Source organism: Vicinamibacterales bacterium (assembly GCA_036496585.1).
Classification (GTDB): Bacteria; Acidobacteriota; Vicinamibacteria; order Vicinamibacterales; family 2-12-FULL-66-21; genus JAICSD01.
Window position 1 is genome coordinate 1 of the sequence record DASXLB010000024.1, and the last position, 115,343, is coordinate 115,343.

The window sequence follows — 115,343 nt, forward strand, 5'->3', positions numbered from 1 at the left end:
GGTTCTCAGTGTGGCCGACATACAGCGTATCGTCGGCACAGCGCAGGATGTACGTGAACGGCATTGGACGACGATGCCATCGTCGCGATTGAGAGATCAAGATGACGTGATCGGTCTGACGTGATCGGTCCTTCGATGCGCCACCGCCCAGCCTTCGGCTGGCCGCTGGCTTACTCAGGACATTCGATTGGTCTGGCTGGCCTGCCATGAGGGAGCCTTCGGCCTGCCGCAGGCGGGATGAAGGCGAATCGAATGGTACCGCTACGGGGATTCGAACCCCGGTCCCGTGGCTGAGAACCACGTGTCCTGACCCCTAGACGATAGCGGCACGAGGGGCAACCCGAACCTACGATTGTACGCGGCTGGCCGGACTCCGTCAACCCGCGCGGCGGCCAGCGCAGGCTCCCGCCGAACTTATCGATCGTCGCCCATCGGTTATCGGTGATCGGACTCCGATATCATCGGCACATGCGGTATCTCCTCGGTCTCCTCCTGATCGTTCTCCTCGTGGCTGGCGGCCTCTTCGCCTACGCCGGACGTCTGCCCGGACCCGCCATTCAAATCGACAAGCCGACGAAGTATGTCGGCCAGACCGGTACGGTCGACGTCGCCATCACCGCGCCGCAGGCGCGAATCACCAGCATCCAGGTGGCCTTCGAGCAGAACGGCAAGCAGACCCCGCTCGTCTCCCTGGCGCAGCCGGGGACGGCCGAGATCAAGCAGGAAGCGCCGGATCGCGTCCGCATCACGCGCGCGATCGGCCGCGACGCGATTCCCGATCTGAAGAGCGGCCCGGCGCGCATCGTCGTGACCGCGGAACGCCCGGTCCTCTTCGGGCTGCGCAAGGCGAAATCGACCGCCACCCGCGACGTCACCGTACGACTCGAGAAGCCGACCATCGCCGTGCTTTCGACCAAGCACTACGTCAATCTCGGCGGCTCGGAAGTGCTCGTCTACCGCGCGACGCCGGCCGATGTCGAGTCGGGCGTCATGGTGGGCGACCTCAAGTATCCCGGCTATCCCGCCAGCGGCGCGACCGTCGAGGGGGTCCACATCAGCGACCCGGCCGTGAAAGTCGCGTTCTTCGCGCTGCGTTACGACCAGGACCTGAACACGCCGATGTCAGCCTACGCCCAGGACGAAGCGGGCAACACCGCGCGCGCCGAATTCGATCACCTCACCTTCCCCAAGCCCTTCAAGCGCAGCACGATCCCGATCGACGACAAGTTCATCAACAAGGCCGTGCCGTGGATCTACGAGAACTCGCCCGAGGTCAAGTCGACCGGCGATCCCCTGCAGGACTTCCTGCAGGCGAACGGCCAGCTGCGGCGAATCAACGCGCAGAAAATTGCCAGCTACGCGCAGCAGTCCTCCCCCGAGATGCTCTGGGGCGGCATCGTCTTCCACCCCTTCACCAACTCCGCTGTGGAAGCGGCCTTCGCCGATCACCGCACCTACATGTACAACGGCAAGGAAATCGACCAGCAGACGCATCTCGGTTTCGACCTGGCGCGAGTCGTCAACTCGCCGGTGGTGGCGGCGAACAAGGGGAAAGTGCTGCACGCGGGTCCGCTCGGCATCTACGGTAACTGCGTGATCGTCGATCACGGCATGGGGGTGCAGTCGCTCTACGGCCACCTGTCGTCGATCTCCGTCAAGGTGGGCGACTCCGTCGAGAAAGAGCAGGAGATGGGCAAGAGCGGCATGACCGGCATGGCGGGAGGCGATCACCTGCACTTCACGATGCTCGTCAGCGGCCAGATGGTGAACCCAGTCGAGTGGTGGGACGCCCACTGGATTCAGGATCGCATCATCCGTAAGCTGCGCGAGGCGTCAGGCAGCTGATCGATGGAGGCCACACGGCCGGTCGGAAGGACGAGCGAGCGCAGCGACGCGAGCCACGCGAACGGAGCGCGCCGGCCCAGCGGCGCGCGAGCGAGCGTGCAGGGGGCCCGCGGGGCGAAGCCCCCGGACCAAAATGCCTGGTGGGACCCCCACTGGATTCAGGACCGTATCATCCGCAAGCCGCGCGAGGCATCAGGCAGCTGATCGACGGAGGCCACACGGCCGGTCGGAAGGACGACGCGAGCCACGCGAACGGAGCGCGCCGGCCCAGCGGCGCGAGCGAGCGTGCAGGGGGCCGCGGGGCGAAGCCCCCGGACCAAAATGCCTGGTGGGACGCCCACTGGATTCAGGATCGCATCATGCGCAAGCTGCGCGAGGCATCGGGATCGTGATAGATCTAGAGGGTTATGTCCAGCATTTATAGAGTCTTAGCGCCCCTGGCGTTGACCGCCGCGATCGCGGCGTGCGGCGGATCCGACGCGAGCAAGTCGGCGGAGCCCGCCTCCCCGAAGGCCGCTCCCGACGCCCGCCGCGTCGATCCGGCCACCGCAGCCACGATCAGCGGCAAGGTTGTGCTCGAAGGATCGGTGCCGGAGAACCCGACGATCAAGATGTCGTCGGACCCGGCGTGCGGCAGCAGCGAGCTGCGCGGCGAGTCGTACGTCGTCGACAACGGCGGCCTGAAGAACGTGTTCGTCTACATCAAGGACGGGCTCGGCAACAAATACATCTTCGACACGCCGACCGACCCGGTGAAGATCGATCAGAAGGGCTGCCACTACGTACCGCACGTGGTCGGGCTCCGGACGACGCAGCCGCTCGAGATTGTCAACAGCGACAACACCCTGCACAACGTGCACGGCATGCCGAAGGCGAACGTCGAATTCAACCAGGGCCAGCCGGTGCAGGGCATGAAGAACGATTTCACGTTCAAGGCGCCGGAAGTGCTGATTCCCCTCAAGTGCGACGTCCACGCGTGGATGAACGCGTATGTCGGCGTCGTCGATCATCCGTATTTCGCCGTCACCGGCGACGGCGGCAGGTTCGAGCTGCGCGGCGTGCCGCCCGGCACCTACAGTGTCGAGGCGGTGCACGAAAAACTGGGCCGCGTCTCGCTGCCGGTGACAGTCGGCGAAAAGGACTCGAAGGAACTGACCTTTACGTTGAAGGCGCAGTAGCAGCACGACATGAACGATCGCGACCCACACCTCGCGACCGGCGCCTTGCGCGTCGCACCTCGCGCCACGCTCTGGCATCACCGCTTCGCCAAGGCCGTTGCGGCGTGCACCGTACTGCTCATTACCGCGGGCGGCATGGTGACGAGCACCGACTCCGGGCTCTCGGTGCCCGACTGGCCGACGACCTACGGCTGGAACATGTTCACCTTCCCGCTGAGCAAGTGGGTCGGCGGCATCCGTTACGAGCACACGCACCGGCTGATCGCGAGCACGGTCGGCTTCCTGACGATCGTCCTGGCGGTCTGGACCTGGCGGGTCGAACCGCGCGCCTGGGTGCGCCGGCTCGGATTCGCGGCTCTCGGCGCCGTGATCCTGCAGGGCGTGCTGGGCGGCATCACCGTCCTGCTGTTCCTGCCGCCGGCCGTGTCGATCGGGCACGCCGGCCTGGCGCAGATCTTCTTCTGCCTGACGGTGACGCTGGCGCTGGTGACATCGCCCGGCTGGACATACACGGTCGATCCGGTCGACGACAGGATGCTGCGGCGCGTGGCGGCGGTGACCACCGCCTTGATCTACTCGCAGATCCTGATCGGTGCGACGATGCGCCACAATGCCGCCGGCCTCGCGATTCCCGACTTCCCGCTCGCATTCGGTCATCTGATTCCGCCGGTGTGGAACGCCAAAGTGGCGCTCAATTTCGCGCACCGGGTGGGCGCGCTGGTCGTCACGACGGCGATCGTGGCGACGTCGAGCCACGTGCTCTATCACCATCCGCGGCGGCGCGAACTGGCGTGGCCCGCGCTGCTCCTGCTCGGGCTCGTGGCCGTGCAGATCACGCTCGGCGCGTTCGTCGTCTGGAGCGGCAGGAATCCGGCGATCAACACCGCCCACGTGGTCAATGGCGCCGCGGTGCTCGGCACGTCGCTGGTCCTGACGCTGCGTTCGTTCCGCGCCGGCTTCGAACGCCTGGTCCAGCCGATTCGCATGCCGCAGCGGGAGGCGTCCGGGCTCGGCGCGCTGCCGCCTCGCGGGGTACAGCCGTGAGGACGGAGGCGGCGGCGATCCCGGCAGCGGCGGACCGCTCCCGTGATTACACCGCGCTCGCCAAGCCGCGGCTCAACATGCTGGTCGTCGCGTCGACGATGGCGGGCTACGCGATGGGCGACGGCGAGCCGCTGGGAGCGCTCCGGGTCGCCGGCCTGGTGATCGGCACGTTCTGCGTCGCCGGCGGCGCCTCGGCCTTCAACCAGGTGCTCGAGCGCGACACCGACGCGCTGATGCGGCGGACACGGTCGCGGCCGCTGCCCGCACAGCGGCTACACCCGACCGACGGGCTGGTCTTCGCCACCGCGATCAGTCTCGCCGGGCTGCTGCTCACGATCGGCTCGTCGAACCTCCTGGCCGGCGCCGCCTCGCTGACGACGCTGCTGATCTACGTCGCCGTCTACACGCCGCTCAAGCGAACCACGTCGTTCAGCACGGTGATCGGCGCGATTCCTGGCGCGCTGCCGCCAATCATCGGCTGGGCGGCCGTCGCGGGCGAACTGCCGATCAAGGCGTGGACGCTCTTCGGCATCATGTTCCTGTGGCAGCTGCCGCATTTCCTGGCGATCGCCTGGATGTGCCGCGACGACTACACGCGGGCGGGCTTCCCGATGCTCCCTGTCATCGAGCCGGACGGACACAGCACCGGACGCCAGTCGGTCGTCTACTCGGCGGCGCTCATCCCGTTGAGCCTCGCGCCGCGGCTGATGCACATGACCGGCGACGGCTATTTCGCCGGCGCGCTGGCGCTCGGCCTGCTCTTCCTCTGGCTGGCGGTCCGCTTCGCGCGAAGCCGCGCCGACGCGGACGCCCGCCGGCTGTTCTTCGGATCGATCCTGTATCTGCCGGCGCTGTGGATCCTGATGATCGCCGACAAGTTGTAAGGTGACCCTCTCCGATCTGCCTGCGCTGGACGCGACGCTCAATGCCACCGCCGCGGTGCTGCTCTCGATCGGCTGGTGGCGGATTCGGCGCGGGCGCGTGCAGCAGCACCGGGCGTTCATGCTGGCGGCCTTCTGCACCTCGGCGGCGTTCCTGGTCTCCTACCTCATCTACCACGCGCACGTCGGCTCAGTTCGGTTCGCAAAACACGGAATCGTCAGAGCCGTCTACTTCACGGTCCTGTTGACGCACACGGTGCTGGCCACCGTGATCGTGCCACTGGTGCTCATATCGCTCGTGCGCGGGCTGAAGCGACAGGACGCGCGGCACCGGGCGATCGCACGCTGGACAATGCCGCTGTGGTTGTACGTGTCGATCACCGGCGTGATCGTCTACGTGATGCTGTATCAACTTTAGAATGGAGGCGTGGGCGCGCCTTCCGCTCTAACGGCCGAGTCCGCCGTACTCAATCCACACGTCGTCGCCGGGTCGGCGGCGCTCGTCGTGGCGCTGCTGTCGCTGCTGGTCTATCTATTCCGGCGGCGGCTGTTCATCCTCTGGTGGGTGGGCGCGTGGACGCTGCTCGCCGTGTCGATGCTGAGCGTCGCGCACGCCTACAGTAACGAGAAGATCGGCGCGATGATCTACGGCGGATCGCAGCTGCTTGGCGTGCTGAGCTCGCTGGCCTTCGTGGTGGCGGCCGACGCCTACCGGCAGCGGCCACGACTGAAGCGCAGCTACGGCCTGGTGCTGCTGCCGATCGCCATTTACTTCGTGTTTCTTCCCGTCGCGCTCGGGCCGCGCATCGTCTTCGCGGTCGGGCATCTGCTCATCGCCGGCGGCATGGCGACCGCCGCGGTCGCTCATCTTCTCCTGCTTCGCTACTCGCGGCTGCTCGGCGCCACCGTGATCGGCCTGGCGCTGCTGGCGATTGCCGGCCTCAACATCTGGATGGGCGCGACCATCGGTTCGCCGGAAGGCAACGGCACGCTGACCGCGGTGCTGATCGGCATGTCGCTGGTGTTCCTCGTCGGCGGCGTCGGCCAGCAGTTGATGGCGTTCGAGGACATGACCTACGAGCTGCGCCAGACGAACCGGCGCCTGGAAACGGCGCAGAGCGAGCTGCGTCAAATGGTCGTCACCGACCCGCTGACCGGCACGAGGAACCGCCGCTTCTTCGAGGAGATCATCCCGCGCGAGCTGCAGCGGCACCGGCGCGACCGCACCCCGCTGTCCCTGGTGTTCATCGACGTCGATCGGTTCAAGGCGATCAACGACTCGCTCGGGCACGAGGCGGGCGATCGCGTGCTTCGCGACGTCGCGGTGTTCCTGCTGCGCAACATCCGCGAAGCCGACTACGTCTTCCGCTGGGGCGGCGACGAGTTCCTCGTGCTGATCTCGTGCAGCGAGCAGGAAGCGCTACGCCGCGCCGCGGCGTTGCAGGCGGACTTCACCGCCTCACCGCAGCTCCCCAACCTGCCGCAGGGGGTCGGTCTCAGCATCGGCTGCGTCGAGGTACCGCCCGATACCGACGACATCATGGCGCTCGTCCAGGCCGCGGACGAGCGCATGTACGCCGACAAGAAGCGCCACAAGGCGAAGCGCCGGCGCCACCACTAGCGACTCCCGAGGTGGTCCCTAGTACAGCAGGTACTTCGCCCGGAGCGACCGCCATTTCGCCTCGGCCGCATTCCACGACGCGGCGATCGACGACGGCTCCTCGTTTGCCTTGATGCGCGCCAGCGTGTCGCGCGAGCCGAACAGGCGCAGCGCCCCGTCGAGCTGATATTGCGCAGGATAGAGGCGCGCCAGCGCCGACGCGATCTCGAGGCCGACCCTCACGGGATGCAGCGCGGCCCGGTCCGTGACGATGATGAACACGCCCTGGCACTCCTGGTTGGCGTAGACGCTCGACACGGGCGTGAAGCGCTCCGGATAGAAGCGGACGCCCGGGATCGCGCGGGCGTTCAGCGCCCCGGCCAGCGCGACACCGTCGGCCCAGGGAGCGCCGACGTGCTCGAACGGTGTGTCGGTGCCGCGGCCCACAGAGATGTTCGTCGTCTCGATCGCGCCGATGCCAGGATAGAGCGCGGCTTCGTTCAGGTTGCGCATGTTCGGCGATGGCCCGATCCACGGCAGCCCCGTCTCGTCGTACCAGTCGTCGCGGCTCCAGTTCTTCATCGCCACGACGGTGAGATCCGCGCCAATCCTGTTCTCGCCGTTGTAGAGCCGCGCGAGCTCGCCGATGGTCATCCCGTGGCGGATCGGCATCGCCTGAAAGTAGCCGGTGAACGTGCCGGCCTGATCCGGGTCGAGCGCCGGTCCCTCGATCTGCCAGCCGTTCACGGGATCGGGGCGATCGAGCACGACGACCGGCAGCTTGCGCGTGGCTGCCTCCTCGAGCACGTAGGCAAGGGTCGTAGTGTAGGTGTAGAACCGCGCGCCGACGTCCTGCAGGTCGACCACCAGGGCGTCCAGCCCGTCGAGCATCGCCGCCGTCGGCCGCCGGGTGTCGCCGTAGAGCGAGAGAATCGGCAGCAGCGTCTTCTCGTCGGTGGCCGACGGAACGCGTTCGTCGAGCAGACCGCGGATGCCGTGTTCCGGACTGAATAGCCTGGTCAGCTTCACGTCCTTCGCTCCGAACAACGCGTCGATCGTGGTGATCCCGTCGCGACCGCGGCCGGTGTGATTGGTCACGAGGCCGACGCGCTTGCCGCGCAGCGGCGCGAAGCCCTCGCCGCGAAGCACGTCGAGCCCGGTTTCGACCGGCGGCCGCCTCGCGCGGACGGGCGCGGGACCGGCTGCGCCGAAATCCCGGCCGGTCATGGCGCGCATCCGCGCCGCGTCCGACGGCACGTCGACAATCGCCGAAGCGGCAATCGTCGCGATCTTCGCCCGCACTGGCGTGACGTCTCCCTTGCCGTCTGGATGGACGCGATTCGACAGGAAGATCACGAACTCGCGCGTCAGCGGATCGATCCAGATTGACGTGCCGGTGAAGCCGGTGTGACCGTACGAGCCGAGCGGCAGCAGCTCGCCGCGGTTCGAGGAGTAGGCCGAGTCGATGTCCCACCCGAGTCCGCGCACGCTCGGGTCGCCTGGCGCGGCGCCGACCGGCGACGTCATCTTCGCCACCGTCAGCGGCGACAGGACGCGCACGCCGGCATAGGCGCCGCCCTCGAGCAGCATGCGGCAGAAGACCGCGAGATCGGCGGCCGTCGAAAACAGTCCGGCGTGCCCCGCCACGCCGCCCATCCGCCGCGCCGTGGGATCGTGAACGACGCCGCGCAGCCACGCCGCGTTCGGGCCTTCGCAGGGCCAGCCAAACGGCGTGCACTTCTCGGTCGGCGCGATCCGCGGACGAAGGGCCGGCGGCGGCAGGAACATCGTGTCCTTCATGCCCAGCGGCGCGAAGACGTGCTCGCGGGCATAGGCATCGAGCGTCTCGCCGCTCACCCGACGCACGATCTCGCCGAGCAGCTCGTAGTTGATGTCGCTATAGACGAAATGCTCGCCGGGCGGCGCGGTCGGCACCTCGTCGATGGCGAGCGCGATCGCCTTCTCGTAGCCGCTCCAGTCCTCGTCCAGATCGAGATCCGGACGCAGCCCCGAGGTGTGCGTCATCAGGTGGCGAATCGTGATCGTCCCCTTGTGGTAGCGCTCGAACCCGGCGATGTAGTCCGACACGCGATCGTTGAGTCGGAGGCGCCCGTCCTCCACCAGCTTCATCACGCTCGTCGTCGTCGCTACAACCTTGGTGAGCGACGCGAGATCGAAGATCGTGTCGAGCGTCATCGGCTCGGCGGCCGGTTCGACGGCGCGGCGTCCGATGGCCTTCTGCCACAGCACACGGTCGCCTCGCCCGATGAGGACGACCGCCCCTGGCAGCTTTTTGGCGGCGATGGCCTCTTCGACGATCGCCGGAATGGCGTCGAGCCGGCCGAGGTCGACGCCGGCGGCGAGGCGGCGGCCGTCCTGTCCGGCGATCGTGGCGGTACAGGCGAGAAAGGCCGCAAATGCCATCAAACGCAGGGGTTTTGGCCTCACGTGGTGGATTATACTTTCGGCTGATATGCGCGAGATGCCGCTCGTCCTCGCGTCGGTGTTCCTGCTCGGCCCTACGACGCTCGTCCAAATCGATACGGGCAAGTTGAAGGGAACGCCGGCGCAGCTCGCCTGGTCCGAAGACGGCACGCAGCTGTATCTGCAGACGGCGGAACACGATGGGGCAGGCAAGGTGACGAGGACACATGCATTCCTGTTCACGCTCGGCGATCCAGCCTTGACGCCGACCGACGGCGCGCCCGCGTGGGCCACGCGCTACTGGAGCTGGAAGTCGTACAAGACGCCGCCCAATTCAGAGGGCCCGGAGATCCAGGTGTCGCAGGAAATGCGGACGCAGAACGCGACGGAGTCCGCCATGGGCGGATCGCTCAACGAAGGGGGCGGCAGTGTCCAGGGCCTGAACGGATCCGGCACCTCGCTCAATGCCGTCACGACCAGGGCTCAGCAGCAGTCCAAAGTCCCGGCCGTGATCCTGAAACTCAAAACGGAGATCGTCGGCGAGTTCGTCGACACGCCGCCGGTTCCCGGGCTCACGTTCGGCTGGGCACCCGCGCTCCCGGCGCAACTCGCCTACGCGAACACCTCGGGCCATCTCGCGATCGCCGACGGTCAGGGGCACAGCCGCGAGGTCGCCGGCACCAAGAACGTCACGCTTCCGGCGTGGTCGCCCGACGGGTCGAAGATCGCCTTCCTCTCGATGACCGGAAAGAACAAGTACGACGTCTGTGTCGTGGACGCGCGCTGACCTCGCACGGCGAGGCGCCGTCCTCCTTGCGCTGACCACCGCGGCCTGCGTGTTCGGCGCCGGCCGCGCGCCGCTCGTCGAGCGCCGCGCGGATCAGAACGTCCTGCTGGTCACCATCGACACGCTGCGCGCCGACGCCGTGTCGGGGCGGGCAAAGACGCCGAACCTCGACGCGCTCGCCGCGCACGGCCTCCGCTTCACGTTTGCGCACGCGCACGCCGTACTGACACGTCCCTCGCACGCAAGCATCCTCACCGGGCTGTATCCCTACGAGCACGGCGTCCGCGATCACAGCGGCTATCGCATCCGCCCGGGCACGACGACGCTGGCCACGCTGCTGAAGGCGCAGGGATTCGCCACGGCGGCATTCGTGGGCGGCGCGCCGCTGACCCGGGCGTTCGGCCTCGACACCGGTTTCGACGAATACGACGACCGTTTTGCGCGCGGCAACGCGGCCGACTTCTCGCTCGCCGAGCGTCCGGCCGGCGCCGTCGTCGCGTCGGCCACGCAGTGGATTGCCGCGCAAAAGGGCCGCTGGTTCGCCTGGGTGCACGTCTTCGATCCGCACGCGCCGTACCGTCCGCCGGCCCCCTTCGACAAGGAATACGCCGCCCAGCCGTACTACGGCGAGGTGGCGTACGTCGACAGCGCGCTGCAGCCGCTGTTCGATCTCGCCGGCCGCGACATCCGGCCGACGGTCGTCGTCGTCACGGGCGATCACGGCGAAGGACTCGGCGAGCATGGCGAGCTGACCCATGGCACGTTTGCCTACGAGCCGACGCTGCACGTGCCGCTGATCGTCGCGCAGCTGCCGAGCCGCGGCGCCGGCGTCGTCTCGGATGCGCCGGTCCGACATGTCGACATCCTGCCGACGCTGCTCGACGCGGTCGGCGTCGCAGCGCCCGGATCGTTGCACGGACGTTCGCTGCTGCCCGGCGCGGCGGCGGTAGCCGATGCCGACATCACGTCCTATTTCGAGGCGATGTCCGACATGCTCAACCGCGGATGGGCGCCGCTGTCGGGGGTGGTCGCCGGCCGTGAGAAATACATCGATTTGCCGCAGCCCGAGCTCTACGAGCTCTCGTCGGATCCTGCCGAGACGTCGAATCTCGTCGAACGGCGAACCGATCGCCGGCGGGCGCTCGAGATCCGGCTGCAGGACTTTCACGCGGCGCCGCCGGGCGAACGCGCCGCCGAGGCGCCGGAGGTGGCGGCCACCCTCCGCTCGCTCGGCTACACGTCCGGCAGCGCACCCGCCAAGGCGCGCTACACCGAGGAGGACGACCCGAAGCGCCTCGTGCAGCTGGATCAGTGGATCCAACAGGGCGTCGATGCCTGGCAGCAGAACCGCCGCGACGAAGCGCTCGCGCTCTATCGCCGGGTGATCGCGGCGCGGCCTTCGATGACGCTCGGCTACAAGAACCTCGCGCTGCTGCAGTGGCAGCAAGGCGACGCCCGCGCCGCAATCGCGACGCTCGAACAGGGTCTGCAGGCCGGCGCCGCCGATCCCGCCATGACGACGCAGCTGGGGACGTATCTGGCGGAGGCGGGCACAGCCGCCGATGCGATCGCGCTACTCGAGCCGCTGACGTCGGGAACGACCGCTGACCCCGACGCGCTGAACGCACTCGGGATCGCCTATGCGCGCAGCGGCCGCCGGGATGCAGCCGCCGCCGTCTTTCAGCGTGTGCTGGCGATTGCCCCGTCGAATGCGCAGGCGCTCGAGAACCTCGGCACGCTGGCGCTCGAGCACGACGACCTGGCGGCGGCCGAGCGGATGCTGCGCCAGGCCATCGCCGCCGATCCGCGCTCGGCGCGGCCGCACAACGGCCTCGGCGTGATCGCGATGAAGACCGGTCGCCCGGATGACGCGTTCGCCGAGTGGAAGCAGGCGGTCGCGCTGGCGCCGTCCGACTACGATGCGCTGTTCAACCTGGCGATGGAACTCGACGCCGCGGGGCGCCGGGCGGAAGCACGCCCGTATCTCGAGCGCTTCGCGGCCGAGGCCCCGCCGGCCCAGTACGCCGTCGACATCGCCCGAGTCAGGAAGGCGCTGGCCCGGTGAAGCGCACCTTCGAACTTCTCTCCCTCGCGATCTTCGCCTCCTTCGTGTCCTTGAGCGCGTGCGGCCACCGCGACGCCGGGCCGATCGTCTTGATCTCGATCGACACGCTCCGCGCCGACCACCTGCCTGTCTACGGCTACACGAAGGTGCGGACGCCAAACATCGACGCGCTCGCCGCCGACGCCGCGGTCTTCGATCAGGCCTGGTCGCACGCGCCGCAGACGCTGCCCGCGCACACCAGCATCCTCACCGGGCTGCTGCCCTTCGAGCACGGCGTGCGCGACAACGTCGGCTTCACCGTCAAACCGGGCCAGTGGACGATCGCGCGGGCGCTGGCCGCGAAGGGCTGGCCGACCGGCGGATTCGTTTCGGCGTTCGTTCTCCGCAAGGCGACCGGCATCGACCAGGGATTCGAGACCTACGACAGCGAGATGCCGCCGTCCTCGTCGGAAGTGTCGATCGGGCAGGTGCAGCGGAAAGGGGAAGACACGCTGGCGGCGGCCGAGCGGTGGCTGCAGGCCCGCGACCCCGGCCGGCCGTTCTTCCTGTTCTTTCACATCTACGAGCCGCACAAGCCCTACACGCCGCCGCCGCGCTTCGCGTCGTACCTGCCGTACGACGGCGAGATCGCGTATGCCGACGAGATCGTCGGACGCCTCTTCGACCGGCTGCGCGCGATGGAGATCTATGATCGCGCCACCATCGTGCTGCTCGCCGATCACGGCGAAGGGCTCGGGGATCACGGCGAGCAGGAGCACGGACTGTTCCTCTATCGCGAGACGACGAGGATTCCGCTCCTCGTGAAGCTGCCGGGGCAGCATGGCGGCAGGCGGATCGACGTGCCGGTGCAGCAGATCGACCTCGCCCCGACTCTGCTCGATCTCGCCGGGGCGGCGCCGCAGCCGGCGCTGCACGGCAGGTCGCTGCGGCCGCTGCTCGAAGGGACGGGCGGCATTGCCGACGCCGGCATCTACGCCGAGGCGCTGTACTCCCGCTACCATTTCGGCTGGAGCGAGCTCTACGCGCTCACCGACGCGCGCTATCGGCTGATCCGCGCACCGCGCGACGAGCTGTTCGACGAGCAGCACGATCCGGCAGAGACGAAGTCGCTCGCCGCCGATCGCCCGCAGGTGCGCCAGGCGATGCGGTCGGCGATCGATCGGCTGATCGCCAACGCCGGGCTCGCCGCGCCGGCCGCGGTGAGCGACGACGATCGGCAGAAGCTCGCCGCCCTCGGCTACGTCGGCAGCGGCGCCGACCAGTCGCTGACGCTGCCGGGCGATGCGCTGCCGGACCCGAAAGACAAGGTGCACGTGCTCGAGCAGTACCGTCGAGCCGCGGACCTTGCCGGAGAGCGGAAGTTCGAAGCGGCGACGGCGCTCTATCGCGAGGTGCTGGCCGCGGATCCGGGCATGACCGACGTCTGGCTGCAGCTCGCCGAGGTCTACGTGCGTCAGGGCATGAGCGAAGAGGCGGTGCACGCTTATGGCGAGGCCATCAGCCGCAACCCGAGGGACCCCGGCAGCCTGATCGGCGCGGCGGCGCAGCTGCTTCGGCTCGGGCGACTCGACGAGGCGCGCAAGCACGGCGAGCTCGCGGTGCCGCTCGCGCCGGCCGGCGCCCACGAGATCCTCGCGAAGATCGCGCTGGCCCGGCACGACCGCGACGGGGCGCTTCAGGAAGCGCGGCTCGCGCAACAGGCGGATCCGACGCTGCCGATGCCGCTCTACGTCGAGGGACTGCTGCTCTACGACCAGCAGCAGTTCGCGGCGGCGCTGACGCCGCTGCTGCGGGCCCGCGATGCGATGCGCAGCCGCACGCTGCAGATGAACGACTTGAACTACTACATCGGCGACTCGCTGGCGCGCCTGAACCGCTATCCTGAAGCCGAGCCATATCTGATCGCCGAACTGCGTGTCTTCCCGCAGAACACCCGCGCCCGCGCCGGGCTCGCCATGCTGTATCGCGCGATGGGGCGCGACGGTGATTCCGACGCGGCCGTCGAAGCCCTGCTCCGTGCCTCGCCGACGAAGGAGGGGCGCGACATGGCCGCCCAGCTCTATCGGATGTTCGGCGAAGCGGACAAGGCGGCGCACGTTCAGCGGTAGAATTCCCTGGATCATGCGGGCGGGCCTCGTCGTGGCGCTCGTGTCGGCGGCGTTGGCGGCGCAGCAGAGTCCGCCGCCGCCGGTCTTCCGGTCGGGTACCGAGCTGGTGCGTTTCGATTTGCGCGCCACCGATGCGTCCGGCCGGCCGCTGACGGATCTGCGTGCCGACGAGATCGAGATCGTCGAAGACGGCAGTCCGCGCCCCATCCTCCTGTTCCAGCACTTCGAGGAGCCGGCCGACACCTACGCCGATGCGCAGCTGCGCGCGGTCTCGGCCGAAGTCTCGAGCAACCGCGGCGCGCCGCGCGGCCATCTCTACCTGCTCGTCTTCGATCAGGCGCACATCACCACCGGCAACGAGCTGCCGGCGCGGCGCGCCGCCGAGCGGTTCGTCAGCGAGCGCGTGCGTCCCTCGGATCGCGTCGCGATCGTCGGCCTGCCAGGCCCGGGACCGCTGATCGGCTTCACCGCCGATCGAACGCGGGCCGTCGCCGAGCTCGCGAAAGTACGGGGCGGTCTCGAGCGCACCGTCATCACCGCCGGCGGCGAGCTGACCGTGCACGAAGCCTACGAGATCGCCGCCGGCAACGACCGGCTGATCACCGACGTGATCAGCCGGCAGGCGCTGCAGGCCGGCGCCGACGTCGGCGGCACGAGCGATGCTGGTTTGAGCGGCGCGGCCGGTCGCCAGCGCGACCGCGACGACGATCCGGCTTCGGTCCGACGGGCCGTCATCGAGAACGCGCGCACGCTGGTGGCGCAGGCCGACGCCGCCGGCCGCGACTTCATGCTGCGCCTCGGCGACGTGCTCGATCGCTACCGCAACATCGAAGGCCGCAAGACGGTGGTCCTCTTCTCTGAAGGCTTCGAGGCGACGAATCTGGCGCGCGAGGTCGAGCAGGTCGAAGCGGCGGCGGCCGGTGCCTACGCGGTGTTCTATTCGTTCGACATGAATCGCCGCGTCGGCGCCGACGTGAGCGCCGCGGCTCCAGAGACGCTTCCCTCGTCGGAGATCCAGGCGCGCCTGGAGCCGCTCGGCAGCCTCGCGGCCGCAACCGATGGCCAGCTGATCCCGGACGCCGTCGGCCACATCGATGCCGCGCTCGACCGGGTCGCCATGCAGGCGCGCGACTACTACGTCGTCGGCTTCACTCCGGCGGAGTCGGCGCGCGGAGCCCCCGGCACCTACCGGCACGTCGGCGTACGGATCCGACGGGCCGGGGCGCACGTCAGTGCCCGTTCGGGTTACGCGGTGCCTCACGACGGGAATGATGGATCACCGACCCGGCGCGACGGCATCGACGCGGCGCTGGCCGCCCCCTTCCCGCAGCAGGGACTGCGCGTCGACTACTCCACCTATCAGCTCCGCGGCGACAGCGCCGGACGCTCGCAGGTCATTCTCGCGCTCGAGGCGGACCTGCCGCTGCGCGATGGCGTGAAAGCGTCGGCCGACGTCGTCTTCGTGGTCCGCGACCTGCACGGCGGCCGGGTCGTCGCGAGCGGCTCTGACACGATGCCGCTGCCGGCGACTGCAACCACCGGCGCCGCCACCGGCGTCGGCCGCTATCGCGTCCACTTCGACGTTCCGCCAGGCACATACCTGATGCGCACCGTCGTCCGCGAACCTGGAGGACTGGTCGGCAGCGCGGATCGCCGGATCGAGGTGCGCGGTTTCAGCGGACCTGACGTGACCGCCAGCGATGTGTTTTTTGATTCGCCCGGCAACCCCGTGCCGGTTCGCGCGTCGGCCTACCGCCGCGACGGCATGTCCGGATTCGTCGAGACCTACGCGCGCAGCGCCGACCAGCTCCGCGACCTGCGCGTGACGGCGACGCTCGTGCCGGCCGACGGCGGCCAGCCGGCCGCGACGGTCGGCGGCGAGCTTGGCGAGCCAACCCCGGGAGGCACCGGCCTGATTCGGCGCGCGACGCTCGTCTCGCCGCTGACCGATGTGCCGGCCGGCGCCTACGTCGCCCACGTCACGGTCTCGGCCGGCGGCGAGACCGTCGCGGACCTGACGCGCGCCATCGACGTGCGCGAGGGGACGGCTCCGGCCACGGCAGCGCCTTCCGCGCCGGAGCTTCAGCCACGCGATGTGCTCGACAGCGACTACGTGAAGCCGGCGCGCGCGGCGCTGCGCGCAGCCTCCACGCCATTCGCCGCGCAAGCCAGCAAGGGTTTTGACTTCTTCGAGCGCGGCGACTACGCGGACGCCGCGGCCGACCTCGCGGGCGCGTTCGCCGTCGATCAGCACAACGCGCCGGTCGCCTTCGTACTCGGGTGGGCCTATGAGGCGGGCGGCGACCGCCGCCAGGCGATCGGCTCCTGGCGCGCTGCCGTCAGCATCGATCCTAAGTTTCTTCCGGCACACCTCGCCCTGGCGGATGCCTACCTCCGTCTCTCGGAGAACGGTCTCGCGGCGCAGGCCATCAACGCCGGTCTCGCGGCACTCCCAGATTCCCCCGAACTGCAGGCAAAGCTCGCGCAGCTTCAGAAACGGTGATCCGATGACCATGACGATGGCGGTGATAGCGGTGACGGTGGCGGTGCAGATTGGCGCACCCACGAAGGCGGCGACCCTCGAGGTCAAGGGGGAGCCCATCCGTCTGGCCTGGTCCGAGGATGGCAGCCAGCTGGCCGTCCAGACCGCCGAGCGCGACAAGGCCGGGATGATGACCGTCAATCCGCGCTTCTATCTCGTCGCGGTTGGAAACGGCAGCGTCACCAGCGCTCCGGCGTGGCCCGAATGGGCAGACAAGTACTGGGCGTGGAAGTCGAACAACGCTGCGCCCTGGTCCGCCGCCACGACCATCGACTTGAAGCAGGACCAGAAGACGATGTCCGCCACATCTGCACCGATGGGGGGTTCGCTGGCCAAGGGGGGAACGGCTTCGCCCACCGCCGGCACGGCCGCCGAAGATGTCGCCAGCCACGCCTACGGCTCGCAGACGGTCAACACCGTCACGCTCACGCTCCTCGGCGAGACGGTTGGCTACTTCGAGGGGATGCAGTTCATTCCCGGCTACACCTTCGGGTGGTCGCCGAAAGATCTGGCCTCGATCGCCTACGTCAATGGCGGCGGCCATCTCGCCGTGATGGACAAGGACAAGGGGCGTCAGCAGGTAGACGGCACGAAGAACGTGCTGCTGCCGGCGTGGTCGGCCGACGGCGCGAAGATCGCGTTCCTCGAAAAGGCCGGCAAGAAGTACGAGCTGTATCTCGCGCCGGTGACACGGTAGGCCGGCTCGCCGACCGATGTCCGATATCCGATATCCGATGGGCGATGGGCGATGGGCGATGAAACCGATGGGATACGGAAAGCTCGCCGCGGCCGCGCTGATCGCTGCCGCTAGCTGGCAACCGGTAGCCGGCCGCGGGCAGACGGCGGCCGGCCCTCAACAAGCGCCGCAGCCCTACCGATCTGGCACGCAGATCGTGCAGGTCGACGTGCGGGTGCTGAAAGGCGGCCGCTTCGTCACCGATCTCGCCGCGGCCGATTTCACGATTAAAGAGGAGGGCGTTCCGCAAACCATCCAATCCGTCACGCTCGTCGGGGAAGCACCTCCAGCACCAGCACCTTCAGCACCCTCAGCACCTTCAGCACCAGCACCGTTAGCACCGTTAGCACCCTTAGCCCCCTTGGCACCTTCACCTTCTCTCTGGGTTTTCCTCTTCGACACCGACCATCTCTCGCCCGCCGGCCTCACCCACTCCCGCGACGCCGTCATCAAATTCATCGCCGAGAAACTCCATCGCGGCGACATCGGCGGTGTCGTCGCCGAAGGGAAGCTGGCCAACAACCGCATGACCTCGGATCACGACGAGCTGAAGGCGGCCGCCGCGGCAGTCAAGCAGCCAGGCAGCCTGCGCAGCCGCCAGCTCGAGATGACGCGCGAATGGCCGCGGCTGCAGGACGAGCTGGAGATCATCCGCATCGCGGTCGATCGCGACAAGGAGACGCTGCAGCGTGCGTCGATCCGCGCCTGCAGCGACGATCCCGACGAGTGCAAGCGCGTTCCGCCAGATCTGGCGGTCGTCGAAAAGGCCGATCGCCTCTATGGCGACATCCGCCGCGCGGCGCTCAACACACTGGCCTCGGTCGAGGCCCTGTCGAACGGGCTCGCGCGGATGGAAGGGCCCAAGACCGTGGTGTTCCTGTCGGAGGGCTTCGTCGCCGAGCGGCTCGAGGCCTCGATGCGCGCGGCGGTGGGAGACGCGGCGCGCGCCGGCGCGCATTTCTACACGATCGACGCACGCGGCCTGAACACGGGAGCCTTGGCGACGCTCGTCGATCGGCCGTACGCCGAGAACAGCGCCGGTCCGGCGTCACACTTCGACACGCAGGCCGACGGCATCAACAGCCTCGCGGTCGACACCGGCGGATTCGCCATCCGCAACGAGAACAACCTGGCGCGCGCGCTCGACCAGATCCAGCAAGATGCCGGCGTCTACTACGTCGTCTCATATACGCCGTCGAACGCCGCCTTCGACGGTAAGTATCGCCGGATTGACGTGAACGTCGATCGCACCGGCGTCAAAGTACGAGCGCGACGGGGCTATCTGGCGCTGCCTCCGGCGGCGCTGCTGCGGCCGGTCGCGATCCGAAGCACGATTCCACCGCCGGATCTGCCAGTCTCGCCGGGACTGCTGGCGCTCCCGGACCCCGTCGACCTGACCGACAACGTGCCGCTCGTCGCCCGCGCGGCAACGCCAACGGCCGGCGGCGCGGTCCGCGCGCGCATCGACGGCGGCGCCATGGTGGCGGCGCTCGGCCGCAACGAGGCGGGCGGCGGCTCAGCGGCCGAGACGGGATGGGCCGCCTACCAGAGGGGCGACGTGGTGGCCGCCGCCGCGCACCTCGCGGTCGCGGCGAACGCGCCGGACGCCCGCCCGTGGGTCCGCTACGCGCTCGGCCTGGCGGAGTTCGCGCAGCAGCGCTACGCCGAAGCGGCAGCCGCGTGGGAGCGCGTCGTTCGCGACGCCCCCGATTTCGAGCCCACCTATTTCAGTCTCGCCGACGCCTACGGCCTGCAGAAGGACAACGGCGCCACGTTGAAGGTGCTGCGGGAAGCGCAGCGGCGCTGGCCGGAGGATCCGGAGGTCTACGACGCGATCGGCGTCATTCAGATCAAGCGCGGCGCGCTCGACGCGGCGGTCGACTCGTTCGACCAGGCGACCAAGGTCGCGGCCACCGACGCGCTTGGCTGGTTCAATCTCGGACGTGCGCTGCAGATGCGCTGGGTGAAGTCGCAGCGCTACGACCGCGAGAGCCAGCGGTGGATCGGGCCGGGAGACGACCGCAAGCGCGCGGTCGACGCCTATCAGAAGTGCCTCGACATCGGCGGCCCCTACGACGCGCAGGCGCGCCAGGCCCTGAGCGCGCTCGCCTGGCGGTAAAGGACCCGCCCCCGTCAGCGCAGCGCCGTGGTCGACGTCATCTTCCCTTCAGTGGCGGTGCCGAAGAACGACTGCCACTGCGTGCGGATGCGATCGAGCTTGGTGACCTGCGACTGATCCAGGCTGCGGCCGTTGCTGACGATGTAGATGAACGCCTGGCTGAGGGTCTTCGGCGCCGCGTCCGACCCTGGGACGCGCGGTCCGTTGATCGCGATCACGTCGTCGACCAGCACGTCGCGGCGGGTACCGGTGAAGCTGACGCCGATCTGCGGCGCGTCGGCCGGCATGTGCGTCGAGTTCGGGTTCTCGACGTAGAAGAACGACGGCACCTGGCTCGGCGGGATCGCGCCCATGATGTACTGGTCGAGACGGCTGTAGCGCTTGACGGCGTCGACGGTCTGGAACGAGCCGCCGCCCAGATCCTTGATGTCGTTGCCTTCCATCACCGACGCGTCGGAATCCATGAAGAAGCTCCAGTGCGCCTGGTCGCGCCCGAGCAGCGCCGTCGAATTGCTGCCGGTGCGGTCGCGGAAGTGGACGTAGGCGAGCCAGCGATGCCCGCATTCCTGGCCGAGCACGCTCAACGTGTTGTTCTCGCCGAGGAACTTCTGCGTCGGGTCGTCGGGATACTTGCCGAGCCAGTCCATCATCACCAGCGAGCGCAGCCGGCCGGCGCTGCCGACCGACTGGCTCAGATCGAAGGTGTCCTGTCCAATCCCCGTCACTTCGTTGGCGATGTTGATCTCGTAGGCAAAGGCGTCCTGGATGAGCGGCTGGTCCGACCACAGCAGGATCTGGTCGTAATTGTCCGGGTGCGACTGGTAGAACTTCTGCGCGACCGCGAATGTGTCGATCGAGACCGCCGACGCGAAACGCTCCGCGATCGCCCCGGCGCCGGCTCCGGCGAACGTCGAGAAATCGACCAGCTGCACGTCGCCGGTGTGGCCGGGCGAGATGCCGACGACCGCGTCGGGCAGGTTGATCGACGAGTCGAACTTGAACTCGACGCTGCCGTCGGGCAGCAGCGTCGCCTGCACGGTCGTGCTGCGTGTCGAGTCGAAGCCGCGCACGCCGCACCAGGTGACGGTGTACTGATCCGCGGCGGCATTGACGAAGATCTTGCCGCCGCTCGTCGGATCGAGATCGGCGAAGAACGGCGACAGGCGAGGCGGACCCGACAGCATGCGGGCGACACTGCGATCGGTGCTGGAGCTGTCGGCCTCGCCGAGTGTGATGTTGCCGTCGGAGTTGATGAAGGCGGCCGTCTGAGCGGTGCCGTAGAACGGAAAAGCGAAGGGAATCGCCACCGCCGCGCTGTCGTCGTCGCCGAGCGTGACGCGGTTGCCGAGCGTGCTCCGGAACGAGCCGTCGACCCTGCTCACGCTGTAGCTGCCGCCGCTGCGCGCAAAGCGAAGGCCGACGCTGCGAAGATCGTAGGTGTTCTGCGGCAGGATCAGATCGCCGGAATCCTGCAGGACGGCGATCTCGCCGACGTCCTGCGCGACCGGCGCCTGGCCGGCGGCGTCGGGGCGATCCTGCGAGGCGATTTCGACGCTCCGGCGGATCTGCAGCGTCTTGCGATATTCCTCGGCCTTGCGATTGAGGGCGAAGGCTTCGGCCAGGCGGCCGCGGGGGTCGCCGTCGATGACCGTCTTCTTGTCGGTCGCGGGGCGGCCGCCGCTCTGCGCCACCGCGCCGACCGCCGCGATCTGCGCGTTTTCGTCGGTGAGCGCGGTCGAGCAGGGGTTGACCGGCGTGGTGCCGCCACCGCCGCTGCCCGATCCGCCGCCGCTGCTGCTATTGCTATTGCTGCTGCCGCCGCACGCGGCGACAAACATGGCGAGGACCGATGCGATCGCGAGCGCGCGCAAACGAACCATAGGAATCCTGTGGCGAACGGTGGGCGCTGGCACGCCGGACAAAAAAGAGCCGGGGCCGCGTCAGCAGCCCCGGCTTTCAGTGTAGCCGAGTTGGGGCGTTCCGCCCGAGGACGGGATTAGAACGTGAACCGCGCGCCGACGCGGAAGATCCGCGGGTCCATGATCTCGAGCACCTGATTGAACCCGGTCGCGCCCGTCAGCCGCAGGTCGTACTGCTGGCCGAGGACCGTGCCCGAGTTCGTCACGTTGAACCCATCGAGGTCAAGCATCAGCTTGGCGCTCCGACCGAACGAGATCGCCTTCTCGAGACGCAGGTCGAGCGAGCTGACCGCGGGCAGCCGGAAGTCGGTGACGTCGCCGACGACAAGCACCTTCTTCAGCCCGAGCGGATCTCCGGCGTTCACGTTGCTGCGGAAGTACGGCATGGCGTAGCCCTGCCGCATCACCCAGTTGGCGCCGAAGTTGATCCCCCAGCCCGCCTGATACATGCCGTTGGCCACGAACTGATACGACGGCAGCACCAGATAGATGTTGCTCTTGCCGCTGCCGCCCGATGCGGTAATCACACGACCGCCGTCGACGTTGGGATGCGCGAGGGTCGGCGTGGGATCGGTAATCGACGTGTTCGGATCGTCGAAGTACTCGCGATGGTCGTTGGTCGAGAAGCCGAAGCGGCCCATCCAGTGGTTCGCCAGGCGCTTGGTGGCGCTCAGCTCGAAACCCACATAGCGCTGGTGGTAGCCGTTCCGCTCCTCGTAGACGGTGCCGGCGCCTGGCGGGACCTTGGCCGGATTCAGCGCGTAGTACGGCACGCTGAACTGGCCGATTGGATCGACGTTACCGGTCAGCGTGCCGGTCTGTGTGTAGTCGGCGCGGGTCACGCCGATGAGCGGCGACCAGTCGAAGTGATCGTAATAACGATAGGTGAACGTCGCGCTCACGCCGAAGTTCGGCATCAGCTCGTGGTCGAGGCCCAACAGCACTTCCTGCGTGCGCGGGGTGGAGTAGCTGCCGATCTTGTTGTTCGTCTCCAGCTTGCTCGGGTTGTTGGGGTCGAACCCATAGTAGCCGACCGGTCCGAGGCCATACTGGATCTCGTTCGGATCCGCGATGTGATTCCCGTTCAGATCGGTGGCGTAGTAGTAAATGCCGGTGTACTGAATCGTCGAGATCGCTCCCGCCGCGCCATTGCCCAGCTGCGAGGCGAACATCGAATAGCTCGCGCGCAGGATGGACTTACGGTTCTCATCGAGCGCGTAGGTCATGCCAACCTTGGGCACGACCGAACTCCAGACGATGGCGTCCTTGACAGCAGTCGCGGTGACCGACGGCAGCAGAGTGGGAAGCACAGTGCTCCCCGGCACGGTGGCGGCTTCGAGCGAGCTGGCCTGGCGATCCCAGCGCAGGCCGCCGACGACCGTCATGCGATTCATCGTCCAGGTGTCCGAGACGTAGGCATTGGAGTACGAGCCGCTGGCGAAGTTCGCCCAATCGCGACGGACATAGGCGAGCATGTCCGGGTAGCCGTTGGCATACGTGAGGATGCCGTTGCCCGGATAGGTGTCGGTCGACTGCACCTCGGCCTTCTTCCAGCCGAAGCCGTACTTCAGCTCGTGATGCCCCTTGAAGAAGCTGCCGTCGGCGAGCATCGTGTTTTGCGGGCGGTTGGACTTGTAGAGATCGGTGGTGCCGTGCTGAACGCCGGCATCGTCGGTGTACTGCTGCTTGTCGAGGCCGCCTTCAGGGGCCAGCTGAAATCCGCTCGAAATGTGAGCGCCCTTCACCGACAGGAATGCATTGCTGCCGAGGACGAAGTTCATTTCGCCCTTATACATGTTGGTCGGGCCCGACTGGTCGTAGGTCGTTTCCGGCGGGTGGGTTGCGCTGGCGCCTCGACCGAACTTGTCCTTGTCGCCGCGGAAGTAGGTGAAGTTGGCGCGCACGGCCTTCGACAGCTGACCAATCACCTTCAGCCCGTCGTCCTGCAGCTCGGTGCGATCGTGATAGCCGGTCAGCGTAATCAAATCGATGTGCGTCTTGGCCATCGATCCCCACGCCCACAGCTTGTCCTTGAGGATCGGGCCGCCCAGCTCGAAGCCGTAGTCCTTGTACTGGTCGATCCGATTGCCCTTGCCGTCGGTGCCGCCGATGCTGGCGGCGAGGTCGGGGGGCATGTTGTTCGACTCGAGGCTCTCGTTCTCGAAGTAGATGCGGGTCGAACCGTGCGGCGTGTTGCTGCCGCTCTTCATCACCATGTTCATCTGCACGCCTGGCGTGGCGTTGGACACGTCGGCGCCGCCGGTCGTGACCTGCATTTCCTGGAACATGTCGAAGTCGTAGTAGGTCGTGCTGGATCCGGTCGCCGCCATGTCGGTGAACGCGATGCCGTCGATGTTCCAGGTGTTGTCGGCGCCGCTCGCCCCCTTGGCCTGGTAGCCCGGCTGCTGGCCGGACTCGCCGCCGCCGACGTTGACGCGATCGAGCACGATGCCGGGCACCGTCTGCATGACGACCCACGGATCGCGTGACGACGGAATGTTCTGCAGCTCCTCGATGCTGACGTTCGTCGAGGTCGTCATCTTCTTGACGTCGACGATCGGTGATTCGCCGGTGACCTGCACCTGCGTCGAGACGCCCGCGATCGAAAGAGAGAATCTCAGGGGCACACTCGCGCCTGTGGCCACCACCAGACTCTTGTTCAAGTAGTCGCTGAAGCCGGCGAGTTTCGCGTTGACGGTATAAGTTCCGGGGGCGAGATTGAGAAAGTGCGCTTCACCGAGTGCATCGGTGACAGCCGAGTGGGTTTCGGGGCCGCTGATGTCGACGGTGACCCCTGGGAGAATAGCGCCGGTGCTGTCAGTGACGGTGGTATCGATCCGGCCCGACGATACTTGCGCGGTCGATGGCGCTGCAGAGACGCCCCAGAAAAGGACGCACAACGCCATCAGTCTTGCGAGTCGAGAACTCATCATCCATCCTCCGAGATAGAAGAAGACCCGAGGTTTCGCAAACGGACGGTGTTCGAAGTCGAACGCCCAACTATGGTCCCCGTCCTGGGGAAAAGCAAGGGCTAACGCGGAAGAGTTAGCGGCCGAATCGGTCGAAGATGTCGACCAGCTCGGCCAGGCGTGCGCTACGATCCGGCTCTCCCTTTTCGACGCCCGCCGGCACGCAGGTTTCGACGTGGTTCCGGAAGACGGCCAGAGAGATGCGGTTCAGCGCCGCCTCGGCGGCGGAGAGCTGCTGGAGGATTTCGATGCAGAGACGAGGCTCCTGGACCATCCGGCGGATGCCGCGCACCTGACCTTCGATACGGTTCAGACGCGTGACGATTGCCTGTTGTTGGGCCTCGTCGAGCATGGGCTTACCCTAGCATAATGAGAGTCCGCAACGCGGCCGTGCTGGGCGCCGGCGTCATGGGTGCGCAGATTGCCGCGCATCTCGCCAACGCCGGCCTCGGGGTCCGCCTGCTCGACGTCTCCCCCGAGGCCGCGCGGGAGGGGCTGGCGCGCGCCCGCCGCCTCAAACCGGATCCCCTCTTCGCGACCAGCACCGCGGCGCTCATCGAGACCGCCGGGTTCGACGACGGCCTGCCGGCGATCGAGGGGGCCGACTGGATCATCGAGGCAATCGTCGAGCAGCTCGAACCGAAGCGCGCGCTGCTGGCGCGGGTCGACGCGGTCCGGCGCGCCGGCGCGATCGTCAGCTCCAACACGTCGGGGATCCCGATCGCCTCGATCGCCGAGGGGCGGAGCGACGATTTCCGTCGGCACTGGCTGGGCAGCCACTTCTTCAATCCGCCGCGCTACCTGCACCTGGTAGAGCTGATCCCGACGCCGGACACCGACCCTGCGCTCGTGCGCGATCTCGCCGCGTTCTGCGACCTCCGTCTGGGCAAAGGGGTGGTCGTCGCCAAGGACGTCCCGGGCTTCATCGCCAACCGCATCGGCATGTTCGGCCTGATGCGGGTGCTCGAGGCGATCGCGTCGGGCGGCTACACCATCGAGGAAGCGGACGCGATGACCGGCCAGGCGATCGGCCGGCCGAAGAGCGCGACCTTCCGCACGCTCGACATCGCCGGGCTCGACGTGATGGCGCACGTCGCGCGGACGCTCGGCATGTCACTGCCGCCGTTCGTCGAGGCGATGCTCGAGAAAGGGCTGCTCGGCGCGAAGGCGGGCGCCGGCTTCTACCGCAAGTCGGGCGACGACATCCTGACGCTCGACCTGCGGACGCTCGACTATCGCGCCGCGCAGGCCGTGCAGCTGCCGTCGCTCGACGCCGCGAAGGGGATTGACGACGTGGGCGAACGCGTCCGCACCCTCTACCGGGGCGCGGATCGAGCCGGCGCGTTCCTGCGCGCGACGCTCGGCCCGACGCTCGAGTTCGTCGAGCAGATCGCCGGCGAAATCGCCCATTCGCGCGACGACGTCGACAAGGCAATGAAGTGGGGATTCGGGTGGGAACTCGGCCCGTTCGAGACGCTCGCTGCGCTGGCCGGCGACACCACACTCCCGACGTCCGGCTCGCACGCAGCTCATGCCGCGGCGTCAGCCGTCATTCGCCGCAACGCGGCGGCGTCCGTCATCGATCTCGGCGATGGAGTCGCGCAGATCGAGTTCCATTCGAAGATGAACGTCATCGGCGGCGACGCGATCGAGATGATCCGCGCCGGCCTGCAAGAGGCGTCGAGGAATTTCGAGGCAATCGTCGTGGGGAACGGCGGCGCCCACTTCTCGGCCGGCGCCAACCTGATGCTCCTGCTGCTCGAGGCGCAGGCCGGCAACTGGGATGACGTCGACGGCATGGTTCGCGCGTTTCAGGGGGCGACCATGGCGCTGAAGCATGCGGACGTGCCGGTGGTGGTCGCGCCGGCGGGACTGACGCTCGGCGGCGGCTGCGAAATCGCGCTGCATGCGACCGGCATCCAGGCGGCGGCGGAGAGCTACGTCGGGCTGGTGGAGACCGGCGTCGGGCTGATTCCGGCCGGCGGCGGCACCAAGGAGATGCTGGCGCGCGCGATGGAGCACGTCCGGGGCCCCGCCGACGTTCTGCCGCACGTGCAGCGGGTGTTCGAAACAATCGGTCTGGCGACCGTCTCGACCAGCGCCGCCCATGCCCGCGAGCTCGGCTTCCTGCAGCATGGTGACGCGATCACCATGAACCGCGACCGCCTGCTAGAGGACGCCAGCGCCCGGGCGCGGCTGCTCGCCCGTGGTTTCGCGCCGGCCCGCCCGCGACCGGCGATCCGCGTCGGCGGCGCAGGAGTATTCGCGGCGCTCGAGCTCGGCGTCCACCTCGCGTGGCGCGCCGCCCGCATCAGCGATCACGATGCGCTCGTCGGCCGCAAGCTGGCGTGGGTGCTGGCCGGCGGCGACCTCGGTCATCCCGCGACCCTGACCGAACAGCAACTCCTCGACCTCGAGCGCGAGGCGTTTCTCAGCCTGTGCGGCGAGCGCAAGACCCTCGATCGCATCGCACATACGCTCAAGACCGGCAAACCGCTGCGGAATTAGATCGCTGGCGCCGGTCAGGCGCCGCAATCGAGGTACATGTTCGACAAGGGATCCGGGCCGGTGGTCGTCGTCGTCCAGCCGCTGCAGGGAAGATGGCAGTGGATGCGCCCGTTTCTCGAGGCGCTGGCCGAGCGGTGCCGCGTCGTCACCTACACGCTCGCCGGCGATTTCGGCGCCGATCGGGCGATCGATCCGGCGCAGGGATTCGATCTGTTCGTGCGGCAGCTCGAGGAGACGATGGCGGCGGCGGGCGTCGAGCGGGCGGCGCTCTGCGGCATCTCGTTTGGCGGCACCGTCGCGGTTCGTTATGCGGCGCGCCATCCCGAGCGCGTCACCCGCCTCGTCGTGGCCTCGTCACCGGGTCCGGGCTGGCGGGCGAACGCCGAACAGGCCCGATACGTGCGCCGTCCGTTGTCGACCCTGCCGCTCTTTCTCGCTGCGGCCTCCGAGCGGTTGTGGGCGGAACTGCGCGCGGCGTTTCCGCGCGCGCCAGACCGCGCCTGGTTCGTTGCGCGCGCCGCGCTGACGGCGCTGCGCTTTCCTGCGTGGCCGCCCGCGATGGCGGCGCGCGTGAGGCTGATGCAGTCGGTCGACCTCGCCGCCGACTGTGCGCGGATCACCGCCCCTACGCTGATCGTCACGGGCGATCCCGCGCTCGACCTCGTCGTGCCGGTCGCGTCGACGCGGCAGTATCTGGCCCACATTCGCGGCAGCCGGTACGAGATGATGGAGACGGCGGGACACTCCGGCTCGTTGACGCAGCCGGCACAGTTGGCCCGCATCGTAGGAACATTCGTCCATGCCGCCAGTTCATGATCTGACCGGGCCAGCCGGGCGCCTCGAGGCCCTGCTGGAGGAACCCTCGGGACCGCCGCGCGCCGCCGTGGTCTTCGCGCACCCACTGCCGACGCACGGTGGGACGATGCACACCAAGGCCGTGTATCAAGGCGCCAAGGGGCTGCTGCGCGCCGGGTGCGCCGTGCTGCGCTTCAACTTCCGCGGTGTCGGCCGCAGCGAAGGACAGTTCGACGAGGGTTCCGGCGAGAAAGGGGACTTCACCGCCGCGCTCGACTATCTGGCCAAGACGTACCCGGACCTGCCGCTATGGGCCGCCGGCTTCTCGTTCGGTTCCTGGATCGCGCTCGAAACCGGCGCCGTCGACGACCGCGTCAGGCTGCTCATCGGCATCGCCCCGCCGGTGACGAAAGACGGCTACGATTTCTCGAACACGCTGAAGAGCACCAAGCCGAAGTTCTTCGTGCAGGGGGAGGCCGACGACATCTGCCCGATCCAGGACATGTGGAAGTTCTACGGGCAGCTGCTCGAACCGAAAGAGATCGCCGTCATCGACGGCGCCGATCATCTCTTCGACGGCCACGCGACGGAAGTCGGCGAAGCACTGGAAGACCTGCTCGGCGATTTCGACGAGCGGACAAGCGGCCACGGGTGAGCCAGCCTGCAGCCTTCATCGTCGCGGCGGTGCGGACGCCGGCTGGCAAGGCCCCGAACGGCGCGTTGAAATGCGTCCGGCCCGACGAGCTCGCCGCGCTGGTGATCCGCGGCGCGCTGGAGCGCGTGCCGGCGATTGAGCCGGCGGAGATCGAGGATGTCATCCTCGGCTGCGCGATGCCGGAGGCGGAGCAGGGACTGAACGTCGCGCGGATCGCGAGCCTGCGCGCCGGCATTCCGGTCACGGCTTCCGCCGTGACGGTGAATCGCTTCTGCTCGTCCGGCCTGCAGGCGATCGCCTATGCGGCGGAGCGGATCATGGCCGGGGGCGCCGACGTGATCGTGGCGGGCGGCACCGAGTCGATGAGCCTGGTGCCGATGGGCGGCAACAAGATCGCGCCGAATCCCGCGCTCGTCGCGAGCTACCCCGACGTGTATCTCACGACGGGACTGGTGGCGGAGAACCACGTCGGCGATTACGGCATCACGCGCGAGGAACAGGATGCCTTCGCGTTGCGGAGCCATCAGCGCGCCGTCGCGGCGATCGACGCGGGACGATTCCTCGACGAGTTGGTCCCTGTCCCTCACCCGGCGGCCGGCGAGCCACGCCCCGCACTGCTCGCCGTCGACGAAGGGCCGCGCCGCGACACCTCGCTCGACGCACTCGCCCGGCTGAAACCCGCGTTCCACGCCAGGGGCAGCGTCACGGCCGGCAACTCGTCGCAAATGAGCGACGGCGCGGCCGCCGCCGTCGTCGTCAGCGGCCGGGTCGTCAGGGAGCGGGGGCTGACGCCGCTGGCGCGGTTCGCCGGCTACACGACGGCGGGCGTCGAGCCGGAACGCTTCGGCATCGGACCGGTACCCGCTGTGAAGGCGCTGCTGGCGCGAACCGGCCTGAGCCTGGCGCAGATCGATCTCGTCGAGCTGAACGAGGCGTTCGCCGCGCAGGCGATCGCCTGTCTGCGCGAGCTGCCGATCGATCCTGATCGCCTCAACGTCAACGGCGGCGCGATTGCGCTCGGCCATCCGCTCGGCTGCACCGGCGCGAAGCTCACGGCGACGATCCTCCACGAGATGCGCCGCCGCGGCGCGCGCTATGGCCTAGTGACGATGTGCGTCGGCGGGGGCATGGGCGCGGCAGGGCTCTTCGAGCGCGTGTAAGGATGGACCGGACCATGACAGCGACTTCCACCACACGCAGGGGCGGCAGCTGGCTGATCGAGGACGCGGCGGCCGGCACCGTGCTCACGCGCGAACGGCTGAACGACGAGCAGCGCCTCATCGGCCAGACGGCGGACGCGTTCGTCGACAACGAGGTCCTGCCGAAGATCGATCGGCTCGAGTCGAAGGACTGGACGCTGGCGCGCGAGCTGGTGCGGGGAGCCGCAGATCTCGGTCTGCTGGCCACCGACGTCCCCGACGCCTATGGCGGTCTCGAGCTCGACAAGGCCTCGTCCGTCGTCGTCGGCGAAGCGGTCGGCCGCTGTGCGTCGTTCGCCACGACATTCGGCGCGCAAACGGGGCTGACGATCACGCCGATCCTTTGTTTCGGCACCGAGGACCAGAAGCGGCGCTACCTTCCGAAGCTCGTGACCGGCGAGATCATCGGCGCATATGCGTTGAGCGAGTCGGGCTCCGGCTCCGACGCGCTCGGCGCCCGCGCCCGGGCCACGAAACAGCCCGACGGCAGCTACCTGCTCTCGGGCGAGAAGATGTGGATCACGAACGGCGGCTTCGCCGATCTGTTCATCGTCTTCGCCAAGGTGGACGGCGAGCACTTTACCGGCTTCATCGTCGAGCGCGCCTTTCCAGGCGTGACCGGCGGCAGGGAGGAGCACAAGCTCGGCCTGCTCGGCTCGTCGACGACGTCGCTGCTCCTGGAGGACGCGCGGGTGCCGGCGGAGAACCTGCTCGGCGAGGTCGGCAAAGGCCACAAAATCGCGTTCAACACGCTTAACTACGGACGGCTGAAGCTCGGCGCGATGTGCAGCGGCGGCGCGCGGCTCGCCATCGAGGAGGCGGCGCGTTACGCGGCCACGCGTAAACAGTTCGGCAAGCCGATCGCCTCATTCGGCGCGATCAGGCAGAAACTCGGCGACATGACGGCGCGGCAGTACGCGGTCGAAGCGATGCTCTACCGCACGGCCGGCATGATCGACGCCGCGCTCGCGGCGGACCATTCGCCCCCCCAGGTGCTCGCGGTGCTGGAGGAGTTCGCCGTCGAGGCCTCCATCCTCAAGGTCGCGGCGAGTGAGGCGATCGACTTCATCCTCGACGAGAACGTGCAAGTCCACGGCGGCAACGGCTTCGTTCGGGACTACCCGGCCGAGCGCCACTACCGCGACGCGCGGGTCAACCGCATCTTCGAGGGGACCAACGAGATCAACCGGCTCCTCATCCCCGGCATGCTCGCGCGCCGCGCCGCGAAAGGAGAGCTGCCGCTCATCCCGGCGGCCAAACGCCTGATGGACGAGGTGATGGCACCGCCGGCGCTCGACACCCCTTCGGGCGATCCGCTCGACGCCGAGCGCCGCAGCGTCACCGGCATGAAGAAGGTCGCGCTGATGGTGCTCGGCACGGCAATGGACACGTACCGCGAGAAGCTCGCCGACGAGCAGGAAGTGCTGCTCGCCGCCGCCGACATTCTGATCGATACCTACGCGTCGGAGAGTGCCGTCCTCAGGGCGGTGCAGGGGGACGGCCCGCTGCACGAGGCGGCCGCACGCATCTACGTAGCCGACGCGGCGTCGCGCGTTGAAGCGGCGGCGAAGACCGCGCTGGCGGCGATGGCGGACGGGGACGCCTTGCGGATCCGGCTGGCGGCGCTGCGGCGCCTGCTGAAACCGGCGCCGATCAATACTATCGTCCTGCGGCGCCTGCTGGCGGACGCGACGGTGGAACGGCGCAGCTATCTGTTCTGAGCAGCCCTAAAGGGCTGCGCTACGTATGCACGTGGGGCACATGGTCAACGGGGGGCACGAGGGGATGCGGCCACGTAGCGCAGCCCTTCAGGGCTGCACACGCTCCGCGCCCAGCTCAACCGCGCGTCATACAATTGCCATCTAATCCAAAAGTATAATGACCCGTTCTGAGCCATGTGGATCGTTCGTATAGCGCTGAATCGCCCTTACACGTTCGTCGTGATGGCGATCGCGATCCTCTTCGTCGGCCCGCTCGCCATCATGCGGACCCCGACCGACATCTTCCCCAACATCAACATCCCCGTCGTCACGGCGGTGTGGCAGTACAGCGGCATGTCGGCCGACGAGATGGCCAACCGGATCGTCTCCGGCTTCGAGCGGGGCCTGACGACGACGGTCAACGACATCGAGCACATCGAGTCGCAGACGCTGCGCGGCATCTCGGTCGTCAAGATCTTCTTTCAGCCGGGCACCAAGACGGAGGCGGCGGTCGCACAGATTACGTCGATCTCGCAGTCGGCGGTGCGCTCCGACCCGCCGGGGACGAACCCGCCGTTCATCATCACGTATAACGCGTCGAGCGTGCCGGTCCTGCAGCTCGGGCTCTCGGGCCAGGGCCTCTCCGAGCAGCAGCTCTACGACATCGGCGTCAACTATCTGCGCGTGCAGCTGGCGACGGTGCAGGGCGCGTCGATCCCGAACCCCTACGGCGGCAAGCAGGCGCAGGTTCAGATCGATCTCGATCCCGAGGCGCTCAAGTCGACGGGGCTGACGCCGGTCGACGTCGTCAACGCCGTCGCCAACCAGAACCTGATCCTGCCGGGCGGCACGTCGAAGATCGGCGGCACCGAGTACGACGTCCGCATGCACGGCAGCCCCGACACCGTCGAGGAGCTGAACGACCTGCCGGTGCGGACGGGGGACACGCCGATCTACATCCGCGACGTCGCCCACGTCCGCAACGGCTATCCGCCGCAGACCAACATCATCCGCGTCAACGGCCAGCGCGCGACGATGGTCTCGATCATGAAGACGGGCTCGGCCTCGACGCTCGACATCATCGACAACGTCAAGGCGCAGCTGCCGACGATCGCCGCCAGCCTGCCGCCGACGCTCGAGATCCGCAAGATGGCGGACCAGTCGGTGTTCGTGCGCGCCTCGATCCAGGGAGTCATCCGCGAGGCGGTCGTCGCCGCCGCCCTGACCGCGATCATGATCCTGGTCTTCCTCGGCAGCTGGCGCAGCACGATCATCATCGCGGTCTCGATTCCGCTGTCGATCCTGACGTCGATCATCGTGCTGAGCGCGCTCGGCGAGACGATCAACATCATGACGCTCGGCGGCCTGGCCCTCGCGGTCGGCATCCTGGTCGACGACGCGACGGTGGCGATCGAGAACATCAACACCCACCTCGAAGCCGGCAAGGAGCTGGAACCGTCGATTCTCGACGGCGCCCAGCAGATCGCGATCCCGGCGTTCGTGTCGACGCTGTGCATCTGCATCGTCTTCGTGCCGATGTTCTTCCTCACCGGCGTGGCGCGCTACCTGTTCGTGCCGATGGCGGAAGCGGTGGTCTTCGCGATGCTCGCCTCGTACGTGCTGTCGCGGACGCTGGTGCCGACGATGGCGAAGTACCTGCTCAAGGCGCACCAGGAGCACGGCCACGCCGTGTCGCGCAACCCGTTCGTGCGCGCGCAGCAGGCGCTCGACCACGGCTTCGTCTACCTGCGCGACGCCTACCGGCGGACACTCGCCGCCTGTCTGACACGGCGCGGCCTGTTCGCGGCGGCGTTCCTCGCGCTCTGCGGGCTGTCGTTCCTGCTGGTGCCGTGGGTCGGGCAGGACTTCTTCCCGGCCGTCGACAGCGGTCAGTTCAAGCTGCACCTCCGGGCGCCGACCGGCACCCGCATCGAGGAGACGGCGCTCCTCTGCGATCAGGTCGACGAGGCGATCCGCGATGTCGTCCCGAAGAAGCAGCTCGAGAGCCTGGTCGACAACGTCGGGCTGCCCTACAGCGGTCTCAACCTCTCATACTCGAACTCGGCGCCGATCGGCGCCGGCGACGCCGACATCATGGTGGCGCTCGCCGAGGATCACGAACCGACGGCGAAGTACATCCACGATCTCCGCGTCGAGCTCAACCGCCGCTTCCCCGGCGTCCAGTTCTCCTTCATCCCGTCCGACATCGTCAGCCAGATCCTCAGCTTCGGGCTGCCGGCGCCGATCGACGTGCAGGTGATCGGGCGCAACCAGGACGCCAACCGCAAATTCGCGGGCGATCTCGCGGCGAAGATGACGCGGGTGCCGGGGATCGTCGACCTGCGCGTCCACCAGGTCGCCAACGAACCGGCGCTCGAAGTGGACGTCGACCGCACGCAGGCGGCGCAGCTCGGGCTGACCCAGCGCGACGTCGCCAACAACCTGCTCGTCTCGCTGAGCGGCAGCGGCCAGACGTCGCCGACGTTCTGGCTGAATCCCACGAGCGGCATCAGCTACGCGATCAGTACGATGACGCCGCAGTACCGAATGGACTCGCTGAACGACCTGAACACGATTCCGATCACCGCCGGTGAAGGCATGCAGCCGCTGCTCGAGAGCGTGGCGACGGTCCATCGCGAAGCAGGCCCCGCCGTCGTCTCGCACTACAACGTGCAGCCGGTCATCGACATCTACGGCTCGGTGCAGGGACGCGACCTGGGCGGCGTCGCCAAGGACATCCAGCCGATTATCGACGCGGCGCAGAAGACGCTGCCGCGCGGATCGTCGATCGTCGTCCGCGGGACGATCGAGACGATGCGGACGTCGTTTCTCGGGCTGCTCGCCGGTCTGGCGCTCGCCATCGTGCTCGTCTACCTGCTGATCGTCGTGAACTTCCAGTCGTGGCTCGATCCGTTCATCATCATTTCCGCGCTGCCGGCGGCGCTCGCCGGCATCGTCTGGATGCTGTTCCTGTCACACACGACGCTGAGCGTGCCGGCGCTCACCGGAGCGATAATGTGCATGGGCGTGGCGACCGCAAACAGCATTCTCGTCGTGAGCTTCGCGAAGGACGAACTGGAGCGCGGGCAGTCGGCCTTCGACGCGGCGCTCGAGGCCGGCTTCGGCCGCTTCCGTCCGGTGTTGATGACGGCGCTCGCGATGATCATCGGCATGGTGCCGATGGCGCTCGGCTTCGGCGAAGGCGGCGAGCAGAACGCGCCGCTCGGCCGCGCCGTCATCGGCGGCCTGTCGCTGGCGACCGTCGCGACGCTGTTCTTCGTGCCGGCGGTGTTCGCGCTGCTGCACCGGCACACCCGCGTCGCGCGGACGGAGGTGGCGTCGTGAGCGCTGTCGCACCCGAGACCGCGCCGCGCCGCTCATCGCGCGGGGCGCTGATTGCCGTCGTCGTGATCGTCGCGGCTGCGGCGATGTCGGCGGCGTGGGGCATCAGCTCACGCGAGAAGGCGCTCACCGATCTCACCAAGGAGACGCACGACGCGGCGGTCGTCACCGTCGCGGTGACGCATCCGGCGAAAGGGTCGGCCGCCGAGGAGGTCACCCTGCCGGGCAACATCCAGGCGTTCACCGACGCGGCGATCTTCGCGCGGACCTCCGGCTACCTGAAGGCGCGCCACGCCGACATCGGGTCGCGCGTCAAGGCCGGGCAGATGCTCGCCGAAATCGACACGCCGGAAGTCGACCAGCAGCTGCTGCAGGCGCGCGCCGATCTCGCCAGCGCCCAGGCCAACGCCAAGCTCGCCAAGACGACCTCCGACCGCTACGAAGACCTGATGAAGAGCGACTCGGTGTCGCGGCAGGATCTCGACAACGCGCAGGGGAACTACGAAGCCAAGCAGGCGGCGGTGCTCTCGGCCGACGCCAACGTCAAGCGCCTCGAGGCGATGCAGAAGTTCCGCGTCGTCTACGCGCCGTTCGACGGCGTGATCACCGCGCGCAACATCGACATCGGCGCGCTCATTCCCGCCGGCTCCGGCGCCAAAGAGATGTTCCACATCGCCGCGGTCGGTCGGCTGCGGATCTTCATCAACGTGCCGCAGACCTATACCTCGGCGATCAAGATCGGCACCGAGGCCGAGATCGAGATCCAGAACATGCCGGGGCGCACCTTCACCGGCAAGACGGCGCGCACGGCGCAGTCGATCGACCCGAACTCGCGCACCCTGCTGACCGAGATCGATCTCGACAATCCGCGCGGCGAGATCCTGCCGGGTTCGTTCGCGCAGGTCCATCTCAAGCTGCCCACCGACGCGACGACGTTCCGCGTGCCGGTGAACACGATGATCTTCCGCTCGGAAGGGATGCGGCTGGCGGTCGTCAAGAACGGCGTCGTCTCGCTGGTGCCGGTGCAGATCGGCCGCGACTTCGGCACGACGATCGAGATCGTGTCGGGCCTCAAGGGCAGCGAGTCGATCGTCGTCAATCCGCCGGACTCGCTGGCCGACGGCCAGTCGGTCGCGGTGGCGGCGCCCGAGCCCAAGAAGCCGCAGCCGTGACTCCCCTTCGCGCCGCGTTCCCTCGGCGCTTCCGGGCACGAGGCCCCGCGCTGATCGTCGCCGTCGGCTGGCTGGTCACGGGCTGCACCGCAAAAACGCCGGAGCCGCCCAGGCTCGAGCCGCTGCCGGCGGCGTTCAAGGAGAACGCCGACTGGAAGGCCGCGAATCCGGCCGACCAGATCGCCCGCGGCGCGTGGTGGGAAGCCTTCCAGGATCCCCAGCTCGACGAGCTCGAAGCGAAGATCGACGTCTCCAACCAGACGCTGAAGGCGCAGCAGGCGCGCTTCGCGCAGGCGCGCGCCGCCGTGGCGATCGCGGGATCGGCGAAATACCCGCTCATCACCTCGACGCCGGCGATCACCGCCGGCACGCAGTCGGGGAACCGGCCGAACGCGACGGTCCACCTGAACACCAGCGACTTCATCCTGCCCGTCGACTTCTCCTACGAAGTCGACCTGTGGGGACGGGTACGGCAGAGCGTGGCGGCGGCGCGTGCCACCGCGCAGGCGAGCGCCGCCGACGTCGAGTTCGTCCGGCTCTCGCTGCACGCCGAGCTGGCGCTCGACTATTTCGAGCTGCGGTCGCTCGACGCCGAGCTGGCGCTCTTCAACGACTCGGTGGCGGCGTTCCAGCGCGCGCTCGATCTGACGCGCAACCGCTACACCGGCGGCATCGCCTCGGCCGCCGATGTCGCGCTGGCGGAGACGCAGCTCGAGACGACACGCGCCCAGGCGATCGACACCGCGGCACAGCGCGCCGCGCTCGAGCACGCGATCGCCGTGCTGATCGGCGTGCCGCCGGCGTCGTTCCAGCTGGCGGTGGCGCCGCTGACGCAGTCGCCGCCGGAAATTCCTCCCGGCATCCCGTCGAATCTGCTCGAGCGGCGCCCCGACATCGCCGCCGCCGAGCGGCGCGTCGCGGCCGCCAGCGCCAACGTCGGCGTGGCCAATGCGGCGTTCTTCCCCAGGCTCGCGCTGACCGCGTCGGCCGGCCTCGAGAGCCGATCGCTCCTCAGCTGGGTGTCGGGGCTCAGCACGTTCTGGTCGGCCGGGCCCGCGGCCGTCATCACGCTGTTCGACGCCAATCGGCGGCACGCCGTCAGCGACCAGGCGATGGCCGCGTTCGACGAGTCGGTCGCCGACTACCAGGACACGATCCTGCGGTCGCTGCAGGACGTGGAAGACAGCCTCGCCGCCTTGCGCGTGCTCCGCGACGAGGCCGGCGTCCAGGACGCGGCCGTGGCGGCGGCGCAGCGCTCGCTGACCCTGGCGACCAACCGCTATCGGGGCGGCGTCGCCACCTATCTCGAAGTGATCGCCGCGCAGAGCGCGACGCTCAACAACCAGCGGGCGGCGCTTTCGGTGCAGTCGCGGCGGATCACGACGAGCGTGCTGTTGATCAAGGCGCTCGGCGGAGGCTGGACCACGCCGTGACGCGCGCCGCCGTGGTGGCCGCGCTGGCGCTGTCGCTCACGGGCATGCTCGCCTGCTCGACCGAGCCGCCGCCCTATGCCAGCCAGATCGCCGGCTGGCACGCCGAGAAGGATCGCTTCATGCGCGAGTCGTCCGATTCGCCGGTGCCGGCCGACCGGCGCGAGGCCTTTCCGCCGCTCACCTACTTCCCGATCGATCCCGCATACCGCGTCCCGGCAATGCTGCACCCCGACGACGCGGGCAAGTCGATCGAGATGCTGACCTCGACGGGTCAACACCGGCAGATGCGGCGCGTCGGCACGCTCGCCTTTACGCTGAATGGCCACGCGCTCTCGCTGGGTGCGTTCGTCGAAGCCAACGAAGCCGACCTGCGGCGCCTGTTCGTGCCGTTCGGTGATCTCACCAACGGCCTCGAGACCTACAACGGCGGCCGCTACCTCGAGCTCGATCGTACGGCGACCGGCGTCTACGACCTGGACTTCAACCGCGCCTTTCACCCGTTCTGCCTCTACAACTCGTCTTACGACTGCCCGTATCCTCCGCCGGAGAGCCGCCTGAGGTTCCCGGTCCGGGCAGGTGAACGGCTGGGCACCGCCCGTCACTGAGACGTGACCCCGTGCAACTGAAGCACGTTCGTTGCGCGGGCCTTCAGGCCCGCCCGCCCGGCATCACCGTGGCAGACCTGAAGGTCTGCGCTACACGGTCTGCGCTACACGGTGAAATTCCGCAGGTGAACGGCTGGGAACCGCGCGTCACCGAGACGTGACCCCGTGCAACTGAAGCACGTTCGTAGCGCGGGCCTTCAGGCCCGCCCGGCATCACCGTGGCCGACCTGAAGGTCTGGGCTACACGGTGAAATCCGCTCTAAGCTTCGTGCGGAGCGTGAGCCGTGACGATTCAGGCGGTGGTGTTCGACTTCGACGGAGTGATCGCGGATTCCGAGCCGCTGCACCTCGACGCCTATCGCGCGTTGCTCGCGCCCCTCGGCATCGACCTCGACCAGGCGACCTACTGCGAGCGCTATCTCGGATACGACGACGAGGGGGCACTGCGGAAGATGGCCGAAGACTTCGGCCTGCGGCTCGACGGCGGGGAGATCGAGCGGCTCATCGTCGAGAAGGGCCGTGTGTTCGAGGGCCTGCTCGGCACGCGCGACGTGCTGTATCCGGAAGCCGCCGAGTGCGTGCGGCGGCTGGCCGCGGCATGGCCGGTCGGCGTGGCCTCGGGCGCGCTGCGCGCCGACATCGATCTGGTGCTGCGCGGCACCGGCCTCCAGCATTTCTTCCGATTCATCGTCGCCGCCGGCGATACCGCGCAGACGAAGCCGGCGCCGGATCCCTATCTGCGGGCCGCCGACCTGCACGCCGTCGCGCCGTCGGCCTGCGTGGCGATCGAAGACTCGCACTGGGGCCTCGAGTCGGCCCGCGCAGCCGGCATGCGCACCATCGCCGTCACCCACACCTACCCGCGCGAGTCGCTCACCGGCCACGCCGATCGGGTCGTCGACTCCCTGGCCGAGATCACGCGCGACCTCGTCGCGCAGTTGTAGCGGCGGGCGACGGGCTGCATGTCGGCTGCGCTGACGCCGATACACACAGCTGTGCGACCACGCTACAATCGGGCCGTGCCTCTTCCCCTTGCCGGGCGGCTGCCGCAGATCACCGAGGACCTGCTGCGCGCGCTCGACGAGCCGGGACAGTCATTGGCGCCCGCGGCGCTCGCGATCGCGCGCGTCGAATACCCGTCGCTCGACGCGGCGCCCTATCTGCAGCGGCTCGAACGGATGGGCGAGGCGGCCGAAGGGCGGCTGCAGCGCCAGGCGCAGGGAGGACTCGCCGCGCAGATCGCCACGCTCAACGCCTACCTCTTCGAGGAGCTCGGCTTCAGCGGCAACGCCGAGCGCTACGACGACCCGCGCAACAGCTTCCTCAATGAAGTGCTCGACCGGCGCCTCGGCATTCCGATCAGCCTGGCGGCCGTCTACCTCGAGATCGGCCGGCGCGGCGGCATGATGCTCGAAGGGGTCAATTTTCCCGGGCACTTCCTGGTGCGGGCGCCCGACACCGGCGAGGATCTGATCGTCGATCCGTTCCACGGCGGCGCGCTGCTCTCGGAAGTCGACTGCCGACTGCTGCTGCGCGAGTACGTCGGCGACGAGAGCGCGTTCGATCGCACGCTGCTGGCCACGGCCACGCGCCAGCACATCGTCGTGCGCATGCTGGTGAACCTGAAACGGCTCTACGTGCGGATGCAATCGTTCCCGCAGGCGCGGGCCGTCGCCGACCTGCTGCTCGCGGTGGATCCGTCGGCGCTCTCGGAGCTGCGCGACCGCGGGCTGCTGGCGTATCACATGGAGGATTTCGCATCGGCGCTGCGCGATCTCGAGGCGTATTTGCGGCTGATGCCCCGGCCGGAGTCGCCAATGGCTGAGCAGGACGAGGACGAAGACGTCAACGGGGACGGAGAGCAGCCATCCAGGTCCGAATCGGCGCAGATCTGGGAGCACGTGAAGACGCTCCGCAGACGCGTGGCGGGATTCAACTAGACCCCCTCGATTGGATGTCAGATCCAACCCCTTGAATACAGAGCGGACACAGTTCGGTTGCGTGACAATTCTGCGACAGTGGCGATCTCTGGAAGTGTCTTCGCTGCAATCACTTAAGCACTAGTCCCACCGCTCGTCCCGCGCCGCGAACACCGTCCGCGCGTGGCACCCGTCCTGCTATTTCCCTCCCCGTTACCTTCGGATCGTTCCTTTTCGTGGAGGCCAGAAAAAGATGAAAGTGCGTTTCACCGCCCTGTTGGCGGCGCTTGCGCTCGTGCTCAGCGCAGCGTCGGCCCGGGCCCAGTCGCAGACTGGCGAGATCTTCGGCAAGGTCACCGACACGTCCGGCGCCGTGCTGCCGGGCGCGACCGTGACGTTGACCAGCCCGTCGCTCCTGCAGCCGCAGACCGCGACCACGAGCGAGACCGGGAGCTTCCAGTTCCCGCGGCTCGAAGTCGGCGCTTACACGGTGAAGTTCGAGCTGACCGGCTTCAAGACCGTCATCAAGGAAGGCATCGCGGTGACGATTGGCTTCAGCGCCAACGTCAGCACGCAGCTCGGCGTCTCGGCGGTCCAGGAGACCGTGACGGTGACGGGCGAGAGCCCGATCATCGACACCAAGCAGACCGGCACCAAGCAGACCTTCACGCTCGACCAGCTGCAGAGCATTCCCTCGGCGCGCGATCCGTGGGTCATCCTGCAGCAGACGGCCGGCATCGCCATGGACCGCGAGAACATCGGCGGCAACATGTCGGGCCAGCAGTCCAACTTCGTGTCGCGCGGCGGCAACCCGACCAACACCAAGTGGTCGCTCGACGGCGTCGACATCACCGACATGGCCGCGACGGGCGCCTCGCCGACCTATTACGACTTCGACGCGTTCCAGGAAATGACCGTCAACACCGGCGGCGTCGACGTGACGCAGCAGACCGGCGGCGTCGGCGTCAACCTGGTGACCAAGAGCGGCACCGACAAGTTCAAGGGTTCGGCGCGCATCTTCAACACGAACGACGCCTTCGAGTCGAACAACATCACCGACGCGATGCGGCAGAACGGCGCCAGCTCGGGGAACCCGATCCAGAACATCAACGACTACGGCTTCGAGATGGGCGGCCCGATCAAGCGCGGCAAGGCGTGGGTCTGGGGCAGCTACGGCAAGCAGGACGTCAAGGTCGGGGTCATCAACTTCTACCAGCCGACGGCCGCCTGCCAGCAGATCAAGGCCGACCAGGGCGGCAACCCGCTGGCGCACCCGATCGACGACGTCAACAACTGTCTCAACACCGATCAGACGACCATCGGCACGACGAACCTGAAGGGCGAAGTCCAGCTGTTCAACGGCAACAAGCTCTCGCTCTACAACCTGTTCTCGCTGAAAGAGCGCAACGCGCGCAACGCCAGCGACACGACGCCGCCCGAGTCGACGGTGCGTCAGACCGAGGTCAACACCACCTACGGCTTCAAGAACTACTGGGACGTCGGTCCGAATCCGACCTACAAGTTCGGCGACCAGTGGGTGGTCAGCGATCGGCTGCTGCTCGACGTGCAGTACGCGCACGTCGGCAACAACTTCATCCTCGACTACCACGATCCGTCGCTCGCCGACGTGCAGCCGCTGCTCATCATCAGCACGAGCACCAACGGCCGTTCGACGCCCGACAATGCGCAGTCGGTGAACATCCGGCCGACCAACCAGATCACGTTCAACGCGAACTACTTCGCCCCGGGGAAGATCCTCGGCGATCATGCGTTCCGGGTCGGCGCCTACTACAAGAACGCGCTGTCGTACGGCTCGACGCACACGCCGGGCAACGCGGTGGCGCGCTTCCCGACCGCGGCCGCGTCGGTCGACGCGAACGACTGCTCGACGGTTGCCGACGGCTGCCAGCTGCAGCTGACGCGTGACGGCCAGACCTCCTACACGCTGACCAACAACGCGGTCTACGGGCAGGACACGATCACGCACGGCCGCGCCACCTATCAGCTCGGGCTGCGCTACGACTACAACCACGATGTCGCCAACGCGTCGAGCGTCGTCGCCAACCCGCTGTTTCCGCAGTGGCTGCCGGGCGTCGCCTTCGCGGGCGTCGATCCGGGCGTCGCGTTCAATACCTTCTCGCCGCGCCTCGGCCTCACCTACGACCTCAAGGGAAACGGCCAGAGCATCATCAAGGCGAACTATGCCGTCTACTACGGCCAGGTCGGCACCGGCGCGGTCGCTGGTCAGATCAACCCGGTGAGCCGCGTCAGCGCCCGCTATCGCTGGATCGACTTCAACCATGACAAGTTCGTCCAGGCCAACGAAGTCGTCAATGCGGCCGGCGGCGCGGCGGCGCCCACCGACACGCTGGTGACGCCGACCGGCAACTGGGATCCGAACAATCCAACCGTGGTCACGACGCAGAACACGGTCGATTCCAATCTGCAGGATGACCGCACGCGCGAGTTCATCGTCGGCGTCGATCACCAGATTGGCAAGGGCTTCGCGGCGGGTGTGAGCTACATCTGGCGCAAGTACGACGACTTCAGCTGGTCGCCGGCCAACGGCATTCCGACTGACGGTTCCGCCTACTCGGCGGCCACCTTCACGCCGGATCCGGCCACCTGCCCCTCGGGCGCCCGCTGCCCGGCGGTGACCTACTACACGCCGAACGTCATCGTCGGCTCAATCACCACGCTGACGAACCAGAACCTGTGGCGCGACTTCAACGGCGTCGAGGCGAGCGCGCAGAAGCGGATGTCGAATCACTGGATGATGAACACCAGCTTCACCTACAACAGCGCGGTGCAGCACTACGGCACGACCGACGCGTTCCAGGATCCGACCAACATCGCCAATCGCGACGGGTTCCAGTACGACTACGCAAGCGCCGGCAGCGGCCTCGGCAACGTGTTCGTGAACACCCGCTGGCTGTTCAAGATGAGCGGCATGTATCAGGCGCCCTTGGGCATCAACCTGTCGGCGTTCTACAACGCGCGCCAGGGCTATCCGTATGAGACCACCGTGCTGACGCCGAACCGCCCGAACAACGGCGGCCAGGTCAACGTCCTGCTGGATCCGGTCGGCGAGAACCGTCTGCCGAACTTCCAGAACGTCGACATCCACGTCGAACGGCCGGTCAAGTTCATGACGTCGCACCTGGTGCCGTCGATGGACCTCTTCAACCTGGGGAACTTCAACACCGTCCAGGCACAGCGGCCTTCGCAGAACGCAACGACGGCGAATCAGATCAGCGCCGTCGTCGCGCCTCGCGTGATCCGCTTCGGAATCCGGGTGAGCTGGTAGACCACTAGTTCGTTCGGGAGGGGAGGCCGGGCTCTCGCAAGAGGGCCCGGCTTTTTTTGTGTACGGAAGGATAGAAGGAGGCGAAGGAACGGAACTTTTGAGTGTGGCTTGTCGTCTTGCTACCTTGTTATGGCAAGGTAGCTGTTCACGGCAATGGGCGCCAACGAGAAGTTCGCTGCGCTCCGGAAGGGGCTCCTCGAGTTCCTCATCCTGAAGATTGTCTCGGCGGACAAGGTCTATGTCGCCGACATGCTGACGCGGCTGGCCGCTACGGACTTCGCCACGCAGGAGGGAACGCTCTATCCGCTCCTCAGCCGGATGCGCCGCGACGGGCTGCTCGACTACGAGTGGCAGGAATCCGATGCCGGACCGCCACGCAAGTACTACCGGCTGACCCCTGCCGGCCGCGCGCAGCTCGCCGAGCTGAACGACTACTGGAAGTACATCAACACCACGCTCAACCAGATGGGACGCTAGCCATGCAGAAAGTGGTCGCCATCAACCTGAACGGCCGCGCCTATCACGTCGAGGAACCGGGCTACGACGCGCTCGTGGCCTACCTCGATCGCGCCGGCGCGCGGCTCGCCGACAATCCGGATCGCGCCGAGATCCTCGCCGACCTCGAACAGGCCATCGCCGACAAGTGCGAACGCCTGCTCGGCCCGCACAAGACGGTGGTTGGATCGGCCGAGATCGATCGCATCCTGACCGAAATGGGACCGGTCGACGCCGGCGCGAGCGACACGGCGGCGGCGGGCGACGCCGCGGCGGCCGGAGAGAAGGCGGCCGGCGCCGGGGGCGCCACCCGCCGGCTTTATCAGATCCGCGAGGGCGCAATGATTAGCGGCCTCTGCACGGGACTCGCCGCCTACCTGGACATCGACGTCACGTTCGTCCGCGTCGCCTTCGTGGCGCTGGCGGTCCTGACCAGAGGCGCGTGGCTGCTCGTCTACGGCGTGCTGATGTTCGTCATTCCCTACGCCGAGACCTCAGAGGAGCGCGCCGCGGCGCGCGGCCGTCCGTTCACGGCGCAGGCGCTGATCGATCAGACGAAGCGCAACTACGCGAATTTCAGGAACCACAAGGACTGGAAACGCCACTGGTGGCGCCAGCAGCGCGAGTGGAAGCGGCGCTGGCTCTACACGACGGCGCCGCACACCTGGAGCGCCGGATCGAGCTACGCCTCGCAGGTGTGGTCGACAGCGACGGCGCCGGTCTTCGGCCTGATCAGCGCCGCGATGGGGCTGATGCTGGTCTTCGCGCTGTTTTCGCTCGCGACGACCCAGAGCGTGCTTGGCGTGCCGCTCCCGACCGGTGTTCCCCTCTGGGCCGGTTTCGTGATCGTGATCGGCATCTACCAGGTGATCGCGATGCCGTTCATCGCCGCGCACCGGACCGCCTCACGCCCGGGACCGCCAGGACTGCTGCTCTGGATGTCGCCGGTGTCGAACCTGCTGTGGATGGGCGCAATCGGCTACAGCCTGTGGTACGGCTACCACCACGTTCCCGCCGTGCACGACGCCATCGACGCCGTCATCACCACGCTGCGCCACACGGCGGCGGAGATGCCGGAGAAGTGAGCGCGCCGAGGGCGGACCTGAAGGTCCGCGCTACACCCCCTGAGAGCGACACGGCAGGCCGGACCTCGAGGTCCGGCGCACGCAGATGTAGGCCGGACCTTCGGGTCCGGCACTAGCAGATGTCGGCCAGGCCTTCAGGTCGGCGCACGTAGATGTAGGCCGGACCTTCAGGTCCGGCGCGCTAACTCCTCGCGATCTCGTCGTAGAGAAAGGCCGACGCGATGATGCCGCCGTGGAAATTCCCCAGGTCCAGTTTTTCGTTGGGGGCGTGCGCGTTCTCGTCGGGCAAGCCGACGCCGAAGAGCACTGACGGCAGCCCGAGGATCTCCTGGAACGTCGCGACGACAGGGATCGAGCCGCCTTCGCGGTTGAAAACGGGATCCTGGCCGAAACCCTGCTTGATGGCGCGGCCGGCGGCCTGCACGAACTTGTTGTCGAACTCGGTCATCCACGGCTTGCCGCCGTGCATGCGCGTCACCTTCACCTCGACGGTCTTCGGCGCCGCCTTCTTCACGTAGTCTTCGAAGAGCTGCGCGATCGTGTCCGGATCCTGGTTCGGCACCAGACGCATGCTGACCTTGGCCATCGCCACCGCCGGGATGACAGTCTTGGCGCCTTCGCCGGTGAAACCCGAAAGGATGCCGTTGACCTCGAAGGTCGGCCGCGCCCAGACGCGCTCCAGCGTCGAGTAGCCGGTTTCGCCCCACAGCTTGGGCGCGCCCAGCTCACGAGCGTAGCGCTTCTCGTTGAAGGGCAGCTTCTTCCATTGCTCGCGCTCGGCGTCGGTCAACTCGCGCACGGCGTCATAGAAGCCAGGGATCTTGATATGGCCGCCCCGATCCTTCATCTGCGCCAGCAGGTTGGCGAGCACGAACGCGGGATTGGCGACGGCGCCGCCGAACGATCCCGAGTGCAGATCCGACTTGGTGCCGCGCAGATCGATCTGGAAGTAGACGAGCCCGCGCAGGCCGTAGCAGATCGACGGGATGCCGCGGTCGAACATCGGCGAGTCGGAGATGACGACGACGTCGGCCGCGAGTTCGTCGCGGTGATCCTTGACGAAGTTGTCGAGATTGGCGGAGCCGACCTCTTCTTCCCCTTCGAGGATCACCTTGATGTTGCACGGCAGCCGGCCGTTCTGCTTCAGGTGGGCCTCGATGGCCTTGAAGTGCATGAACACCTGGCCCTTGTCATCGGCGGCGCCGCGCGCATAGATTTCGCCGTCGCGCACCGTCGCCTCGAAGGGCGGCGACTCCCACAGATTCAACGGATCGACCGGCTGCACGTCGTAGTGGCCGTAGAACAGGATCGTCGGCGCCCCAGGCGCGTTCAGCCAGTCGCCGTAGACGACGGGAAAGCCGGGCGTCTCGACCAGCCGCACGTTCTCCATGCCGATGCGGCGCATCTCGTCGGCCGTCCACGCGGCGCAGCGTTTGACGTCGCCGGCGTGCTCGGGCAGCGCGCTGATACTCGGGATCGCGAGATAGGCCTTGAGTTCGTCGACGTACTTGTCGCGATTCGTGTTGATGAAATCGATGACTGCATTCATGTCGGTGCCAAAGGTGCTAAGGGTGCCGGGGGTGCTAGGGTGCTGGTGCTAAGGGTGCTGAAGGGTGCGCAGGGTGCGCAGGGTGCGCAGGGTGCGCAGGGTGCGAAGGGTGCGAAGGGTGCGAAGGGTGCCGTGCGCAGAAACTGCGACGTTTTCGGGACACTCTTCTCACCGCCTCATTTTGCCTCGTAAATCGACGCCAGATCAACGGCACGGATCTCGCCATGAGCAGAGACCATGCCGAGATCGCACGAAGATCTGATTTGCTGGCGACTGGCCGACGAGTTGCGGCAGATGATCATCCATCACACCGAGTCCGCACCGGCCTCGAAGGACTTCCGGTTTACGAGCAACCTGCGCGACGCCGTCTCGTCGGCGTGCCGCAATCAGGCGGAAGGCTTCTACAAGTTCAGGCACAAGGAACAGAAGCCCTACTTCAAGACCGCCCGCGCCTCGCTCGGCGAGACCAAAGACTGTATCCGCGACGGCAAGCAACGCGGCTATTTCTCTCCCGAGGTCGCCGAGCAGATGACCAACCTCTGCGGCCGAGCCATGATCGCCAACCTGCGATGGCTCAAGACACTGGATCGCCCCGACCCCGACTAGCCAAGAGCACCCTTGGCCCCAGCACCTTTGGCGCCAGCACCTTTAGCACCCTTAGCACCCTAGCACCAGCACCCTTAGCACCTTTGGCGCCCTTAGCACCCTTAGCACTGTCGCCCGTCCCCGCGCGTCATCCTTTCTCGATCGGCAACTCCTCCCTGTCCCCCCATTCCTTCCACGACCCGGTGTAATTGCGCACCCTCGGGTACCCGAGCAGGCGCAGCGCGAGATACGCATGCGCGGCGCGGTACCCGCCCTGGCAGTACGCGACGATCTCCTTGTCGGGCGTGACCCCCGCCTGCTCGTAGAGCGCGCGCAGTTCCGCCGCCGGCTTGAACGACCCGTCGGAGGCGAGATTGCGTTTCCACTCGACGTGGGCGGCGCCGGGAATCCGGCCGCCGCGTTTCGCGCGGACCAGCGTGCCGTGATACTCCTCGTCGCTGCGGGTGTCGAGGATCACCGCGTCGGCGCTGCCGAGCCGCGCCTGGACGTCGCGCCAGGTGGCCAGCGTCTCGGCTCGCGGCGCGCCGCTCCAGGCGCTCAGCGCCGGCGCCGCCGCCTCACGCGTGACCGGCAGCCCCGCCGACACCCACGCCCCAAACCCTCCGTCGAGCACCTGCACCTGCGCGTGGCCGAAGTACTCGAGGAACCAGAACGCGCGCGCGGCCCGCATTCCCGACTGATGATCGTAGACGACGACCGGAGTCGCCGCGTCGACCCCACGCAGGTTGAGCAGATGGTCGATGATCCACATGAACGCCTTCAACGGCGCCGGATCGGTGTCGACGAGCGAGAGCCCCCAGAGATCGAGGTGCACCGCGCCGGGCAGGTGGCCGGCGGCAAAGTCCTCGGCCGGACGCAGATCGAGGACGAGCCGTTTGGGCGGAGCGGCCAGCGCCGCCGACAGCGCGGCCGGAGTGGTCAGCAACTGGGCGTTCGGGTAGGTCTCCATCGCTGCCAGCCTACACCGGACGCGCCGTCCCGGCGCGGCGCGGGCGCGTCTCGTCTTGACGGCTCCGTCTTTACACGGCAAAGTAGATCCATGGACACCGCGCGCGCCCTGGACCAGATCGCCGAGATCCATCGCCAGATGGCGAAGGGCGAGGTCTACCGCGGCTATCGGTCGCTGCCGGTCGCCTCGTCGGGCGCGATCGGCCTTGCCGCCGCCTGGCTGCAGCCGGAAGGCCTGCACCGCGATCCGCTCGGGTTCATGCTGTACTGGACGACGATCGCCGTCGCGGCGGCGTTCGTCGGCACCTGCGAAATCGTCTACAACTACGTCGTTCACGAAGAGGCGAGCGGACGGCGACAGACCCGTCGCGTGATCGGTCAGTTCCTGCCGAGCCTCGCCGCCGGCGTGGCGATCACGATCTGCCTCCCCTCAGGACACGGGGGACTGACGCCGCTGCTGCCCGGGCTGTGGGCGATCTGTTTCGGCACCGGGGTGAGCGCCTGCCGTCCGTACCTGCCGCGCGCCAGCGGCTGGATCGCGTTGTTCTATCTCGTCTCGGGAAGCGCGCTGCTGTGGAAGGCGCCAGGGCCGGACGCGTTGAGCGGCTGGGCGGTCGGCGGCACCTTCGGCGCCGGCCAGCTGCTGTCGGCAGCCGTGCTCTGGTGGAACCTCGAACGATCCCACGATCTGCCGTGAGACCCAAAAACCATGCCCCGTAAACATCCGCACCGCGACGAACCTGGCCGATACGCCTACGAGGGGCTCGATCGTGTCCTGCACGAAAAAGCCCGCCTCGGGATCATGACGACGCTCGTGACGCGTCCCGAAGGGGTGGTGTTCAACGAGCTGAAACGGCTCTGCGCGCTCACCGACGGCAACCTGAGCCGGCACATCGACGTGCTGCAGGAGGCCGGACTTCTGGAAGCCTGGCGCGGCGCCGAAGGTGGACGGCCGCAGACGCTGTATCGCATGACACCCGACGGCCGGGCCCGCTTCGTGGCCTATCTCGAGGAACTCGAACAGGTGGTTCGCGACGCGCTGCCCAAAGCGGCGCGCAAGCTGGAACGGGCGCCGGATCTGCCGCCGGGCTACCAGCCGGCCTGAGGACAGTCGGCGGTGGCGGGCGTCAACAGATCACCCGGTCTCCTGCCTTCTCCCTTCTGCTCCCAGCTTCACCAGATGGGCGCGGACGCTCTCGGCCGCAGCGTCGGCGAGCGATTCGGGCAATGCCGGATACACGCGGCGTACGATATCCGGCACCGTGCGGGCGCCGTCGAGGATCGCCTTGAGAATCTGCTGCTCACGCTGCTCGCGGTGCGCGAGGTAGGCATCGATCAGCGCGATCGGATCCTCGACGATCGGTCCGTGGCCGGGCAGCAGGCGGCGCGGTGCCAGATCGCGCACCCTGCGAAGCGACTCGAGATATGCGCGCAGGTTGCCCCCCTTGCTCGCAGGAATCACGATCGAGCCGTCGCGACGCACCAGGTCGCCGCAGAAGAGATCGCCCGAGGCGCGATCGAAGAAGCACAGGTGATCCGGCGAGTGTCCGGGGGTCGGAACGATCTCCAGCTCGCCATCGCCGGCAGGCACCGGGGCGGTGCCTGATTCGACCACGAGCAGCGCTTTCCAGCGATCCTTGAGCGCCGGCAGACCACTGACGTGATCCGGATGCCAGTGGGTGATGAGCACGCGGGCGAGCGGCGCGCCATCGAGCGCGGCTGCCACCGCCGCGACGTGTTCCGGCCGGCCGGTGCCCGCGTCGACGAGCGCCGGTTCGCGTCCGCGGATCAGCCACGTGTTGTTGCCGGTCGGCCCGGTCCACTCCGACGGATTGCCGGCCGGGACGAGCACCGCGCGCGAATCACCCATCGGAGCAGCATACGATGGACGGATGCCGCTGCTCGCGCTGCTGATGATGCTGGCCCAGGCAGGGACTCCCGACATGCTGGTGTCGCGGCAGCTTCTCGAGCGCGAGCATCTCGCGATCGGCCAGCTCGTCGAGCTGTCGCCTGATGCGGCCGGCGCCGACGCGAAGCGATTCCGCATCGCCGGCGTCTACGACCCGGTTCCCGATCCCATGCGTTTTGCGCAGCCGAGGCGCGAAGCTCGCGTGCACCTGCCGGACCTGCACGACACGGCCGTCACGACGATCAACGTCCGGCTGGCGACGCCAGGGGATGCGGCCGCCTTCGCCGCCAGCGTGGCGCAGCGGCTCCCCGGCCTCACCGCCCGCCCCACATCGGCGCCGGACGATCGCGCGGCGACCTTTGCCGTACTCGACCGCTTCCACCTGGCGATCGCCATCGTCACGGTGTTCGGCAGCGGCGCGTTCCTGCTTGCACTGATGGTCATGCTCGTCGACGAGCGGCGCGAGACGATGGCGACGCTGCGGCTGATCGGATTCACTCGCGGACGACTATTGACGCAGGTGCTCGTCGAGGGCGCCAGCATCGCCGTGATCGGCGTCGCGTTCGGCGTGGCGATCGCGCTCGCGGCCCAGCCGGCGTTCAACCGCTTCTTTCAGTGGCGCTACGACACGTCGCTGATTTTCCTCCAGGTCACGCCGGCGATCGTCGTGCGGTCGGCAATCATCGCGCTGCCGGTCGGCGTGCTCGCCAGCCTCGCGGCCGGCTGGACCATCCTGCGGCGGCGGACGCTCGCGAGAATCCGGCGGTGACGCGTCTGGCTTTTCGATTTGCCTGGCTGCGCGTGCGGCGCGAACCGGGACGGACCGCGCTTGCCGTGCTCGGGGTTGCGGCCATCGGCGCGCTGCTCTTCGACATGCTCCTGCTCTCGAACGGCCTTCTCGTGTCGTTCCGCGAGCGGCTCGATCGCTCCCGGTTCGACGTGAGGGTGATGGCGAGCGACAGCGCGAGCATCGCCGGGCCGCCGATCGAGAAGGTCGCCTCGCTCGTGTCGGCGCTGCGGCGCCTGCCGACCATCTCCGCGGTGCAGCGTGTGTCGCTGGGATCGGCCGACGTCGAGGGGCGCGGCGCGGGGCGTCAGATCGCGATCGTCGGCGTCGATCCCTCACAGCCGGTGCCCTGGACTATCGCGCCCGGCCGGGCGCGGGCGTCATCCGAGGCGCCGTTCACGATCGTCGTCAATCGCAACGTCGAGCGGCAGCTCGGGCTGGAGCCCGGCACCCCGGTGTCGCTGCGCGGCCGCTGCGGCGGCGCCGCGCCGCCTCTGCCGCTGACCGTCGTGGTCGAGGCCATCGCTGACTTCCAGAACGACGCCGCGGACGCGCTCAGCGCGGCGCTGTCGTATCGCGCGTTCGCCGCGCTCTGCGGCGGCTCCGATCCCGATCGCGCCGACATGCTGCTCGTCGCCTCGCGACAGGACGCCGACCAGGCGGCGGCGGCGATCCGGTCGATCGCGCCGTCGCTGTACGTGGTGACCAACGCAGAACTCGTCGAGCGGTTCAGCCGTGTCGAGTTCTCCTATTTCCGCCAGCTGTCGAGCGTGCTGACGACCGTCACGCTCTTCTTCGGGCTGCTGCTGGTAGCGGTGCTGCTGACCGTCTCCGTGAACCAGCAGCTGGGCGAAATCGCGGCGCTCCGCGCGCTCGGTCTGTCGCGGCGGCGCGTCGTCGCCGGCGTGTTCTTCGAGTCGCTGCTGCTCGTCGGCATCGGCGGCGCGGTGGCGGTGCCGTTGGGAGCCGCGCTTTCGCTGTGGCTGGACGCCATCCTGCGCTCGCTGCCCGGCATTCCGGCGGACGCGCACTTCTTCGTCTTCACGCCACGCGCGGTGGTGCTGCACGCGTCGTTGATGGCCGTGGGCGCCGTCGCCGCGGCGCTTTACCCGATGCGGCTGGTCGCGACGCTCCCGGTGGCGGCGACGCTGCGGCGCGAGGTTGGATCGTGAGCATTCCTGTGATCGAAGCCCGCGAGGTGTCGCGGGTTTTTCCGATGCCGGCCGGACCGGTACGGGCGCTGCGCGGCGTGTCGCTCGGCATCGCGTCCGGCGACTACGTCAGCATCGTCGGGCCGTCAGGATGCGGCAAGAGCACTTTGCTCAGCCTGCTCGGCTGCATCGACGTGCCGACGAGTGGCAAAGTGCTCGTCGACGGCGAGGACGTGAGCCGCCTGCCGGACGCCACGCGGAGCCGGCTGCGGCTGCGCCGCCTCGGGTTCGTCTTCCAGCGCTTCTTCCTGCTGCCGATGTTGACCGCGTGCGAGAACGTGGAGCTGCCCCAGGCGGAAGCCGGAGTGGCCGGCCCCGAGCGGCGCCGCCGGACGCGGGAACTGCTCGACTATGTCGGGCTTTCGCAGCGGGCGGCGCACCGGCCGTCGGAGCTGTCGGGCGGCGAGATGCAGCGGGTGGCGATCGCGCGCGCGCTGGCGAACAGGCCGTCGCTGCTGCTCGCCGACGAACCAACCGGTGAGCTGGATCAGGCGACCGGCGCGCAGATCGTCTCGCTCTTCGACCAGGTGAACCGCGACGGCACCGCGATCGTGGTCGTGACGCACGATCCGGCGGTGGCCGCGGCCGCTCGGCGCACCGTGCAGATGCGCGACGGCGCGATCGTCGAGGAGGGACGACGATGATCGTCAGGGTGGCGCTGCGCTCGCTGGCCGCGCGTCCGATCCGGAGCGCCGTGCTGGCAACGGGATTCGGCCTCGGCGTCGGCGTCATGGTCACGCTGCTCGGCGTCGGCGACGTCATCCTGCGGCAGGCGCGGGCGCCGGCGCTCGCGGGCGGCGGCGACGTCGTGATCGGGTCGGCGTCCGGACGGCTCGCCAACGCGGCATTCGTGCTCTACACGCTCCGCCCGGGCGGCCCTTTCCAGGGCGTCCAGGCGCTCTCGCCCACCGCACGCGACACGATGTATCTGCGTCACGACGGCCGAGCGGTGCCGATCGTGGTGCGCAGCGGCATTCCTTCGGCGGAGCGGCAACTGGGCGCTGTGGAGACGAGGGCCATCGCGGGATGGACCGACACCGCGGCCGACCGCGCGTGGTTGGCGGCCGATCCGGGGCAGGTGCTGCGGTCGATCGATCGCTTTCATGCGATCCCTGCGGTGCCGGCGCGCGCCGCCTCGTGGGCCGAGTGGCTGTATTTCAACGGCACCGCCAACGGAACGCGCTTCTACCTCACATTCATGTCGGGCCGCGAACGCTCGGCCGGGCAGCGTGAGGTCGGCGTGCGTCTACAGCTCGAGCGCGGCGGGGTGATGAGCGCCTACTCGTCGGGAGCGGTCGCTGCGTCGGCGGATCTCGTCAAGGACGCGCCCGACCTCACGTTCGGCCTGAACAGCGTTCGCCTCGTCGGCACCGATTACCGGATCTCGCTGGATCTGCCGGCGGAAACCGGACACGCCAGCGTGGTCGGGACGCTTGTCGTGCGCGGCGATCCCGCACGCGCCGTGCCGCCGTTCGTGCTGCAGGGTGCCGGCGGATGGATCTCCGGCTATGTCGTGCCGGTGACGGTAGGGGCGCTCGACGGCGAACTGCGGGTCGGCGACACGACCATCGCACTTTCCGGCGGCCGCGCCTACCACGACCACAACTGGGGATTCTGGGACGGCGTCTCGTGGCAGTGGGGCCAGGTACAGGGAGAAGGCCTGTCGTTCGTCTACGGACGCGTGCGGCCGCCAGCCGACGCCGCCGATCCTGAGCACGTCCCCGGCTTTCTCGGCGTGCTGGGACCCGACGGCCCGCTGGCGTTCTCGACCGACGCCGCCATCGACGAAACAAACGGCTCGGGCACGGGACAGCCGTCGCGCATCGTGGTGCGCGCCCGGAACGACGGCGTCGACGCCACGCTGACGCTCGACGTCGCGCAGACGACCGTCACGCGCGGACGCGAGGGACGCGGCCTTGGCGGCACGCTCGACTTCCTGCAGATGCGCGCGACCTGCAGCGTCAAGGCCCGCGTCGGCAGCCGCGTCTACGACTTCGCGGCTCCGGCCAGCGCCGAGACGTTCCGAGAGCGATGAGAAGGCGCGTCTTATAGGTCGCGCGGATCCGTTACGAGCGGCTCCCGGGAACCAGCAGCGCGCGGATCGAGTCGGGAATCGGCACGGGCCGGCTCGTGGCGTAGTCGTACATCACCTGGACTGACTTGGCCGTCAGCACAGTGCGTCCCTGCTCGTCGACGACGTCGTACTCGTAGCGGAAGCTGGTGCGCCCGATGTCGGCGACGGTCAGGCGCACCTCCAGCGTGTCGCCGTAGCGGGACGGGCGCTTGTAGTCGGCCTCGATGCGCGCGAGGATCACGCCGGGCAGCTGCGGCGGCGTCTGCCCCTCGACGCCGCTCGGGGCGGGCGGATTGCCGAAGCCCCAGAGCGATCGCCAGTGGGCGAAGCGCGCCTGCTCGAGATAGGTCAGGTACACCGCGTTGTTGGTGTGCCCCATCGCGTCGCAGTCGCGGAAGCGCACCTCGAGACGATGGCTGAACTGACTCATGACCGACCCTTCTTCTTGCGTTGACCACCGGTCACGCAGGACCGCTCAATGTACAATCCTCGGTCGTGATCACGCCGCCCGAGACTTTCACCCCGGCGGAGCGGGAAGCGCTCGCACCATTCTTCACCAACACCGACCGCCACGTCTTCGGCCTCACCAACCTTCCTGAAACGGTCAAGGGGGCGCTGTTCGCGCGCTATTCACGGTCGTCGAAGTCGCTGCGGCGGCTGTTCCTCGACGAGTTCGCAGGCAATCTCGAGGGGGCGGTGGCCGCCAGCTCGGTCGGCCTCGAACGGGCCGAGAAGCTCTACGCGAAGGTCTTCAACGAGTACGGCGATGATTCAGTGGCGCAGCTCGGCGGCGCCCATATCGCCTGCGAGTACGTGTCGAACGTGCTGACCAAGACGCTCGAATGGGGACGGCTGATGGCCTATCTCGAGCAGTCGACGCGTTACGTGGCCTACACCGACAAGCTCCACGGACGCTGGCGCTATCACGTGCCGGCCGAACTGGAAGGCGCGCTTCGCGAACAGTACGTCGGCACGATGGACGCGGCGTTCGAGACGTATGCGTCGCTCATCCCGGCGATGCAGGCTCACTTCGCGACGCGATTCCCCAAGGCGCCGCAGGATTCCGAGGCGGTGCACCGGGCCGCCGTCCGCGCCAAGGCGCTCGACACGCTGCGCGGTTTGCTGCCGGCGGCGACGCAGTCGAACGTCGGCATCTACGGCACCGGCCAGGCCTTCGAGGCGCTGCTCCTGCGGCTGCAGGCGAGTCCGCTCGACGAGGCGCGCGAGTACGGACGCCAGATGCTCGAGGAGCTGCGCAAGATCATTCCGGCGTTCCTGACGCGCGTCGATCAGCCGGACCGCGGCGGACGGTGGAGCGAGTATCTCGCCGCCTGCCGGCACGCCACCGCCGCGACGGCCGCCGCGCTCGCCGGCAACGAGGCGCCGGGCGACCGCGACGAAGTGACGCTGACGGATTTCGATCCCGACGGCGAAGTGAAAGTGGCGGCCGCCGCGATCTACGCCGCAACCGGCCTCCCCGACGATCAACTGCTGGCTCTGGCGCGCCGCCTGAGCCCCGACGATCGGGCCGGCGTGCTGCGGGCCTACGTCGGCATGCGCGGGAACCGCCGCCATCGCCCCGGGCGCGCCTTCGAGCGCACGGCTTATCGCTTCGACGTGCTCACCGACTACGGGGCCTTCCGTGATCTGCAGCGGCACCGGCTGCTGACGCTCGAGTGGCAGCCGCTCTCGACGCGCCACGGCTATTCCGAGCCGGACGCGCTCGGCGAGGCGGGCGTGCTCGACGCGTGGACGCGTGTGATGGACGCCTCCGCCGAGCTGTACGAGGCGATCCACAGCGCCGGCCTGACGGCGGCAGCGCCCTACGCGGTCGCCATGGCCCACCGCGTGCGCTTCTACGTGGAGATGAACGCCCGCGAAGCGATGCACGTCATCGAGCTGCGGACCGCACCGCAGGGCCACCCGGCGTACCGACGCGTCTGCCAGCAGATGCACCGGTTGATCGCCGATCGGGCCGGGCACCGCGCGATTGCGGACGCGATGCAGTTCGCGGATCACACCGAGGTGGAGCTGGAGCGGCTGAAGTCCGAACGCGAGATGGAGCGGAAGCGGTCAACCTATTCCGCGTGATCCGCGTTCCTCGACGTGCGTCCGCGAGGGGGCGCCGATGCTACTCTTCCGGCGCGTCGCGCGAACTCCAGTAGCGGCGGAACTCCTCGAGATACGTCAGCGTCATCAACGACGTCATCCGGTCGAGGAACAGCACGCCGTTCAGGTGATCGGTCTCGTGCTGAATCACGCGGGCGGTGAAGCCGCGGGCGTGGACCGTGATGCGCTTGCCGCGGCGATCGTACGCCGTCACGTCGATCTCCTGGGCGCGCGGGACGCGGCCCCTGACCTCGGGGATGCTCAGGCAGCCTTCCCAGTCCTCGGTGACGGTCGTCCCGTGGGGGGTGATCACGGGGTTGATCAGCGTCATCAGCGGCACGTGCGTGTCCGGCTCGTCCTCCTCGTCCTCGTCGCCGGGGCGCGAGGCAAAGCCGGCGACGAACAGCCGCAGTCCTTCGTGGATCTGCGGCGCCGCCAGGCCGACGCCGTTGTATTCCTTCATCGTTTCCAGCATGTCGTCGATGAGCTGCTGGATGCGGGGCGACTTGATATCGGCGGGATCGATCGCGCTGGCGGGGGTGCGGAGCACCGGGTGCCCCATGTGCGCGACCTTCAGAATCGACATTCCGCTATGGTATAATTCACGCCTCCCCTGCGAAAGTCCCAGGTCCCCATGAAACACCCCGTCCTCTATTTCGCGGGTGCGGTTCTGGCCTGTGCCACGGCCGCTGGATGCTACGGATACGACAGCAAGACCATCGCGCCGACGAGCGCCGCGGCGCCGACGGCCGATGCGCTGGTCGGGACGTGGAAGTCGGCGTCGACGAACATCATCCCGTCGGCATCGAGCTGCACCGATTTCACGTGGACGCCCAGCCAGCAGTCGGCCACGGCGGCAGCCGGCTCCTTCAACGCGACCTGCGCAGGCGGACTGCACGCCGTCGGCACGGCCAGCGGCACGCTGAGCGGCACGACGATCACCTGGCAGGCCCAGGGCACGGCCTCGACCCCCGACATCGCCTCGTGCGCCATCACGCTCACCGGCACCGCCGAGCTCGGCGCAACCTCGATCCGCGTTCCCTACACAGGGAACACGTGCCTGGGACCGGTCTCCGGCGTCGAAGTCCTAGATAAGAAATAAAGGACACGAAGGAGGGCGGAGGACACGAACGAGCGGGGCTCGCTTCATGGCTTCGCCCTCCTTCTGTCCTTCCTAGCCGAGGTCGTCCGCGTTCTTGGCGCCGTAGAACTCGAACCACGGGCGGGCCGGCTTGAGGCGCGCGTTCACGTTGGCGATGTTCTTCACGCCCTCGTTCTCGAGCCAGCTGCGGAACGCGTCGGCTCCCTGCTTGGCGTAGATCGGGATGCCGTCCTTCCAGGTGGCGCGACCGCACAGCACCCCTGAGAACCGGGTGCCGGCTTCGCCGGCGAGATCCAGCGTTTCGCTGAACTCGGCGTTGCTGACACCGGCCGACAGGTAGATGAACGGTCGCGCGGTCGCTTCGGCGGTCTTGCGGAACCACGCCTTGGCTTCCTCGCGGGAATAGGCGGCCTGGCCGCCGAACGCCTTCGTGCCCTCGACGAACTTCATGTTGATCGGCACTTCCACCTTCAGCACGTCGACGCCGTAGCGATCCTTGGTGAACTCGCGCATATAGGCTTCGACGAGCTGCGGCTTCTTCTTCGCGAACTCGAGCCCTTTTTCGTCGAGCCCCTGCTCGTAGGCGATGATCTCGAGGAAGTACGGGATGTCGTTGGCGCGGCACTCGTCGCCGATGCGTTCCGCCCAGGCGTGCTTGTGGTCGTTGATCTTCGGCGCGTCGTTCGGCGCGTAGTAGAGCAGGATCTTCACGCAGTCGCCGCCGGCTTCCTTGATCCGGCGCACCGACCACAGGTCGAGCAGGTCGGGCAGGCGACCCGGCGTCGCGGCGTCGTAGCCGGTCTTTTCGTAGGCGAGCAGTAGCCCCGAACCCTTCGCGCGGCGCTTGCTCGCCGGCAGCCCCCACTCCGGATCGAGCAGAATCGCGCTGGCGTGCCGGGTGAGCACCTCCGTGACGAGGATCTTGAATTCCTCGAGATCCTTGTCGCCGACGGTGCCGCCGCGCTCCTTGGCCAGCGACTTCTGCAGCGACCCGCGCTGATCCATCGCCGCCGCCGCGATGACGCCGCGATCGTCGGCCACTGCCTTCATGCCTGCGAGCTTGCCTGCTGAGATTTTCACGGGTCAATTCTATATGGGAAAACGATGGTGCTCCACCACGGCCTCGTCGGCCGACCTGGCGACAATATCGTCGATCGGCAGCTCCGCCTCGGCGCGCTCCACATCGTCCCGCTTCGCCCGGGTCGCCGGGTGCCGCGGCGTGAACAGCGTGCAGCAGTCCTGATCGGGAACGATCGAGATCGGATAGGTCCCGATCCGCTGCGCTTCGGCGGTGATCTCTTCTTTGTCCATGCCGACGAGCGGGCGCAGCACCGGCAGCGACACCACGCTGCCAATCGTCGCCATGTTCTCGAGCGTCTGCGACGCCACCTGGCCGACGACCTCGCCTGTGACGAGCGCCTGCGCGTGCTGCCGCGTGGCAATCCGCTCGGCGATCCGCATCATCAGCCGCCGGTAGATGACCACCCGCAGCGGCGGCGCCACCGCCAGGACGACGCGCTGCTGGATCTCGCCGAAAGCGACCATGAACAGCTTCGAGTCGAACTGGAAACGCGCCAGCGATCGCGCCAGCTCCTGCGCCTTCTCCTGCGACGCGCGCGACAGGATCGGATAGCTGTGGAAGTGCACGAGATGGACGCGACAGCCGCGGCGCATCATCCGCCACGCCGCCACCGGCGAGTCGATCCCTCCCGACATCAGGCAGGTGACGCGGCCGCTGGCGCCGACCGGCAGCCCGCCCGGACCGCGCTCCTTGCCGAAGGCATAGAACGCGTCGCGCGTGAGCGCCTCGACGTTGATCGTCAACGCCGGCTCGTCGAGGTCCACGTGCCAGCCGCGCGCCTCCTTGATCCGGCCGCCGACCTCCCGCTCGATCTGTGGCGACGTCAGCGGAAAGCGCTTGTCGGCGCGGCGCGCCGAAACGCGGAAGCTCGCCGGATCCTCGGGGCCGAGGTCCTTCAGGATGGCGGCGGCGATGGCATCGACGTCGAGCGGCGCCCGTCCGGCTCTCGAGAAGTTGGCGATACCGAAGACGGTCGACAGCCGATCGCGCACCGACTCCCACGTGGACGCCGGGCCGAGCTCGACCTCGATGCGTCCCATCAGCACGCGGACCGCCGGCACGTCGAGCCCCTTGACCGCCGCGCGGATGTTGCGCGTCAGACGGGCGATGAACCACGGACGGTTCCTGCCCTTGAGTGCGATCTCCTGATAGTGAACGATGACTGATTGCATGTCCTTCACCCGCCTCGCCCGCTCGATTCCAGGATGGCGGCAGCGGCGCGATGGCCGGCGGCCGCCGCGCTCTCGATTGTCGCCGGCAATCCCGTGTCGATCCAGTCGCCCGCCAGATACAGCCCTCGTACCGGCGTGGTCACGGCCGGCCGCGGCGGCTGTCCGGGCGCGACGGAGAACGTCGCCCGCTTTTCGCGGATGACGGTGCCGCGGATCAGACGCGCCTGGCGCGCGCCAGGTATCGCGTCGGCCACCTCGCGCGCGGCCAGCCCGACGAGCGCCTCGGTCCCCTGCGGCGCCAGCAGCTCGGCGCCGCTCGCCACCAGCGACAGATGCGACGCCGACTCGCCGAACACCCGCCGCTTGTCGAACACCCACTGCATCTGACGGCCAGGCAGACCGACGAATTCGTCTTCCATCACGGTGCGGTCGTACCAGAGATTCACCGTCACGATCGGCTTGGCGTCCATGGCGGCGGCGTTCGCGACGATTGTCGAGAGCGGCGCCGTCTCGCCGGTCAGCAGCGTCTCGAGAGCAAACCAGGGCACCGCCGCGACAACGGCCCGGGCGGTGATCGGCTCGCCGCGCACGTCAACCGCCGCGACCGCGCCGCGCTCGATCCGGACGCGGGCGAGCGCGTTGACGCGCACCTCGCCCCCCCGCTGCTCGACGTAATGCCGCGCCGGTAGCGCGTACATCTCGTGGAGCGGCACCTCCGAAAGAGCGATCGACGAGTCGGTGCGGTCGCCGCGGCTGAACATCGCGGACAGCACCTGCAGAAACGCCAGCGCCGAGGCCTCGGCGGGCGACTGGTTGAGTGCCGCGACCGCCAGCGGCTCCCAGAGCCACTCGCGAAGGCGGCCGGACTGCCGGCGCCGCGTCAGCCAGTCGGCGACGGTAGCGTCCGGCGCATCGCGCCGGGGCGGCGCGAACAGATCGCGGCGGACGCGCAGAACCGCCAGCTTTTCCCTGCCGCTCAGCGCGTCCCACCGGAAGACACCCGCCAGCAGGTGGAAGGGGCTGGGCCACCTCGGGCACTTCAGCACCGTCCGGGTACCCGTCCGATCGAGATACGGCACCTCGAGCGACGGCTGTACACGAACGTGACGTACGGCATCGATGCGGCGCAGCAACTCGAACGTCTGGCGATAGCACCCGAACAGCACGTGCTGGCCGTTGTCGACGAGCTCACCCGTCTCCCGATCGCGAAAAGCGGTGGCCCGCCCCCCGAGCTGACCGCGCGCCTCGAGGACGATCACGCGCAGGCCGCGCTCGGCGAGCGCCGTGGCCGCCGCGAGCCCGGCGACGCCGGCACCGATCACCGCCGCGTCGAATACAGGCGTCTGCGTCGAGGCCGTCCATCCGGCGACCTCGCTCACCTGCCGGTCACCAGCGTCCGCGCCCACGTCCCCGCCGCAATCAGGGCGCGGCGCGGCCGCGGCACGCGGATGACCTCGCTGAAGACGTCGTAGCCGGAGCGTTCGATGCGATCGAGGATGCCGCGGTAGACGTTCCCCATGATGCGCGCCGCAACGAGCCGCCGGGCCTCGGCGCGCGGCAACGTGGCGTCGGCGCGCGCGTAGTATTGGCGGGCGCGCTCGCCCTCAAACGCGAGGAGCGCCTTCACCTGCGGCGAACGCACGCCGCGCCCGGAGTGCGTGACCTCGGCGCCGAGATCCGCTTCGCTGACTCCGAAGCGCCGCAGATCCTCGAGCGGCAGATAGACGCGGCCGAGACCGAGATCGCCCGGCACGTCGCGCAGGATGTTGGTCAACTGCAGCGCGACGCCGAGATCGATCGCGTACCGCCGGGCGGCCGGATCCTGGCACCCGAAGATCTGCACGCACATCAAGCCGACCGCCGAGGCGACCCGGATGCAGTACTCGTACAGCTCCTCGAACGTCTCGTAGCGGCGCCCGTGCAGGTCCATCTCGACGCCTTCCACCAGTGCGTCGAAGGCCGAACGCGGCAGCGCATAAGCGGCGATGAGCGGCTGCAACGCCCGACCCTGCGGCGTCGCCGGCGCGGCGCCGTCGAAGCAGCGCGCCACCTCTTCCCGCCAGTGCTGCACGGCGGCGGCGCTGTGCTCCGCCGGCGTCTCGTCGACCGCATCGTCCACCGCGCGGCAGAAATCCCAGACGGCGACGATGGCGCGGCGCTGGTCGGCCGGCAGAACCAGGAACGAGTAGTAGAAGCTCGTATCTCTTGCCACAACCTCGGTGCCTTAGCCGCGCGTCCGCATGGAAGGGTCCCTGGTCCACGAAAGCGTCCGCCAGAGGATCCCGGGCGCATCCGTCCTGGTCAGCGTCGGACGCCGCGTGTAGACGTCGAAGCCGACCGCCTCCAGCTTATCCAGAACCCGTGTGCCGCCGAGCCAGGTGGCGCGCAGTTCGAGCCGCAGCCGGCCGCCGACGCCGTCGCAGACCGGTCGTCCCGCGCCAAAGAGCGCGCGCGTCCGAGCCGCCGCGTCGGCAAGCGCCGCCCGCCAAGGCGGCGTCAACGGGCGCCCGTCGAGATCCTCGGTGCGGGCGCCGGGCGGTTCCCATGTTTCAGCCGGCAGGTACAGGCGCCCCTTCTGCCAGTCGACGGCGAAGTCCTGCCAGAAATTGGTCAACTGGAGCGCCGTGCAGAGCGCGTCGGACGCCGTGTCGAGCTCGGCGTTCTGGTGACCGGCGATCCGCAGTACCAGCCGGCCGATCGGATTCGCGGAGCGACGGCAGTAATCGAGGACGTCGGTCCATGTCTCGTATCTCGTCGTCGTCACGTCCTGGCGGAACGCGCTGAGCAGGTCGCGGAAGAGTCCGGGGGGAAGGCGGCATGCGCGGATCGTCTCGCGCAGCGCGACGAAGACGTCGGCGTGCGCTTCGCGCGGCAGCGGCTCGCTTCCGGCAGCGGCGTCGAGGCGGGATTGCCAGTCGTCGAGGTCGGCGATGCGATCACGAGCCGGACGCGCGCCCTCATCAGCCATGTCGTCGGCGATGCGGGCGAACGCATAGACAGCGGCGATGTGTGGACGCATCGCGCGCGGGAGCAGCCGGGACGCGACCGGAAAGTTCTCGTAGTGCGTCTGCGACAGCCGCTCGCAGTAGGCGTAGGCGCCTGCGAGCTCGGGATTCACCACTCGATATCGGGCGTGTCGTCGCGGAAGTTGGCGACGCGGGCCATGACGAAGAGCAGATCGGAGAGACGGTTGACGTAGATCAGCAGCGCCGGGTCGAACGACGATTCGTCGGCGGCGCGCAGCGCGACGATTGCACGCTCGGCCCGCCGGCAGACCGTGCGCGCGACGTGCAAGGTCGCGCCGGCCGTCGAGCCGCCGGCGAGGACGAACCGCCGGAGCGGCGGCAGCAGCGACTCGAGCATGTCAATCCACCGCTCGAGACGCACGACGTCGGCCGCGCCGATGTCGGTTTTCGCCACGCGTTCGGCGATGCGGTGGGACGGATCCGCGAGCCGGGCGCCGATTGCGAACAGATCGCGCTGGATCTGCACGAGCATCTCCGCGAGCTCGGCGGCATGCGGCATCGCCGATCGGGCCAGCCCGAGCCAGGCGTTCAGCTCGTCGACGTCGCCGTAGGTCGCCACGCGCAGATCCGACTTGAGGACGCGCGTGCCGTCGAACAGGCCGGTATCGCCGCTGTCGCCGGTCCTGGTGTAGATTTTCACCGCTTGGGAATTATAAGGCGGAGGGGTGCAGGGACGCCCCGCGGGTCGACGGCCGCGGCTTCCCTGCCGGCGCCGGTAGCGCGCCAGCGCTTCCGCCGCAGGCTTTTGGGGTGGTACCGCCGACACGGCCGCGATCTCCCGTGGCGCCGGACGTCCGATCCGTACCACATCCTCGTGTCCGAAGTCATGCTGCAGCAGACGCAGGTGGATCGGGTGCTGCCGAAATACCACGAGTGGCTCGAGAAGTATCCGAGCCTGCAGGCGCTCGCCGAAGCGCCCGTGGATGACGTGGCCGAGACCTGGCGGCCGCTCGGCTACAACATCCGGCCCCGGCGGCTCCACGCCATCGCCCGCGAATCTGTGGCGCGCTACGGCGGATCGCTCCCCGACGACGAGCAGGCGCTGCGATCGTTCAAGGGGGTCGGCGAATACACCGCGGGCGCGGTGATGAGCTTCGCGTTCGGCAAGCGTGCCGCGATCCTCGACACCAACGTGGCGCGCGTTCTGTTCCGGGTCTTCGTCGGGCGCGGCGATCCGAAGGCGCACGCCATGAAGAAACACCTGTGGGCGATCTCGCGAACCGTGCTGCCGCATCGCCACGTCTTCGACTTCAATCAGGCGCTGATGGATTTCGGGGCCACGCTCTGCACGGCTCGACGGCCGCAGTGCCTCCTCTGTCCGATGCGGGACGCCTGCGCCGCGTATCCGTTCAACCCTGAGCGCGAGCGCGGATGATCGTGGTCGTCGCGGCCGCCGTCATCGAGGACGCCGGGCGCTTTTTCGTTGCGCGGCGCCAGGCCGGCGTCCACCTCGAAGGCTACTGGGAGTTTCCCGGCGGCAAGTGCGAGCCCGGCGAGAGCCTCGAGGCGTGCCTGGCGCGGGAGATGCGCGAGGAACTGGGGGCCGAGGCGGACATCGGCGGCGAGATCTTCGCCGTGAGCCACCAGTATCCCGACCGGACCGTCGAGCTGCACTTTCTCGCCTGCCGCCTGCTCAGCGATCCCAAGCCACTCCTCGGCCAGGAGCTGCAGTGGGTCGGCCGCGCCGGCCTGCGCTCGCTGCGCTTCCCTCCGGCAGACGATGCGCTGATCGCGTGGCTCGAAAGCCGCGGCTGAGACGCGGCAGGCCCCGGGCGCGCGCCGCCTCAGACGAACGGCAGCGAGATGACGCTGGCGGTCGCCTCGCCCACCGACACCGCGGTCCCTGGCTCGACGAAATCGCGCTGCACGTACGCGAGCGCGATCGGACGGGAGAGCGCCGGAGACCACACGCCGCTCGTCACGCGCCCGATCTCCCTGTCGGCGGATCGAATCGTGGCGCCGTGGCCGGGCACGGGCGCCGCGAGATCGAGCGTCAGGCCCACCAGGCGGCGGGCGACCCGGCCGTGGCCTCGGTCGAGCACGCGGATGATCACTTCCTGGCCGACGTAGCAGCCTTTCGTGCGGGAGAGGGCCCGATCCTCGAGGCCGGCCTCGAGCGGAATCGTGTCGCCATCCATGTCGACGCCGAAGAGCGGCCGGCCGCTTTCGACGCGCACGGTGTCGACGTCCTGCTCCGACGCAATGGGCGCTCCGGCAGCGGCGAGGGCCGACCGCACGAGTCCAGCATCCTCGGCCGGGACGAACACGTCGAAACCGTCGACGCCGATCTCATCGCTACGCACGACCACGGCGGGTCGGCCGGCGATCGTGACCGGCGTGGACGCGAACAGGGTGGAGGGGGGCGTGCCTTCCATCGGCGCCGACTGCAACACGTCGAGCGCACGCGGCCCGTAAAGACCGAGCTCGGCGCGCGGCGCCGTCGCATCCTCGACCTGAACGTCCTCGGCGAACACGAACCGGGCCAGATGGTCGCCGACGGTGCGAGTCAGCCCGGCGGGGACGTCGAGCAGGACAGCCTCGCCGAGCTCGAGCACCCGCATGTCGGTGATCATCCGGCCCTGCGCGTTCAGCATCGCGGCGTAGCAGCCGGTTCCCGGCGCGAGCGCGGCGATGTCGTTCGTGAGCAGTCCCTGCAGATAGGCGCGACGGTCGGCGCCGCGGACGAGCAGCCGGCCCGTGGTCCGTCCGACGAGCGCGGCCCCATGCCGGAGCGCCGCATATCCGCTGCTGGTATCCTGTGACAATGTTCCGTCATTGTACCGCCCTCGCTGCGGCGCTTCTCGTCGCGAGCGCCGCGGTCGCACAGGAGCAGCCTCGACCGGCTCCCGGCGATTCCGCATTCGCGATTTTCCTCCGCGGCGCGCAGATCGGGCGGGAGCAGGGCTCGCTCGCGATGACGAACACGGGCTGGGTTCTGACGTCGAGCGGGCGCACCGCGCCGCCGCTCGATTTCACGACCAATCGCTTCGAAATGAAATACACGTCCGACTGGCAGCCGCTCGAGATGACTCTCGAGGCGCACGTCCGGACGGCGGGAGTGATCGTCAATACGTCGTTCACGATGACGACGGCGATCAACGAGATCGCGCAGAACAACACCAAGGGCACCAAGCAGGATCAGGTCAGCCCGCGGACGGTCGTGATTCCCAACAACGTGTTCGTCGCCTACGAGGCGCTCGCGGTGCGGCTCTGGACCACGTCCGCGAACACGGAGCTTCCCGTCTATGTGGCGCCCGGCGGCGAGGTCAAGGCCAGGGTCGATGCCGTGATCGCCGAAACCCTCAACGGGCCGAGCGGATCGCTCGAGACGCGTCGCTTCGAACTGACGCTGCTGAATCCCGATCGTCCGCTCAAGGCGACAGTCGTCGTCGACCAGCGCCTCCGGCTGGTGCGCGTCGAGATGCCGGAGATCGGGCTGCAGGCGGTACGCGAAGATGTCTCCACCGTCGCGGTGCGCGCCGAGCGTGTCCGCAACCCGACCGACGTCGACGTCAGCGTCAAGGCGAACGGCTTCAATCTTGCCGGCACGATGACCGAGCCGCAGGCAATCGCGGGGCGCCTGCGGCATGGCGCCGTACTGCTCGTCGGCGGCGCGTCGCCGGCCGATCGCGACGAGCCGATCGCCGGCGTCCCGGTGTTCGCACAGCTGGCGCGCGTGCTCGCCGACGCCGGACACGTCGTGCTGCGCTACGACCGCCGCGGCACCGGCCAGAGCGGCGGCCGCACCGACACCGCGACGCTGACCGACTACGCCGACGACGCCCTCGCCGGCATCCGATGGCTGGCCGATCGGAACGACGTCGACAAGCGGCGGATCGTGATCCTCGGATTCATGGACGGCGGCCCGGTCGCGCTGCTCGCCGCCGCCGCGGGCAAGGAGATCGACGGCGTCATCACCGTCGACGCAGCCGGCGCCAGCGGCGCCGACCTGATGCTGATGCAGCAGCAGAAGATCCTCGACGAACTGAAGCTGCCGGCCAACGACCGGCAGGCGCGCGTCGATCTGCAGAAGAAGATCCAGGCGGCGGTCATCAGCGGCGGCGGCTGGGAGGGAGTGCCGGAGCCGATGCGGCGGCAGGCCGATACGCCGTGGTTCAAGAGCGTGCTGACCTACGACCCCGCCCGGGTGCTGCCGAGAGTGCGGCAGCCGATTCTGATTCTGCACGGCGATCTCGATCCGGCGGTTCCGCCCGGCGAGGCCGACCGGCTCGCTGAACTCGCCAGAGGCCGGAAGAAGGCGGCGGCCTGCGACGTCGTCCATATCCCGGATGTCGACAACCGCCTCGCGGAGGCCGGCTCGGCCGAGCTGAGCGGCAAGGTCGCGCAGGCGATCGTCGACTGGATCAAGAAACTCTGAGCTGGGCTACACTTTTCGGCGCATGAGAGTGGGGGTTCCGCGCGAGACGTGGGCCGGCGAACGCCGCGTCGCGTTGATTCCATCGGCAGCCGCCGCCCTGAAAAAGGCCGGACTCGACGTCGTCGTCGAGGCGGAGGCCGGCGCCGCGGCCGGATTCACGACCAGCGCCTACGAGGCGGCGGGCGCTGCGATCGCGTCCAGACAGGATTTATTCGATGCGGCCGACATCCTGCTGCAGGTGCGATCGACGCCGCCCGAGACGGCCGCGCTGCGCCGCGGCCAGACGGTCATCGGCTTTGCCGACCCGCTCGGCGCGCCCGAGTCGATTCGCGCGCTGGCATCCGCGGGCGTGACCGCGTTTTCGATGGAGCTGATGCCGCGCATCACGCGGGCGCAGAGCATGGACGCGCTCTCGTCGATGGCGACGATTGCCGGCTACAAGGGCGTGCTGATGGCGGCCGACCACCTGCCGCGCATGTTCCCGATGCTGATGACCGCCGCCGGCACGCTCACGGCCGCCCGCGTGTTCATCGTCGGCGCCGGCGTCGCGGGCCTGCAGGCGATTGCGACGGCGCGGCGGCTGGGGGCGAAGGTCGAGGCGTACGACGTGCGGCCGGCGGTGAAGGAACAGGTGCAGTCGCTCGGCGCGCGCTTCGTCGAGATGCCGCTCGAGACCGCCGACTCGGAAGACCGGGGCGGTTACGCAAAAGCGCAGGACGAATCCTTCTACCGGCGCCAGCGCGAGATGATGCTGAAGGTCGTGGGGGGAAGCGACGTGGTGATCACGACGGCGCTGATCCCCGGCAGGAAAGCGCCGACGCTCGTGACCGCCGAGATGGTCGAGGAGATGGCGCCTGGCTCCGTTGTCGTCGACCTGGCGGCCGAGCGTGGCGGCAATTGTGAACTGACCCGCCCCGACGAGGTCGTCGTGCATCGCGGCGTGACGATTCTCGGCCCCTCGAACCTGCCGGCGCTGGTGCCGTACCACGCGAGCCAGATGTACTCGAAGAACATCACGACGTTTCTCTCGCACCTGCTCGGTCCGGAGGGGGCGAAGAAGGCCGCGCTGGAGCTGGACCCGAGCGACGAAATCACCCGCGACACGCTGCTCACGCGCGACGGCGAGGTCGTGCACGCGCGAGTGAAGGATCTGCTGGCCGCGGGAGCGAACGCGTAGATGTGGATGCTGAAGACCGCCGAGGGAGCTGAGGCGCCGTTCACGTTCCGCATTCTGCCCGGCAGCATCAAGACCATCGGCCGGGCGCCGCGCGCCGACTTCGTCGTCGACGCGTCGCTGGTATCGCGCCTGCACTGCCGTCTGACCGCCGGCGCGACCGAGCTCGAGATGGTCGACCTCGACAGCACCAACGGCACCTACGTCAACGGCGAGCGCGCCGCGCGCGCCATGCTGCACGCCGGCGACCGTCTGGGTGTCGGCCGTGTCGAACTGATCGTCGAGCAGGCCGAATAGTTCATTTCGGGCCGCGGCGCGCAAGAGCGCGTGCAGGGGAGTCCCAGGGGCCGACGCCCCGATCGACGCGAGCGAGCACCGCGAGCGAGCCACCCGCACGGCGCGCGCCGGCGCAGCGGCACCCAAGAGCGCGTGCCGGGGAGTCCCAGGGCCGGCGCCCCGATCGACGCGAGCGAGCACCGCGAGCGAGCCCCGCGCACGGCGCGCGCCGGCGCAGCGGCGCGCAAGAGCGCGTGCAGGGGAGTCCGAGGGGCGACGCCCCTCGGTTAAAGAAGAAAGGGGTTGGTCCGCCGTTCCTCTCCGATCGTCGTCTGCGGCCCGTGCCCCGGCCAGACGATCGTGTCGTCGGGAAAGCGGAACAGCACGTCGCGAATCGACCGCAGCAGCGTCGGCATGTCGCCGCCCGGCAAGTCCGTTCGCCCAATCGAACCGGCAAAGAGCGTATCGCCAACAAACAGCGTCGCCGGCTCCTCCGTGTCCTTCGTGACTACCAGACAGACGCCGCCCGAACAATGGCCCGGCGTGTGGAGGATACGGACCCTGTACCGCCCGAATCGCAAGGCTCCTTCGGGTTGATAGAAGCGATCCACGGGGGACTGTGACTCGACGGCCAGCCCGAACATGCGCCCCTGTTCAACGACGCCTTCGTAGAGCGGCTTGTCGGCCTCGTGCAGCCACACCGGCGCGCCCAGCGCCTGGCGGGCGCGGTCGACGCCGGTGACATGATCGAGATGCGCGTGGGTCAGCAGGATGTGCACGATCGACAGCCGCTGACGCGCGGCCGCGTCGAGCAGCGCCTCGACTTCGTCGCCGGGATCCACGATGACGCCTTCGCGCGTCTCCTCGCAGCCGATCGCGAAGCCGTTCTTGTAGAACGGGGGCACAGCGGCGCGCTCGAGGATCACAGCTTCAGCGTATCTCAGTGAGCCAACGCCGGCGCCGTTCGCGCCTTACCGGTCATGGAACGCCTTCACACCGCGATCACCGCTGACGCCGAGAAGCGCCTGCTCGTCTGGATAGCAACGCGGCTGCCCGCCGGCGTCAACTCCGATCATCTGACGTTCATGGCCGCGGCGGCGCTGGCCGGCGTCGGCGCCTGCTTTGCCGCGGGTGGACCGGCGCTGCCGTTCGCCATTCCCCTGCTCGCGCTCAACTGGTTCGGCGACAGCCTCGACGGCACCGTGGCACGGGTGCGACGGCGGGAGCGTCCGCGCTACGGCTACTATGTCGACCACGTCCTCGATGCTGCCGGCGTCGGTCTGCTGGTCGTAGGGTTCGTGATCGGCGGCCACATGACGCCGGCAGTCGGCCTGGCGTTTCTCGCCGCCTATTTTCTGGTCGTCATCGAAGTCTCGCTCGCGACGACCGCGCTCGGGACGTTCCGGCTGGCCGCCTGGGGAGTGGGGCCCACGGAGCTGCGCCTGGCGCTCGCGCTCGGGACGCTCCAGCTGATGCGGAACGAGTACATCACCTTCGGCGGCCGCCAGTGGCTGCTGTTCGACGGCGGCGGCTGCGTCGCGATCGGCGGACTGCTGTTGACGTTCATCGTCTCGGCGCTTCGCAATGGGATAACGCTCTACGGGGAGGAGCGCCTGCGCTAGAGCTGGCGCCGCGCCGCACAGGTCACCGGCCTGGGTTCGACTATGATCGGGCGCGTGGCGATCCTGGCAGCCGTCGACGACTTTCTTTTTCGATCGAAAATCCGCGCGGTGGCCAAACACGTGAGCGCCGACGTCACGTTCGTGCAGACCGCCGACGAGATCCTGGCTCAGGCCGAGGCCATCAAGCCGGCGCTCGTCATCTTCGATCTGAACAGCCAGAAACTCGACGCCGTGCAGACCATCGCCGCCCTGAAGCAGAACGGCGCGCTCGGCGGCGTACGGGCGATTGCCTTCGCGTCGCACGTTCACGTCGACCTCATCGCGGCGGCGCGGCGGGCCGGCGCCGACCAGGTGCTGGCGCGATCGCAATTCGCCGGCAACCTCGCCGACATTCTCGCTTCGGCCCGTTGACGTGGCGGTCGGACTCGAAGACATTCAGGCCGCCGCGGATCGTATCGCGGCACTGACGTTCCAGACTCCTCTCCGCTTTTCGGAGTGGCTGTCGACCGCCGAGTCGAACGTCTTCCTGAAAATCGAGACCGTCCAGCCGACCAGCTCGTACAAGATTCGCGGCGCCGTCAACGCCGTGGAGCGTTTCTCGGCGGAAGGATCGGCCGATCAGCGGCTGGTGACAGCCTCGGCTGGCAATCACGGCCGCGCCCTCGCGTATGCCGCGAGCCTCTTCGACATCCCGCTGGTGGTGTTCATCGCCGAGGGCGCGCCGCGAGCCAAAGTCGAGGCGATCGCACGGGCCGGCGCCGAGCTGCGCACCTGCGCCGACTACGACAGCGCCGAACGCGAGGCAAAGGCCTTCGCGCGGGACACCGGCGGCACGTACATTTCGCCGTACTCGCACGAGGACGTGATCGCCGGCGCCGGGACGATCGGCCTCGAGATCGCCGCGCAGCAGCCGGATCTGGACGCGGTCATCGTCCCCATCGGCGGCGGCGGACTGGTCAGCGGCATCGGCATCGCCATCAAGGCGCTGATGCCCGAAACGCGCGTCCTCGGGGTCGAGGTGGCGGCGTCGTGCCCGTTCACCCGCAGCCTCGCGGCGGGCCGGCTCGTGGCGATCGATGTCAAGCCGTCGCTGGCCGACGGCCTCACCGGCAACCTCGATCCCGACACGCTGACGCTCGACATCGTCCGGCGGGTCGTCGACGAGATCGTTGTCGTCGAAGAGGACGAGCTGCGCGAGGCGTTGGCCGGCGTCGTCACGCACGAGCACCTGGTGATCGAAGGCGCCGCCGCCGCGGGACCAGCCGCGTTGTTGAGCGGCAGGATCAAGGCGAGCGGCAACCTCGCCGTGATCCTCACCGGCGCGAACATCGACAGGGAAGTGCTCGCGTCCGTCTTACGCTGAACGCGACCACCCTCACCCGCAACCGACGACGCGTTGCGGAGTTCTCTCTATCGGCTCAGCCACCACCACACCGCTCCGGCCGCCACGGCGGCGGTGACGAGCGCGCCGACGAGCAGGCCGGCGGCGTTGCGGTCCGGCGCGTCGTCGAGCGGAAGGAGTGCCGAGGGGGCCGCGGCGTCGCCGGTGCGGACGTCGAGAATCGCGGCCACCGAGCGAAGCTCCGCGGCGAGCGCGGCGGCGCTCTGCTGGCGGTTGTTGAGGTCGGGCGCCAGCGCGCGGGCCAGCACGGCGTCGAGCTCCGACGGCGCCGCGCCGTTCACCTGCGAGGGGGGCGCCGCGTGCCCCTTGATGACGTTCAGGATCGTCCGTGCGGCTGTATCGGCGGCAAACGGGTTGATGCCGGTGACGAGTTCGTAGGCGAGGACCCCAAGTGAAAACACGTCGGTACGCGGATCGACGGCGACGCCGACGGCCTGTTCCGGCGACAGATAGGCCAGCACCGCGACGGCGTCGGGAGGAAGCCCGTCGAGGTTGCTGGCGGCGGTGGCCCGCAACTGGCCGGCTCTCGTCCAGGGGGCCATGCCAAAGTCGAGAATCTTCGCGTTTCCCTTGGCCGTGACCATCACGATGCCGGGCCGCAGGTCCCCGTGGAGGATGCCCTGCCCGTGCGCGTCGGCGACGCCGTCGGCCAGCTGAATCGCGAGATCGAGCGCGCGGCGCGGGTTCATCGCCACACCGCCCGCCTCCTCGCGCAGGCTGCGGCCGGCAATGAACTCGTAGGCGAGGTAGGTGCGGCCGTCTGCCTCACCCAGATCCCACAAGGTCGCGATGTTCGGGTGCGAGAGCCGCGCCGCGGCCTCGGCGTCCTCGCGCAGCCGTGACAGCATCGCCGGATCGTCGGCCGTCGGAGGTCCGACGAGCTTGAGCGCCACCGTCCGGCCGGCCTTGGTGTCGCGGGCGCGAAATACTTCGCCGATGCCGCCGGCCCCGATCGGCTCGAGGACGTTGTAATGCGCGATGGAAGTCACGGCGGTGGACGTCAGCTCTTGCGCGGTGGCCGCGACGGCCGAAGTTCGACCCGGCTCGGCAGGCTGCGCGGATCGTGGTCGACGAGATCGATGACGACTCTGGCGACGTCCTCGGGCGCCAGCTTCCACGGCTCGTCGCCGGGGCCGCCGCCGAATTGCGTCGCCACCGAGCCGGGCATGACGTAGCTGACCCGGATGTTGTCCTGCCGCACTTCCTGCATCAACGCTTCGCTGAACTGATCGAGCCCCGCCTTCGACGCGCAGTAGGCGGCGCCGCCGCTGAAGGCATTCTTCCCGGCCAGGCTGCTGATGTTGACGATGTATCCGCCGCCGCGGCGGCGCATCTCGGGAAGCGCCGCCCGCGTGCAGTAGAAGACGCCGCTCAGGTTCGTCTCGATCACCGCCTGCCAATCGTCGAGGCGCATGTCGGCGACGGCGGAGAACCGGCCAACGCCGGCGTTGTTGACGAGCACGTCGAGGCCGCCGAAGCGGCTGACGGTCTCGGTGACCAGCCGTTCGCAGTCGGCCGGCTGGCGGACGTCGGTGCGCACGGCGTGCACGCGATCGGGCGCGCCAAGCGAGTGCGCGGCCGAGGCGAGCTCGGCGTCGCTGCGCGCGCCGATCGTCACGCTATCGCCGCGGGCGATGAAGGCGCGCGCAACCGCCAGTCCGATCCCCTTCGACCCGCCCGTGACGACCGCAATCATGGGAGTCAGCATAAACCACGACCGCGGTGATTGTGTCGACCGCGCGGCAAACGTCCAGGCTGGCGTTCGGACGAGCGCTCCGCCGAAGGATGGATAGAATGAACGCTCGCATGTCGACCGTGGCGATCATCGGAGCGGGACCGCTGGGCGGGACTCTGGCTCACACGCTGGCGGGCCGCGGCCGGATCACCGAAGTCCGTCTCATCGACGGCACGGGACGCGTCGCGGAGGGGAAGGCGCTCGACATCCTGCAGGCGTCGCCGATCGAGCAGTGGAGCACCCGCGTGACCGCCGGCACCTCGCTGGCCGCCGCCGCCGGCGCAGATGCCATCGTCTTCGCAGACCTGATGGCGGACGGAGAAATCGCCGGCGACGCGGGCCTGGCTGTCGTGCGCCGGATGCTCCAGCTCGATACGCAGGCTCCGCTGCTGTTTGCCGGCGCGCTGCAGCGCGAGCTGATGGCCCTGACCAGCGCAGAGCTCCACCTGCCGGTGCGGCGCATGCTCGGCTCGGCGCCGCTGGCGCTCGAATCCGCGGTCCGGGCGCTCGCGGCGGCGTTGCTCGACGCCAGTCCAGCGGACGTGACGGTCGGCGTGGCCGGGGTCCCGCCGCGCGACGCGGTGATCGGCTGGGGCGCGGCAACGGCATTCAACCAACCCATCGCCTCGGTGCTGGCGCCCCATCACCTCGCGGCGATCTCCGCCCGGCTGCCGGCGCTCTGGCCGCCGGCGCCGTACACGCTGGCGAGTGCCGCCGCTCGAGTCGCCGAGGCGCTGGCACTCGGCTCGCGCCGGCGCTTCACCTGCTTCGCTGCGATCGACGCCGCTCTGGCCGGCCGCAGTCTGGTCGCCGCCGTGCCCGTCCAGATTGCCAAGGGCGGAATCGTCCTCACCCTCGACCCGGCGCTATCGCGCCACGAGCGGACGACCTTCGAAAACGGTTTGCGTTGACGCCCCCCTGAAGGCCTGCCCAGACGGGAGATGGTCCAGACCCTATCTGCCGCTGATCACGCACCGCGGTCGGTGAGCGCGAGCGAGCGCAGCGGCGCGAGCCGGCGGAGCGGCGAAGCGAGCGAACGTGTAGGGGAAGTCCGAGGGGCGGCGCCCCCCGGACGAGATCTTACAGACTAGTTGACGATGTCGCGGGCGTGCAGCTCCAGGCCGCCTGCGAAATGGCCCAGGTGCTTGCGAAGAATGAGGCGTCCGCGGTGCAGCCGCGACTTGAGGGTCTGCGGCTTCACCTTGAGCACGGCGCTCGCTTCTTCGGTTGACAGTCCATGGATGTCGCGGAGCAGCACCGGCACGCGATACACCACTGGCAGATGCCGCAACGCGCCGACGAGTTGCTCGCGCATCTGCGCCCGCATCACCTGATCGTCGGCAAGGGCGCTCCAGTCGGCCGGCTCCGTTGGGGTCGAATCCGGTTTGTCGGCCGAGTCGTTCTTCAGCTCGGCAAAGCGGCTGGCGCGCTGATGTCGCAGCCGCGACATCGCCGTGTTGAACGTAATCCTATAAATCCACGACGAGAGCGCCGCATCGCCCCGGAAGGCATCGATCTTCCGATACACCTTCAGCAGGACGTCCTGCGCGACCTCCTCGGCATCTTCCCAGTTTCTGAGATATCGGAACGCAAGCTGCTGGATCCGCGGGCCGTAGAGCGACGCCAGGTCGGTGACGGCTGAACCGTCCTTGGCGCGCATGCGGCCGACCAGATCGCGTTCCGCATTCTGCTGACGCATTCTGTGGCCTCCGTGTAGACGCTAACACCCGGAAGACCACCCTTATTCCCGATTGTAAGGGACTAACTCTCAGTAAGTTAGGATGCCGTCAGTACGGATGGACCGCGACTCGTGCGTCTGGGTCAGGCGAATACGGCCGCAAACGCGTCGACGACGGCGTCCGCAACCTCATCCATTGGGAGCGGATGCCCTGCCAGGTTCTCCATGGAAGTGACTCCCCTGTCAGTAATGCCGCAGGGGACTATCAATCCAAAACGTGACAGGTCCGTCGTGACGTTCAGCGCGAATCCGTGGCTCGTCACCCAGCGCGAGATGCGTACGCCGATGGCTGCGAGCTTGGCTTCCCGGTGCGGCGGTCCCACCCAGATGCCGGTCAGGCCGGCGACGCGGACCGCCTCGATGCCGAATGCGCCGACCGCGCGGATGAGCACCTCCTCGAGATCGCGGACATAGCGATGCACGTCGCAGCGATCGGGCTTCAGATCGAGGATGGGATAGCCGACGAGCTGTCCGGGGCCGTGATACGTCACGTCGCCGCCGCGCCCGGTCTCGAAGAGCCCGACCCCCTTGGCTGCCAGCGACTCAGGCGACTCCAGCACGTGCGACCGATCGTTGCGGGCCTTCACGCCGAGCGTGATGACGTCGGGGTGCTCGAGCAACAGCAACTGGTCGGAGATCTCGCCTCGCGTGCGTTGCTCGACCAGCGTTTTCTGCAGTTCGAGGGCGATCTCGTAGTCGACGCGCCCGAGGCGCCGGACCGCGATGTCGCGACCCGCGACGCGCGCTGCCCCGGCCGCGTTCACATCCACGACGTGTCGAAGTTCTCGAGGCGTTCCTTCAGGTACGAGAGAAACCGGCCCGCGTCGGCGCCGTCGATCAACCGGTGATCGTAGCCGAGCGACAGGTGGCAGGTCGGGTGGATCGCGATGGCGTCGTCGATCACGACCGCTCGCTTCTCGATCGCCCCGACGCCGAGAATCGCGACCTGCGGCTGGTTGATGAGCGGTAGTCCGTAGACCGCCCCGAAAATCCCAGGGTTGGTGAGGGTGAACGTCCCTCCCTGCACCTCGTCGGGGCTGAGCTTCTTGGTCCGGGCGCGCGTCGCCAGGTCGTCGATCGCGCGCGACAGGCCGAGCAGGTTCTTTTCGTCGGCGTTGCGGATCACCGGCACGATGAGGCCGTGGTCGAGCGCCACCGCGATCCCGAGATTGATGTCCTTCCTGTAGACGATGTTGTCGCCGTCGATCGAAGCGTTGGTGAACGGGAACGCGCGGATGGCGTCGACCGTGGCCTTGGCGACGAGCGCCGTGAACGAGAGCTTGGCGCCGTTCTGCTCGTACTCCGCCTTCTTCCGCTCGCGGAGCTGCGACAGACGATGGAAGTCGACCTCGTAGACGGAATAGACGTGCGGCGAGGTGTGCGCGCTCATCACCATGTGCTCGGCGATCTTCCGGCGCATGATCGTCATCGGGACGATCTCGACGCGCTCGCCGGGCTTGAACGTGGGCACGTGTCCCTGCGCGGCCGGCGTGGCCGCGCGGGCGCGCTTCTCCGAAGCGACGGGGCCGGGGTCGGGGCGAGCGTTATCGATGAAGCCGAGGATGTCTTGCTTGGTCACCCGGCCGCTGATCCCCGTGCCGCTGATCCGGCTGATGTCGACGTTGTGCTCGCGCGCGATCCGCCGCACGAGCGGTGACGTCCGCTGCCGGCCGCCGGCGTCCGGCTCGTGATCGCCGGTTTCCGGCTGGCCGGCCGCGGCCTCCGGCATCGCGGACGTGCCCGGCGCGGCTGCCGCGTCCGCGGGTCGCGCCGAAGCCGCGTCCGTGGCCGCCGTGGCGCCGTCAGGCGCGGTGGCGGAGGCCGATGAGGCGGAGCCGATCACGGCCACGACGGCGTTGACCGGGACGGTCTCCCCTTCCTTGACCTTGATCTCAGTCAGCACGCCGGCGTCGGGCGACGGAATCTCGGCGTCGACCTTGTCGGTCGAGATCTCGAAAAGCGGCTCGTCGCGGTCGACGGCGTCGCCCACTTTCTTGATCCAGCGGACGATGGTCCCCTCGGCGATCGACTCGCCCATCTGGGGCATCACGACGTTGGTGGCCATGGTTGAACCTACCGTATTGGTTGGCAGTCGGCAGCGGCAGTTGGCAACTGCCGTATGCAGTCAGCCGTTCGCCGTTCCTGCCAACCGCCCGCTGCCCCTGCCAACTAACTATGGATTGCCCCTCCGTGCGTCGCGTGCGCCGCCTCCGCCACTGCTTCCGACATCGTCGGATGCGCGTGGATCGTCCGGATCAGCTCCTCGACGGTGCATTCGAGCCTGAGCGCCAGCGTCGCCTCCGCGACCAGCTCGGTCGAACGCAGGCCGATCATGTGCACGCCGAGGATCTCGTCGTACTTCTTGTCGGCGACGATCTTGACGAACCCTTCGGTCTCGCCGGCGATCTTGGCGCGGCCGAGGACGCCGAACTTGAACGTGCCGATGCGCACGTCGTAGCCGCGCGCCTTCGCCTTTGCCTCGGTCAGCCCGACGCTGCCGATCTCCGGATCGCAGTAGGTGCAGCCGGGGACCTGGTCGTAGTTGATCGGGCGGAACTCCCGGCCGGCGATGCGCTCCGCCAGCGCGACCCCTTCCGCCGACGACAGGTGCGCCAGCTGCGGGTGTCCCGGTTCGTCGAAGGTGACGACGTCGCCGATCGCGGAGATGCCGGCGACGTTCGTCCGGTAGTGCGCGTCAATTTTGACGTAGCCGCGGTCCATCTGCAGCCCCGCGTCCTCGGCGCCGAGGCCGGCCGTCACCGGCCCGCGCCCGGTCGCGACGAGCAGGTAATCCGCCCGGATCTTCGCGGTCTTGCCGTCCGACGCCTGTGCTTCGAGATCGACGCCGGCGGCGCCGGCCTTCGCCGACGTGACCTTGGTGCCGGTCATCACCTTGATGCCCTGCTTCTTGAACGAACGCTCGAGCTCGGCGGAGACCGCTTCGTCTTCAATCGGCACCAGGCGCGGCAGCAGCTCGATGAGCGTCACGTCGCTGCCGAAGCGGCGGAAGATCGAGGCGAACTCGACGCCGACAGCGCCGCTGCCCATGATGGCGATCGACGCGGGGACGTCCTTCAGCCCGATCGCCTCGTCGCTGGTGATGATCCGCTTCTTGTCGATGACGATGCCCGGCACGCTGCGCGGCTGCGAGCCGGTGGCGACGATGATCTCTTTCCCGGCGCGCAGCGTCTGCTTGTCGCCGTCGGTGACCTCCACGGCGCCCTTGCCGGCGAGGCGTCCCGAGCCCTTGATCCAGTCGATCTTGTTCTTCTTGAAGAGGAACTCGACGCCGCCGGTGAGCTGCTTGACGATCTTGTCCTTGCGCGCCTGCACCTGGTTCATGTCGAGACCGATGGCCGCCTGCCCGATCGTCAGCCCCCATTCCTTCCAGTCCTGCGCGACCTTGAGCGCGTGCGCGTGCTCGAGCAGCGCCTTCGTCGGGATGCAGCCCCAGTTCAGGCAGGTGCCGCCAAGCGCGGGCGCCCGCTCGACCACCGCGGTCTTGAGTCCGAGCTGTGCGGCGCGGATCGCAGCGACGTAGCCACCGGTGCCCGAACCGATCACGACGAGGTCGTAGTCGTTGGCCATTACCCCTTCTTCTTCATCGAGGCGAGCGAGACGAAGGACACGGTCGACGCAGGCGGCGCGGCCGCGGCCGGCGGCGCCTCGTCGGCTGCGGTCTCGGGATCGAGCCGCGCGAGCTGCGAACGCATGCGCGTGAAGTCATAGCGCAGCTCCCAGTACGACTGCGTCAGCGCCTCGAGCTTGCGGCCGAGCCGCCGCGCCCGCAGCCACGACCCCACCGCCACGGCCAACGCTACGGCCGCAGCCACCCAGACCTGCATAACCCTGTCATCTTACCCCGAGGGGCTCGCCCGCCAGCCTTCCTCCGGCAACCGCGGCGAGCGTCTTCCGCTAAGATGCCAGGACCGCCGATGACCCGCCCCACGAAGACGATCCTGATCTGCGACGACGATCAGGGAATGCGCGACACGCTGACCGCCATCCTGAAGCGCGACTACCGGGTCATCTCGGTGTCGAGCGGCGAAGCGGCGCTCTCGCTGCTGAAGAGCGAGGACGTCGACCTCATCCTGCAGGACGTCCGGCTGCCGGGTATCAGCGGCTTCGACGTGCTGCGGATCGTCAAGGAAAACTATAGCCTGATCGAGAGCATCATGATCTCGGCGATCAACGAAGTCGAGACCGCGGTGCAGGCGATGAAACACGGCGCCTACCACTACATCACCAAGGACTTCGACTACGACGAGCTGCGATCGCTCGTCCGCAACGCCTGCGAGCGCCAGGATCTCAATCGCCAGGTGATCACGCTGAGCGCCCAGATCGCCGAGCAGAGCGAGCGCGAGTTCCTGATCGGCCCCTCCCGCCAGATCCGCGACATCGTCGAACTGGTGCAGCGGGTGGCGAAGCTGTCGGCGACGGTGCTGATTCTCGGAGAGAGCGGCACCGGCAAGGAGCTGCTGGCGCGGCTGCTGCACAAGGAGTCGGGGCGTGTCGACGCACCGTTCATCGCCGTCAACATGTCGGCGATCCCGCACGAGCTCGTCGAGAGCACGCTGTTCGGCCACGAGCGCGGCGCGTTCACCGGCGCGGTCAAGCAGCAGCTCGGCAAGTTCGAGCTGGCGGCCGGCGGCACGCTGTTCCTCGACGAGATCGGCGACCTGCGGTTCGACCTGCAGGCCAAGCTGCTGCGCGCCATCCAGGAGGGGGAAATCGAGCGGGTCGGAGGCACCAAGCCGATCAAGACCGATTTCCGCCTGATCGCCGCCACCAACATCGACCTCGAACGGGCCGTCAAAGAGGGCCGCTTCCGTGAGGATTTGTACTATCGGATCAACGTGATCCCGATCCGGATGCCGCCGCTGCGGGATCGGATCGAGGATCTGCCGGAGCTGGCCCGCCTGTTCCTGGAACGCTATCGCGGCAAGTTCCGCAAACCGGTGAAGGGACTGTCCGATTCGGCGCTGAAGATCCTGCAGTCGTACTGGTGGCCGGGCAACATCCGCGAACTGGAGAACCTCGTCGAGCGGCTGGTCGCGGTCAACGATAAGGAGTGGATCACCGACGAGGACCTGCCGCTCGAGTACCACTTTGCCAAGCTCGACGCCTCGTCGACCGCGAACGACACCCGCTTCCAGGAGGCCTGCGACACCTTCGAGCGCAATTTCATCCTGCGCGCGCTCGAGAAATCCGACTGGAACGTGACCGCCACGGCCCGCTACCTGGGCATCCCGCTCAGCACCCTGAAGCACAAGATGCAGCGCCTCGACCTGCGCGATCTCGCCCGGAAGCTCCGCGGCGCCTAGCCGTCACCCGCCCCGCAAGCCGTCAGCTCTGTCGAAAAATACAGGCCATTTCTTAGCCGACCGGCCAATCGATTGGCCGATTCTGACTCGAATTCGATTGCCTGTGCGCCATTTCCGCGCACCATAGTCGGATCCAAAGAGTCAGATCGACAAAGCTGCAATTCCGTGTCGAAGCGCACACGATGCAAACGGCATAGGACTCGAGCGACACCCCGACACGTACCGGAATACCGGTTGCACTTTCTGACAGGTATCGCGCTGGCGAGTGGTCTCGCCTGCCGCCGACAACACGCCTTTCCCCGTTCGCGCAACTGGAGCCTGGATGCAGCCGTCGATGTTCAACGTTCGTGTGCCGCTCGATGACGGACACGGCGGCGACGTGTTCCTGATGAACACGTTCACCGACGCGCAGATCATCGTCAGTCGGGACGTCGTCGATCTCCTCGATCGGCTAGAGACGGGTTCGAGCGCGGCGCCGGAAGACCCGGCGACGAGCGCCGACGAGCGCGACGCCCTGACCGAACTCGCCACCCACGGCTTCGTCGTGCCGACTCGCGACGGCGAGCGCCGCGACCTGCGGCAGTTCTTCCAGGACGTCCGCGAGAGCACCGACACGCTCAAGGTCACGGTACTGACCACCCTGCAGTGCAATTTCGCCTGCGACTACTGCATCCAGGGGGATCACGGGGACTACAACAAGCAGGCCGCGAAGATGTCGCTGGAGACCGCGGCGCGGGTGGCCGAATGGGTAGAGCGGCGCCTCGACGCGATCGCTCCCCGCCGCCTGATCCTGACCTTCTTCGGCGGCGAGCCGCTCCTGAACATGCCGGTGCTCTACGACCTCGCGGAACGGCTTCACCAGGCCTGCACCGAGCGCGGCGTCGACATCGTCCTCAACATCATCACCAACGGGCTGCTGATGTCGCGCGAGATGGTCGAGCGTCTGAACCCGCTCGGGCTCAACGGCATCAAGATCACCCTCGACGGCGACCGCGACGCCCACAACCGGTCGCGTCCGCTCCGTGGCGGGCAGGGGACGTTCGATCGGATCGTCGCCAACGTCCGCGAGGTGGCGCACCTGACCCGGATCGCGGTCGGCGGCAACTTCAACATGGACGACGTCGATTCGTATCCGGCGCTGCTCGATTTCCTGGCCGAGCAGGACTTCGCCTCGCGTCTGTCGAAGGTCCTCTTCAAGCCGGTCATCCGCGAGAAGACGGCGCAGTCGCGCGGCATCATCCCGCTGACGGTCCTGGGATCGGAAGGCAAGCCTCTGAACGGGGCGTGCATGACGTCGGCCGGCACCGGGGTCAGCCGTGTCTGCGACAGCTGCAATTTCGTCGACGAGAAGATGGCGTTCCTCCGCGAGGAGACGAAGAAGCGCGGCTTCCCCACCGCCGACGGCGTGCACATGGGCCCGTGCGAAATCCACAAGTCGCATGCCCACACGATCGGCCCGGATGGCTCGCTGTTCGCGTGCCCGGGCTTCGCCGGCGAGGCGCTGCAGTCGACGGGGCACATCGACGACCGCCAGGAGGACTACCGCACCCAGGCGCAGCGTAATTTCGAGCAGCTCGCGGCCTGGCAGCAGTGCCACGACTGCGCGTTCATCCCGGTCTGCGCGGGCGGCTGCACGGTGGCGGCGCACAACGAGCTCGGCGACATGCACGCGCCCAATTGCCACAAGACCAGCTTCGAGGCGGGCGTCGTCGCGATGGCCCGCGAAGCGGCCGGCCGGCAGACAGCCGCCGGCCTCCAGTAGTCGGCGCGTTCAGAATTCCGCGGTTAACAGCAAGGAGACAGCACAGTGACGAAGAGCAAGAAGACGCAGGGTTCGAACAAGAGCGGCACGCTGAGGCCCTGGCTCGTAGACGTCGTCGTCGACAACCTTCGCTAACGGGAGATTCCACTCATGAAAATCACGGTCATCCAGAAGACGAACGGCAAGGTCAAGACGATGGCAATGTGCCCGTGGATTCTCGACGAGCCACCGGCCGCCAAGAGCTAGTCATTTCATTCTTTTCATAGAAGAGAATAGGGGTTCTCATGAAGATCACGGTGATCCAGAAGACGAACGGCAAGGTCAAGACGATGGCGATGTGTCCCTGGATTCTGGACGAGCCGCCCGCCGCCAAGTCGTGACGGCGCCGGATTATTGGCGCGCGCGGCGCCAAAGTCCGATAATCTGGGCGCCACCCTATTGCTGCTAGACAGGTGTCGTCCGGTCGTCGTCAGCGTTGGGATCGCCGCAGCCGGCGCGTGCGCGCTCGGCTGCGCGGATGGGCATCAGGCGGGCACCCCGACGCCGACCTCGACGATGCGCATCGGCAACGGCGCGCCCGTGCAGGGTCAGCGGACCACGGGGTCCAGCGTCATCGTCACCATCCTGAGCGCGGACCCGTGGCTGACGAACAAGCCGGACGGACACCCGGGGGAACGGATCGCCACGAGTTGGGTGTGGGATCCGGACGGCCTCGCGCTTCATCTGCGGATTCGTCCCGGCGTGCTGTTCCACGACGGCACGCCGCTGACGTCTGATGTGGCCGCACAGGCGTTGCGGGACGCCGTCAACGGCGGCACGACCCTGTCGCTGACCGACGCCACGGTCAAGTCCATCGAACCTGACGGTGCGGACGGCGTCGTCATCAGGCTGAAAGAGCGCAACAGTTTCGTCCCGTCGGAGCTGACCAGCGTCACGGTGGCCCGTCCCGGCCACAAGGACGTCGGCACCGGCCCCTTCAAGATCGTGGCGCGCGAGGGGATCACGACGAAACTCGCAGCGTTTCCGCAGTATTACCGCGGCCGGCCGGCCCTGGCCGGCATCGAAATCACCAACTATCCGACCCAGCGGAACGCCTGGACCGCGCTGATGCGCGGCGACATCGACATGCTCTACGAGGTGTCGCGGGACGCGGCCGAGTTCGTCAAGGCCGAGACCACGGTGCGCAGCTACTCGTTTCCGCGCCCCTACTACAACTCGCTGGTCTTCAACGTCCGCAGGCCCGTCTTCAAGGATCCCCGCGTGCGCCAGGCGATCAACCAGGCGCTCGACCGGGAGGCCCTCATTCGCGACGGCATGAGCGGCCGCGGCTCCGTCGCCGACGGACCGGTGTTCCCACAGCACTGGGCCTACACGAAGCCGCCGCGATCGTTCGCGTATGACCCCGAAGCGGCGCGGGCGCTGCTGGATGGCGCGGGTTACCCGATTCGCACGGAATCAGGCAAGGCGATTCCCTTCCGCTTCACGTTCAGGTGCCTCGCGTTCGCGGACGATCCGCGCTTCGAGCGCCTCGAGGTCCTGCTGCAGAAGCAGCTCGCCGACGTCGGCATCGAAATGCAGCTGGTACCCATGCCGATGTCGGACATGGTGAAGCGGTTGCAGAGCGGCGATTTCGACGCGTACGTCTTCGAATCGGCAGGGCGATCGCTCGCCTGGGTCTACGAGTTCTTCCGTTCCCACCCCGGAATGCCAGCGGACACGGGCTACCACACTGCCGATCCAATCCTCGATCAGGTCAAGGCGGCGCAATCGGACGCGGAGGTCAAGGCAGCGATCGCAGAGCTGACGCGCGTGTTCTACGACGATCCACCTGCCGCGTTTCTCGCCTGGCAGGAACAGACCCGGGCCGTCTCGACCCGGTTCGACGTCGCCCCGGAGGCGAACCGGGACATCCTGACGAATCTGTGGCAGTGGCGTCCGGCCGGCGCGAAATAGAGCGTTCGTGCGCCGCATCACCTCGCGCTTCGTCCTGCTGATTGCCACCGCCGCGGTGCTGCCGCTGGTCGTCTACGGCATCGTGTCGGTGTCATCGCTGCGCAGCGGCACCGATGCCTCGGTACGCGATGGCAACCTCAACGTCGCCAAGCAAGCCGCCGAACAGGTGGGCTTGTACATGCGGAACAACACGCGCATCCTGCAGTCGGTCGCCACGACGGTCGGTTCGACAGGGCTGACGACCTGGCAGCAGGAACAGACGCTGCGCAATTTCGTTCTCGACTGGCCGGAATTCCGCGAAATCACCGTCTTCAACGCCGGGGGCGCCCCCATCGTCACGAGCGCGCTCGGGGTCACCAAGCTGAACGTGCCCGCCGAGGTCCGGCAGCGGCCGGAGCGTCCCTACATCACGCCCGTCCGCGTCGACGACGACCTGCTCCCGACCACCACCATCGCGCTGCGCCTGGCGCGGTCGGGGGGAGACGCGGCCTGGGTGGTCGGCGAGATCTCGCTCGAGCAGCTCTGGCGGATGGTCGACACCATCCGCGTCGGGCAGCACGGCTACGCCCTCATCGTCAGCGACGACGGGCGGCTCATCGCCCACGGCAACCCGGACGAGAAGCGGCACATCCCGGAAGCAGACCAGACCCGCGCCGCCGAGGAGCTGAAATTCGCCGCCGCCTATCGTGCCGGCCAGCCGCCGGTCTCCTATCTCGAGAACGGGGCAAAGATGCTGGCGGTGGCCGCCGCGCTTCCCGGTCGCGAGCCGCCGTGGCTGGTGATGGTCGAGCAGCCGATGGCCGAGGCGATGGCGACGGCCAAGCGGCTGGAGAACCAGCTGATGGTCTCGATCTTCCTGGCCCTGCTCGGCACCATCGTGCTCGGCTACCTGTGGGGACGGTCGTTCATCCAGCGCATCTTCGCGCTGACGCGGGTCACCCGCTCGCTCGCCGAAGGCAAGATGGACACGCGCGTCGCGCTCACCGGCACCGACGAGATCCGCGAGCTCGGCGACGCCTTCAATTCGATGGCCGACAAGCTCGTCGAGCTGCAGGAGAACGTCCGCAAGCAGGAACGCCAGGTGATGTTCGGCCGCATCGCCGCCGGCCTCGTGCACGATCTGTCGCACCCGATCCAGAACATCGGCAACAGCTGCAAGCTGATTCTCAAGATGTGGGAGGACGCGGAGTACCGCGACACCTTCCGGCGGATGGTCGAGCGCGAGATGCAGGTCGTCAAGCGCGTGCTCGAAGACCTGCAGAACATCGCCAAGCCGATTCCGCTCGAGCGCTTCCCGATCGAATTGAACCGCTCGGTCGGGGAGGCCGTGGAGTCAATGAAGGGGCTCGCCGAGACCGCGGGCATCACGCTGCGCGCCGAGCTGTCGGCCGAGGCGCTCTACATCGAAGGAGACCTCTTCGCGCTCGGACGCGTCTACCGCAATCTCGTCGTCAATGCGATCCAGGCGACCGCGCCCGGCGGCGTAGTGGTGGCGGCGGTCGAGTCGAAGGGGGATCGCGTGCAGGTGCGCGTCAACGACACCGGCTGCGGCATTCCGCCCGACCGCCTTCAGGCGATCTTCGAGGACTTCGTCACCACCAAGCGCCGCGGCCTCGGCCTCGGCCTGGCCATCTCGCGCAAGATCGTCGAGCAACTCGGCGGCCGCATCAGCGTCGCCAGCGACGTGGGCAAAGGGACGACGTTCACGATTGATTTTCCGCGGACCGGGGCCAAGCCGATGGCGCAGGCGGCGGGATGAGAGTCGGCAGTCGAGGCAGGCGGGCGGGCGCCGAAACGGGAATCGGGTTCTGTCAAGGAGACAGGAAATGCTCCGGAAGCTGTTGGAGACGGGGCAGGTCGACGTCGACGGCCGCGTCTACCTGGTGCACTACTTCGAGTCGAAGACGGCGCGCGGGTTACGCCGCTACAGCGGCGAGGTGGTCCTGCAGGCCGACGACCGCATCATCCTCGACGACGACTCGCTGAGCGGTCTGGAAGCGAAGGTGGCGCGGCTTGCGCCGGCCACCATCTACAGTCGAGCGCTCGCCTCGCGCAGCGCCGCCATCGCGGCGGCGTAAACGCGCCCGCCTTCCGCCACGGCTCCGGCGAGACCGCCGAGGCGCGGGGGCGGACCCTTACTTGCGCGGAAGGACGGCGTCCTTCAGCTGCTTGGCGATGCGCGCCTTGACCACCGTCTTCGCCGGGATCTTGATCGCTTCGCCGGTCGCGGGATTGCGGCCCATGCGCGCCTTCCGCTTCTGCACGACCAGCTTCACCATTCCCGGCAGCACGAACTCTCCGGAGCGTTTCAGCTCCTTCTCGGCGAGGATATTCAGCTCGTCGAAAAACTCGCGCGCCTGAGTCCGCTTCACTTCGAAGCGATCCGCAAAGTGCGAGAAAAGCTCGGATTTGCCCATCCTGCGGGCCTCTGCCATCGGTATTCCCCTTGCTAAGCGCGCACTCGGAACGTCCGCATCAGCCGCGCGCGCGTCGCAGGCCAGCGGACAAAAACAGCCTCGTATCCTATCAAAACCCTCCTGAATGCTACACTTTTTTCATGTCGCTCGAGACCTTCCCGAACCCGCAGCCCGGCCGCGATTACGAGATCCTGATCCGGAACCCCGAGTTCACCTCCGTCTGCCCGAAGACAGGACTGCCGGACTTCGGCGAGATCCGCATCACCTACGTCCCAGACGAGCGCTGCCTCGAGCTGAAGGCGCTGAAGTACTACTTCCTGGCGTTCCGCGACAAGGGGATCTTCTACGAAGCGGTGACCAATCAGATTCTCGACGACCTCGTCGCCGCCTGCGCCCCCCGCCGCATGACGATCGTCGGCGACTTCACGGCGCGGGGCGGGATCAGCACGACGGTCACGGCCGTGTATCAGAAGGCAGAAGGTGGAAGGTAGCGGGCACGGAGCGGGCAGGGAGCGGGCGCATCACGTTCCGATCGAAGACGTTCTCGACCTCCACGCCTTCGCCCCTCACGACATCCGCTCCGTGGTCGACGAATACGTCCGCGCGGCCCACGGCGCGGGACTGCGCCACGTCCGCCTGATTCACGGCCGCGGCCGCGGCGTCCAGCGCGGCATCGTCCAGGCGGCGCTCGAGCGGCACCCGCTCGTCGCCGCGTTTGACGACGCGCCGGAATCGCACCTCGGCGCGACCGTCGTGCACTTGGTCAGCTAGCGGCGCCGCGGCGGAGGGGTTGGCAACCGCCCGTCTCCGCGTCAGAAGAGCCCGGGCACGATGCGCCAGCGGACGCGCTGCATGTAGTCGCGATAGGCGGGATCGGCCGCGAGCGTCAGCTCTTCGCGGCAGGCGCGCATCATCAGCGCGACGTCGGCGAGGCCGAGCAGGACCAGGTTCCAGTCGGCCGGATTCGCAACGACGAAGCCGATGTGCGTGATGAGATATCCCAGGTAGATGGGATGCCGGATGAAGCGGTAGAGGCCGCTGCAGACGACGCCGCGGTTCGCCGGCATCAGCCCGAAGCTGCGTCCGAGCGACAGCTTGCCCATCACCACGATCATCAGGCCGACCGCGGTGATGCAGATGGTCAGCGTCTCGGACGAGCCGGCGATCGACATCGGGCGGACGAGCGGCGGCCCGAACGTGGCGAGCCCGGTGAGCACGCGCGCGCGCCAGGTGCGATCGACGGTGGCGGGGATTCGACGGAAGAGGGTCAGCGCCACCACCAGCGCTTCGCTGGCGAGCAGCAGGAGGCCAGTGACGTGCCCGGTCCGCGCCGCATCCTGCGCGAGCCGCGTCGCCATCGACGAGAACAGCGTGATGATGACGATCTTCGACGTCAGCTCGCCCAGATTGCGGCGGACCGGCTGGCGATGCCAGCGCAGGCCGGCCGGCTCGAGCCGCGCGCCCGCGACCGCGGTGCTCACACCTCGTTCCCCTGCGACTCCGATTCCTCGAGGAAGTAACTGCCGCAGGCGCGGTCCAGCAGCTGGTTGGAGATCTCCGTGGCGCTGCCGCTGTAGCGGCACATGTCGACCACCTGCTCGATCAGGTCGCGCGGGTGGCAGGCGCGCATCTCGAGCTTGCGCGGCCGGTAATAGCGGGCCTGGAGATACTCGATGACTTCGGGATCGTAGGCGAGGCCGCGCCGGCGGCAGTTGAGCTCCCAGATCCGCCCGAATTCCTCGACGGTCGGGTTCTTGGCGCGGATCTTGTACGGGATGCGGCGCAGGAACGCCTCGTCGGCGAGCGACTGCGGCCGCAGGTTGGTCGCGAAGATCACGAACACGTTGAACGGCAGCTCGAACTTGCGGCCGGTGTGCAGCGTCAGGTAGTCGACGCGGCTCTCGAGCGGAACGATCCAGCGGTTGAGCAGATCACGGGGCGGAATCCGCTGGCGGCCGAAGTCGTCGACGACGAACACGCCGCCGTTCGCCTTCATCTGGATCGGCGCCTCGTAGAAGCCGGCGATCGGATTGAACGTCAGATCGAGCATCTCGAGCGTCAGCTCACCGCCGACCACCACCACCGGACGGCGGATCGTCTCCCAGCGCCGGTCGAGCACCGCCGCGGTGACCACGCTCGTCGAGGCGCCGATCGGCATCGCCGGAACGTGGTTGACCGGATCGAACACGGTGATGGTCTGGCCGTCGATGTCGATCGCGTGCGGCACGTGCATGTCGGAGCCGAGCGCCCGCCCGATCCCCTCGGCGACCACGGTCTTGCCGTTGCCGGGGGCACCATAGAGGAAGAGCGACTTGCCCGAATTGACCGCGGGGCCGAGCAGGTCGTACATCCCGTCGTTGACAACGAGCTGGTCGAAGCCGCGGGACAGTCGCGCGCGATCGACCGTCGGCCGCCCCGCCATGCAGGCGCGCACGTAGGCGTTGTACTGCGCGAGCGGCACCGGCGCCGGACCGACGTAGCGGTTCATGTCGAGGAACTGGTTGGCGCGGTCGCGCCCGAGGTCGGTGAGCGCGTAGCGGTAGCCGGCGGTACCGGCGCCGTTCGCGCCGCGCACTTCGACGAGCTTCTCGACCCGGGAGTGCTGGATCAGCGCGTCGAGCACCGAGTACGGCAGCCGCATCTGCTCGGCCAGGTGGGTGCCGCTCGATTCGCCGGCCACCAGGGTCTTCAGCATCAGCTGCGCGAGGGTGTCCGGATGCAGGCCGGTCTCCGCGATCGACTGCGGCGGCGCTGACGGCAGCGGCGTGGCCGGCAGGGCCGGAACGGCCTCGGCCTCGAGCAGGGCTACGGCGGCACCGGCGCTCATCTCGCCTCCTCTGCGCGTCCAAATTCCAGGATGATTCGGTGCCCGAGGCCGGTGCGCGACGCAGCGAGCGTACCGGCCGGCAGCTCCAGCACGCCGGCGGTGCCGGCGCGCGGCAGGCGCATCCGCCACGGCCGCAGGTTCGACACCGCGTCGATGACCGTGCCGCCTTCGTCGAGCGCCAGCACGTCGATGGAGAAGCGCATGCCCCAGGTGTGGACGCCGCGGCTCGGCACGATCCACAACGCCTCGCCGGGCTCGAGGCCGCTCCGCGCGAGCAGGCCGACGGCGCGGGCGGTACGCGAGGCGGCCACGCCGACCTTGTCGGCGATGACGGTACCGATGCTGGCATTACGGGCGACGAGCCGACTCATTTGGAATTCTCCACGAGGGGGAAGAGCACGGTGATGAAGCGGATCGCCGCCGGCCCGATCGTCACCACCCAGATCGCCGGGAAGATGCACAGGACGAGCGGGAACACCATCTTGACGCCCGTCTTGGCCGCGGCCTCCTCGGCGCGCTGCCGGCGCTTGGTGCGCAACGTCTCGGAGGCCACCCGCAGCGACTGCGCGATGCTGGTGCCGAACTTGTCGGTCTGGACCAGCATCGTGACGATCGAGCTCAGGTCGTCGACGCCGGTGCGATCGGCCAGATTGCGCAGCGCCTCGCTGCGCGCCTTGCCGGCTCGGAGCTCCAGGTTGATCAGCCGCAGCTCGTCCGCCAGCTCGGGGTACGCGAACGCCAGCTCGGTGCCGACCCGCGACAGCGCCTGATCGAGGCCGAGACCGGCCTCGACGCTGACCACCAGCAGATCGAGCATGTCGGCGAGCGACAGCCGGATACGGTGCGCCCGGCGCTTGGCCATGCGCGCCAGCAGCATGCCCGGCAGGATGTAACCCATCCCGAGCCCGCCCAGCGCGACGATCATGTTGGGCTTGGTGATCAGGTTGGTCGAGAACAGCACGAACATGCCCAGCGCGAAGGCGACGCGGATGCCGAAGAAGATGGTCAGCGCCTCGTCGCGACGGTAGCCGGCCTGCACCAGCCGCAGGCGCAGGTTGCCGAGCTCGCGGGGCGACTTCGGCACGCGCTCGCCGATCCGCTTGAGCATCGCCACGACCGACTGCATCCGCGGCTGATCGTCCGAATCCGGCTCGCGCCCGAACGCCAGCTCCTCGACGCGCCGATCGATCGCCGCGGCGCGCCCCGGCATGAAGGCGATGGCGGCTGCGGCGACCAGCGCGCTCCCGAATACGAAGGCCAGCAATGGCAGCAGCATGGACACGCTACACCTCGATCTTGACGACCTGTTTGATCCAGAAATAACCGACCGTCTGCATCACCACCGCCGCCATCAGCAGCATGTGCCCGATCTTCTCGCGGAAGAGCAGCTGCATGTGCTCGGGGTTGATGAACATCAGCGCGACCGCCAGGAACGCCGGCAGCGCCAGCAGCACATAGCCGGTCAGGCGTCCGTGCGCGGTATACACGCGCACCTGACGCAGGATCTTGAATCGCTCGCGGACGACGTGCGAGAGGTTCTCGAGAATCTCCGAGAGATTGCCGCCGGTCTCGCGCTGAATGAGGACGGCCGTCGAGAAGAAGCGCACGTCGAGCACCGGCACGCGCTCGGTCAGGTTGGCCAGCGCGTCCTTCAGCGGCAAGCCGAAGTTCTGTTCGTCGAACGTCTTGCGGAACTCCGGTCCGACCGGCTCCGGCACTTCGTCGGCCACCATCTTCAGGCCGGTGGCGAAAGCATGTCCCGCCTTGAGCGCGCGCGACACGAGGTCGAGCGCGTCGGGGAAATTCTCCTCGAACTGCCGCAGCCGCCGCGTCCGCTTCATCTTGAGGAAGGCGAACGGCAGCCAGAAGCCGATGACGCCGCCGATCAGCCAGCCGATCGGCATCCGCGACAGGGTCGCGGCGAGGAAGCCGCAGACCAGGGCGGCAACGAGCGACATCAGCAGCAGGCCACTGATCGTGATCTTCACGCCCGTCTGCTCCACCCAGCGCGCCACCGTCGAGCCGCGCGCGGTGCCGCCGGCGAAGCGGTCGAGCATCGGCAGCGGACCCGCGATCCGCTCCTTGACCAGCTCGCCGCCGTCGTCGTCGCTCTGGGGCAGGTCGGGCCGGCTGATCTCGCCCAGCCGCGACAGCAGCCGTCGCTGCGCCAGATAGCCGGGCAGCCGGCCGATCGCCAGGCACACGCCCAGGGTCAGGCCGGTGCCGATCACGAACACGGAGACGACCAGGATGAATGCCGGCGACATCACCGCACCTCGGTCACGCCCTCGAACATGTCGGGGGGCAGATGGATTCCCGAAGCCTTCAGGCGTTCGCACGCCTTCGGCCGTACGCCGGTCGCGCGGAAGCGGCCGATGACCTTCCCTTCCTGCGACACGCCGAGCTTCTCGAACAGGAAGATCTCCTGCATGGTGATGACGTCTCCTTCCATGCCGGTGATCTCGGAGATGCTCGTCACTTTGCGGGTGCCGTCGCTCAGGCGCGACTGCTGGACGACGATCTGAATCGCCGAAGCGATCTGCTGGCGCATCGCGCGCTCGGGCAGATTGGTGGCTCCCATCGCGATCATCGTCTCGATTCTCGACAGTGCGTCGCGCGGCGTGTTGGCGTGGACGGTGGTCAGCGATCCGTCGTGGCCGGTGTTCATCGCCTGCAGCATGTCGAGCGCTTCCTCGCCGCGCGTCTCGCCGACGACGATACGGTCGGGGCGCATACGCAGGGCGTTGACCAGCAGCTGCCGCTGCTTGATCGCGCCCTTGCCTTCGACGTTGGGCGGGCGCGTCTCGAGCCTCGCCACGTGCTCCTGGTGCAGCTGCAATTCCGCCGCGTCCTCGATCGTGACGATGCGTTCGCGCTCGGAGATGAACGCCGAGAGCACGTTGAGCAGCGTCGTCTTGCCGGCGCCGGTGCCGCCGCTGATCAGCATGTTGAGGCGGGCCCGCACGCAGTGCTCGAGGAACTCCAGCATCGGCCGGGTCATCGAGCGGATGTTGACCAGGTCCTGCGCCTTGAGCCGCTCGGCGGGAAATCGGCGGATCGAGAGCAGCGGGCCGTCGACCGCGAGCGGCGGGATGATCGCGTTGACGCGCGAGCCGTCCGCCAGCCGCGCGTCGACCATCGGCGAGCTGTCGTCGACGCGGCGGCCGACGCCGCTGACGATGCGATCGATCACCCGCATCAGGTGCTTGTCGTCCTGGAACGCGGTCGGCAGCTTTTCCAGCTTGCCGCTGCGCTCGACGTAGACATGCCGGTAGGTGTTGACCAGGATGTCGCTGACCCCCGGATCGCGCAGCAGCGGCTCGAGCGGCCCGAGACCGAACACCTCGTCGATGACGTCGGCGAAGAACGCTTCGCGCTCGGTCATCGACAGCGGGATCCCCTCCTCGCCGATCAGCTCGAAGAGCAGCGTGCGGATCTCTGCTTCCGCGCGCGCCCGGTCGGCCGACGCGAGCGCCTCGAGATTGAGGCGGTTGAGCAGTTTGCGGTGGACGTTCGCCTTCAGCTCGGCATAGCCGGGGCGTGGCGCGGTGGTTGTGGCGGTGGCAGTCGTCATCGTCGTGATCCCTGGTCGGTTCTCTGCGTCCTCGTTAATCGAATCGCGGTTCCCGGTCAGAACATGCCGAGGAAGACGCGCCGTTTTTCCGGCTCCGGCTTCGCTTCCTCGGCGAGGCCGACCAGCTGCCGGGTGAAGCTGTCGAACTGCGCCGCCAGCTCGCTGTGGTTGGTCATCGCCAGCGGCACCCCCGAGTTGAGGGCGGTCGACACCGTGCGATAGTCACTCGTGAACGAGTGGTGGATCCCGTAGCCGAGCGCCGTCTCGATCTGCTTGGGCGCGATCAGATGCTGTTCCGAGATGCGGTTGAGCAGCACCTTGATCCGCTCGCTGCCGGCGCCGAGCTGACGCACCCGCTCGACCAGCCGCTGCGCGTTGCGGATCGACGGCACGTCGGGATTGGTGACCAGGAAGATCGAGTCGCTGGCGTAGAGCGCCGCCGCGACGCAGGCGGTGATCACGTTGCCGGCGTCGATCACCACGTAGTCGTAGGTCCGGGTCAGGACGCGGAGCAGCTCCTCGACGGCGCCGGCGTCCTGCGAGTTGGGACGATCGAACTGCTCGGAGCCGGCCAGGATGTCGAGCCCGGACTTGTGCCGGGCGACGAGCTCCTTGAGAAAGTCCTTGTCGAGACGGTGCAGGTTCTCGATCGCGTCGAGCACGGTGAACCGCGGCCGGACGCCCAGGAAGAGCGCCACTTCGCCGAGGCACGTCTTGAAGTCGACGACGACGGTCGGACGCTTGGTCAGCCGGGCCAGTTCGACGCCGCAGTTGACCGCCACCGTGGTCGTGCCGGCGCCTCCCTTCGCGCCGAGGAACGAATGCGTGACGCTCGGCGGCTTGGTGTGCGCGGTGGCCGCCTCGCGGCGCGCCGCCGACCGGCGCACCGCGCCGTGGAACGGCTCCTCCGAGGCGGCCGTGCCGCTGGCCCCGTCGATCGCGCTCCAGGGGAAGAACTCGTTGGCGCCGGCGCGCATCGCCTGCAGGATGAGCTCCGGTTCCGCCGCGCCGGCAACCGCGAAGATCGCGAGCCCGGCGGCGGCGGCGCGCAGGCGTTCGATCGCCGCGAGGCCCGAGGAAGCGTCGGCTCGGATGTCGACGACGACCAGCTCCGGGCCGGCGCCCTCCGGGGCGCGCCCCTCGACGATGCCGACCGGGACGCCGGACGTGCGCAGCAGCGCTGCGATACGCCGTTTGAATCCGTCGTCGAAGCTGACAATCTGCGCGGTGAGTTGGGCCATTGCTATTTGCTCAAGCGGATGATCTGATTCTGCAGCTGCTGGAACGCGGGACCGACGTCCGCCGCGGTCTTGGCGTAGTAGTACTTTCCTTCCAGCTGGCCCGAGTTGAAGTCGATCGAGGTCGCGTCGTTGGCCATCCGCTTGAGGATGTCCTCCGACATCTCCTTCCGCGTGCCGAGGTTGTAGCGGACCAGCTCACCCATGCCGATCGTGTAGATGCGGATCTTGTAGTCGCCGTTGTCGTTGCGCGCGGCGTCGGAGACGATCTCGACGAGGTTGCGCGCCGCGTTGTTGATGTTCCACACCTCGGCCGGGAAGCGGTGGGTCACGCCGTTCTGGTCGCGCAGCGGCCTCGCCGCCGCCTGCGCGCCGCCGTCCACCGTCAGGGTGTTCGAGATCAGCGGGAACGACGTCGGAATCCCGGAGCTGCGATGGTTGGCCTGATAGCTGGTCAACGGCAGGTACTGTGCCGTCGACGCGCAGTTCACGTTGTTGAAGTCCGACGCCGTCAGGCACTTGTTGTTCCAGTTCGCCACGGTGATCCCAACCGACGGGCTCGCGGTGCCGGTCGCGGTGTCGTAGAGGCCGGTGATCTGCGGGTTGTCCCAGGTCTGGCCGTCGGGATCAGGAGACGTCTTCGGGAAGTCGAACGTGCGGAGCGCGCGGCCAAGTCCGGGCGCGGCGTCGTAGTTGCCGGGCACGCTGTTCGACGCACCGTCGGTGAAGAGCACGATGACCCGCAGTCCCGACTGCTGGCCGCTCGGCACCGAGCGCAGCTCGTCCCAGCCGCGGTAGAGCCCTTCGACCATGTTCGTGCTGCCGCCGGGCAGCGTGCCGGGCACGTCGGCCTCGACCTTCGACTTGTTGAAGCCGCGCGAGGAGGACATCGCGTCGATCACCGTGGCGCCATTGCCGAAGGTGAGCAGCGCGACGCGGTCGTTCTTCGGGTCGAAGGCGTCGACGAAGGCGCGAACCGAATCGCGAACCGCGCCCCACTGCGAGCCGATCGAGCTCGACACGTCGAGGACGATCGACATGTCGACCATGCGGCGCGTCGCCTGTCCGACGGCGTTGACCTGCACCTGGTTGTAGTTGGCGAGCTGCATGAAGGTGGTCGGCAGCGTCGCCGTCGCGGAGACGGTCACTGTGTTGACGCCGGTCGCCGGATCGACCGACGTGCCGAAGAACCCGGCCGCCGCGGTCGGATCCGACGTGGTCAGGGTGCCGAAATATCCCGGCGGGAAGTTCGCCGTGAAGATGCGCACGGCCTCGCCCCTAGGATCGCCGCTGTTGAGGGCCCGCGCCGCCGCCAGCGCCGCGCCGTCGACCGCCTTGGTCAACTGCGCCTTGACGACGTACGAGCGCCCCGTGTCGACCGCCAGGCCGGTGAAGATGAGCAGGACGACGAGCGTGATCGAAAGGTAGATCAGCGCGTAGCCGCGCTCGTCGGCGAGTCTCTGTCGAAAAGCAGGCATGAGAGTCCTCGTCAAAAATAGGCGATCGAATACAGCACGTTCGGCACTGTCACTCCGAAGCGATCGAAGGGAGTGATCAGGTCGTGTTTCGTGAAGACTTCGGTGATATAGACCATCGAGCCGGTGCCGACGGTGAGCCCGCTGGGCAGGCCGGTCAGCTGCAGGTTGGTGTCCGAATCGGGGTTGGTCGCCTGGTAGTCGGGCGCGCCGAACGTCGTCGAACCCCTGGTCTGCAGCACGCTGGTCGCGCTGAGAGCGCCGTACTCGTAGCGCTCGTAGAGAATGTCCTTGTCGAAGTTGCTGGTGCCGGTCGTCGCGCCCCTGCGCACGACCGAGAAGATCACCTTCGAGTGCGTGTCGAAGTCGACCGGCCGGCTGCTCATCGCTTTCAGGGCGCTCGCCGCGGCGCCGAGCGACACGTCGCGCGAGATGAGGTTCGAACCCTCGCGCGTCAGCTTGGTGACCACGTGCTGATCGAGGAGTGCGTAGCTGACTTCGACGACCCCGAGCACGACGATCACCAGCAGCGGCAGGATCACCGCCATCTCGACCATGGCCTGGCCGGCTTCGCGCCGCGGTCCGTTCATGCGAGTCATTGGAATTTGCTCTCGTTCTTCATCGTCGACTGCACAGTGAAGTGGATCGTGCCGTTGGCGAAGAAGGGCCGCATCAGCGGCGTCAGGATCTGCCAGTCGTAGTCGACCGTGACCCGTTCGATGTCGCCCGGACCGCCGGCGCCGCCGACGAACGAGGTGCCGCCGACCGCCATGTGCGAGAACGTGAAGGCCGAATCGGGGATCGTCAGGGTCGGCGTCTCGCTGCGCATGTCGGACCGGATCGAGTCCTCGCGCGAGAGCGACCCGACGGTGGCGCCAGTGACGACGTCGCGCGTCGCCTGGCTGACGCCGTTCTCGAGCGCAAGATAGACGTAGAACATCGATCCGAAATCGACGACCGAGAACGTCAACAGCAGCAGAAGCGGCGTCACGATCGCCGCTTCCACCAGCGTGGCGCCCCGGGCCTCCCGCAACCGCGCGATCAGTCGTCGATTCATCAGCGGCCGTCCCGTCGTTTACTTGTCGTTCTGGTTCTGGCCCTTGGTCTTCTCGTAGGCCGTCTGGGCGTCACGCAGCCGCACCGCCGCATCGGCGACGGCCTTCTCCTGCTTCTTGACCTCGGCGGCCGCCTTCTTGTCGGCGTCGGTCTTGTCCTGCGCCGTCTTCTTGTCGGCGTCCGCCTTGTCGGCGGCGGCCTTCTTGTCGGCCGCCACCTTGTCCGCCGCGGCTTTCTTGTCGTCGGCGGCCTTCTGCTGCGCAACCTTCTTGTCGGCCGCTTTCTGTACTTCGGCAGCCTTGCGGGCGGCCGCCTCCTCGTGCTTGACCTTCTCGCGGTCCTGCTTCGTCAGCGGCGCCGGCGGGTCGGGCGGTGTCTGCGCGGCCGCGACGGGCGCGGCTGTCGGCAGCGCGGCGGCACCCTGCGGGGCGGCCGCGACTGCGGGCGGCGGCGGCGGGGCCGGCAGGGTCTGCGCCTGCGCCTGCGACGACGCCGTCGGCTCGCCATGCGGGGCGCCGCCGGGCTTGCTCGGCTGCTGCGTCGTCGGATAGCGCGGCGAGCCGGTGTAGGGCGGCGGCGGCGGCATCGGCTTCGACGGCGCATTGATGAACGGCTCGACCAGGTTCGGCAGGCCTTCCGAGACGCCCGTCGAACCGCGGCGCACGATCGTCGGCGTGATCATCACGACGAGCTCGGTCTGCTGCTTCTGGTAGGCGCGGCTCTTGAACAGGTAGCCGAGAATCGGAATGTCGCCGATGCCCGGAATCTTCGACATCGTCGACGAGACGTTGTTGTTCATCAGGCCGGCGATGGCGAAGGTCTGGCCGTCCTGCAGCTCGAGCTCGGTCTCGGTGCGGCGCGTGGAGAGCGCCGGCACCCGGAAGCCGCTCAGCGTCAGACCGTTCCCGAAGTCGAGCGAGCTGACCTCCGGCTTGACCTTGAGGCTGATCAGGTCGCCGTTGAGCACGGTCGGCGTGAAGGTGAGCCGGACGCCGTACTCCTTGAACTGAATCGTCACCGCGTTGCCGCCGCTGCCGGGCTGGACGATCGGATACGGATACTCGCCGCCCGCCAGGAAGCTCGCTTCCTTGCCGTTGCTCGAAATCAGGTTCGGCTCCGCCAGGCTCTGGAACACGCCGTGTTCCTGCAGCGCGCGGACGACCAGGCCGACGTTGTACTTGTTGGAGAACACGAAGACGTTGAGGAGGTCGCTCAGCGACAGCGAGCCGCTGGCGCCGGTCAGGGTGTTGTTCGTATCGGCGGTGCGCGTCAGGTCGTTGAGGCCCGGCGCGGAGAACTGCTGCGTGGTCGTGCGCGCGATGACGTCCTTGTAGCCGGTGGGCCCGGTGAACAGGTTGACGCCGATCTCCTGCAGGGCGCTGCGGCTGACTTCGGCGAAGCGGACGCGCAGCATCACCTGATTGGAGGCGATGCCCTCCTGCTGCTTCAGCAGGTTGACGACGTTCTCCTTCTTTTCGACGTAGCCGGACGCGACGTCGGCAGCCTTGTCGATGACGTACTTGCTGGTGACGGTGCCCGACAGCACGACGTCCTTGCCACTCCCGGCGACGGTGATCGGCTCACCCGGGAAGAGGTTGGTCATCTGCTCGACGAGCTGCTTCAGATCGCGGCGGACGTTGACCTCGTAGGTCTTGATGCCGCCGGAGCGGTCCCAGACGAAGAGCGAGATCGTGCCGGGCGTCTTGCCGTGGATCAGCAGCTGCTGCGGCGAGGTCACCAGCGCGTCGGCGACGTCCGCGACGGTCAGCGACACCCTGGCGATCGGCGAGCCGACGTTCAGGATCGTGGAGCGTCCGACCAGCAGATCGATCGCGGTCGGGTCGCTGGCGAGGGCCGGCGGGCCAGCGACGATCCCGTTCGGCGATCCGCTGAACGCCACCGGCTGCTGCGCCTGCGGCGTTGCCACCAGAATGACGATGATGTACAGGGCCAGCGCCGTCACGCGCGCCGCCGTCCGTCGAACCGCTTCCATGGTTTCCTCCTGCACGGGACCGCTGGTCCCGGCTACTTGATCACTTCCGCGGTGCGCTTGTCGCCGCGAATCACTTCAACGGTCGGAGCCGGCGCCGCCGGCAGGGTCGCCGTGGTCACCGGCATGGGGTTGCCGGACTTGTGGTTCGCGGCCACTGTCCGCGACGGTACGGCGGCCTTGACGACGCCCATCAGGGTTGCCGGGCGGATGCCAGGCGTGTCCGGCGCGCTCTTGTCGAGCGGGTTGCGCAGCGCGAGCTGAATCTTCCCCTCGGTGCTGGCGAGCGCGAGCCGTTCGGCCTGATCCGGGAAGACCAGCAGCGTCACCACCGTCACCTGTATGGGCTTGCCCTTCTCCTGGTCCTGCTCCATGCGCGTGCCCGCGGTCACCACCTGCACGTTGGCGAGAATCACCTTGGTGATGGTGTCCTGGTGCACGTCGGTGGGGCTGGCGGTCGCGAGGACGTCGACGCGGGTGCCGGGCAGCACGTAGCCGGCGACGCCGATCACCTCGTTGACGCGGACCGACACCGCCCGCATGCCATCGGGGATCACCGGCGGCAGGCCGACGCCCGCTTCCTTGGACGCGAGCTTGGCCGGGATGACGATCTCATTCCGGACGAGCGGCACGATCACGCCGCGGCCGACCACGTCGGAGGCGCGTTCGTATGCCCCCTCGGGCGCCTGTCCCTTGGGGAAATTGACGATCTTGACGTCGTCGGCCTTCAGCTCGGCCCCGAGGGGCACGTCCGAGGCGGCGACGATGACCGGCTGCGTCGGCGCCGGGCCGGCGGACTTCACCGGCTGGCCGTTGATCACATTGTAGGTGCCGTACGCGAGGCCGCCTCCGGCGAGGATGGCGATCGCAAGAACGGCAAAGACTCGGTTACGCATGATGTCTCCCGCTGATTCAACCGACGACCAGAGCCACGAACGTGCCCACGGCAACAGCCGGCGCGTAGGCGAACTGGTTTCCGCGCGACGGCGCGGTGACGATCTCCCGAGCGCCGGCGGGCGCGGTTACGAGCTGGCTGGCGCCCATAAAGGTGTCGACGAGCAGACCCCGTCGCGCCGCCACGATCAGGGCAATCGCACCGCCGGCGACCGCCGTATACAGCCCGACACGCAGTCCCCTCGCGGGACCGACCAGCGATCCAATCGCGGCCACCAGCTTCACGTCGCCGGGGCCGGTGGCGCCGAGGACGTGCATCGGCAGCATCACCGCCAGGCCGACCAGCAGACCAAGAGCCGCCTGCATCGGCGTGACGGCGCCGCCGCCGAACGCGATGCCGAATCCCGCTCCGGCGAGCGCGCCGGTGAGCCAGTTGGGAATCCGGCGCGTCCGCACGTCGATGACGACGGCGGCGGCGACTCCGATTGCGATGGCGGCCATCGGCAGCATTGTCAGAATGCCGCCTCGATGCTCTTCCAGAACACCGTATAAATCGTTTGACCGACGGTAGCGACCGCGCCGACCGCGACGAGCGCGATCAGGGCGACGAGCAGGCCGTACTCGAGCAGGTCCTGCCCTTCATCGGATTTCAGCGAGCTGCGATTGGCGATCCGCAGCAGTTCTTCAACGGCGCGTGGTGACGGCATCGGCATGCTCCTCGTGGCGATTGAGACGTGGCGGGATCGGAGGGATACGCCTCCGATCCCGCAGGAGCCGTTCAGACGACTACGACCCGGTTCCGTTCAGCTTGGTGGCGATGTTGTTGAAGATCGTCGACACGCTTCCGCCGGCGGCGCCGACGGCGGCGATCGCGACGAGCGCAATCAACGCCACGAGCAACGCGTACTCGAGCAGGTCCTGGCCCTCTTCGTTGCGAACGAACGACTTGACGGTGTTCACGAGCTGCATGGTCATCCTCCCCTTCGTCAGGGTGTTGGCACCGCTCGCAGGCGGTGCGTTGTGCGGTGTTGCCGCGTTTTTCGAATTACGCGGCAGCACGCCGCGTCGCACTGGCCTCAATGGCAACTCGTATGCCACGAAGGACTCGCGCTACCTGCCAATCGCGGATAACTGGCCGCACGTGGCAGCACTTGCGGCGACGGCGGCGGCCGCCGCCACCGCGGCGGGGAGGCGGCGTCGAACGCCGCGCTTCCCCCCCTTTTCGTAACAGCCGACACGGTTCTGGCGTGCCCCGGCGGGCCGCCGCGCGCAGCACCGTGAATGCACGGGGAAATCAGGCACATCACCGCACGGCACGCGCCTTGCGATTAAGACCGATGCTACGAATCCTGGGAACTTAGCCATGACCACGAAACTGGGACTTCGCGACGGACTGATTTCGGCCGCCGTCTTCGGGGCGATACTCTTTGCCCTCGTCTCCGTCGATCCGCGCGTCGAAGCGCAGATGGCAGACCTGGTGCGCGCCGGCGACGTGTCCTCCTGGCATGGCCGTCTCGGCGACATCAGCGGCGCGCTGTGGTCGGCGGCCCGCGACCACAGCCTCGATCAGGCGCCGCTGCTGGTCTTCGCCACCGTCGGCACCGTGCTGACGCTGTTCATGTTCAAGAGCTGATGGCACCCCTCGTTCTCGTCATCGAGCCCGATTCCCGGCAGGCCGCCATCGTCAAGCGCATCGTGCGCGAGAAGGTGGTCGCCGACGTCGCGGTCGTCGACTCGCGCGACTCGGCGCTCGACGCCATGCGGACGATGGTGCCCGACGTGCTCCTCCTCTCGGCGCTGCTGTCGCCGCGCGACGAGGACGAGCTGATCGCGCACCTGCGCACGCTCGAACACGTCGCCCACCTGCAGACGCACACCATCCCGCAGCTCGCGTCGTCGATCGGATCCGACGACGACAAGCCGGCGCGCGGGCTGCTCTCGGCGTTCCGCCGTCGCAAGACAGCAGGCACGGCGCCTGCCGGCTGCGATCCGGATCTCTTCGCCGAGGAAATCCGGACCTACCTGCATCACGCGGCCGAGAAGAAACGTGAAATCCGCGAGGCGGCGGCCCTGGGCGTGACCGCGGCCTCGCCGCGTGCCGTGGCGGCCGCCGCGCAGGCCGCCGCGAATGCCGGCACGCAACCCGCCGAGACCGAAGCGGCGGCGCCGGTCTCGTCGTGGGAATCGCCGTTTGAATGGCGTCCGTCGGGCGGCACCGCTGAAGCGCGCACCTCCGAGACTGCGCACGCATCCGCCTCCCAAGGCGACGCGGCCACGGAACCACCCGCCGTTGAACCGATCGCGACCGGCTTCGCCGACGCCGCACCGATGGCGTACGAAGCAATCGCCGCGCAACCCGCTGCGACCGAGTTCGTAGCGGCAGAATCAGTCGCGGAGGAATTCGCCCAGGGCAATCTCGTCTCGAGCGACGCCCCAGGCATCGACGCATTCACCGAGAGCGAGACCGCGGATGCCGCCGATGGCCTCGCCGACTTGCGGCGGGCGTTCGTCGCGCCTGAACCAACACCGGCGCCGGAGCCGGTGTCGGAGCCAGTCGTCCTGGCGGTGGAACCGGAGCCGCCGGCCCTGGCGCCGGAGCCGCTCATGATGGCCCCGGAGCCATCGGTCGTGCTGCCTCCGGTCGCACCGAAGGCGCGGCTCCCGTTGGTCCAGCGGCACGCGCGGGAGTGGTGGTACGAAGACGGCCATCCGCGGCCGCGCGTCACCGACACGGATTCCGAACTCCGCGAGGTCCTCGCGTCGCTGTCGATTCCGTTCCACATCGCCGCCGTCGGCTATGCCGAGGGCTGCCGAATCCGTCGCGTGCGCTTGAGCGGGAACTAGCGGCCGTCTCACGCGATCGCGAGTGAGCGCCGCCAGCAACCCGCGCGACCGGCGAGCAAGAGCGGCTGCATGCGAGTCCGACGGGCGACGCCCCTCGGATCAGACCAGTCCGGCACGTTGATTGCCCCGACCCGGCGCGCGCCGAGCCGTGCGCGCCGGAATGCCTGGGAATCCCTTCGACCATCGAAAGAATCGCGATCCAGCCTTGCCGCCACTGCTGCCGCCGCTGCCACCTGGCGTCGCGGCAGGGCGGCGCGTCACGGTCCGCGACACCCTCTGGCATCTGCAGCGCTCGGTCGATCACCTCGATTGCCGTGAGCTGCACCTTCAGGCCGCCGATGGCGGCACGCGTGTGCTCCTGTGGCCGTGCGATCGGCCGGCGCCGCAAGTGGACGGCCGCGCTCTGCGAGTGCTGTCACTGCGGGCCTGGGCACGGCGGGTCGCGGGGACCCTGGCGAGAAAGATCGACCCACGTTCTCCGCGCGGCAGCTTTCATGGCGAAGTCATTCCCTTTCAGCTCGCGCCAGTCGTCGCGGTGGCGTCGGGCGCGTCGCGCGTGCTGCTGGCTGACGAAGTCGGTCTGGGCAAGACCGTGCAGGCTGGCTGGATCGCGGCCGATCTCCTGGCGCGGGAACCCGCGGCGCGTGCCCTGGTGGCGGTGCCGGCGGGGCTGCGCGAGCAGTGGGTCGTGGAGCTGCGCCGACTCTTCGCGCTCGAGGTGGCGCGGGTCGACGCCGCGTGGCTGCGGGCCGCTGTCGCGGATCGCCCTGCGGACGTCAGCCCCTGGGCCGCACCCGGCATCTATCTCGGCTCGGTCGATTTCCTGAAGCGCGCCGACGTCGCGCACTCGCTGGTCCAGGTCACCTGGGACCTGCTGGTCGTCGACGAGGCCCACGCGGCCACGGCGCCGACCGATCGCCATGCCGTGGTCGCGCAGGTCGCCGACGTCGCCCGGTGCGTGGTCATCATCACCGCCACGCCGTATTCGGGCGATCGGAACGCCTTCACGTCGATGCTGTCACTCGGCTCGTGCGGTGCCGGCGGCGAGCCCCTGATGTTTCGCCGGTCGCGGGACGACGTCGGCGACGGGAGTCGGCGGCGGCACCGTTTCGTCACCGTGCGAGTCGGGCACGCGGAGTTCCGCCTGCAGCGGCTGCTCGAGCGCTACTCGCGCGAGGTATGGCGCGAAGCAGCGACAGACGCCGACGGAGCGCGCCTGGCAATGACAGTCCTGCGCAAACGGGCTCTGTCGTCGCCGGTGGCGGCGCTGCGCTCGCTGGTGCGACGGCAGGAACTCCTGCAGGGCGTTTCCTCGCCGCCTCGTCAACTGACGCTTTTCGACGACGAGCTCGACGCAGACGATACGCTGCCCGAGGCGGCCCTGGCGGCGCCCGGCCTGGCAGATACCTCCCGGGAAGGACGCTGGCTTTCGACACTCGTCGAAGCCGCGCGGCGCGCCGCCGCCGCCGATTCCAAGGCGCGCTGGCTTGGCCGGCTGCTGGCGCGGCTGGGCGCCGAACCTGTCATCGTGTTCACCGAGTACCGCGACACGCTGCGCCGGCTCGCCGAGGCGATCCCCCACGCGCGTCATCTACACGGCGGACTGTCGCCCGGCGAGCGCGCCGCCGTTCAGCGCTGGTTCAACGACGAAGGCGGGGTGCTGCTTGCCACCGATGCGGCTGCGGAGGGCCTCAATCTTCAACAGCGCTGCCGCCTGCTCGTCAACTACGAGCTGCCGTGGAACCCGGCGCGCCTCGAGCAGCGGATCGGCCGGATCGATCGAATCGGCCAGCGCCGGGCGGTCCACGCCGTCAGCCTGGTCGCGCGCGACACGGCGGAGGATCTCGTGGTGGCGGCGCTGGCTCGAAGGCTCGGCCGCGTCGCGGCCACGCTGGGCCAGCGGGATCGTCTCGCATCCCTGCTCGACGAGGCACGCACCGCCCGGGCCGTGATTACGGGCGTCACACTCGAGCTGCCGGACCCGGCGGTAGCCGAGGCCGCCCCATCCATGCCGGACCCGCCCGGCTATCCTCTCGATACGATCGCGCGATCGCTCGAAAGCGGCCCCAGTGGGAAGGAGCAGTCGCCAGGCGTCTGGATGTCAGGGCTCCGGGCACGCGGCGTCCTGCGGCCAGGGGCGATCGCCCTCGTCCGCGCTGCCGCGCTCGCCGAAGACACGCCAGTTGCCGAACGCCCGTTCCTGGTGCACGTCCCCAGCGTGGCGATCACGAGGCCGCGCACCCGCGCGGAGGCCCGGGAACGCGGACGCGCGGTGCTGGAGATCGTCGAGCGTGTCGCGATCGACCTCGCCGACGTCCGCGACTGGTTCGCCGGCGCGGCGGCTCTCCATCGTCAGGCGAACGCGTCCCGAGCCCAGCGCGAGCGTGCGCTGCTCCGCCGCACCGAACCGCGCGTCGAGCGGCAGCCCGGCCTGTTCGAGGGCCGTGTGCTTCTCGAGACCGGGCAGGCCGTCGACGCCGCCGTGCAACGACGGCACGAACACGAGCGGCGCCTGCTGGCGCTCGATGCGGCACGCGAGCCTCGACTCGAATGCAGGGTCCTCGGAGTGCTGCTCCTATGGCGCTGAGCGCATTCAGCGGCACGCTGGCGTCACTCGATCTGCTCGAGGCGCTCGGAAACAATCGCGCGCCCGGGGCACGCCTGCGCCGAGTCGTCACGTCGGCGCTGGCGCAGCTTGGTCCCGCGAGCGCAGCCCGACAGGTCTTCGACACGCTCGCGGCGCCGCTCGCCGCCGAGTGCGGTGCGACGATCGACATCCTCGAGAGCACCGCCGAAGCGGTCGCGGCCGTCGCGCCGGCAGGCGGCGAGCCAGTGCTGATCGTGGCGGCGGCGGGGTGGAACGGCGACCTGCGGCGGCTGCGCGCCAGGCTGCGCCGCGACGTGCGTGCTCGGTGGTGGATAGGCACCAACGGCGTCACGCTCCGGATCGTCGACGCGCTGCGCGCCTATTCGCAGCGGGCCATCGACATCGATCTCGGCGCGGTCGCCATCGACGATGGGGCGCTTGCCGTGCTCGGGCAGCTGCTCGACGCGCACACCGTCCCGCCGCTCGCCGGACTGGACGCACTGGTGCGGACCTCCGAGTCGCACCGCGCAGCCGTCGGGCAGTCGCTGCAGTCGGGCGTCGAAACGGCCCTGGTGGAGCTCGTCACCGGCTTCAGTCGAGGGAGCGATGATCCCGGGCAGCTCGACGCCGCATTGGCGGACGCGCTGACGGTGGTCTACCGGATTCTGTTCCTGCTGTTCGCCGAAGCGCGCGGCCTGGTGCCGCAATGGCATCCGATCTATCGGCGCAGCTACACGATCGAGGCGCTCCGTCCGGCGGCGGAAGGAGACGGCTCGTCGCGCGGCCTCTGGGAGACGCTGCAGGCCATTGCTCGGCTTGCCCACCGCGGCTGCACCGCAGGCTCGCTGCGCGTCGTCCCTTTCAACGGGCGGTTGTTCGCGCCGGCCGCGGCACCACTGGCCGATTCGCGGCGGCTCCACGATCGAACCGTCCGCGACGTGCTCCTGGCCCTGACGACGCGGCGCGCGGCCGACCGGCGCGAACGGATCTCGTACGCCGATCTCGGCGTCGAGCAGCTCGGCTCGGTGTACGAGCGCGTGCTCGAATACGCCCCGTCCCGGGCGGCCGGCGCGATCACGATGTCACAGACCGGCCGGCGCAAGCGCACCGGCACCTTCTACACACCGCGGGCGATGACCGAGTATCTCGTCCGCCGCGCGCTCGCGCCGCTCGTCGACCGAGCTTCGCCATCCCGCATCCTCTCGCTTCGGGTGCTGGATCCCTCCATGGGCAGCGGCGCCTTTCTCGTCGCCGCCTGTCGTTTCCTGGCGACGGCCTACGAGGAGGCGCTCGTCGCCGAGGGATCGGCGGCGCGGCACGACATCGGCCCTGCCGAACGCGCCGGGTTTCGGCGCACCATCGCGCAACGCTGCCTGTTCGGCGTCGACGCCAATCCGACGGCCGTGCAGCTGGCGCGGCTGTCCCTCTGGCTCTGCACGCTGGCCGCGGACCGTCCGCTGACTTTTCTCGACCATCACCTCCGGTGCGGGAACAGTCTCGCGGGCGGTTCGATCGCCGACGTGACGGGCCGGCCGCCCGGCGCCGTGCCGCGCGGCCTTGCGCGGCTGCCGCTCTTCGAAGACGACGACCTTGCCACAGGCCTGTCGTCCGCGATCGGCGCGCGGCTCGCGCTCGTCGAAACCGCCGACGACTCTGCCGCCGCGGTTCGCCGAAAGGAACGGACGATCGATCGGCTGGACGGCGCCGAAGGTCCGCTCCGAAGGTGGCGTGCGCTCGCCGACGCGTGGTGCGCCGCCTGGTTCTGGCCCGAGGGTCAGAGCCGGCCCGCCGGGGGCGCATGGTCGGCGTTCGCGGCGGCGCTCGCCGGGCGATCAGACGATCTGCCTCGCGATCTGGAAAGCCGGTGGCGCAGGATCGCCGCGGAGGTCGCCGCCGCCGAGCGCTTCTTTCACTGGACGCTCGAGTTCCCGGAGATCTTCCACGATGCGGACGGCGCGCCGCTGGCGGCCGCCGGTTTCGACGCGGTGATCGGGAACCCGCCCTGGGCGGGCGCAGGCGTCCTGACCAGGTTCAGCCGCGATTCGGGCTGCTATCGCCTGCAGGGAAAGGGACACGCCAACCTCTATCAGCTGTTCGCCGAACGGATGCTGCAGCTTGCGGCGCCTGGCGGCCGAATCGGCGTGGTTCTGCCGGCCGGCGTGCTGACCGATGCCGGGTGCGCGGCGCTGCGCCGCCGATTGCTGGATGGTTGCACGCTCGACGCGATCGTCACGCTCGACAACCGTGACGGCCTGTTTCCCATTCACCGCGGCATCAGGTTCGCGCTCATCACCGCGACCACCGCGGGTTGCACCCCAGACATCGCACTGAAAAGCCGCCTCCACGATGCGGCGGCGCTCGACGACATCGCGGATCGCGGCGCGCCACCCGGCGCGGTCCGAATCCCGCTGCGGCTGGTCACGGCCTTCGGCGGCGACAGCCTCGCCGTCCCCGATCTTCAGAGCGACGTGGACCGCGCCGTGCTGGCGAAAATCCTCGCCGCCGGTCTGCCGCTCGAGAGCCGGGACGGCTGGCACCTTCATTTCGGCCGCGAACTCAATGCCACCGACGACCGCCGGCACTTCGCCGCCGCCGGCCTGCCCGTACTCGAAGGCAAGCTGCTCGACCCGTTCCACGTACGAACCGCGGAGGCGATGGCGTTCATCGCGCGGCGCACGGCGCAGCGTCTGCTGCAGGGGCGCGCGCGGATCGATCGGCCGCGGCTCGGCTATCGCGAAGTCGCGTCGGCCACGAACCGGCTCACCTTGATCGCGGCGATGATTCCGGCGTGGGCGGTGACCAGCCACACGATCTTCTGCCTGCGCGAGGCCCTCGACGACGAACGGCAGTGGTTCCTGTGCGGCGTGTTCAACAGCTTCGTGGCCAACTACTGCATCCGCCTGCGCGGGGGGACGCACGTGCCGGCGTCGGTCATCCAGCAGTTGCCGGTGCCGCGTGCCGAACGGGAGATGCGGCCGCTGGCAGCGCTGGCACGCGCCGTCGCCGCGGCGCGCCGGCCGCAGGACGCCGCGCGGCTGCAGGCGGAAGTGGCGCACCTGTACGGCCTGACACCAGAGGAGTTCGCGCACGTGCTCTCGACGTTCCCGCTCGTCGCCGCGTCCGAGCGCGACGCAGCGCTGCAGGCCGCGTGCGATATAGTGCCAACGTTCTGAATGGCCAATTACGGGTTTGCCATCGATCTTCGCAAATGCATCGGATGTCACGCCTGCACCATCGCCTGTAAAGCCGAGCACGAGATCCCGGTCGGCGTGAACCGCTGCTGGGTGAAGACCGTCGAAAAAGGCACGTTTCCCGACACGCAGCGCTTCTTCTTTCCCGTCCTGTGCAACCAGTGCACCGACGCGCCCTGCGTAGGCATCTGCCCGACGCGCGCCCTCTTCAAGCGCCGCGACGGCATCGTCGATCTGAACGGCGAGAGCTGCATCGGCTGCCGTGCCTGCATGGAAGCGTGTCCCTACGATCAGCTCTTCATCGATCCCAATACCCACACCGCCGAGAAGTGCAACTTCTGCGCGAACCGCGTCGAGAACGAGCTGCTGCCGGCCTGCGTGATCGTCTGTCCGACCGAGTGCCGCATCTTCGGCGATCTCGACGACCCGTCGAGCGCGGTGTCGCGCATCGTCCAGCACCAGGCGTACGACGTGCGCAAGCCGGAGAAGGGCACCGGCCCGAAGATCTTCTATCTCGGCGCCGACGAGAGCGTCATCCGTCCCGAAGCAGCCGTGCGCCCGCTCTATTTCAAGGAAGGCCAGGTACACCTGCGTCCGGTCGGCGCGCCGGTAGAGGATCCCGATTCGCCGGGCGATCCGCGCGTCGACTACGACACGCCTCACAAGAAGCCGTGGGGCATCGACATGGTGCTCTACCTCTTCTTCAAGGCGGTCTCGACGGGCGCGATGATGCTGGCGGCGCTTCTGTGGCTGTTCGGGGATCGTGGGGCGCTGACCACGATCGCGGCCCCGATCATCTCCATCGTCTGCATCTCGTTGACGACGATCGTGCTGATTGCCGACCTGGAGCGGCCGGAGCGGTTCTACTACATCCTGACGCGCTCGAACTGGCGATCCTGGCTGGTGTGGGGCACGTGGTTCCTCGCTGCGCACGGCACCCTGAGCGGGCTGTGGCTCGTGAGCGGCTGGATGGGATGGACGCGAGTGATCGATGCGATCGCGCTGCCGGCACTCCTTGCAGCCGTGCTCGCCACGTCGTACACGGGCTTCCTGTTCGCGCAGGGGCGCGGTCGCGATCTCTGGCAGGGCCGGCACGGGGCGATCCATCTCGTCGCGCAGTCGGGCATGGCCGGCGCCGCGACGATCGGTTTGGCCGCCAAGTTGTTCGACATCCATCCCTCGCACGACGTGGTTTTCGTCCCAGCCACGGTATTCCTGGTCAGTGTCGTCGCGCATCTCGCGATGCTGCTCTTCGAGAACGTCATCTCGTCGAGCCCGACGCGGCATCATCAGCTGGCGGTGCAGGCAATCCGCCACGGCGCGTTCGCGCGACTCTTCTGGGGCATGGCGATCGCGGCGGGCGGCGTCCTGCCGCTCGTGCTCCTGTTCGTGACCACCGGCGTTGCCGTCGTGGACTCTGTGAAAGTGGTCGCGGCGTTCGTGCTCGTGCTCGCCGGCAGCGCCGCCTGGGACTACATCTGGATCGAGGCCGGCCAAAGCGTGCCGCTCAGCTGATCCGATTCATCCGCATTCGCAATTGACATGGCGTTCAAGTCACATCCGCCGCCCGAACAGTGGGACAACTTCGTCGACTTCGAGTCGACCAGCTGGCCGAAGAAGGAGCGCCGGAGCTACTGGATTATTCCGACGATCTGCTTCAACTGCGAATCCGCCTGCGGTCTGCTTGCCTATGTCGACAAAGAGAAGATGGACGTGCGCAAGGTCGAAGGCAACCCGATGCATCCGGGCAGCCGCGGCCGGACGTGCGCCAAGGGCGTCGTCACGCCGAACCAGCTGGACGATCCCGATCGCATCCTCTATCCGCTGCGACGCAAGGGGGCGCGCGGCGCCGGCGAGTGGGAGCGCGTCTCGTGGGACGACGCCCTGGACGAGATCGGCGGACGGATCGGAAAAGCGATCCGGGAGGGACGCCGCCACGAGCTGATGTACCACGTCGGCCGTCCCGGCGAGGACGGCTACGCCAACCGCGTACTGCAGGCGTGGGGGGTCGACGGCCACAACAGCCACACCAACGTCTGCTCTTCGTCAGCGCGGCTCGGTCACTTCCTGTGGACCGGCGACGATCGGCCGTCGCCCGACTACGCCAACGCGAAAACGATCCTGCTGCTCTCGTCGCATCTCGAGACCGGCCACTACTTCAATCCGCATGCGCAACGGATCGTCGACGCCAAGTCGCAGGGCGCGACGCTCATCACGATCGATCCGCGGCTGTCGAATACGTCGGCGAAGGCGGACCTGTGGCTGCCCGCCTATTCGGGCACCGAGGGGGCGCTGCTGCTGGCCATCGCGCGCATCCTGCTCGAAGAGGATCTCTACGACAAAACGTTCGTGCGCGACTGGGTCAACTGGCGTGAATACCTCGAGGCACTGCATCCCGATCGGCCGGTCACCTTCGAGAGCTTCATCGACGCGCTGAAGGCGGAATACGCGCGGTTCACACCCGAGTACGCGGCGGAGGAAACCGGCGTCGGCGCCGATCGCATCGTCGCCGCCGCGCAGGCGATCGGGCGCGCCGGCAACCGGTTCGCCACGCACAGCTGGCGCGCCGCGGCGGCCGGCAACCTCTGGGGATGGCAGATCACGCGCTGCCTCTACCTGCTGGTCGTGCTCACCGGCAGCGTCGGCAGCGTCGGCGGTGTCAACCTGCACGCCACGAACAAGTTCGTGCCGAAGCACCCCAATCCGCCGCCGGCGCCCGAGTACTGGAACGAGCTGCTGTTTCCTCGCGAATTCCCGCTGTCGTTCCACGAGCTGAGTTACCTGCTGCCGCACTTTCTCAAAGAAGGACGCGGCCGACTCGACGTCTATTTCACGCGCGTCTACAACCCGCTGTGGACGAACCCCGACGGCTTCTCGTGGATGGAGGTCTTGCAGGACCCCGACAAGATCGGCCTGCACGTCTCGCTTTCTCCGACCTGGAGCGAAACGGCCTGGTTCGCCGACTACATCCTGCCGATGGGACTCGGCACCGAGCGCCACGACACGATGAGCCAGGAGACGCACGCCGGCCAGTGGCTCGGGTTCCGGCAGCCGGTCCTGAGGGTGGCGCGCGAGAAAGCCGGGCAGCCCGTCTCCGCGACGCATGAAGCCAACCCCGGCGAAGTCTGGGAGGAGGCGGAGTTCTGGGTCGCGCTCAGCTGGAAGATCGATCCGGACGGGGCGCTCGGCATCCGCCGCTTCTTCGAGAGTCCATATCGGCCCGGGCAGCCGATCACGATGGACGAGTACTACGGCTGGATGTTCGAGCACTCGGTTCCCGGCCTTCCAGAGGCGGCAGCCAAAGAGGGCCTCACGCCGCTGCAGTACATGCGGAAGTACGGCGTCTTCCAGGTCTCGGACAGCAGCTACAGCCGCGGGCACGAGCGTCCGCTGACGGAATCGGAAGCCTCGGGCGGCCGTCTCACGCAGGACGGGTCGTCGTTCGTGCGCGGCGAGGCAGCCATCGGCGTGGTCGTCGACGGCGTACCACGCGCGGGCTTCAACACCCCGTCGCGCAAGCTGGAGTTCTATTCGGCGACGCTTTCACGCTGGGGCTGGCCGGAACATGCACTGCCGCAGTACCTGCCCGGCCACGTCCACTGGCGCGACCTCAAACGCGATCAGGGGGAGTTCGACCTGCTCCCGAACTTCCGGCTGCCGACGCTCGTCCACACGCGATCGGCGGTCAAATGGCTCTATGAGATCTCGCACACGAATCCGCTCTGGATCTCGACCGCCGACGCGCGGCGCCACGGCCTGCGGACCGGCGATCTGGTCAAGGTCGTCACCAGGATCGGCTGGTTCGTGACGCGCGCCTGGGTCACCGAGGGCATTCGTCCCGGCGTTCTCGGCATGTCACATCACCTCGGACGCTGGCGGCTGCAGGAGGACGCCGGGGGGTCGCGCTCGGCCACTGCGCTGGTCACGATCGCGCGCGCTGACGGGGGCCGCTACACGATGCGCCAGATCCACGGCGCCCGCCCGTTTGCCAGCCGCGATCCCGACAGCCAGCGGATCTGGTGGCGGGAAGTCGGCGTCCATCAGAACCTGACCTTCCCCGTGCAGCCCGACCCGGTGAGCGGCATGCACTGCTGGCACCAGCGGGTCCGGCTCGAGAAGCCGGCCCCCGACGATCGGTACGGCGACATCGAAGTTGACACGGAAAAGGCGCATGCAGCGTATAAAGAATGGATGCAGCGCACGCGCCCGGCCCCCGGTCCCGACGGCACGCGGCGGCCGATGTGGTTCGATCGACCGTTGCGGCCCGTCGCCGCGGCGTACCGTCTGACACCGTCCCGATGATTACTCGCAACCACCGGGTCCACGTCTGGGCGATTTGGGGCCTGATCGCGGTCTTCGGGATCCTCGAGGGCGTTGCCTGGACGCTGGCCGGTGGCATTCCTCGGCGTCCCGTCGTGCTCGTCCAGGTCGTGGCGGCGTGGACCGTGATGCTGATCCTGGCCGCCTTGGCGACGCGCCGGATCGGCAGCCTGTCGCAGCGGATCCGGGTGCAGCAGCACAACCACGAGGCGACGCTCGGCGAACTCGAGCAGCTGCAGACGCAGAACGCGATGCTCGAAATCATCGCGAGATCGGTGGACGTCACGCTCGCCTTCCAGGCGCTCGCCTCGCGGATCGCGCGGCTGGTGCCGTGTGATCGCGTCGGGCTCGCGCTCCTCACCGAAAGCGGCGAGGAGTTCCAGACCTACACGGCGCGGGTGCGCGACGTCGAGCGGCGGTCGCGGCCCCGTCCGGAGATCGTCTTCAAGGTCGAGCAGACGCTGCTCGGCAACGTCGTCCGCTCGCGCGAAGCGGCGCTGGTCGGCGACATCGCCAAGGTCGCGACCGATTTTCTCGACGCCAACCTGCTCAACAGCTCCGGCTTCGGTTCCGTGATGATCGTGCCGCTCGTCTCCAAGGGCCGGGCGGTCGGCACGTTGAACCTCGTGCAGCGCGCCAAGCACGCCTACCGCCCCGAGCACGCCGCCGCCATCCAGCCGATCGCCGAGATCTTCGCGGTGGCGGTGATCGCGCAGCAGCTGCAGGTGTCGCTCGGCAAATACCGGTCGACCGAAGCGATGTCGGAGCTGACGCTGTCGACCGCCGTCGAGATGAACAGCGCCCTGCAGACGATCATCGGCCTCTGCGATCTGCTCGAACGCGGCTACCCCGACCCGAGCCTGCAGCGCGACCTCGCGACGGTGGTGCGCCAGGCGCAGCGAATCGCCGGACTGCTCGAGAGCATGCGCGCCGCCGCCCGCGAGCGGATGCGCGAGGTGGAGGCCGCCGTCGCCGATCGGCAGGCGGATATCCCGGCGAGCCCCGAGGCGTTCGCCGCGGAACCAGAGCCCGAGGTGTCGGGGGTGGCGCCGCCGCGCCCGCGAGATCGTTAGAGTCCATCTCACCCGGACGCCAGATCGCGTTCGAGCGCGGCGAACGAGCGGCGGGACTACGGGCGGCGCCCTACGGACGAGACTAGGATTTCAGCAGCCACGCCGCGACGAGCACCGCGAACACCATCACGGTCGTCGCCACGAAGAACCAGTCGCGCAGGCGGACGTAGGTGACGAGCGATGCCACGACGCGCGCGAGCGGGGTCAGCATCAGCACCACCAGCCCGGTGGTCAGCAGCAGCGTCACGCCGGCCGTGCCGCCGAGCACGAACCACAGGACGAGCCCGGCCGCCAGGCACACCGACGCGCTCGTCACGCCGATTTCGAGGAGGCGCCCGACGCGCAGTTCGAGCCGCTCGATGTCCTCGTCGGTGGCGTGCCGCATCAGACGAAGGCCTTCCTGAAATAGAGCACCGACACCGCGGCCAGCACGATCGCCATCAGCATCTTCAGCCACCGCACGCGGGCGCGCGAGCCGGCGTGCAGCCCGGCGCGCGAGCCGATCAGCACGCCGATGACCGCGGCGGCCGCCAGCGGTGGGTTGACCTCTCCCCGTGAGAAGTACTGGGGCGCCGACGCCGCTGCCGTGACGCCGATCATCAGCGCGCTCGTGGCGGCCGCGGCGCGCATCGGCACGCCGCACCACGCGTTGAGCACCGGCACCTTCAGGATGCCGCCGCCGATGCCCAGCGTGCCCGACACGTAGCCGGCGACGAACGACGCCGACATGCCGAGCGGCAGCCGCCGCACCTGATAGACCACGTCGCGACCGGTGTCGTCGTCGTGGAAGCGCCCGCCGAGCGCGCCGGGCGACGCCGACGCTTCCATGACGTTGCGGCTGTCGAGGCGGGACAGCATCAGGATCGCGATGGCGGTCGTGACGATCGCGAAGATCAGGTTCAGCGTGTGGCTCGACAACCGCGCCACCGTCATCGCCGCAATCAGGCCGCCGATCGTCGTGGCGATTTCGAGGAGCATGCCGAGCCGCAGGTTGATAAGGTGGCGCCCGGCCCGCCCGGCCGAGACGACGCTCGAAGTCGCGATGACGGTCATCAGACCGGTGGCCGCCGCCACCCTGAAATCGACGCCGAGGCCGGCATTCAGGAAGGGCACGAGAAAGACGCCGCCGCCGATGCCGAGCAGCGAACCAAGTCCGCCCGCCACCGCTCCGGCGACGATGACCGCGACGAGCGCGAGCAGACTCATGCGGGTGTATGATCCGCCGTGGCACCCATAGAAAAAGTGTAGCGTATGTTCTCCCGCTTCTATGACGATGGCCTTGCCCAGGCCTCCTTTGTCGTCGGGTGCCACCGCACGAAGCGCGCGGTAGTCGTCGATCCGAGGCGCGACGCGGCGATTTACGTCGAAGCCGCGCGGCAGGCCGGCGCGACGATCGTCGCGGTCATCGAAACGCACGTCCACGCCGACTTCGTCTCGGGCGCGCGCGAGCTGGCCTCGATCGGCCTGCCGGTCATCACCGGACCGGGTGCAGCTCTCGCCTACGAACACCACGAGGTTCGCGACCACGAGACACTGCAGGTGGGCGACCTCGGGTTGACGTTCCTCCACACGCCCGGGCACACCTTCGAACACATCGCGATCCTTGCGGAGGCGCCCGGCGAGGCGGCGCGCCTCTTCACCGGAGACCTGCTGTTCGTCGGCGGGGTCGGCCGTCCCGACCTGCTGGGCGAACGTGAGACGCGGGCACTGGCCGGGATGCTCCACCAGTCGCTGCGCCGCGTCGCCGCGCTGGATCCGTCGACGGAGGTACATCCCGGGCATGGCGCCGGTTCGCTCTGCGGCGCCGGCATCGGCCTGGATCCCTCCTCCACCATCGGCCGTGAATGGAGCCAGAACCCGCTCCTGCGCGACACGCCGGACCAGGCGTTCGTCGAGGCGGTGCTCGCCGACCTGCCAGACACGCCGCCGTACTTCGCGCGGATGAAGCGCCTGAATCTCGCGCCTGACGTGCTCGGACTGGCCAGCGGGACGCCGGCGCTTCCGTCGATCCGCCCGGCAGCCGCGGCGGCACTCGCCGCCGACGGCGCGATCGTCATCGACCTGCGGCCCGCAGCCGAGTTCGCAGCCGGGCATCCCGATGGCGCGATCAATCTTGCCTACGGCGCCAAAGTCGGTTACTGGGCGGGATGGGTCTTGCCGCCTGATGCCCCGCTCATCCTCTTCGGTGGGAGCGCCGGTCAGGCAGCCGACGCGGCGATGCAGCTGCGGCGGATCGGCCTCGACCGCATCGAAGGGATGGTGGACGGCGGTTTCAGTGCGTGGCAGGCCGCGTCCCTGCCGGTCGCGTCGATCCAGCAGGTGGACGCGGAGGCGCTCCGCGCGCGAGACGATCTCTACGTGGTCGACGTGCGCAGCGCGCACGAATGGCGCGCCGACCACGCGCCCGGCGCGGTCAATATCCCGGTCGGCGACCTTCCGGCGCGGGTGGGCGAGCTGCCACCCGGCCGGACGATTGCGACCATTTGC

General features: G+C 68.3%; 101 protein-coding genes and 1 tRNA gene (1 of these 102 running past the window's edge). 58 read left to right on the forward strand and 44 right to left on the reverse strand.

Annotation, left to right across the window (positions count from 1 at the left end):
* Nucleotides 1-253 precede the first annotated feature (253 nt).
* Nucleotides 254-328: transfer RNA gene (locus tag VGI12_07840), tRNA-Glu, on the reverse strand.
* A gap of 140 nt (nt 329-468) precedes the next feature.
* Between VGI12_07840 and VGI12_07845 the strand changes: the two genes are divergently transcribed.
* The 6 genes from VGI12_07845 (at nt 469) to VGI12_07870 (ending at nt 6,569) form a co-directional block, all read left to right on the forward strand.
* Entirely contained in the window at nt 469-1,845 is a 1,377-nt protein-coding gene (locus VGI12_07845; protein ID HEY2432571.1) for a M23 family metallopeptidase, read from the forward strand.
* 407 nt (nt 1,846-2,252) lie between these two features.
* A complete protein-coding gene (locus VGI12_07850; protein HEY2432572.1) occupies nt 2,253-3,023 on the forward strand; it encodes a carboxypeptidase regulatory-like domain-containing protein in 771 nt (256 codons plus the stop codon).
* Nucleotides 3,024-3,032: 9 nt separating this feature from the next.
* Nucleotides 3,033-4,067 carry a COX15/CtaA family protein gene (locus VGI12_07855; GenBank protein ID HEY2432573.1) on the forward strand — a complete coding sequence of 345 codons (1,035 nt, stop codon included), beginning with the start codon at nt 3,033-3,035 and terminating at the stop codon, nt 4,065-4,067.
* Nucleotides 4,064-4,951: a heme o synthase gene (gene cyoE, locus VGI12_07860; protein HEY2432574.1), complete on the forward strand. Its 888-nt coding sequence runs from the start codon at nt 4,064-4,066 to the stop codon at nt 4,949-4,951. Before VGI12_07855 ends, cyoE begins: the two co-directional genes overlap by 4 nt.
* Before the next feature lies 1 nt (nt 4,952).
* Nucleotides 4,953-5,366 (forward strand): DUF420 domain-containing protein, encoded by a 414-nt coding sequence (locus tag VGI12_07865; GenBank protein ID HEY2432575.1) that lies wholly within the window; start codon nt 4,953-4,955, stop codon nt 5,364-5,366.
* Nucleotides 5,367-5,375: 9 nt separating this feature from the next.
* Entirely contained in the window at nt 5,376-6,569 is a 1,194-nt protein-coding gene (locus VGI12_07870) for a GGDEF domain-containing protein (GenBank protein ID HEY2432576.1), read from the forward strand.
* Nucleotides 6,570-6,587: 18 nt separating this feature from the next.
* On the opposite strand, the gene VGI12_07875 is transcribed toward VGI12_07870, so the two are convergent.
* Nucleotides 6,588-8,996, reverse strand: coding sequence for an exo-beta-N-acetylmuramidase NamZ domain-containing protein (locus tag VGI12_07875; GenBank protein HEY2432577.1), 2,409 nt, complete (start codon nt 8,994-8,996; stop codon nt 6,588-6,590).
* Between the two features lie 34 nt (nt 8,997-9,030).
* Between VGI12_07875 and VGI12_07880 the strand changes: the two genes are divergently transcribed.
* The 6 genes from VGI12_07880 to VGI12_07905 all read left to right on the forward strand — a co-directional run bounded on the left by VGI12_07880 (nt 9,031) and on the right by VGI12_07905 (nt 19,329).
* Nucleotides 9,031-9,759, forward strand: a complete 729-nt coding sequence (locus tag VGI12_07880) for a hypothetical protein (GenBank protein ID HEY2432578.1) — start codon at nt 9,031-9,033, stop codon at nt 9,757-9,759.
* The gene (locus tag VGI12_07885; GenBank protein HEY2432579.1) at nt 9,740-11,824 is read left to right on the forward strand and encodes a sulfatase-like hydrolase/transferase; all 2,085 of its coding nucleotides are present in this window, start codon (nt 9,740-9,742) and stop codon (nt 11,822-11,824) included. Before VGI12_07880 ends, VGI12_07885 begins: the two co-directional genes overlap by 20 nt.
* The gene (locus VGI12_07890; GenBank protein ID HEY2432580.1) at nt 11,821-13,932 is read left to right on the forward strand and encodes a sulfatase-like hydrolase/transferase; all 2,112 of its coding nucleotides are present in this window, start codon (nt 11,821-11,823) and stop codon (nt 13,930-13,932) included. The genes VGI12_07885 and VGI12_07890 overlap by 4 nt, the downstream gene beginning before the upstream one ends.
* A 13-nt stretch (nt 13,933-13,945) precedes the next feature.
* Nucleotides 13,946-16,435 (forward strand): VWA domain-containing protein, encoded by a 2,490-nt coding sequence (locus VGI12_07895; GenBank protein ID HEY2432581.1) that lies wholly within the window; start codon nt 13,946-13,948, stop codon nt 16,433-16,435.
* Between the two features lie 10 nt (nt 16,436-16,445).
* Complete coding sequence (locus VGI12_07900; GenBank protein ID HEY2432582.1) at nt 16,446-17,171, forward strand: hypothetical protein; 726 nt, start codon at nt 16,446-16,448, stop codon at nt 17,169-17,171.
* Nucleotides 17,172-17,238: 67 nt separating this feature from the next.
* A complete protein-coding gene (locus tag VGI12_07905) occupies nt 17,239-19,329 on the forward strand; it encodes a VWA domain-containing protein (protein HEY2432583.1) in 2,091 nt (696 codons plus the stop codon).
* A 14-nt stretch (nt 19,330-19,343) separates the two neighbouring features.
* Here the strand turns inward: VGI12_07905 and VGI12_07910 are convergent, their stop codons facing one another.
* From VGI12_07910 to VGI12_07920, 3 genes are all read right to left on the reverse strand, one after another.
* Nucleotides 19,344-21,209, reverse strand: a complete 1,866-nt coding sequence (locus VGI12_07910) for a hypothetical protein (GenBank protein ID HEY2432584.1) — start codon at nt 21,207-21,209, stop codon at nt 19,344-19,346.
* Between the two features lie 116 nt (nt 21,210-21,325).
* A complete protein-coding gene (locus VGI12_07915; protein ID HEY2432585.1) occupies nt 21,326-24,178 on the reverse strand; it encodes a TonB-dependent receptor in 2,853 nt (950 codons plus the stop codon).
* A gap of 115 nt (nt 24,179-24,293) precedes the next feature.
* A complete protein-coding gene (locus VGI12_07920; protein HEY2432586.1) occupies nt 24,294-24,569 on the reverse strand; it encodes a metal-sensitive transcriptional regulator in 276 nt (91 codons plus the stop codon).
* A 17-nt stretch (nt 24,570-24,586) separates the two neighbouring features.
* Between VGI12_07920 and VGI12_07925 the strand changes: the two genes are divergently transcribed.
* The 14 genes from VGI12_07925 to VGI12_07990 all read left to right on the forward strand — a co-directional run bounded on the left by VGI12_07925 (nt 24,587) and on the right by VGI12_07990 (nt 44,432).
* Nucleotides 24,587-26,725 (forward strand): 3-hydroxyacyl-CoA dehydrogenase/enoyl-CoA hydratase family protein, encoded by a 2,139-nt coding sequence (locus VGI12_07925; GenBank protein HEY2432587.1) that lies wholly within the window; start codon nt 24,587-24,589, stop codon nt 26,723-26,725.
* Nucleotides 26,726-26,761: 36 nt separating this feature from the next.
* Nucleotides 26,762-27,541 carry an alpha/beta hydrolase gene (locus VGI12_07930; protein ID HEY2432588.1) on the forward strand — a complete coding sequence of 260 codons (780 nt, stop codon included), beginning with the start codon at nt 26,762-26,764 and terminating at the stop codon, nt 27,539-27,541.
* Nucleotides 27,525-28,175 carry an alpha/beta fold hydrolase gene (locus VGI12_07935; GenBank protein HEY2432589.1) on the forward strand — a complete coding sequence of 217 codons (651 nt, stop codon included), beginning with the start codon at nt 27,525-27,527 and terminating at the stop codon, nt 28,173-28,175. The genes VGI12_07930 and VGI12_07935 overlap by 17 nt, the downstream gene beginning before the upstream one ends.
* Nucleotides 28,172-29,335 carry an acetyl-CoA C-acyltransferase gene (locus tag VGI12_07940; GenBank protein HEY2432590.1) on the forward strand — a complete coding sequence of 388 codons (1,164 nt, stop codon included), beginning with the start codon at nt 28,172-28,174 and terminating at the stop codon, nt 29,333-29,335. The genes VGI12_07935 and VGI12_07940 overlap by 4 nt, the downstream gene beginning before the upstream one ends.
* Before the next feature lie 14 nt (nt 29,336-29,349).
* Complete coding sequence (locus VGI12_07945; protein HEY2432591.1) at nt 29,350-31,095, forward strand: acyl-CoA dehydrogenase family protein; 1,746 nt, start codon at nt 29,350-29,352, stop codon at nt 31,093-31,095.
* 174 nt (nt 31,096-31,269) lie between these two features.
* Nucleotides 31,270-34,419 (forward strand): efflux RND transporter permease subunit, encoded by a 3,150-nt coding sequence (locus VGI12_07950; protein ID HEY2432592.1) that lies wholly within the window; start codon nt 31,270-31,272, stop codon nt 34,417-34,419.
* Nucleotides 34,416-35,588, forward strand: a complete 1,173-nt coding sequence (locus VGI12_07955; protein HEY2432593.1) for an efflux RND transporter periplasmic adaptor subunit — start codon at nt 34,416-34,418, stop codon at nt 35,586-35,588. Before VGI12_07950 ends, VGI12_07955 begins: the two co-directional genes overlap by 4 nt.
* Entirely contained in the window at nt 35,585-37,021 is a 1,437-nt protein-coding gene (locus VGI12_07960; GenBank protein HEY2432594.1) for an efflux transporter outer membrane subunit, read from the forward strand. Before VGI12_07955 ends, VGI12_07960 begins: the two co-directional genes overlap by 4 nt.
* Nucleotides 37,018-37,626, forward strand: coding sequence for a DUF1684 domain-containing protein (locus VGI12_07965; protein HEY2432595.1), 609 nt, complete (start codon nt 37,018-37,020; stop codon nt 37,624-37,626). Before VGI12_07960 ends, VGI12_07965 begins: the two co-directional genes overlap by 4 nt.
* A 284-nt stretch (nt 37,627-37,910) precedes the next feature.
* On the forward strand, nt 37,911-38,570 hold the full coding sequence (locus tag VGI12_07970) for an HAD family phosphatase (protein ID HEY2432596.1): 660 nt from the start codon (nt 37,911-37,913) through the stop codon (nt 38,568-38,570).
* Nucleotides 38,571-38,645: 75 nt separating this feature from the next.
* Complete coding sequence (locus VGI12_07975; protein ID HEY2432597.1) at nt 38,646-39,566, forward strand: transglutaminase-like domain-containing protein; 921 nt, start codon at nt 38,646-38,648, stop codon at nt 39,564-39,566.
* A gap of 232 nt (nt 39,567-39,798) precedes the next feature.
* Complete coding sequence (locus tag VGI12_07980) at nt 39,799-42,852, forward strand: carboxypeptidase regulatory-like domain-containing protein (protein HEY2432598.1); 3,054 nt, start codon at nt 39,799-39,801, stop codon at nt 42,850-42,852.
* 153 nt (nt 42,853-43,005) lie between these two features.
* Nucleotides 43,006-43,329: a PadR family transcriptional regulator gene (locus tag VGI12_07985; protein HEY2432599.1), complete on the forward strand. Its 324-nt coding sequence runs from the start codon at nt 43,006-43,008 to the stop codon at nt 43,327-43,329.
* A 2-nt stretch (nt 43,330-43,331) separates the two neighbouring features.
* Nucleotides 43,332-44,432, forward strand: coding sequence for a PspC domain-containing protein (locus VGI12_07990; GenBank protein ID HEY2432600.1), 1,101 nt, complete (start codon nt 43,332-43,334; stop codon nt 44,430-44,432).
* Between the two features lie 181 nt (nt 44,433-44,613).
* On the opposite strand, the gene VGI12_07995 is transcribed toward VGI12_07990, so the two are convergent.
* Complete coding sequence (locus VGI12_07995; GenBank protein ID HEY2432601.1) at nt 44,614-45,981, reverse strand: dipeptidase; 1,368 nt, start codon at nt 45,979-45,981, stop codon at nt 44,614-44,616.
* Between the two features lie 237 nt (nt 45,982-46,218).
* Here VGI12_07995 and VGI12_08000 point away from each other — a divergent pair, with 237 nt between their 5' ends.
* Complete coding sequence (locus VGI12_08000; protein HEY2432602.1) at nt 46,219-46,587, forward strand: four helix bundle protein; 369 nt, start codon at nt 46,219-46,221, stop codon at nt 46,585-46,587.
* Nucleotides 46,588-46,714: 127 nt separating this feature from the next.
* On the opposite strand, the gene VGI12_08005 is transcribed toward VGI12_08000, so the two are convergent.
* Nucleotides 46,715-47,536 carry a sulfurtransferase gene (locus VGI12_08005; GenBank protein HEY2432603.1) on the reverse strand — a complete coding sequence of 274 codons (822 nt, stop codon included), beginning with the start codon at nt 47,534-47,536 and terminating at the stop codon, nt 46,715-46,717.
* Nucleotides 47,537-47,626: 90 nt separating this feature from the next.
* On the opposite strand from VGI12_08005, the gene VGI12_08010 reads away from it, so the two are divergent.
* Together VGI12_08010 and VGI12_08015 are read left to right on the forward strand one after the other, a co-directional pair.
* Nucleotides 47,627-48,232 carry a hypothetical protein gene (locus VGI12_08010; protein HEY2432604.1) on the forward strand — a complete coding sequence of 202 codons (606 nt, stop codon included), beginning with the start codon at nt 47,627-47,629 and terminating at the stop codon, nt 48,230-48,232.
* 12 nt (nt 48,233-48,244) lie between these two features.
* Nucleotides 48,245-48,640 (forward strand): transcriptional regulator, encoded by a 396-nt coding sequence (locus VGI12_08015; protein ID HEY2432605.1) that lies wholly within the window; start codon nt 48,245-48,247, stop codon nt 48,638-48,640.
* Nucleotides 48,641-48,670: 30 nt separating this feature from the next.
* On the opposite strand, the gene VGI12_08020 is transcribed toward VGI12_08015, so the two are convergent.
* On the reverse strand, nt 48,671-49,405 hold the full coding sequence (locus VGI12_08020) for an MBL fold metallo-hydrolase (protein HEY2432606.1): 735 nt from the start codon (nt 49,403-49,405) through the stop codon (nt 48,671-48,673).
* A gap of 22 nt (nt 49,406-49,427) precedes the next feature.
* On the opposite strand from VGI12_08020, the gene VGI12_08025 reads away from it, so the two are divergent.
* Genes VGI12_08025 through VGI12_08040 form a run of 4 tightly spaced genes read left to right on the forward strand, consistent with a single transcriptional unit; the run spans nt 49,428 to nt 53,477 of the window.
* A complete protein-coding gene (locus tag VGI12_08025) occupies nt 49,428-50,213 on the forward strand; it encodes an ABC transporter permease (protein HEY2432607.1) in 786 nt (261 codons plus the stop codon).
* Nucleotides 50,210-51,403 carry an FtsX-like permease family protein gene (locus VGI12_08030; protein HEY2432608.1) on the forward strand — a complete coding sequence of 398 codons (1,194 nt, stop codon included), beginning with the start codon at nt 50,210-50,212 and terminating at the stop codon, nt 51,401-51,403. The genes VGI12_08025 and VGI12_08030 overlap by 4 nt, the downstream gene beginning before the upstream one ends.
* A complete protein-coding gene (locus VGI12_08035) occupies nt 51,400-52,086 on the forward strand; it encodes an ABC transporter ATP-binding protein (protein ID HEY2432609.1) in 687 nt (228 codons plus the stop codon). Before VGI12_08030 ends, VGI12_08035 begins: the two co-directional genes overlap by 4 nt.
* Complete coding sequence (locus VGI12_08040; GenBank protein ID HEY2432610.1) at nt 52,083-53,477, forward strand: hypothetical protein; 1,395 nt, start codon at nt 52,083-52,085, stop codon at nt 53,475-53,477. Before VGI12_08035 ends, VGI12_08040 begins: the two co-directional genes overlap by 4 nt.
* 31 nt (nt 53,478-53,508) lie before the next feature.
* On the opposite strand, the gene VGI12_08045 is transcribed toward VGI12_08040, so the two are convergent.
* Nucleotides 53,509-53,946 carry a thioesterase family protein gene (locus VGI12_08045; protein HEY2432611.1) on the reverse strand — a complete coding sequence of 146 codons (438 nt, stop codon included), beginning with the start codon at nt 53,944-53,946 and terminating at the stop codon, nt 53,509-53,511.
* Nucleotides 53,947-54,011: 65 nt separating this feature from the next.
* On the opposite strand from VGI12_08045, the gene VGI12_08050 reads away from it, so the two are divergent.
* Nucleotides 54,012-55,607: an FAD-dependent thymidylate synthase gene (locus tag VGI12_08050; protein HEY2432612.1), complete on the forward strand. Its 1,596-nt coding sequence runs from the start codon at nt 54,012-54,014 to the stop codon at nt 55,605-55,607.
* A gap of 40 nt (nt 55,608-55,647) precedes the next feature.
* Here the strand turns inward: VGI12_08050 and def are convergent, their stop codons facing one another.
* The 8 genes from def to VGI12_08090 form a co-directional block, all read right to left on the reverse strand.
* On the reverse strand, nt 55,648-56,211 hold the full coding sequence (gene def / locus VGI12_08055; GenBank protein HEY2432613.1) for a peptide deformylase: 564 nt from the start codon (nt 56,209-56,211) through the stop codon (nt 55,648-55,650).
* Nucleotides 56,212-56,321: 110 nt separating this feature from the next.
* Nucleotides 56,322-56,627 (reverse strand): hypothetical protein, encoded by a 306-nt coding sequence (locus VGI12_08060; GenBank protein HEY2432614.1) that lies wholly within the window; start codon nt 56,625-56,627, stop codon nt 56,322-56,324.
* Nucleotides 56,628-56,799: 172 nt separating this feature from the next.
* Nucleotides 56,800-57,807, reverse strand: coding sequence for a tagatose 1,6-diphosphate aldolase (locus VGI12_08065; GenBank protein ID HEY2432615.1), 1,008 nt, complete (start codon nt 57,805-57,807; stop codon nt 56,800-56,802).
* A gap of 9 nt (nt 57,808-57,816) precedes the next feature.
* A complete protein-coding gene (thiI, locus tag VGI12_08070) occupies nt 57,817-58,980 on the reverse strand; it encodes a tRNA uracil 4-sulfurtransferase ThiI (GenBank protein ID HEY2432616.1) in 1,164 nt (387 codons plus the stop codon).
* Nucleotides 58,981-58,985: 5 nt separating this feature from the next.
* Entirely contained in the window at nt 58,986-60,359 is a 1,374-nt protein-coding gene (gene hpnE / locus VGI12_08075; GenBank protein HEY2432617.1) for a hydroxysqualene dehydroxylase HpnE, read from the reverse strand.
* Nucleotides 60,356-61,192 (reverse strand): presqualene diphosphate synthase HpnD, encoded by an 837-nt coding sequence (gene hpnD / locus VGI12_08080; protein ID HEY2432618.1) that lies wholly within the window; start codon nt 61,190-61,192, stop codon nt 60,356-60,358. The genes hpnE and hpnD overlap by 4 nt, the downstream gene beginning before the upstream one ends.
* Nucleotides 61,193-61,204: 12 nt before the next feature.
* Nucleotides 61,205-62,098 (reverse strand): squalene synthase HpnC, encoded by an 894-nt coding sequence (gene hpnC / locus VGI12_08085; protein HEY2432619.1) that lies wholly within the window; start codon nt 62,096-62,098, stop codon nt 61,205-61,207.
* Nucleotides 62,095-62,646 (reverse strand): cob(I)yrinic acid a,c-diamide adenosyltransferase, encoded by a 552-nt coding sequence (locus VGI12_08090; protein ID HEY2432620.1) that lies wholly within the window; start codon nt 62,644-62,646, stop codon nt 62,095-62,097. Before VGI12_08090 ends, hpnC begins: the two co-directional genes overlap by 4 nt.
* A 174-nt stretch (nt 62,647-62,820) precedes the next feature.
* Between VGI12_08090 and VGI12_08095 the strand changes: the two genes are divergently transcribed.
* Nucleotides 62,821-63,381 (forward strand): hypothetical protein, encoded by a 561-nt coding sequence (locus VGI12_08095; protein HEY2432621.1) that lies wholly within the window; start codon nt 62,821-62,823, stop codon nt 63,379-63,381.
* Nucleotides 63,378-63,761 carry a (deoxy)nucleoside triphosphate pyrophosphohydrolase gene (locus VGI12_08100; GenBank protein ID HEY2432622.1) on the forward strand — a complete coding sequence of 128 codons (384 nt, stop codon included), beginning with the start codon at nt 63,378-63,380 and terminating at the stop codon, nt 63,759-63,761. The genes VGI12_08095 and VGI12_08100 overlap by 4 nt, the downstream gene beginning before the upstream one ends.
* A 29-nt stretch (nt 63,762-63,790) precedes the next feature.
* Here VGI12_08100 and VGI12_08105 read toward each other — a convergent pair whose 3' ends face one another.
* Nucleotides 63,791-64,771, reverse strand: coding sequence for a glycine cleavage T C-terminal barrel domain-containing protein (locus tag VGI12_08105; protein ID HEY2432623.1), 981 nt, complete (start codon nt 64,769-64,771; stop codon nt 63,791-63,793).
* Between VGI12_08105 and VGI12_08110 the strand changes: the two genes are divergently transcribed.
* The 3 genes from VGI12_08110 to VGI12_08120 are packed head-to-tail and all read left to right on the forward strand — an operon-like array spanning nt 64,771 to nt 67,855.
* Nucleotides 64,771-66,384, forward strand: coding sequence for an alpha/beta fold hydrolase (locus tag VGI12_08110; protein ID HEY2432624.1), 1,614 nt, complete (start codon nt 64,771-64,773; stop codon nt 66,382-66,384). The genes VGI12_08105 and VGI12_08110 overlap by 1 nt on opposite strands.
* A 22-nt stretch (nt 66,385-66,406) precedes the next feature.
* A complete protein-coding gene (locus tag VGI12_08115; GenBank protein HEY2432625.1) occupies nt 66,407-67,561 on the forward strand; it encodes a Re/Si-specific NAD(P)(+) transhydrogenase subunit alpha in 1,155 nt (384 codons plus the stop codon).
* Nucleotides 67,562-67,855 (forward strand): FHA domain-containing protein, encoded by a 294-nt coding sequence (locus tag VGI12_08120; GenBank protein HEY2432626.1) that lies wholly within the window; start codon nt 67,562-67,564, stop codon nt 67,853-67,855.
* 266 nt (nt 67,856-68,121) lie between these two features.
* On the opposite strand, the gene VGI12_08125 is transcribed toward VGI12_08120, so the two are convergent.
* Nucleotides 68,122-68,760, reverse strand: coding sequence for an MBL fold metallo-hydrolase (locus VGI12_08125; protein ID HEY2432627.1), 639 nt, complete (start codon nt 68,758-68,760; stop codon nt 68,122-68,124).
* Between the two features lie 54 nt (nt 68,761-68,814).
* Here VGI12_08125 and VGI12_08130 point away from each other — a divergent pair, with 54 nt between their 5' ends.
* The 3 genes from VGI12_08130 to VGI12_08140 are packed head-to-tail and all read left to right on the forward strand — an operon-like array spanning nt 68,815 to nt 70,819.
* Nucleotides 68,815-69,456: a CDP-alcohol phosphatidyltransferase family protein gene (locus VGI12_08130; GenBank protein ID HEY2432628.1), complete on the forward strand. Its 642-nt coding sequence runs from the start codon at nt 68,815-68,817 to the stop codon at nt 69,454-69,456.
* 54 nt (nt 69,457-69,510) lie between these two features.
* The gene (locus VGI12_08135) at nt 69,511-69,867 is read left to right on the forward strand and encodes a response regulator (GenBank protein ID HEY2432629.1); all 357 of its coding nucleotides are present in this window, start codon (nt 69,511-69,513) and stop codon (nt 69,865-69,867) included.
* A gap of 1 nt (nt 69,868) precedes the next feature.
* Nucleotides 69,869-70,819, forward strand: a complete 951-nt coding sequence (locus tag VGI12_08140) for a pyridoxal-phosphate dependent enzyme (protein ID HEY2432630.1) — start codon at nt 69,869-69,871, stop codon at nt 70,817-70,819.
* A 47-nt stretch (nt 70,820-70,866) separates the two neighbouring features.
* On the opposite strand, the gene VGI12_08145 is transcribed toward VGI12_08140, so the two are convergent.
* Together VGI12_08145 and VGI12_08150 are read right to left on the reverse strand one after the other, a co-directional pair.
* A complete protein-coding gene (locus VGI12_08145; GenBank protein HEY2432631.1) occupies nt 70,867-71,847 on the reverse strand; it encodes a serine/threonine-protein kinase in 981 nt (326 codons plus the stop codon).
* An 11-nt stretch (nt 71,848-71,858) separates the two neighbouring features.
* A complete protein-coding gene (locus VGI12_08150) occupies nt 71,859-72,554 on the reverse strand; it encodes an SDR family oxidoreductase (protein ID HEY2432632.1) in 696 nt (231 codons plus the stop codon).
* 98 nt (nt 72,555-72,652) lie between these two features.
* On the opposite strand from VGI12_08150, the gene VGI12_08155 reads away from it, so the two are divergent.
* Nucleotides 72,653-73,504 carry a hypothetical protein gene (locus VGI12_08155; GenBank protein HEY2432633.1) on the forward strand — a complete coding sequence of 284 codons (852 nt, stop codon included), beginning with the start codon at nt 72,653-72,655 and terminating at the stop codon, nt 73,502-73,504.
* Between the two features lie 176 nt (nt 73,505-73,680).
* Here VGI12_08155 and VGI12_08160 read toward each other — a convergent pair whose 3' ends face one another.
* The 5 genes from VGI12_08160 to VGI12_08180 form a co-directional block, all read right to left on the reverse strand.
* Nucleotides 73,681-74,292 carry a sigma-70 family RNA polymerase sigma factor gene (locus VGI12_08160; protein HEY2432634.1) on the reverse strand — a complete coding sequence of 204 codons (612 nt, stop codon included), beginning with the start codon at nt 74,290-74,292 and terminating at the stop codon, nt 73,681-73,683.
* A gap of 122 nt (nt 74,293-74,414) precedes the next feature.
* Nucleotides 74,415-75,101, reverse strand: a complete 687-nt coding sequence (gene lipB, locus VGI12_08165) for a lipoyl(octanoyl) transferase LipB (protein ID HEY2432635.1) — start codon at nt 75,099-75,101, stop codon at nt 74,415-74,417.
* Nucleotides 75,092-76,396 (reverse strand): dihydrolipoamide acetyltransferase family protein, encoded by a 1,305-nt coding sequence (locus VGI12_08170; protein HEY2432636.1) that lies wholly within the window; start codon nt 76,394-76,396, stop codon nt 75,092-75,094. Before VGI12_08170 ends, lipB begins: the two co-directional genes overlap by 10 nt.
* Before the next feature lie 104 nt (nt 76,397-76,500).
* Nucleotides 76,501-77,919 carry a dihydrolipoyl dehydrogenase gene (lpdA, locus tag VGI12_08175; protein ID HEY2432637.1) on the reverse strand — a complete coding sequence of 473 codons (1,419 nt, stop codon included), beginning with the start codon at nt 77,917-77,919 and terminating at the stop codon, nt 76,501-76,503.
* Nucleotides 77,919-78,176 carry a hypothetical protein gene (locus VGI12_08180; protein ID HEY2432638.1) on the reverse strand — a complete coding sequence of 86 codons (258 nt, stop codon included), beginning with the start codon at nt 78,174-78,176 and terminating at the stop codon, nt 77,919-77,921. The genes lpdA and VGI12_08180 overlap by 1 nt, the downstream gene beginning before the upstream one ends.
* A gap of 90 nt (nt 78,177-78,266) precedes the next feature.
* Here VGI12_08180 and VGI12_08185 point away from each other — a divergent pair, with 90 nt between their 5' ends.
* The 5 genes from VGI12_08185 to VGI12_08205 all read left to right on the forward strand — a co-directional run bounded on the left by VGI12_08185 (nt 78,267) and on the right by VGI12_08205 (nt 85,448).
* Nucleotides 78,267-79,655 carry a sigma-54 dependent transcriptional regulator gene (locus VGI12_08185; GenBank protein ID HEY2432639.1) on the forward strand — a complete coding sequence of 463 codons (1,389 nt, stop codon included), beginning with the start codon at nt 78,267-78,269 and terminating at the stop codon, nt 79,653-79,655.
* A gap of 322 nt (nt 79,656-79,977) precedes the next feature.
* Nucleotides 79,978-81,417, forward strand: coding sequence for a radical SAM protein (locus tag VGI12_08190; GenBank protein ID HEY2432640.1), 1,440 nt, complete (start codon nt 79,978-79,980; stop codon nt 81,415-81,417).
* 438 nt (nt 81,418-81,855) lie between these two features.
* Complete coding sequence (locus tag VGI12_08195; protein ID HEY2432641.1) at nt 81,856-83,370, forward strand: ABC transporter substrate-binding protein; 1,515 nt, start codon at nt 81,856-81,858, stop codon at nt 83,368-83,370.
* Nucleotides 83,371-83,377: 7 nt separating this feature from the next.
* Nucleotides 83,378-85,129, forward strand: coding sequence for a sensor histidine kinase (locus tag VGI12_08200; GenBank protein ID HEY2432642.1), 1,752 nt, complete (start codon nt 83,378-83,380; stop codon nt 85,127-85,129).
* A gap of 67 nt (nt 85,130-85,196) precedes the next feature.
* A complete protein-coding gene (locus VGI12_08205; protein HEY2432643.1) occupies nt 85,197-85,448 on the forward strand; it encodes a hypothetical protein in 252 nt (83 codons plus the stop codon).
* A gap of 57 nt (nt 85,449-85,505) precedes the next feature.
* On the opposite strand, the gene VGI12_08210 is transcribed toward VGI12_08205, so the two are convergent.
* On the reverse strand, nt 85,506-85,805 hold the full coding sequence (locus VGI12_08210; GenBank protein ID HEY2432644.1) for an HU family DNA-binding protein: 300 nt from the start codon (nt 85,803-85,805) through the stop codon (nt 85,506-85,508).
* A gap of 122 nt (nt 85,806-85,927) precedes the next feature.
* Here VGI12_08210 and queF point away from each other — a divergent pair, with 122 nt between their 5' ends.
* Both queF and VGI12_08220 read left to right on the forward strand, forming a co-directional pair.
* Complete coding sequence (gene queF / locus VGI12_08215) at nt 85,928-86,278, forward strand: preQ(1) synthase (protein HEY2432645.1); 351 nt, start codon at nt 85,928-85,930, stop codon at nt 86,276-86,278.
* On the forward strand, nt 86,268-86,558 hold the full coding sequence (locus VGI12_08220) for a Smr/MutS family protein (protein ID HEY2432646.1): 291 nt from the start codon (nt 86,268-86,270) through the stop codon (nt 86,556-86,558). The genes queF and VGI12_08220 overlap by 11 nt, the downstream gene beginning before the upstream one ends.
* A 41-nt stretch (nt 86,559-86,599) precedes the next feature.
* On the opposite strand, the gene VGI12_08225 is transcribed toward VGI12_08220, so the two are convergent.
* From VGI12_08225 to VGI12_08295, 15 genes are all read right to left on the reverse strand, one after another.
* Nucleotides 86,600-87,268 (reverse strand): isoprenylcysteine carboxylmethyltransferase family protein, encoded by a 669-nt coding sequence (locus VGI12_08225; protein HEY2432647.1) that lies wholly within the window; start codon nt 87,266-87,268, stop codon nt 86,600-86,602.
* The gene (locus tag VGI12_08230; protein ID HEY2432648.1) at nt 87,265-88,614 is read right to left on the reverse strand and encodes a hypothetical protein; all 1,350 of its coding nucleotides are present in this window, start codon (nt 88,612-88,614) and stop codon (nt 87,265-87,267) included. Before VGI12_08230 ends, VGI12_08225 begins: the two co-directional genes overlap by 4 nt.
* Entirely contained in the window at nt 88,611-88,985 is a 375-nt protein-coding gene (locus VGI12_08235) for a DUF192 domain-containing protein (protein ID HEY2432649.1), read from the reverse strand. Before VGI12_08235 ends, VGI12_08230 begins: the two co-directional genes overlap by 4 nt.
* Nucleotides 88,982-89,890, reverse strand: a complete 909-nt coding sequence (locus tag VGI12_08240; GenBank protein ID HEY2432650.1) for a type II secretion system F family protein — start codon at nt 89,888-89,890, stop codon at nt 88,982-88,984. The genes VGI12_08235 and VGI12_08240 overlap by 4 nt, the downstream gene beginning before the upstream one ends.
* A gap of 7 nt (nt 89,891-89,897) precedes the next feature.
* Nucleotides 89,898-90,881, reverse strand: coding sequence for a type II secretion system F family protein (locus tag VGI12_08245; GenBank protein HEY2432651.1), 984 nt, complete (start codon nt 90,879-90,881; stop codon nt 89,898-89,900).
* Nucleotides 90,881-92,188: a CpaF family protein gene (locus VGI12_08250; protein ID HEY2432652.1), complete on the reverse strand. Its 1,308-nt coding sequence runs from the start codon at nt 92,186-92,188 to the stop codon at nt 90,881-90,883. The genes VGI12_08245 and VGI12_08250 overlap by 1 nt, the downstream gene beginning before the upstream one ends.
* A gap of 56 nt (nt 92,189-92,244) precedes the next feature.
* Nucleotides 92,245-93,429, reverse strand: coding sequence for an AAA family ATPase (locus VGI12_08255; GenBank protein ID HEY2432653.1), 1,185 nt, complete (start codon nt 93,427-93,429; stop codon nt 92,245-92,247).
* Between the two features lie 2 nt (nt 93,430-93,431).
* Nucleotides 93,432-94,904 carry a vWA domain-containing protein gene (locus tag VGI12_08260; protein ID HEY2432654.1) on the reverse strand — a complete coding sequence of 491 codons (1,473 nt, stop codon included), beginning with the start codon at nt 94,902-94,904 and terminating at the stop codon, nt 93,432-93,434.
* Between the two features lie 11 nt (nt 94,905-94,915).
* Complete coding sequence (locus tag VGI12_08265; GenBank protein ID HEY2432655.1) at nt 94,916-95,491, reverse strand: TadE/TadG family type IV pilus assembly protein; 576 nt, start codon at nt 95,489-95,491, stop codon at nt 94,916-94,918.
* Nucleotides 95,492-95,496: 5 nt separating this feature from the next.
* The gene (locus tag VGI12_08270; GenBank protein HEY2432656.1) at nt 95,497-95,958 is read right to left on the reverse strand and encodes a TadE/TadG family type IV pilus assembly protein; all 462 of its coding nucleotides are present in this window, start codon (nt 95,956-95,958) and stop codon (nt 95,497-95,499) included.
* Between the two features lie 18 nt (nt 95,959-95,976).
* A complete protein-coding gene (locus VGI12_08275) occupies nt 95,977-97,950 on the reverse strand; it encodes a type II and III secretion system protein family protein (protein HEY2432657.1) in 1,974 nt (657 codons plus the stop codon).
* Nucleotides 97,951-97,982: 32 nt separating this feature from the next.
* Nucleotides 97,983-98,843: a Flp pilus assembly protein CpaB gene (cpaB, locus tag VGI12_08280; protein HEY2432658.1), complete on the reverse strand. Its 861-nt coding sequence runs from the start codon at nt 98,841-98,843 to the stop codon at nt 97,983-97,985.
* Between the two features lie 16 nt (nt 98,844-98,859).
* Nucleotides 98,860-99,342 (reverse strand): A24 family peptidase, encoded by a 483-nt coding sequence (locus tag VGI12_08285; protein HEY2432659.1) that lies wholly within the window; start codon nt 99,340-99,342, stop codon nt 98,860-98,862.
* A gap of 11 nt (nt 99,343-99,353) precedes the next feature.
* Nucleotides 99,354-99,548, reverse strand: coding sequence for a Flp family type IVb pilin (locus VGI12_08290; GenBank protein HEY2432660.1), 195 nt, complete (start codon nt 99,546-99,548; stop codon nt 99,354-99,356).
* Between the two features lie 79 nt (nt 99,549-99,627).
* Nucleotides 99,628-99,810, reverse strand: a complete 183-nt coding sequence (locus tag VGI12_08295; GenBank protein ID HEY2432661.1) for a Flp family type IVb pilin — start codon at nt 99,808-99,810, stop codon at nt 99,628-99,630.
* A 394-nt stretch (nt 99,811-100,204) separates the two neighbouring features.
* Between VGI12_08295 and VGI12_08300 the strand changes: the two genes are divergently transcribed.
* The 7 genes from VGI12_08300 to VGI12_08330 all read left to right on the forward strand — a co-directional run bounded on the left by VGI12_08300 (nt 100,205) and on the right by VGI12_08330 (nt 112,856).
* On the forward strand, nt 100,205-100,474 hold the full coding sequence (locus tag VGI12_08300; protein HEY2432662.1) for a hypothetical protein: 270 nt from the start codon (nt 100,205-100,207) through the stop codon (nt 100,472-100,474).
* Complete coding sequence (locus VGI12_08305) at nt 100,474-101,685, forward strand: hypothetical protein (GenBank protein ID HEY2432663.1); 1,212 nt, start codon at nt 100,474-100,476, stop codon at nt 101,683-101,685. Before VGI12_08300 ends, VGI12_08305 begins: the two co-directional genes overlap by 1 nt.
* A 205-nt stretch (nt 101,686-101,890) precedes the next feature.
* Entirely contained in the window at nt 101,891-104,272 is a 2,382-nt protein-coding gene (locus tag VGI12_08310; GenBank protein HEY2432664.1) for a helicase-related protein, read from the forward strand.
* Complete coding sequence (locus VGI12_08315; protein ID HEY2432665.1) at nt 104,263-107,445, forward strand: N-6 DNA methylase; 3,183 nt, start codon at nt 104,263-104,265, stop codon at nt 107,443-107,445. The genes VGI12_08310 and VGI12_08315 overlap by 10 nt, the downstream gene beginning before the upstream one ends.
* Nucleotides 107,446-108,978 carry a 4Fe-4S dicluster domain-containing protein gene (locus VGI12_08320; protein ID HEY2432666.1) on the forward strand — a complete coding sequence of 511 codons (1,533 nt, stop codon included), beginning with the start codon at nt 107,446-107,448 and terminating at the stop codon, nt 108,976-108,978.
* Between the two features lie 27 nt (nt 108,979-109,005).
* On the forward strand, nt 109,006-111,765 hold the full coding sequence (locus VGI12_08325) for a molybdopterin-dependent oxidoreductase (GenBank protein HEY2432667.1): 2,760 nt from the start codon (nt 109,006-109,008) through the stop codon (nt 111,763-111,765).
* Nucleotides 111,762-112,856, forward strand: a complete 1,095-nt coding sequence (locus VGI12_08330) for a GAF domain-containing protein (GenBank protein ID HEY2432668.1) — start codon at nt 111,762-111,764, stop codon at nt 112,854-112,856. The genes VGI12_08325 and VGI12_08330 overlap by 4 nt, the downstream gene beginning before the upstream one ends.
* An 82-nt stretch (nt 112,857-112,938) precedes the next feature.
* Here the strand turns inward: VGI12_08330 and VGI12_08335 are convergent, their stop codons facing one another.
* Nucleotides 112,939-113,241, reverse strand: coding sequence for a DUF1634 domain-containing protein (locus VGI12_08335; GenBank protein HEY2432669.1), 303 nt, complete (start codon nt 113,239-113,241; stop codon nt 112,939-112,941).
* Nucleotides 113,241-114,062, reverse strand: a complete 822-nt coding sequence (locus tag VGI12_08340) for a sulfite exporter TauE/SafE family protein (GenBank protein ID HEY2432670.1) — start codon at nt 114,060-114,062, stop codon at nt 113,241-113,243. Before VGI12_08340 ends, VGI12_08335 begins: the two co-directional genes overlap by 1 nt.
* Nucleotides 114,063-114,107: 45 nt before the next feature.
* Between VGI12_08340 and VGI12_08345 the strand changes: the two genes are divergently transcribed.
* Nucleotides 114,108-115,343 carry the 5' portion of an MBL fold metallo-hydrolase gene (locus tag VGI12_08345; protein HEY2432671.1) on the forward strand. 126 nt of this gene lie beyond the right edge of the window, so only the first 1,236 of its 1,362 coding nucleotides appear in the window; its start codon is at nt 114,108-114,110; its stop codon lies off the right edge, out of view.

Bases quoted from the DNA above. Each gene is read 5' to 3' on its own strand.
- VGI12_07845 (HEY2432571.1), top strand. From the start codon at position 469: ATGCGGTATCTCCTCGGTCTCCTCCTGATCGTTCTCCTCGTGGCTGGC.
- VGI12_07850 (HEY2432572.1), top strand. From the start codon at position 2,253: ATGTCCAGCATTTATAGAGTCTTAGCGCCCCTGGCGTTGACCGCCGCG.
- VGI12_07855 (HEY2432573.1), top strand. From the start codon at position 3,033: ATGAACGATCGCGACCCACACCTCGCGACCGGCGCCTTGCGCGTCGCA.
- VGI12_07880 (HEY2432578.1), top strand. From the start codon at position 9,031: ATGCCGCTCGTCCTCGCGTCGGTGTTCCTGCTCGGCCCTACGACGCTC.
- VGI12_07895 (HEY2432581.1), top strand. From the start codon at position 13,946: ATGCGGGCGGGCCTCGTCGTGGCGCTCGTGTCGGCGGCGTTGGCGGCG.
- VGI12_07900 (HEY2432582.1), top strand. From the start codon at position 16,446: ATGACGATGGCGGTGATAGCGGTGACGGTGGCGGTGCAGATTGGCGCA.
- VGI12_07905 (HEY2432583.1), top strand. From the start codon at position 17,239: ATGGGATACGGAAAGCTCGCCGCGGCCGCGCTGATCGCTGCCGCTAGC.
- VGI12_07910 (HEY2432584.1), bottom strand. From the start codon at position 21,209: ATGGTTCGTTTGCGCGCGCTCGCGATCGCATCGGTCCTCGCCATGTTT.
- VGI12_07915 (HEY2432585.1), bottom strand. From the start codon at position 24,178: ATGAGTTCTCGACTCGCAAGACTGATGGCGTTGTGCGTCCTTTTCTGG.
- VGI12_07920 (HEY2432586.1), bottom strand. From the start codon at position 24,569: ATGCTCGACGAGGCCCAACAACAGGCAATCGTCACGCGTCTGAACCGT.
- VGI12_07925 (HEY2432587.1), top strand. From the start codon at position 24,587: ATGAGAGTCCGCAACGCGGCCGTGCTGGGCGCCGGCGTCATGGGTGCG.
- VGI12_07930 (HEY2432588.1), top strand. From the start codon at position 26,762: ATGTTCGACAAGGGATCCGGGCCGGTGGTCGTCGTCGTCCAGCCGCTG.
- VGI12_07935 (HEY2432589.1), top strand. From the start codon at position 27,525: ATGCCGCCAGTTCATGATCTGACCGGGCCAGCCGGGCGCCTCGAGGCC.
- VGI12_07945 (HEY2432591.1), top strand. From the start codon at position 29,350: ATGACAGCGACTTCCACCACACGCAGGGGCGGCAGCTGGCTGATCGAG.
- VGI12_07950 (HEY2432592.1), top strand. From the start codon at position 31,270: ATGTGGATCGTTCGTATAGCGCTGAATCGCCCTTACACGTTCGTCGTG.
- VGI12_07980 (HEY2432598.1), top strand. From the start codon at position 39,799: ATGAAAGTGCGTTTCACCGCCCTGTTGGCGGCGCTTGCGCTCGTGCTC.
- VGI12_07985 (HEY2432599.1), top strand. From the start codon at position 43,006: ATGGGCGCCAACGAGAAGTTCGCTGCGCTCCGGAAGGGGCTCCTCGAG.
- VGI12_07990 (HEY2432600.1), top strand. From the start codon at position 43,332: ATGCAGAAAGTGGTCGCCATCAACCTGAACGGCCGCGCCTATCACGTC.
- VGI12_07995 (HEY2432601.1), bottom strand. From the start codon at position 45,981: ATGAATGCAGTCATCGATTTCATCAACACGAATCGCGACAAGTACGTC.
- VGI12_08000 (HEY2432602.1), top strand. From the start codon at position 46,219: ATGCCGAGATCGCACGAAGATCTGATTTGCTGGCGACTGGCCGACGAG.
- VGI12_08005 (HEY2432603.1), bottom strand. From the start codon at position 47,536: ATGGAGACCTACCCGAACGCCCAGTTGCTGACCACTCCGGCCGCGCTG.
- VGI12_08010 (HEY2432604.1), top strand. From the start codon at position 47,627: ATGGACACCGCGCGCGCCCTGGACCAGATCGCCGAGATCCATCGCCAG.
- VGI12_08015 (HEY2432605.1), top strand. From the start codon at position 48,245: ATGCCCCGTAAACATCCGCACCGCGACGAACCTGGCCGATACGCCTAC.
- VGI12_08020 (HEY2432606.1), bottom strand. From the start codon at position 49,405: ATGGGTGATTCGCGCGCGGTGCTCGTCCCGGCCGGCAATCCGTCGGAG.
- VGI12_08025 (HEY2432607.1), top strand. From the start codon at position 49,428: ATGCCGCTGCTCGCGCTGCTGATGATGCTGGCCCAGGCAGGGACTCCC.
- VGI12_08040 (HEY2432610.1), top strand. From the start codon at position 52,083: ATGATCGTCAGGGTGGCGCTGCGCTCGCTGGCCGCGCGTCCGATCCGG.
- VGI12_08045 (HEY2432611.1), bottom strand. From the start codon at position 53,946: ATGAGTCAGTTCAGCCATCGTCTCGAGGTGCGCTTCCGCGACTGCGAC.
- def (HEY2432613.1), bottom strand. From the start codon at position 56,211: ATGTCGATTCTGAAGGTCGCGCACATGGGGCACCCGGTGCTCCGCACC.
- thiI (HEY2432616.1), bottom strand. From the start codon at position 58,980: ATGCAATCAGTCATCGTTCACTATCAGGAGATCGCACTCAAGGGCAGG.
- VGI12_08100 (HEY2432622.1), top strand. From the start codon at position 63,378: ATGATCGTGGTCGTCGCGGCCGCCGTCATCGAGGACGCCGGGCGCTTT.
- VGI12_08110 (HEY2432624.1), top strand. From the start codon at position 64,771: ATGTTCCGTCATTGTACCGCCCTCGCTGCGGCGCTTCTCGTCGCGAGC.
- VGI12_08115 (HEY2432625.1), top strand. From the start codon at position 66,407: ATGAGAGTGGGGGTTCCGCGCGAGACGTGGGCCGGCGAACGCCGCGTC.
- VGI12_08120 (HEY2432626.1), top strand. From the start codon at position 67,562: ATGTGGATGCTGAAGACCGCCGAGGGAGCTGAGGCGCCGTTCACGTTC.
- VGI12_08130 (HEY2432628.1), top strand. From the start codon at position 68,815: ATGGAACGCCTTCACACCGCGATCACCGCTGACGCCGAGAAGCGCCTG.
- VGI12_08150 (HEY2432632.1), bottom strand. From the start codon at position 72,554: ATGATTGCGGTCGTCACGGGCGGGTCGAAGGGGATCGGACTGGCGGTT.
- VGI12_08155 (HEY2432633.1), top strand. From the start codon at position 72,653: ATGAACGCTCGCATGTCGACCGTGGCGATCATCGGAGCGGGACCGCTG.
- VGI12_08160 (HEY2432634.1), bottom strand. From the start codon at position 74,292: ATGCGTCAGCAGAATGCGGAACGCGATCTGGTCGGCCGCATGCGCGCC.
- VGI12_08170 (HEY2432636.1), bottom strand. From the start codon at position 76,396: ATGGCCACCAACGTCGTGATGCCCCAGATGGGCGAGTCGATCGCCGAG.
- lpdA (HEY2432637.1), bottom strand. From the start codon at position 77,919: ATGGCCAACGACTACGACCTCGTCGTGATCGGTTCGGGCACCGGTGGC.
- VGI12_08180 (HEY2432638.1), bottom strand. From the start codon at position 78,176: ATGCAGGTCTGGGTGGCTGCGGCCGTAGCGTTGGCCGTGGCGGTGGGG.
- VGI12_08185 (HEY2432639.1), top strand. From the start codon at position 78,267: ATGACCCGCCCCACGAAGACGATCCTGATCTGCGACGACGATCAGGGA.
- VGI12_08190 (HEY2432640.1), top strand. From the start codon at position 79,978: ATGCAGCCGTCGATGTTCAACGTTCGTGTGCCGCTCGATGACGGACAC.
- VGI12_08205 (HEY2432643.1), top strand. From the start codon at position 85,197: ATGCTCCGGAAGCTGTTGGAGACGGGGCAGGTCGACGTCGACGGCCGC.
- VGI12_08210 (HEY2432644.1), bottom strand. From the start codon at position 85,805: ATGGCAGAGGCCCGCAGGATGGGCAAATCCGAGCTTTTCTCGCACTTT.
- queF (HEY2432645.1), top strand. From the start codon at position 85,928: ATGTCGCTCGAGACCTTCCCGAACCCGCAGCCCGGCCGCGATTACGAG.
- VGI12_08230 (HEY2432648.1), bottom strand. From the start codon at position 88,614: ATGAGCGCCGGTGCCGCCGTAGCCCTGCTCGAGGCCGAGGCCGTTCCG.
- VGI12_08235 (HEY2432649.1), bottom strand. From the start codon at position 88,985: ATGAGTCGGCTCGTCGCCCGTAATGCCAGCATCGGTACCGTCATCGCC.
- VGI12_08240 (HEY2432650.1), bottom strand. From the start codon at position 89,890: ATGCTGCTGCCATTGCTGGCCTTCGTATTCGGGAGCGCGCTGGTCGCC.
- VGI12_08245 (HEY2432651.1), bottom strand. From the start codon at position 90,881: ATGTCGCCGGCATTCATCCTGGTCGTCTCCGTGTTCGTGATCGGCACC.
- VGI12_08250 (HEY2432652.1), bottom strand. From the start codon at position 92,188: ATGACGACTGCCACCGCCACAACCACCGCGCCACGCCCCGGCTATGCC.
- VGI12_08255 (HEY2432653.1), bottom strand. From the start codon at position 93,429: ATGGCCCAACTCACCGCGCAGATTGTCAGCTTCGACGACGGATTCAAA.
- VGI12_08260 (HEY2432654.1), bottom strand. From the start codon at position 94,904: ATGCCTGCTTTTCGACAGAGACTCGCCGACGAGCGCGGCTACGCGCTG.
- VGI12_08265 (HEY2432655.1), bottom strand. From the start codon at position 95,491: ATGAACGGACCGCGGCGCGAAGCCGGCCAGGCCATGGTCGAGATGGCG.
- VGI12_08270 (HEY2432656.1), bottom strand. From the start codon at position 95,958: ATGAATCGACGACTGATCGCGCGGTTGCGGGAGGCCCGGGGCGCCACG.
- VGI12_08275 (HEY2432657.1), bottom strand. From the start codon at position 97,950: ATGGAAGCGGTTCGACGGACGGCGGCGCGCGTGACGGCGCTGGCCCTG.
- cpaB (HEY2432658.1), bottom strand. From the start codon at position 98,843: ATGCGTAACCGAGTCTTTGCCGTTCTTGCGATCGCCATCCTCGCCGGA.
- VGI12_08285 (HEY2432659.1), bottom strand. From the start codon at position 99,342: ATGGCCGCCATCGCAATCGGAGTCGCCGCCGCCGTCGTCATCGACGTG.
- VGI12_08290 (HEY2432660.1), bottom strand. From the start codon at position 99,548: ATGCCGTCACCACGCGCCGTTGAAGAACTGCTGCGGATCGCCAATCGC.
- VGI12_08295 (HEY2432661.1), bottom strand. From the start codon at position 99,810: ATGCAGCTCGTGAACACCGTCAAGTCGTTCGTTCGCAACGAAGAGGGC.
- VGI12_08300 (HEY2432662.1), top strand. From the start codon at position 100,205: ATGACCACGAAACTGGGACTTCGCGACGGACTGATTTCGGCCGCCGTC.
- VGI12_08305 (HEY2432663.1), top strand. From the start codon at position 100,474: ATGGCACCCCTCGTTCTCGTCATCGAGCCCGATTCCCGGCAGGCCGCC.
- VGI12_08315 (HEY2432665.1), top strand. From the start codon at position 104,263: ATGGCGCTGAGCGCATTCAGCGGCACGCTGGCGTCACTCGATCTGCTC.
- VGI12_08320 (HEY2432666.1), top strand. From the start codon at position 107,446: ATGGCCAATTACGGGTTTGCCATCGATCTTCGCAAATGCATCGGATGT.
- VGI12_08325 (HEY2432667.1), top strand. From the start codon at position 109,006: ATGGCGTTCAAGTCACATCCGCCGCCCGAACAGTGGGACAACTTCGTC.
- VGI12_08330 (HEY2432668.1), top strand. From the start codon at position 111,762: ATGATTACTCGCAACCACCGGGTCCACGTCTGGGCGATTTGGGGCCTG.
- VGI12_08335 (HEY2432669.1), bottom strand. From the start codon at position 113,241: ATGCGGCACGCCACCGACGAGGACATCGAGCGGCTCGAACTGCGCGTC.
- VGI12_08340 (HEY2432670.1), bottom strand. From the start codon at position 114,062: ATGAGTCTGCTCGCGCTCGTCGCGGTCATCGTCGCCGGAGCGGTGGCG.